At 51.6% G+C, this 115343-nt stretch carries 118 protein-coding genes and 3 tRNA genes (2 of these 121 running past the window's edge); 70 read left to right on the top strand and 51 right to left on the bottom strand.

The genetic code is table 11. From position 1 onward, the window contains the following. The 5 genes from METFOR_RS06930 to METFOR_RS14830 all read right to left on the bottom strand — a co-directional run. Positions 1–832, bottom strand: the 5' portion of a protein-coding gene (locus tag METFOR_RS06930; RefSeq protein WP_015285403.1) for a DUF354 domain-containing protein. The gene continues 281 nt to the left of window position 1, outside the view; 832 of the gene's 1113 nt are visible here — the first part of the coding sequence; its start codon is at positions 830–832; its stop codon lies off the left edge, out of view. Continuing rightward, a complete protein-coding gene (locus tag METFOR_RS06925; protein ID WP_015285402.1) occupies positions 829–2250 on the bottom strand; it encodes a B12-binding domain-containing radical SAM protein in 1422 nt (473 codons plus the stop codon). The genes METFOR_RS06930 and METFOR_RS06925 overlap by 4 nt, the downstream gene beginning before the upstream one ends. 153 nt (positions 2251–2403) lie before the next feature. Next, complete coding sequence (locus METFOR_RS06920) at positions 2404–3414, bottom strand: lipid II:glycine glycyltransferase FemX (RefSeq protein ID WP_015285400.1); 1011 nt, start codon at positions 3412–3414, stop codon at positions 2404–2406. After that, positions 3414–4208: a hypothetical protein gene (locus METFOR_RS06915; RefSeq protein WP_148277622.1), complete on the bottom strand. Its 795-nt coding sequence runs from the start codon at positions 4206–4208 to the stop codon at positions 3414–3416. Before METFOR_RS06915 ends, METFOR_RS06920 begins: the two co-directional genes overlap by 1 nt. Continuing rightward, on the bottom strand, positions 4205–5866 hold the full coding sequence (locus tag METFOR_RS14830) for a glycosyltransferase family 2 protein (protein ID WP_158491358.1): 1662 nt from the start codon (positions 5864–5866) through the stop codon (positions 4205–4207). Before METFOR_RS14830 ends, METFOR_RS06915 begins: the two co-directional genes overlap by 4 nt. A 475-nt stretch (positions 5867–6341) precedes the next feature. On the opposite strand from METFOR_RS14830, the gene METFOR_RS06905 reads away from it, so the two are divergent. Beyond that, positions 6342–7760: a hypothetical protein gene (locus tag METFOR_RS06905; protein WP_015285397.1), complete on the top strand. Its 1419-nt coding sequence runs from the start codon at positions 6342–6344 to the stop codon at positions 7758–7760. A gap of 501 nt (positions 7761–8261) precedes the next feature. Here METFOR_RS06905 and METFOR_RS06900 read toward each other — a convergent pair. Then, on the bottom strand, positions 8262–9014 hold the full coding sequence (locus tag METFOR_RS06900; protein WP_015285395.1) for a heparan-alpha-glucosaminide N-acetyltransferase: 753 nt from the start codon (positions 9012–9014) through the stop codon (positions 8262–8264). A gap of 114 nt (positions 9015–9128) precedes the next feature. On the opposite strand from METFOR_RS06900, the gene METFOR_RS06895 reads away from it, so the two are divergent. From METFOR_RS06895 to METFOR_RS06850, 9 genes are all read left to right on the top strand, one after another. After that, entirely contained in the window at positions 9129–9989 is an 861-nt protein-coding gene (locus tag METFOR_RS06895; RefSeq protein WP_015285394.1) for a methanogenesis marker 8 protein, read from the top strand. 90 nt (positions 9990–10079) lie between these two features. Beyond that, positions 10080–10496 (top strand): response regulator, encoded by a 417-nt coding sequence (locus tag METFOR_RS06890; RefSeq protein ID WP_048110858.1) that lies wholly within the window; start codon positions 10080–10082, stop codon positions 10494–10496. 17 nt (positions 10497–10513) lie between these two features. Beyond that, complete coding sequence (locus tag METFOR_RS06885; protein WP_048110857.1) at positions 10514–11749, top strand: PAS domain S-box protein; 1236 nt, start codon at positions 10514–10516, stop codon at positions 11747–11749. 123 nt (positions 11750–11872) lie between these two features. Next, the gene (locus METFOR_RS06880) at positions 11873–12250 is read left to right on the top strand and encodes an MscL family protein (protein ID WP_015285393.1); all 378 of its coding nucleotides are present in this window, start codon (positions 11873–11875) and stop codon (positions 12248–12250) included. 345 nt (positions 12251–12595) lie between these two features. Next, the gene (locus METFOR_RS06875) at positions 12596–13600 is read left to right on the top strand and encodes a mechanosensitive ion channel family protein (protein ID WP_015285392.1); all 1005 of its coding nucleotides are present in this window, start codon (positions 12596–12598) and stop codon (positions 13598–13600) included. A 115-nt stretch (positions 13601–13715) separates the two neighbouring features. Then, positions 13716–15239, top strand: a complete 1524-nt coding sequence (locus METFOR_RS14515) for a PKD domain-containing protein (RefSeq protein ID WP_052310767.1) — start codon at positions 13716–13718, stop codon at positions 15237–15239. A gap of 218 nt (positions 15240–15457) precedes the next feature. Continuing rightward, entirely contained in the window at positions 15458–19279 is a 3822-nt protein-coding gene (locus METFOR_RS14510) for a PAS domain S-box protein (protein ID WP_015285389.1), read from the top strand. Positions 19280–19498: 219 nt separating this feature from the next. Continuing rightward, the gene (locus tag METFOR_RS06855) at positions 19499–19984 is read left to right on the top strand and encodes a GNAT family N-acetyltransferase (protein WP_015285388.1); all 486 of its coding nucleotides are present in this window, start codon (positions 19499–19501) and stop codon (positions 19982–19984) included. 291 nt (positions 19985–20275) lie between these two features. Beyond that, positions 20276–21421, top strand: a complete 1146-nt coding sequence (locus METFOR_RS06850; protein ID WP_015285387.1) for a tyrosine-type recombinase/integrase — start codon at positions 20276–20278, stop codon at positions 21419–21421. Positions 21422–21467: 46 nt separating this feature from the next. Here METFOR_RS06850 and METFOR_RS06845 read toward each other — a convergent pair whose 3' ends face one another. Beyond that, complete coding sequence (locus tag METFOR_RS06845) at positions 21468–22205, bottom strand: hypothetical protein (protein ID WP_015285386.1); 738 nt, start codon at positions 22203–22205, stop codon at positions 21468–21470. Positions 22206–22462: 257 nt separating this feature from the next. On the opposite strand from METFOR_RS06845, the gene METFOR_RS06840 reads away from it, so the two are divergent. The 5 genes from METFOR_RS06840 to METFOR_RS06820 are packed head-to-tail and all read left to right on the top strand — an operon-like array spanning position 22463 to position 24965. Then, entirely contained in the window at positions 22463–22675 is a 213-nt protein-coding gene (locus METFOR_RS06840; protein WP_015285385.1) for a hypothetical protein, read from the top strand. Further along, positions 22653–22850 carry a hypothetical protein gene (locus METFOR_RS06835; protein ID WP_015285384.1) on the top strand — a complete coding sequence of 66 codons (198 nt, stop codon included), beginning with the start codon at positions 22653–22655 and terminating at the stop codon, positions 22848–22850. Before METFOR_RS06840 ends, METFOR_RS06835 begins: the two co-directional genes overlap by 23 nt. After that, positions 22847–23080 (top strand): hypothetical protein, encoded by a 234-nt coding sequence (locus METFOR_RS06830; RefSeq protein ID WP_015285383.1) that lies wholly within the window; start codon positions 22847–22849, stop codon positions 23078–23080. The genes METFOR_RS06835 and METFOR_RS06830 overlap by 4 nt, the downstream gene beginning before the upstream one ends. Continuing rightward, positions 23080–23265 carry a hypothetical protein gene (locus METFOR_RS06825; protein ID WP_015285382.1) on the top strand — a complete coding sequence of 62 codons (186 nt, stop codon included), beginning with the start codon at positions 23080–23082 and terminating at the stop codon, positions 23263–23265. The genes METFOR_RS06830 and METFOR_RS06825 overlap by 1 nt, the downstream gene beginning before the upstream one ends. Next, complete coding sequence (locus tag METFOR_RS06820; protein WP_015285381.1) at positions 23262–24965, top strand: DNA primase family protein; 1704 nt, start codon at positions 23262–23264, stop codon at positions 24963–24965. The genes METFOR_RS06825 and METFOR_RS06820 overlap by 4 nt, the downstream gene beginning before the upstream one ends. A gap of 741 nt (positions 24966–25706) precedes the next feature. On the opposite strand, the gene METFOR_RS15305 is transcribed toward METFOR_RS06820, so the two are convergent. Further along, entirely contained in the window at positions 25707–26420 is a 714-nt protein-coding gene (locus METFOR_RS15305) for a hypothetical protein (RefSeq protein ID WP_148277621.1), read from the bottom strand. Between the two features lie 26 nt (positions 26421–26446). Between METFOR_RS15305 and METFOR_RS06805 the strand changes: the two genes are divergently transcribed. Next, positions 26447–26671 carry a hypothetical protein gene (locus METFOR_RS06805; protein WP_015285377.1) on the top strand — a complete coding sequence of 75 codons (225 nt, stop codon included), beginning with the start codon at positions 26447–26449 and terminating at the stop codon, positions 26669–26671. A gap of 227 nt (positions 26672–26898) precedes the next feature. Here the strand turns inward: METFOR_RS06805 and METFOR_RS06800 are convergent, their stop codons facing one another. After that, the gene (locus tag METFOR_RS06800; protein ID WP_015285376.1) at positions 26899–27501 is read right to left on the bottom strand and encodes a hypothetical protein; all 603 of its coding nucleotides are present in this window, start codon (positions 27499–27501) and stop codon (positions 26899–26901) included. Between the two features lie 678 nt (positions 27502–28179). Beyond that, positions 28180–29247, bottom strand: a complete 1068-nt coding sequence (locus tag METFOR_RS06795) for a zinc ribbon domain-containing protein (protein WP_015285375.1) — start codon at positions 29245–29247, stop codon at positions 28180–28182. Between the two features lie 97 nt (positions 29248–29344). On the opposite strand from METFOR_RS06795, the gene METFOR_RS06790 reads away from it, so the two are divergent. The 8 genes from METFOR_RS06790 (at position 29345) to METFOR_RS06755 (ending at position 32693) form a co-directional block, all read left to right on the top strand. Next, entirely contained in the window at positions 29345–29644 is a 300-nt protein-coding gene (locus tag METFOR_RS06790) for a hypothetical protein (protein ID WP_048110856.1), read from the top strand. Positions 29645–29913: 269 nt separating this feature from the next. Then, positions 29914–30450, top strand: a complete 537-nt coding sequence (locus tag METFOR_RS06785; RefSeq protein WP_048110855.1) for a hypothetical protein — start codon at positions 29914–29916, stop codon at positions 30448–30450. Positions 30451–30452: 2 nt separating this feature from the next. Then, complete coding sequence (locus METFOR_RS06780) at positions 30453–30818, top strand: hypothetical protein (RefSeq protein WP_048110854.1); 366 nt, start codon at positions 30453–30455, stop codon at positions 30816–30818. Next, positions 30818–31057, top strand: a complete 240-nt coding sequence (locus METFOR_RS06775; protein ID WP_015285371.1) for a hypothetical protein — start codon at positions 30818–30820, stop codon at positions 31055–31057. The genes METFOR_RS06780 and METFOR_RS06775 overlap by 1 nt, the downstream gene beginning before the upstream one ends. A 1-nt stretch (position 31058) precedes the next feature. Next, the gene (locus METFOR_RS06770) at positions 31059–31418 is read left to right on the top strand and encodes a hypothetical protein (RefSeq protein ID WP_015285370.1); all 360 of its coding nucleotides are present in this window, start codon (positions 31059–31061) and stop codon (positions 31416–31418) included. After that, on the top strand, positions 31415–31612 hold the full coding sequence (locus METFOR_RS06765; protein ID WP_015285369.1) for a hypothetical protein: 198 nt from the start codon (positions 31415–31417) through the stop codon (positions 31610–31612). The genes METFOR_RS06770 and METFOR_RS06765 overlap by 4 nt, the downstream gene beginning before the upstream one ends. A 2-nt stretch (positions 31613–31614) precedes the next feature. Continuing rightward, positions 31615–31890 carry a hypothetical protein gene (locus METFOR_RS06760; protein WP_015285368.1) on the top strand — a complete coding sequence of 92 codons (276 nt, stop codon included), beginning with the start codon at positions 31615–31617 and terminating at the stop codon, positions 31888–31890. Between the two features lie 620 nt (positions 31891–32510). After that, entirely contained in the window at positions 32511–32693 is a 183-nt protein-coding gene (locus METFOR_RS06755; RefSeq protein ID WP_015285366.1) for a hypothetical protein, read from the top strand. An 8-nt stretch (positions 32694–32701) separates the two neighbouring features. Here the strand turns inward: METFOR_RS06755 and METFOR_RS15545 are convergent, their stop codons facing one another. The 6 genes from METFOR_RS15545 to METFOR_RS06735 all read right to left on the bottom strand — a co-directional run bounded on the left by METFOR_RS15545 (position 32702) and on the right by METFOR_RS06735 (position 37715). Next, complete coding sequence (locus METFOR_RS15545; RefSeq protein WP_158491357.1) at positions 32702–32860, bottom strand: hypothetical protein; 159 nt, start codon at positions 32858–32860, stop codon at positions 32702–32704. A 75-nt stretch (positions 32861–32935) separates the two neighbouring features. Continuing rightward, on the bottom strand, positions 32936–33517 hold the full coding sequence (locus METFOR_RS06750) for a GNAT family N-acetyltransferase (RefSeq protein WP_015285365.1): 582 nt from the start codon (positions 33515–33517) through the stop codon (positions 32936–32938). Then, the gene (locus tag METFOR_RS15800) at positions 33518–33664 is read right to left on the bottom strand and encodes a hypothetical protein (protein ID WP_015285364.1); all 147 of its coding nucleotides are present in this window, start codon (positions 33662–33664) and stop codon (positions 33518–33520) included. 157 nt (positions 33665–33821) lie between these two features. Continuing rightward, positions 33822–33906: transfer RNA gene (locus METFOR_RS06745), tRNA-Leu, on the bottom strand. A 147-nt stretch (positions 33907–34053) separates the two neighbouring features. Then, positions 34054–35916, bottom strand: coding sequence for an AMP-binding protein (locus METFOR_RS06740; RefSeq protein ID WP_015285363.1), 1863 nt, complete (start codon positions 35914–35916; stop codon positions 34054–34056). Positions 35917–36047: 131 nt separating this feature from the next. After that, a complete protein-coding gene (locus METFOR_RS06735; protein WP_015285362.1) occupies positions 36048–37715 on the bottom strand; it encodes an AMP-binding protein in 1668 nt (555 codons plus the stop codon). A 232-nt stretch (positions 37716–37947) separates the two neighbouring features. On the opposite strand from METFOR_RS06735, the gene METFOR_RS06730 reads away from it, so the two are divergent. Further along, positions 37948–38502, top strand: coding sequence for a TATA-box-binding protein (locus METFOR_RS06730; protein WP_015285361.1), 555 nt, complete (start codon positions 37948–37950; stop codon positions 38500–38502). Positions 38503–38538: 36 nt separating this feature from the next. On the opposite strand, the gene METFOR_RS06725 is transcribed toward METFOR_RS06730, so the two are convergent. From METFOR_RS06725 to METFOR_RS06705, 5 genes are all read right to left on the bottom strand, one after another. Next, positions 38539–41235, bottom strand: coding sequence for a DEAD/DEAH box helicase (locus METFOR_RS06725; RefSeq protein WP_015285360.1), 2697 nt, complete (start codon positions 41233–41235; stop codon positions 38539–38541). Next, entirely contained in the window at positions 41222–41977 is a 756-nt protein-coding gene (locus tag METFOR_RS06720; RefSeq protein WP_015285359.1) for a metallophosphoesterase, read from the bottom strand. The genes METFOR_RS06725 and METFOR_RS06720 overlap by 14 nt, the downstream gene beginning before the upstream one ends. Next, entirely contained in the window at positions 41974–42744 is a 771-nt protein-coding gene (locus tag METFOR_RS14505) for a hypothetical protein (RefSeq protein ID WP_015285358.1), read from the bottom strand. The genes METFOR_RS06720 and METFOR_RS14505 overlap by 4 nt, the downstream gene beginning before the upstream one ends. Before the next feature lie 100 nt (positions 42745–42844). Beyond that, positions 42845–43396: a tetratricopeptide repeat protein gene (locus METFOR_RS06710; RefSeq protein ID WP_015285357.1), complete on the bottom strand. Its 552-nt coding sequence runs from the start codon at positions 43394–43396 to the stop codon at positions 42845–42847. A gap of 79 nt (positions 43397–43475) precedes the next feature. Continuing rightward, entirely contained in the window at positions 43476–44513 is a 1038-nt protein-coding gene (locus METFOR_RS06705; RefSeq protein ID WP_015285356.1) for a DUF3821 domain-containing protein, read from the bottom strand. Between the two features lie 149 nt (positions 44514–44662). Here METFOR_RS06705 and METFOR_RS06700 point away from each other — a divergent pair, with 149 nt between their 5' ends. From METFOR_RS06700 to METFOR_RS06645, 12 genes are all read left to right on the top strand, one after another. After that, positions 44663–45631, top strand: coding sequence for a replication factor C small subunit (locus tag METFOR_RS06700; protein WP_015285355.1), 969 nt, complete (start codon positions 44663–44665; stop codon positions 45629–45631). 19 nt (positions 45632–45650) lie between these two features. Further along, positions 45651–47762, top strand: coding sequence for a minichromosome maintenance protein MCM (locus METFOR_RS06695; RefSeq protein ID WP_015285354.1), 2112 nt, complete (start codon positions 45651–45653; stop codon positions 47760–47762). An 8-nt stretch (positions 47763–47770) separates the two neighbouring features. Next, positions 47771–48109 carry a dihydroneopterin aldolase family protein gene (locus METFOR_RS06690; RefSeq protein ID WP_148277618.1) on the top strand — a complete coding sequence of 113 codons (339 nt, stop codon included), beginning with the start codon at positions 47771–47773 and terminating at the stop codon, positions 48107–48109. Further along, positions 48096–48926, top strand: a complete 831-nt coding sequence (locus tag METFOR_RS06685) for a TatD family hydrolase (RefSeq protein WP_015285352.1) — start codon at positions 48096–48098, stop codon at positions 48924–48926. Before METFOR_RS06690 ends, METFOR_RS06685 begins: the two co-directional genes overlap by 14 nt. A 43-nt stretch (positions 48927–48969) precedes the next feature. Next, a complete protein-coding gene (locus METFOR_RS06680) occupies positions 48970–49263 on the top strand; it encodes a DUF424 domain-containing protein (RefSeq protein ID WP_015285351.1) in 294 nt (97 codons plus the stop codon). Then, complete coding sequence (locus METFOR_RS06675; RefSeq protein WP_015285350.1) at positions 49260–50303, top strand: 60S ribosomal export protein NMD3; 1044 nt, start codon at positions 49260–49262, stop codon at positions 50301–50303. Before METFOR_RS06680 ends, METFOR_RS06675 begins: the two co-directional genes overlap by 4 nt. A 3-nt stretch (positions 50304–50306) precedes the next feature. After that, a complete protein-coding gene (locus METFOR_RS06670) occupies positions 50307–51185 on the top strand; it encodes a class I SAM-dependent methyltransferase (RefSeq protein WP_015285349.1) in 879 nt (292 codons plus the stop codon). Continuing rightward, entirely contained in the window at positions 51182–52336 is a 1155-nt protein-coding gene (coaBC, locus tag METFOR_RS06665) for a bifunctional phosphopantothenoylcysteine decarboxylase/phosphopantothenate--cysteine ligase CoaBC (protein ID WP_015285348.1), read from the top strand. The genes METFOR_RS06670 and coaBC overlap by 4 nt, the downstream gene beginning before the upstream one ends. A gap of 206 nt (positions 52337–52542) precedes the next feature. Further along, the gene (locus METFOR_RS06660) at positions 52543–53409 is read left to right on the top strand and encodes a pantoate kinase (protein ID WP_015285347.1); all 867 of its coding nucleotides are present in this window, start codon (positions 52543–52545) and stop codon (positions 53407–53409) included. Further along, on the top strand, positions 53406–54137 hold the full coding sequence (locus METFOR_RS06655; RefSeq protein ID WP_015285346.1) for a 4-phosphopantoate--beta-alanine ligase: 732 nt from the start codon (positions 53406–53408) through the stop codon (positions 54135–54137). The genes METFOR_RS06660 and METFOR_RS06655 overlap by 4 nt, the downstream gene beginning before the upstream one ends. Beyond that, on the top strand, positions 54124–55119 hold the full coding sequence (locus tag METFOR_RS06650) for an AAA family ATPase (RefSeq protein ID WP_015285345.1): 996 nt from the start codon (positions 54124–54126) through the stop codon (positions 55117–55119). Before METFOR_RS06655 ends, METFOR_RS06650 begins: the two co-directional genes overlap by 14 nt. Then, positions 55116–55847 (top strand): class I SAM-dependent methyltransferase, encoded by a 732-nt coding sequence (locus METFOR_RS06645; protein WP_015285344.1) that lies wholly within the window; start codon positions 55116–55118, stop codon positions 55845–55847. Before METFOR_RS06650 ends, METFOR_RS06645 begins: the two co-directional genes overlap by 4 nt. Positions 55848–56861: 1014 nt before the next feature. Here the strand turns inward: METFOR_RS06645 and METFOR_RS06640 are convergent. Both METFOR_RS06640 and METFOR_RS06635 read right to left on the bottom strand, forming a co-directional pair. Next, complete coding sequence (locus METFOR_RS06640) at positions 56862–58190, bottom strand: AIR synthase-related protein (protein WP_015285343.1); 1329 nt, start codon at positions 58188–58190, stop codon at positions 56862–56864. A gap of 41 nt (positions 58191–58231) precedes the next feature. Beyond that, positions 58232–59188 carry a tetratricopeptide repeat protein gene (locus METFOR_RS06635; protein ID WP_015285342.1) on the bottom strand — a complete coding sequence of 319 codons (957 nt, stop codon included), beginning with the start codon at positions 59186–59188 and terminating at the stop codon, positions 58232–58234. Between the two features lie 543 nt (positions 59189–59731). On the opposite strand from METFOR_RS06635, the gene METFOR_RS06630 reads away from it, so the two are divergent. Next, a complete protein-coding gene (locus tag METFOR_RS06630) occupies positions 59732–60289 on the top strand; it encodes a hypothetical protein (RefSeq protein ID WP_015285341.1) in 558 nt (185 codons plus the stop codon). Here METFOR_RS06630 and METFOR_RS14820 read toward each other — a convergent pair. Both METFOR_RS14820 and METFOR_RS06625 read right to left on the bottom strand, forming a co-directional pair. Further along, complete coding sequence (locus METFOR_RS14820; protein WP_015285340.1) at positions 60270–60461, bottom strand: rubredoxin; 192 nt, start codon at positions 60459–60461, stop codon at positions 60270–60272. The genes METFOR_RS06630 and METFOR_RS14820 overlap by 20 nt on opposite strands. Positions 60462–60563: 102 nt before the next feature. Further along, complete coding sequence (locus tag METFOR_RS06625) at positions 60564–61124, bottom strand: endonuclease dU (protein ID WP_015285339.1); 561 nt, start codon at positions 61122–61124, stop codon at positions 60564–60566. Positions 61125–61162: 38 nt separating this feature from the next. On the opposite strand from METFOR_RS06625, the gene aglJ reads away from it, so the two are divergent. Next, positions 61163–62092: an S-layer glycoprotein N-glycosyltransferase AglJ gene (gene aglJ / locus METFOR_RS06620; RefSeq protein ID WP_015285338.1), complete on the top strand. Its 930-nt coding sequence runs from the start codon at positions 61163–61165 to the stop codon at positions 62090–62092. 81 nt (positions 62093–62173) lie between these two features. On the opposite strand, the gene METFOR_RS06615 is transcribed toward aglJ, so the two are convergent. The 5 genes from METFOR_RS06615 to METFOR_RS06595 are packed head-to-tail and all read right to left on the bottom strand — an operon-like array spanning position 62174 to position 66055. Beyond that, the gene (locus METFOR_RS06615; RefSeq protein ID WP_015285337.1) at positions 62174–62710 is read right to left on the bottom strand and encodes an aldolase; all 537 of its coding nucleotides are present in this window, start codon (positions 62708–62710) and stop codon (positions 62174–62176) included. A 60-nt stretch (positions 62711–62770) separates the two neighbouring features. Continuing rightward, positions 62771–63421, bottom strand: coding sequence for an NADPH-dependent F420 reductase (gene npdG / locus METFOR_RS06610; protein WP_015285336.1), 651 nt, complete (start codon positions 63419–63421; stop codon positions 62771–62773). Between the two features lies 1 nt (position 63422). Continuing rightward, positions 63423–63695: a thioredoxin gene (gene trxA, locus METFOR_RS06605; protein WP_015285335.1), complete on the bottom strand. Its 273-nt coding sequence runs from the start codon at positions 63693–63695 to the stop codon at positions 63423–63425. 54 nt (positions 63696–63749) lie between these two features. Next, positions 63750–65207 (bottom strand): preprotein translocase subunit SecD, encoded by a 1458-nt coding sequence (locus tag METFOR_RS06600; RefSeq protein WP_015285334.1) that lies wholly within the window; start codon positions 65205–65207, stop codon positions 63750–63752. Next, positions 65204–66055, bottom strand: a complete 852-nt coding sequence (locus METFOR_RS06595) for a protein translocase subunit SecF (RefSeq protein ID WP_015285333.1) — start codon at positions 66053–66055, stop codon at positions 65204–65206. Before METFOR_RS06595 ends, METFOR_RS06600 begins: the two co-directional genes overlap by 4 nt. A gap of 216 nt (positions 66056–66271) precedes the next feature. Between METFOR_RS06595 and METFOR_RS06590 the strand changes: the two genes are divergently transcribed. From METFOR_RS06590 to METFOR_RS06525, 14 genes are all read left to right on the top strand, one after another. Continuing rightward, complete coding sequence (locus tag METFOR_RS06590; RefSeq protein WP_015285332.1) at positions 66272–66583, top strand: DUF2551 domain-containing protein; 312 nt, start codon at positions 66272–66274, stop codon at positions 66581–66583. A gap of 59 nt (positions 66584–66642) precedes the next feature. After that, complete coding sequence (locus tag METFOR_RS06585) at positions 66643–66921, top strand: hypothetical protein (protein ID WP_015285331.1); 279 nt, start codon at positions 66643–66645, stop codon at positions 66919–66921. Then, on the top strand, positions 66921–67328 hold the full coding sequence (locus METFOR_RS06580) for an archease (protein WP_015285330.1): 408 nt from the start codon (positions 66921–66923) through the stop codon (positions 67326–67328). The genes METFOR_RS06585 and METFOR_RS06580 overlap by 1 nt, the downstream gene beginning before the upstream one ends. Before the next feature lie 21 nt (positions 67329–67349). Further along, entirely contained in the window at positions 67350–68786 is a 1437-nt protein-coding gene (locus tag METFOR_RS06575) for an RtcB family protein (protein ID WP_015285329.1), read from the top strand. Continuing rightward, positions 68783–69358, top strand: coding sequence for a hypothetical protein (locus METFOR_RS06570; RefSeq protein WP_015285328.1), 576 nt, complete (start codon positions 68783–68785; stop codon positions 69356–69358). Before METFOR_RS06575 ends, METFOR_RS06570 begins: the two co-directional genes overlap by 4 nt. Positions 69359–69467: 109 nt before the next feature. Then, entirely contained in the window at positions 69468–69890 is a 423-nt protein-coding gene (locus tag METFOR_RS06565; RefSeq protein WP_015285327.1) for a DUF2111 domain-containing protein, read from the top strand. Between the two features lies 1 nt (position 69891). Continuing rightward, the gene (locus METFOR_RS06560) at positions 69892–70875 is read left to right on the top strand and encodes a biotin--[acetyl-CoA-carboxylase] ligase (RefSeq protein WP_015285326.1); all 984 of its coding nucleotides are present in this window, start codon (positions 69892–69894) and stop codon (positions 70873–70875) included. 48 nt (positions 70876–70923) lie between these two features. Next, positions 70924–71433: a biotin transporter BioY gene (locus tag METFOR_RS06555; RefSeq protein WP_015285325.1), complete on the top strand. Its 510-nt coding sequence runs from the start codon at positions 70924–70926 to the stop codon at positions 71431–71433. Continuing rightward, complete coding sequence (locus METFOR_RS06550; protein WP_015285324.1) at positions 71430–72101, top strand: ATP-binding cassette domain-containing protein; 672 nt, start codon at positions 71430–71432, stop codon at positions 72099–72101. The genes METFOR_RS06555 and METFOR_RS06550 overlap by 4 nt, the downstream gene beginning before the upstream one ends. Beyond that, complete coding sequence (locus METFOR_RS06545) at positions 72098–72790, top strand: ATP-binding cassette domain-containing protein (RefSeq protein ID WP_015285323.1); 693 nt, start codon at positions 72098–72100, stop codon at positions 72788–72790. The genes METFOR_RS06550 and METFOR_RS06545 overlap by 4 nt, the downstream gene beginning before the upstream one ends. Next, positions 72778–73431, top strand: a complete 654-nt coding sequence (locus tag METFOR_RS06540; protein ID WP_015285322.1) for a hypothetical protein — start codon at positions 72778–72780, stop codon at positions 73429–73431. The genes METFOR_RS06545 and METFOR_RS06540 overlap by 13 nt, the downstream gene beginning before the upstream one ends. 49 nt (positions 73432–73480) lie before the next feature. Continuing rightward, positions 73481–75223: a pyruvate/oxaloacetate carboxyltransferase gene (locus METFOR_RS06535; RefSeq protein WP_015285321.1), complete on the top strand. Its 1743-nt coding sequence runs from the start codon at positions 73481–73483 to the stop codon at positions 75221–75223. Next, positions 75220–76695, top strand: coding sequence for an acetyl-CoA carboxylase biotin carboxylase subunit (locus tag METFOR_RS06530; RefSeq protein WP_015285320.1), 1476 nt, complete (start codon positions 75220–75222; stop codon positions 76693–76695). Before METFOR_RS06535 ends, METFOR_RS06530 begins: the two co-directional genes overlap by 4 nt. A gap of 66 nt (positions 76696–76761) precedes the next feature. Next, positions 76762–76874: transfer RNA gene (locus METFOR_RS06525), tRNA-Met, on the top strand. Between the two features lie 89 nt (positions 76875–76963). Here METFOR_RS06525 and mmp10 read toward each other — a convergent pair. Continuing rightward, complete coding sequence (mmp10, locus tag METFOR_RS06520; RefSeq protein ID WP_015285319.1) at positions 76964–78190, bottom strand: methyl coenzyme M reductase-arginine methyltransferase Mmp10; 1227 nt, start codon at positions 78188–78190, stop codon at positions 76964–76966. Between the two features lie 164 nt (positions 78191–78354). Between mmp10 and METFOR_RS06515 the strand changes: the two genes are divergently transcribed. From METFOR_RS06515 to METFOR_RS15295, 4 genes are all read left to right on the top strand, one after another. After that, positions 78355–78427, top strand: a tRNA-Thr gene (locus METFOR_RS06515). A 127-nt stretch (positions 78428–78554) separates the two neighbouring features. Next, positions 78555–80360 (top strand): ABC transporter ATP-binding protein, encoded by a 1806-nt coding sequence (locus tag METFOR_RS06510; protein WP_015285318.1) that lies wholly within the window; start codon positions 78555–78557, stop codon positions 80358–80360. A 48-nt stretch (positions 80361–80408) separates the two neighbouring features. Next, complete coding sequence (locus METFOR_RS06505; RefSeq protein ID WP_015285317.1) at positions 80409–81137, top strand: acylneuraminate cytidylyltransferase family protein; 729 nt, start codon at positions 80409–80411, stop codon at positions 81135–81137. 620 nt (positions 81138–81757) lie between these two features. Continuing rightward, positions 81758–82102 (top strand): hypothetical protein, encoded by a 345-nt coding sequence (locus METFOR_RS15295; RefSeq protein WP_148277617.1) that lies wholly within the window; start codon positions 81758–81760, stop codon positions 82100–82102. Between the two features lie 33 nt (positions 82103–82135). Here the strand turns inward: METFOR_RS15295 and METFOR_RS06495 are convergent, their stop codons facing one another. The 3 genes from METFOR_RS06495 to hisF are packed head-to-tail and all read right to left on the bottom strand — an operon-like array spanning position 82136 to position 84717. Beyond that, on the bottom strand, positions 82136–83353 hold the full coding sequence (locus METFOR_RS06495) for an N-acetyl sugar amidotransferase (RefSeq protein WP_015285316.1): 1218 nt from the start codon (positions 83351–83353) through the stop codon (positions 82136–82138). A 9-nt stretch (positions 83354–83362) separates the two neighbouring features. Then, entirely contained in the window at positions 83363–83965 is a 603-nt protein-coding gene (hisH, locus tag METFOR_RS06490; protein ID WP_015285315.1) for an imidazole glycerol phosphate synthase subunit HisH, read from the bottom strand. Continuing rightward, positions 83962–84717: an imidazole glycerol phosphate synthase subunit HisF gene (gene hisF, locus METFOR_RS06485; RefSeq protein ID WP_015285314.1), complete on the bottom strand. Its 756-nt coding sequence runs from the start codon at positions 84715–84717 to the stop codon at positions 83962–83964. Before hisF ends, hisH begins: the two co-directional genes overlap by 4 nt. 203 nt (positions 84718–84920) lie before the next feature. On the opposite strand from hisF, the gene METFOR_RS06480 reads away from it, so the two are divergent. From METFOR_RS06480 to METFOR_RS06455, 6 genes are read left to right on the top strand one after another with little or no spacing between them, the layout of a single operon-like run. Beyond that, the gene (locus METFOR_RS06480) at positions 84921–86036 is read left to right on the top strand and encodes an N-acetyl sugar amidotransferase (RefSeq protein WP_015285313.1); all 1116 of its coding nucleotides are present in this window, start codon (positions 84921–84923) and stop codon (positions 86034–86036) included. 12 nt (positions 86037–86048) lie between these two features. Beyond that, the gene (gene neuB / locus METFOR_RS06475; protein WP_015285312.1) at positions 86049–87092 is read left to right on the top strand and encodes an N-acetylneuraminate synthase; all 1044 of its coding nucleotides are present in this window, start codon (positions 86049–86051) and stop codon (positions 87090–87092) included. After that, the gene (gene neuC / locus METFOR_RS06470) at positions 87089–88234 is read left to right on the top strand and encodes a UDP-N-acetylglucosamine 2-epimerase (RefSeq protein ID WP_015285311.1); all 1146 of its coding nucleotides are present in this window, start codon (positions 87089–87091) and stop codon (positions 88232–88234) included. The genes neuB and neuC overlap by 4 nt, the downstream gene beginning before the upstream one ends. Positions 88235–88260: 26 nt before the next feature. Continuing rightward, positions 88261–88689, top strand: coding sequence for an acyltransferase (locus METFOR_RS06465; protein WP_199484001.1), 429 nt, complete (start codon positions 88261–88263; stop codon positions 88687–88689). After that, complete coding sequence (locus tag METFOR_RS06460; protein WP_015285309.1) at positions 88664–89788, top strand: DegT/DnrJ/EryC1/StrS family aminotransferase; 1125 nt, start codon at positions 88664–88666, stop codon at positions 89786–89788. The genes METFOR_RS06465 and METFOR_RS06460 overlap by 26 nt, the downstream gene beginning before the upstream one ends. Further along, complete coding sequence (locus tag METFOR_RS06455) at positions 89789–90814, top strand: UDP-N-acetylglucosamine 4,6-dehydratase family protein (protein ID WP_015285308.1); 1026 nt, start codon at positions 89789–89791, stop codon at positions 90812–90814. Positions 90815–90822: 8 nt separating this feature from the next. Here METFOR_RS06455 and METFOR_RS06450 read toward each other — a convergent pair whose 3' ends face one another. The 12 genes from METFOR_RS06450 to METFOR_RS06395 form a co-directional block, all read right to left on the bottom strand. Next, positions 90823–92502: a polysaccharide biosynthesis PFTS motif protein gene (locus tag METFOR_RS06450; RefSeq protein WP_015285307.1), complete on the bottom strand. Its 1680-nt coding sequence runs from the start codon at positions 92500–92502 to the stop codon at positions 90823–90825. A gap of 255 nt (positions 92503–92757) precedes the next feature. After that, positions 92758–94740: a polysaccharide biosynthesis PFTS motif protein gene (locus METFOR_RS06445; RefSeq protein ID WP_015285306.1), complete on the bottom strand. Its 1983-nt coding sequence runs from the start codon at positions 94738–94740 to the stop codon at positions 92758–92760. Positions 94741–94838: 98 nt separating this feature from the next. Continuing rightward, positions 94839–95780: an SDR family oxidoreductase gene (locus tag METFOR_RS06440; RefSeq protein WP_015285305.1), complete on the bottom strand. Its 942-nt coding sequence runs from the start codon at positions 95778–95780 to the stop codon at positions 94839–94841. A 124-nt stretch (positions 95781–95904) separates the two neighbouring features. Continuing rightward, positions 95905–96846, bottom strand: coding sequence for a glycosyltransferase family 2 protein (locus METFOR_RS06435; protein WP_015285304.1), 942 nt, complete (start codon positions 96844–96846; stop codon positions 95905–95907). 17 nt (positions 96847–96863) lie between these two features. Then, positions 96864–97805, bottom strand: a complete 942-nt coding sequence (locus tag METFOR_RS06430) for a dTDP-glucose 4,6-dehydratase (protein WP_015285303.1) — start codon at positions 97803–97805, stop codon at positions 96864–96866. Then, positions 97802–98791, bottom strand: a complete 990-nt coding sequence (locus tag METFOR_RS06425; protein WP_015285302.1) for an SDR family NAD(P)-dependent oxidoreductase — start codon at positions 98789–98791, stop codon at positions 97802–97804. The genes METFOR_RS06430 and METFOR_RS06425 overlap by 4 nt, the downstream gene beginning before the upstream one ends. Before the next feature lie 99 nt (positions 98792–98890). Beyond that, positions 98891–99922 carry a glycosyltransferase family 4 protein gene (locus METFOR_RS06420; RefSeq protein ID WP_015285301.1) on the bottom strand — a complete coding sequence of 344 codons (1032 nt, stop codon included), beginning with the start codon at positions 99920–99922 and terminating at the stop codon, positions 98891–98893. 46 nt (positions 99923–99968) lie between these two features. Beyond that, complete coding sequence (locus METFOR_RS06415) at positions 99969–100673, bottom strand: class I SAM-dependent methyltransferase (protein ID WP_048110849.1); 705 nt, start codon at positions 100671–100673, stop codon at positions 99969–99971. Positions 100674–100680: 7 nt separating this feature from the next. Continuing rightward, on the bottom strand, positions 100681–101775 hold the full coding sequence (locus METFOR_RS06410; RefSeq protein ID WP_015285299.1) for a DNA topoisomerase IV subunit A: 1095 nt from the start codon (positions 101773–101775) through the stop codon (positions 100681–100683). Next, entirely contained in the window at positions 101768–103570 is a 1803-nt protein-coding gene (locus METFOR_RS06405; protein WP_048111218.1) for a DNA topoisomerase VI subunit B, read from the bottom strand. The genes METFOR_RS06410 and METFOR_RS06405 overlap by 8 nt, the downstream gene beginning before the upstream one ends. Next, positions 103554–104789 carry a histidine--tRNA ligase gene (gene hisS / locus METFOR_RS06400; protein ID WP_015285297.1) on the bottom strand — a complete coding sequence of 412 codons (1236 nt, stop codon included), beginning with the start codon at positions 104787–104789 and terminating at the stop codon, positions 103554–103556. The genes METFOR_RS06405 and hisS overlap by 17 nt, the downstream gene beginning before the upstream one ends. 36 nt (positions 104790–104825) lie before the next feature. Continuing rightward, the gene (locus tag METFOR_RS06395; RefSeq protein ID WP_015285296.1) at positions 104826–105146 is read right to left on the bottom strand and encodes a hypothetical protein; all 321 of its coding nucleotides are present in this window, start codon (positions 105144–105146) and stop codon (positions 104826–104828) included. A gap of 50 nt (positions 105147–105196) precedes the next feature. Here METFOR_RS06395 and larB point away from each other — a divergent pair, with 50 nt between their 5' ends. The 3 genes from larB to METFOR_RS06380 are packed head-to-tail and all read left to right on the top strand — an operon-like array spanning position 105197 to position 107813. Then, positions 105197–105979: a nickel pincer cofactor biosynthesis protein LarB gene (larB, locus tag METFOR_RS06390; protein ID WP_015285295.1), complete on the top strand. Its 783-nt coding sequence runs from the start codon at positions 105197–105199 to the stop codon at positions 105977–105979. Further along, positions 105976–106482 carry a nicotinamide-nucleotide adenylyltransferase gene (locus tag METFOR_RS06385; protein ID WP_015285294.1) on the top strand — a complete coding sequence of 169 codons (507 nt, stop codon included), beginning with the start codon at positions 105976–105978 and terminating at the stop codon, positions 106480–106482. The genes larB and METFOR_RS06385 overlap by 4 nt, the downstream gene beginning before the upstream one ends. Before the next feature lie 32 nt (positions 106483–106514). Continuing rightward, entirely contained in the window at positions 106515–107813 is a 1299-nt protein-coding gene (locus METFOR_RS06380) for a hypothetical protein (protein ID WP_015285293.1), read from the top strand. A gap of 58 nt (positions 107814–107871) precedes the next feature. Here the strand turns inward: METFOR_RS06380 and METFOR_RS06375 are convergent, their stop codons facing one another. Then, positions 107872–108066 (bottom strand): hypothetical protein, encoded by a 195-nt coding sequence (locus tag METFOR_RS06375; protein ID WP_015285292.1) that lies wholly within the window; start codon positions 108064–108066, stop codon positions 107872–107874. Between the two features lie 148 nt (positions 108067–108214). Then, positions 108215–108976 carry a metallophosphoesterase gene (locus tag METFOR_RS06370; RefSeq protein ID WP_015285291.1) on the bottom strand — a complete coding sequence of 254 codons (762 nt, stop codon included), beginning with the start codon at positions 108974–108976 and terminating at the stop codon, positions 108215–108217. 239 nt (positions 108977–109215) lie between these two features. Between METFOR_RS06370 and METFOR_RS06365 the strand changes: the two genes are divergently transcribed. After that, a complete protein-coding gene (locus METFOR_RS06365; protein WP_015285290.1) occupies positions 109216–109689 on the top strand; it encodes a hypothetical protein in 474 nt (157 codons plus the stop codon). Positions 109690–110329: 640 nt separating this feature from the next. Here METFOR_RS06365 and METFOR_RS06360 read toward each other — a convergent pair. Together METFOR_RS06360 and METFOR_RS06355 are read right to left on the bottom strand one after the other, a co-directional pair. Then, positions 110330–110650: a hypothetical protein gene (locus METFOR_RS06360; protein WP_048111216.1), complete on the bottom strand. Its 321-nt coding sequence runs from the start codon at positions 110648–110650 to the stop codon at positions 110330–110332. A gap of 197 nt (positions 110651–110847) precedes the next feature. Beyond that, positions 110848–112017, bottom strand: a complete 1170-nt coding sequence (locus METFOR_RS06355; RefSeq protein WP_015285287.1) for a redox-regulated ATPase YchF — start codon at positions 112015–112017, stop codon at positions 110848–110850. A gap of 97 nt (positions 112018–112114) precedes the next feature. Between METFOR_RS06355 and METFOR_RS06350 the strand changes: the two genes are divergently transcribed. Continuing rightward, entirely contained in the window at positions 112115–112705 is a 591-nt protein-coding gene (locus tag METFOR_RS06350; protein ID WP_015285286.1) for a pyruvate kinase alpha/beta domain-containing protein, read from the top strand. A gap of 2 nt (positions 112706–112707) precedes the next feature. Further along, positions 112708–113547 carry a DUF7847 domain-containing protein gene (locus METFOR_RS06345; protein WP_015285285.1) on the top strand — a complete coding sequence of 280 codons (840 nt, stop codon included), beginning with the start codon at positions 112708–112710 and terminating at the stop codon, positions 113545–113547. A gap of 72 nt (positions 113548–113619) precedes the next feature. Here METFOR_RS06345 and METFOR_RS06340 read toward each other — a convergent pair whose 3' ends face one another. After that, positions 113620–114822 carry a TIGR00297 family protein gene (locus METFOR_RS06340; RefSeq protein WP_015285284.1) on the bottom strand — a complete coding sequence of 401 codons (1203 nt, stop codon included), beginning with the start codon at positions 114820–114822 and terminating at the stop codon, positions 113620–113622. A gap of 110 nt (positions 114823–114932) precedes the next feature. Between METFOR_RS06340 and METFOR_RS06335 the strand changes: the two genes are divergently transcribed. Then, a protein-coding gene (locus METFOR_RS06335) for a valine--tRNA ligase (protein ID WP_015285283.1) crosses the window boundary here: on the top strand, positions 114933–115343 show its 5' end (the start). It continues 2187 nt past the right edge of the window; the window shows 411 of its 2598 coding nt (coding positions 1–411); its start codon is at positions 114933–114935; its stop codon lies beyond the right edge, outside the window.

Below are 115343 nucleotides of genomic sequence, written 5' to 3'. Positions count from 1 at the left end.
GTCCAACAAATGAATTATATCGAATAGCTGGTGTACCTAGTACTGCTGATTCTGTTGTCATCGTTTGAGAGTCGGATACTAGAAATTTCGCAAAATATAAAAAATCATGAATTTTCTCTGGCGGTATCGGCATTCGATATTTTTCCAAATCTTTTGGAAGTTGAGACTCAGACGAAATATATACAGGCAAATATTTTTCAAGTTGCTTTATGAGTAAATGCTTCTCGTCATTATTAAATCCATTTTGACCAATGTCATGATATGCACCCCATGAAACGAATCTGATTACCGCATAACTATCCGGCTCTTTTATCCCTACACTCTCAATTGTTTGAAAATTTGGAGAGAAATAATTCGGATGCAATGACGCAAGCTCCTTAAAACTATTAATTCTAATTTCTTTTGATCCAAAATTATGTTTAACTGAATTCAATGTAAGAATAATATTTGAGAATGGAATTGTAATGAGATCTGCAAATTTAACTACTTCAGGTTCTGAATCTATAAAATTCATCGATGGTTTATGTAAGAGAGTGGCCACATGAGCGATTGCCGGATTAAATAATCCTATAAAAAAATCCGGATTATAAATCCTCGCAATTCGAAATATTTCAATCTCGCGTTGAACCAATTCTATTACTAAATTAAATCGACTTGATCCTTTCTTCCCTACTCGTTGAAACGGGATATCATAAGCCTCCAATAACTGAATAACGACATCTTTATCGCGTGCCGTTACAAGGATTTCATGGCCCCGTCTCTTCATTTCCCAGATAAAATTTTTAAATAAATGAACATGACCCGGATGGCTGATATCTATAAGAATTTTCATTTCGAGTCCTCATGGATCATCCCTAACAATCCCAAAAAGGATCGAAAATCTGACCTTATTGTTGCAAAATTCTTCCATTGCCGTACCCTTTTAAATATATATCTGTAATTTAAATAATAGTCACGATAGGCATTTTTAAAAAGTGAATGTACTTCATCTGGAGTAACGGTATCCAATGTCATTACAGGGTATAATGTCGATTCAAACCGATTCCAATCGGATCTGTTTAACCAACCATTTTTCACAGCTAATTGATAGAGAGGCGTCCCAGGGTATGGGGTGACGATGTTAAAAGAGGCATAGTCTGGTTGTAAAATGTTCGCCAGAGCAATAGTTTTTTTTATTGACTGGGTGGTTTCATGAGGATGACCAAGCATAAAAAAACCTGCTGTATGTAGCCCTGATTTTTTTGCAATTTCAAATCCCTTTTTTATTTGATCAACAGTAATTTCTTTTCCGATGTATTGTAAAATCTCATTATCGCCACTCTCAACACCTAAACAAATTGTATGGCATCCAGAATCTTTCATTGTTTTTAATAATGGCTCACTTATTGAGTCTACACGAGTATTACATACCCAAGATATGTCGATTTTTTCCTTTCGAATTAATTTACAGATATCAAAAATTCGTTTTTGATTATAAGTAAAAGTATCATCCCAAAATTTTATTTCTTTCACTTTAAGTTCTTCGGAGAGATATTTTAGTTCATTTATTATATGATCTGGGGATCGAGCTCTGAATTTTTTTGAAATAAGCCAAGAACAGCAGAAAATACATTTTCCCGGACATCCACGAGAAGTCATAGTAGCGGTTAAAGGTGCTCTTTTTGCATAGGGTAGTGAATAGACACGAAGATTTAATAGGTCATGTGCAGGAAAATTAAGAATATCCAGATTTTCTAGTTCCTCCCTATATCCATTATTGATTATCGCTTCACCATTCCTTGAAATACAACCCTTGATTTCATTTTTGTTTCCACGTAAGATGATCTCTTTTATTGTTAACTCGTGTTCGTTAATTATTGCATAATCTAACTCTTTATAGTCTAAAAGAATTTTTTCTCCAAGGGCTGTAATATGCGGACCATAGGTCATGGTAATTATTGAAGGATCGATCTCTTTTGAAATTTTTGCAATATTCATATCCCAATCGATTGTAGGAGTCGAATTTGAGAAAATTACATAATTTGGTCGATGGTTGTTTATCATTTGAGATAACGAAATAAAATTTTGTTTATTTGCATTAGCATCGATAATTTTTACAGATGCAATATCTCTGATATTTGCAGCGATCATTGCTAAATCATATGGGGGGAATGTGTACCCTGCTTTTGAAAAACCCATTGCACCTTTATCGCGAACACATACTCTGTCCGGTTTTGGTGACGGAGGCACGATTAATAATACATCAACCATTTATACCTCCCAGATAACAAATTCGAATGTATTCAAATAATCCCTTGAGAATTTACAGGTTAGTCTAACATTTTTTTGATACTCAATTAATTTCCATTTTATCTTCCTTGTTTGCATTGCCGTGTTTGTGATCATCAGATACACCTTGAATTGCTAAAGAGAGAGTTTTTGATAAATTTTAAATCCGAATTTTGCAACTCGAATTTTGTTAATGGAATAGTTATGAACATTCCTGCCATAGTTTACTAATTCCCCACCGAACCTTCGTTTAAACTCACGAGGACCATAGGGTTTATCTGGTTCTCCTGCACCACCAAAATCGAAAATTGAATAGTTATTTTTAATCCCCCATTTCAGAATATGCCAAACAAGGCATTCGTTTGGGTAAAAAGATAATGAATTAACTGCCGCCCCTGCATACCAATCATAAATCCTATCTTTATAATTCAAAACCGCTCTTGCACCTATATAATTATCTCCCTGTCGTGCTAAGAAAAATTTTGCATATCCCATTGGAACTAAATGTTGAAACGCGGATTTAAATAATGATATATCTGCAAGAGGTATTTTGACATTTGAATAAGTTTCAAGAAGTAATTTATAAAATATTGGGATTTTTTCAGGATTTGTCATTTCTTCAACAATAACATTATATTTTTCGGCACGATTAATATTTTTTCGCCGTGATTTATGAATCTGACTCCAAAGTTTTTCCTCGGGTTGTTTCAAATTTATTAAAAAATTTAAATGGTCTTTATGTGTGTAATAATCAATTGGATTCAACTGTTCTTTGATATCAAACATATTTCGGATTTCTGTGTATAACGCAGATCTGCATACAAGTGAATCATATTTCTGAATTAATTCTGTTGTGATATCTTTTTTTGAGTCGGAAACAACAAGGGGACCTCCATGAATAATTGAACGAGCAGAAAAATCTCCTAAAAAACCACTTATCTCACGAATAATAACCCCGATTAGAACTCCTTGAATTTTTTGAGATTGAGAATCAATTACTGCAACAGGTATTGGCGAGTAATTTTTTGTCTCCTCATAAACCCTACACAATGCCATAGTTTGAAAAATATTCCCCTTTGGATGGGCAAAAACAAAATTATCCCATGTTTTATCAGAAATATCATTGAAACAATTGTCTTTATCCATTATCGCACCATCATGAGTATTTTTTTCCCGCAATTTACCATGTGATCTAAAGTGTAATTAATAACCCACTCCCCGTTATGATTCGTCCATCGCTCCGGATGTACGGTAAGATACAGACTTGTTTTTTTGTGATTTTTAATCCAGTCAATGAGATTATCCGTGGTTTGAACCGGCTGACTATTAGATCTCGTACCGGGCATATTGTCACGTAAAGAATTCATTCCATTCCAATTTCGACCCGTATCAGTGAGATATTGAATATCGGCACCTTGGAATGAAAGATATGCTTCACCGAGAATTTTAAAATCCTTAAAATCATAATGTTGCCAGAGATCACGATTGTCATATCGACTCATCGGATTACCATGCATGCAAATGGTCTTAATATCAAAGATCTCTCGCATAGAGCAGAGTTCCATCTCAAAAATATGAATTGCTTTTACAGGATCTCCCTTTGCCTTTACGAATGCTTCATAATGATAGCCAATTTCATGTCCGAGGTCACGGATTTTTTGGACTATCTCTGGCTTGAACGTATCCGGGTAACGGAAATAAAACGATGACTGGATATCCAGTGTATGCTCAAGTTCAGCGATACATAGTGCATTTCTTATTTTACGGTCGATATCATGTCTTATGATTGCAATATTATTCAATGGTGAATCACGGGTATGACGTCGTTCCAAATAATCACATACAGTAAGCGGTGAATAACCACACTCAATAAGTGCAGTGCATAATTCTCGATATTTATCTAAAGTAAAATCACGACTCAATTGATTCACCTTTTTCACGCATACCACCCATTCGGCATCTTCTCCTGCTCCATATCATAGAACATTGCAAAGAACAGCATCTGCAACCCGAATCCAAACATAAGCAAGGAAACGGTTAGGGGAACAAACATGGCATAATCAAGGATGTATTTATAGTATAATGTATACAGTCCACCAATTATGCCAATCCCCGTAAACACCGCCCCCGCCACATAGAAAAACACCAGCGGGTGGAAGTTCAGTACAATATACTTCATCTTCAGCCGCCAGAGGAAATCTTTCAGCAACAGCCACGACACCCGGTAAATATACGTACTATACTTAATCTTCGACTTCTCCATACCGTACCGTGCTGGATGCGGAACATTAATGACTCGGAAACCGAGGACATTCAGTTTCACAAGGACATCATTACAATACCCATACCGCGGGTAGATGCCGGTAAGACTGATCCGTTCGAGCGCCCGCTTCGATATGACCGTGTACCCATTCTGGGGATCCATCATCTGCCAGTAACCGGATGCTATCTTGGTGAGCATGGTGAGCGTGCTGTTGCCGAGATACCGCCACTTGCTCATGCCCTTCCGGAATTCCTGGTTGATGAGACGATTGCCCATGGTGTAATCGCAGCGCTGTTCGACAACGGGGTCGAGAAGTTCCGGGAGGAATCGCGGATCCATCTGGTTGTCGCCAGCCATGACGGCTACATAATCCATGCCATCTTGTAACGCTTTTTTATATCCGGTAACGATTGCAGAACCAACACCCTGGTTCACCTCATGTTTGATGGGGACGATGGATGGATCGTTCTTCGCATAATACTCTACAACTTCCTGCGTCCGGTCTTTCGAGCAATCATTCACCACATACACCCGGCACACGAACTCCGGTATGCCGGCCAACGTATCTCCAATCAGCCGCTCCTCATTGTACGCAGGGACAACGACCCCGATCTTACTCCCGCGGTACAGGCAGACTTTCATATCGCATTCTGCTGCTGCGGTCAGGTCGTTGCGACGCGTAATGGCCATGTCCTGGACAAAAAGCCCCTTCCGGGAAAAAAGGGTGACCATGAAGGGATCGAACTGTTCGTTGTTCGGGAGCAGGTCAAGCAGCATGACGCCTTTCACGCTTAATGCCCGGAATGTCGACTCCGGGTCCGTGCTTTTGAACTCACGCTGTGATTCCTGAAGGTTTTTGGCCTTCACGTCATTATTGAATTCGAAGGGGGGGATGACCCTTCGTCCTTTCAGGTACCGTGATCCGATGACAAGGTCGGCATCCTCGGTTAAAACCGGTTCGACAATCGCAGGAATATCCTGTGTCAGGTGCTTTCCGGAACTGTCGATGAGAATAACTGCTTTGCACCCATACCCGAGCGCTCTCCGGCACCCGGCCAGGATGGAAAAAACCCGTCCGCCGCCATATTCCCGGGCATTGATGACAGTCGCACCGGCTTGTTCGGAGACCGTAACGGTATTGTCAAACGAGTTGTCATCAACGACAATCACGTGGGGCGTATACTGGCGCGCAAGAAGGACAAGGCTCCCGATGGATAATTCATTGTTCTGTGCTGGTATGACAACAGCGATGCGGGGATCAGGAGTTTTCAGAAATTCTTCAGGGTGATCGGAAATCTCCGCGCTGCCCGGGTTTGGCGTTGAGCAGGATTCCATAGTTGGAAGTGGAGTATTGTTAGTCATATTGATCCGCGAATGTAACGGGATATTTGGATTTTTGCATTCCTGGGGAATTATACTCAAGACATATACATCCACCATTATTCCATTTATTCTTTTCATTTCCTTTTTGATAAAACGCGAAAAATAATCCGGCCAAACCCGGGTGTTCGTTTGACGTTTCTCCGGTTTTATGCAGTCAAAAATTCCTCATTTACGTCGGACGGAAGTACATGGGACAGTCATAAAAATGCGATAATCTGTCCTAACGCACCACATTCCCCGTTCCATTTCCTGCAAAAATCCCTGAAAATGACAGATTTTTTCTCAAAAAGTTTAAATCTATCTTTAAGGTACTGCCAATGACGAAATATTGCACCAAAGATTTTTATATGATAACAAAACGTTAATCACAAGTTTTATCAGAGAATGAAATAATAGGATTGCATATATTTCCGGGAGATATGGTTTTATGAGACGAAAAACGAACATACTTATCCTTGTCCTTGTTGCCCTGTTCTGCTGTGCCCTTGTGCCGGCAGCATCGGCAGCATTCACAGCGGATTCCACACTAGCTGACGGTACTGTCATCCAGCCCGGCACCGTTATCACGGTCAGCATCACGGGTCTTTCCAACACAAACGAATTCGGATACAGGATTACTTCGGACAATCTTGATGTAACTGAGAACACAGTGAGACTAAATTCAGTTTATGTGCCTTTCGATTTCTCCAACGGTGATGTCACAACAACACTGTCCACAACTAAGGGAATCTCCGGCGCTACCACGCTTGTCGTGCGTCGTCCTGATGGATCTGAAATATTGAGGGAGTCGAGTAATCCAATCACGTTAGGTGCTAACATCAAGAAAGGAACGTATGATGTTTCCATGAGCGGAACAAGATCCGGAGGCCAGGTCGGAATTAATTATGCCGTAATTGGTAAGGTTGAAAACGTAAATCCTGCAAACACATATGACCTGAGTTTTACCGTCACAGGTATTAATTCCGGATCCATCACAATCAAGGTAACAGATAGTGGCACCACCCGTTTTGAGAGGACCTATACAGTATCCCAGCCACCGACACCCCCCAACCCGAGCGGAGGAAGTGAGGGATATGGCGGCTCAGTTCCCGCGGCACCTGCAGCACCCGCTGCTCCCCAGCAGCAGGCTCCGGCCCAGTTAGCCCCGGTGCAGGGAACAACGACAACCACAGCAACTATCGCCCACAACGAACAGGGCCAGGTTCTTGCCAATTACGAGATTGAGACAGATCCGGCCGCAGGATTTTCATCGGCTGTCAGTATCGATGTCGGTACCACGGCGGTCATGGGACCCGGGACACCGAACGCCGGCCAGCCGGTAGGGGAGATCTCGGTCACTCCGCTTGATCCCGCAACGGTTACTATAGACACGGCAACGAGCGGAACCTTCTCCTTCTCCGGCCTGGCTATTGAATGCGGACCAACGGGGGCGCAATTTACCGGCTCGCCCGTCACCATATCGTTCACCATGACTGCAGCGCAGTGGGCAGATGCTATCGCGGCCGTCAATGGCAACATTGCAGCGATGACCATCCAGACCTTCGATCCGGCAACCAATGCATGGGTTGAAGTACCGACCGTTGTCGACCCGGTCACCCACACGGTCAGCGCCCAGGTTTCCCACTTCAGCTTGTATGCCGTATTCTACAAGTCGGGGGCAGCCACCGGCGTCAAGACCATCGGGGAACTCGCCCAGGTTACCCCATTCCAGCCCCGGGTGACAACAGCAGCTCCCGCAGTAACTCCGGCTCCGACCCAGATGGCGCCCGTTGCAACTCCCACGCAACAGGGTGGGATCTTTGACGGAATCATCAACTGGTTCAACTCGCTGTTCAGGAAACAATAAGTTCCCCGCAAAAACACCTTTTTGAATATTTTTTAAACCGATCCGGATCGAAATGAACCATGTTCGAATCCGGCCCGTCAACAGACTTCGAAGATGAGAAGAACCAGAGGTTCTCTAAAAAACCCGTTGTGATCGAATAGTAATACACCACTCCTAAAGCGGCAGCTGAAACTGCTGGCAGGTTACACCGGATTAAAACCAATCATGATCGATGGTGTAAAAGGTAAACACCCGAATCCTGTCAGCATTGCGCTCCTGAATCCTGCCTTTTTCCCCCACCCAATCCTCTACCCCTCCGGGGCCCGATGCATGCCCGGATGGGTGCCTCTCAAAAAACGGGGATTCCGGCAGGGAGTGGATTCCCGCACAGGGAGTATCCAGGACACTCCCGTTCATCACATTCCTCAATGGTGATGTGGTATGAAGCAATGTACCGGGTGGTATGGATGATGGAGCAGAACAGATCCGGAAGCACCTGGTGAAAAAACCGGCCAACAAACCTCACAGTACTTTCGTCCCGGTCACCAGCGCAAGCAGCAGGATGATCACCGGCTGGTGGACAAGATAGATCACGAGCGAGTGCCGGCCCAGAAACGAGAGCGGCCGTACAAAAAGATCCGTCAGGGGCTCCAATGTAAACTGCCGGGTCGCACCCGCGTACAGGAAAGCCCCCACACCCATCCCAATCAGGACAACGCCCAGCCACGGGAAGATTGGCGTGTAATCAACGGACCAGAACGTGGGCCCATAAATTCCCAGTGGAAGGAGGAGCATTGATGGCGACAGCAGGCTGATACGACTCATCACGAACCACCCGATGAGGATACACAGAATTCCAGCAGGAATATTCCAGGCCCTGAACCGGAAGAAAAATGGCGAGAGCATCACCGAGACACCGATCAGGTGCAAAATCCCGAAGATCACGTACCCCTGCGGGAGATAGAACCATGTCGCCAGCGTGACCAGCAGGCCGAGCGTAAAGATACCGGCGCCCCGGAGAAAAAATTTCTTTACCAGCAAAAGACCGGACAGTTTCGTTGCCGCACGGTCATGGCTGATGACAAGCGAGATCCCAACAATCAAAAGGAAGAGTGACGCGGTCGCATACGCAAAATACCGCCAGAACCCGGATGCGACATCGACGGGAAAGATAGCGAAGAACGAGAGGTCGAAAATCGTGTGGAAGACAATCATCATGAGGATCGCGACCCCGCGGGCAACATCGATCTCCCAGAGCCGCAACCCCCCGCCCATACAGAATTATCGTCGTTGTTCCATCATATGCATTGCCATGAACGCGGGCGGGAAGCTGCCTGCATGCAATAATCCTATATTCCCTGAAACAAACTGGTGTTGGGAAGATCCATCATGACGCAGGGAAACGACGAGCATATCATCGAAGCGATCGGCCAATGCCGGATCGTGATCCGCAACGGGAAAGTTGTTGAGGTCGGCGAACCCCGGATCCGCGACTGCCCGCTTGCGAAAAAATTTGCATACCCGATCCCGGATATCACAAAGGAATCAGTGAAGGCAAACATCGAGCACCGGATCAAGGCCTTTGGCATGTGCACGCCAGACCGGGAGGTCATCGACAACCGGGAGTTTGTCGGATTCGGTGCATCGGAACTGCTGAGCTTCGGGATCCAGGCCGGGCTGCTCGACGCTGCTGTCATTGCCTGCGACGGGGCCGGCACGGTCGTTGCCACAAAACCGGCCATGGTGCAGGGGATCGGGGGAAGGATGTCGGGACTCGCCTCGACATGTCCGTACACTCAGGTCATGGACCGGATCGAGAAAGAAGGGGGATTTGTCCTTGACCGAAAACATGCCGCGATGGACCCGGTTGCCGGCGTTGCGCTCGCGGTGGAAAAAGGGTTCCGGAAGATTGCGGTCACAGTCGCGGGACCTGACGCGGCAGCAGCGATCCGTAAGATTCACCCGGATACCTTTATTGTCGGGGTCCACGTCACCGGTCTCACAAAACAGGAGGCAGAAGATCTTGTCGCGGCATCCGACCTTGTCACCTCGTGTGCCTCAAAGACCATCCGTGAGGCAGTGGCCCAGAAAGCCCTTGTCCAGGCCGGGATCGCCATCCCCGTCTTTGCCATGACCAGCCGGGGAAAGGAGCTTATCATTGAGAAAATCCGGCAGGGAAAAGAACCGGTTCTTGTCAAGCCGACAAAACTTCCGGCGCTTTCCGACCAGCAGCCGGGACCGCTGATCTGAAATTCCTCGGTCTCCCTTTTTTCACCCAAACTCGTATCATGCTGCAATAATGAGCATACACTGCATAACCCGGTTGCGGGCGTTTCTAATATGGCGGACACCTATTCCGTTCTTTACGTAGACGATGAAACGGACCTGCTTGAGCTGGGGAAACTCTTCATTGAGCAGGGCGGCCAGTTCTCTGTTTCCACTGTCGAGTCCGGGACCATCGCGCTGGAGATGATGAAAGAGCATTCCTTCGATGCCATTATCTCCGATTACCAGATGCCCGAGTGCAACGGGATCCGGTTCCTTCGGCATATCCGGCATGACTCCGACATCCCGTTTATCCTCTTCACCGGGAAAGGGCGCGAGGAGGTGGTGGTTGAAGCAATCAACAGCGGTGTGGGCTTTATCTCCAGAAGGGCGGGGATACCAAGGCCCTTTTCGCGGAACTCGGCCACAAGGTCAACCAGGCCATTTCCCGGAGGAATGCAGAAAAGGCACTGCACCGTCACCTTGACCTGATCCGGATGACTTCGGTCATGGCAAGGCGGTTCATCCGGCTCTCTCCCGAACATATTGACAAGGCAATCATGCAACTCCTTGCGGAGACTGGTTCGGCAACCGGTGCGGATCACGGTTACATTGCGCGGGAGAATGCCGAAAACAGCGAGGTTATTGTTACCCATGAATGGACTTTTCCAGGTAATTTCCTGATGAAGGACCGGATCGGCTCGTTCAAAGTTCCGGGTTTCTCCTGTTCTGCGGACCGGATCCAGCAATTCGAACCGGTTTACGTCCCCAGTGTCGCGGCACTGACCACGGAACCGGGCGAGACGGGGAAACACATGGCATGGCTGGCCCAGATCGCGATCCGGTCGTTCGTCCTCATTCCCCTTGCTATCGGCCAGCAGATCGTGGGATTACTCGGGATCGATTCAACCACGAAAGAGAATGTTATCCCTGCAGAAGACCTGGACATCTTCCGGATCTTTGGCCAGATCATTGCAGGGGCCCTTGCCCGGAAAGCCTCCGACAAGGCACTCCATGAATCCGAAGCACTGTATCGCACGGTGTCTGAATCAACCGGAACTGCCATGATGGTTTTGGGAGAAGACAAGATCGTGATCCGGGCGAACCGGGAGATGGTGCGGATCTCCGGATACTCCCGCAGCGAGATTGAGAACCGGATGCTGTGGACGAAGTTTGTCTTCCCGCAGGGTGTCGAACGCATGAAGAAATATCATGAAATGCGCCGGGCCAATCCCGCGAGCGTGCCGAAGAATTACCAGTTCAGCTTCCTTGCCCATGACGGGCATACGATTGATACATACATCACGGTCGGGATGATCCCGGGGACAACGAAGAGTATTGTTTCTTTAATCGGCATCTCCAAAGAGCACGCTGTCCTTCAGGAACTCGCAGATTCCGAGGAGAAATTCCGGTGCCTGACCGGTTCGCTCGCGGAAGGGATCTACAGGATCCAGGACAACCGCTTCATCTATGTCAACCCGGCGTTCTCCCAAATCACCGGCTGGCCCGCTGACGAACTTCTGGCCTTACCGGATTTCACCCTCCTCTTTCCGGAGGAGGACCGGCCCCGGGTGAGAAAAGCCGTTGCTGACCGGCTTTCCGGCATTGTCAGCTCGGAGCGGTACACGGTCAATGCCCGGCATCAGGACGGGTCCCTGTTTCCCGTTACCATCCATGGATCCCTGACACGATACAAAGGCAAGCCCGCAATCATCGGGTCGATCACTGCGGGCGACAGATCCTGACCCGGCACATCAGCCTTTTGCTCTGGAATCCCCGGCGTTGTCTTTCCGGTGATAGTAAGCCTAATGAAGGAACAGGTTCATGGTAACAATCAGGGACGATGATGTCCTGACTGGTGTATCATTATGGTTGATAAAACACTTGGCAACGCTGAAAAGATGATTGGCGGAGGGGTGTCTACCCTGGGCAAAGGTGCCGAGGGGTTCAGCAAGGAGTTCATGGATTTCCTGAACAAATACCAGGTTATCGGTCTTGCAGTTGCGTTTGTCATCGGTACTGCCGCAACGAAACTGGTCAATTCGACCGTGAACGATATCATCATGCCCATCATTGCCGTCATCATCCCGGGCGGCGACTGGCGGCTGGCAACGCTGGAGATCGGCCCCCTGAAGTTCCTTGTCGGGGACTATGCCGGGGCCATCATCGACTTTGTCATCATCGCTCTCGTCATCTTCCTGCTGGTCAAATATATTATGAAAGGAGACACGACGAAAAAAGTCTGACGACTTTTTTCTCGAACTCGGGGTCTGACGACCCCTTCGTTCTTCGAAGAAAGTCTGATAACTTTCGTTTTTATACTCCGGGATTGAAGTCCTGTCGCACTTCGAGTGAGTAATTCCCGCCTCAGCGTCCCTCATGGGATATGAGAGGGCAATATCGTGTTTCGAAAAAGTAGTTGATGCCGCCGCAGGGCGCCCTTCGGGGCGGCGGCCGTTCATCACAACTGGGGGTATGGGGCATCAGCCCCCATCATTATTTTATGTCATGTTTTTCATGGAATAACTTCGTGATAAGCTAACTGCGTGGATCTGAATAATTCAAGAACCGGCGCAGCACATAGCTGATGAATGGACTCGACAATCATTGACTCGTTCCTGTACATCGCGGCGGGGATTGTCGCTGCGGTCATCGTGTATGGTGTCTTCCTCTTCTTAAAGAAACGAGCAGAGAAATCAGAGACAAAACTGGACGACCTTCTCGTCCACTCGCTGGGAAATCCGCTGGTCCTCCTTGCATTCTTTGTGCCGCTGTATTTTGCCATCAAAAATGCCATCGTGGTCTACCCGCAGTTTGCGTGGCTTACCAGCTCGAACGCCATCTATGCACTGTACATCCTGATCGCAACCTGGATCATCGCAACGTTCGTGGACGGGGTCCTGGAGACGTACGGCGATGCCCTTGCAGAGACCACGGAATCTGAGGTGGACGACCAGATTGTCGACATCCTCAAGCGGATTGCAAAATATCTCATCTGGTTCACGGGAATTCTCTATGTCTTCACGCTCTTCAATGTGAACATCACCCCCCTCATTGCCGGTGCCGGAGTCATCGGCATTGCCATTGCCCTTGCTGCACAGGATCTCTTCTCCAACTTCTTTGGCGGGGCTGTCATCATCACCGACCGCCCGTTCAAGGTGGGCGACCGCGTCCTCATCAACGATATCCTCGGGGACGTTGTACATATCGGGCCGAGGAGTACCCGGGTCGTGACGCTGGACGCCGATATCGTCACCATCCCGAACAACAAGATCTCGACAAGCGTTGTCCGGAATTATTCCCTGCCCAGCCCGCAGGCCCGTGTCCTGATACCGGTCTCTGTTTCTCCTGATTCAGATATCGAGAAGGTGAAATCCATCCTGATGCAGGTCATCGATGACGCAAAGTCACAGAAATGCGAGTTTATTGCTGAGGTCCCGGGCTCAACCATTTACCTGGCCAGGATGGACAAGAACTCGCTGACCTTCGATGTCGCTCTCTTCACCCACGAGTACACCTACGCAAATATTGTCCGCGATTATGTCAACACGAGGATCATTGAAGCGTTCCGGAACGAGGGGATCCGGTTTGCATAGCGGTAGCAAAAAGAGAAAGGACAGGAATTCCTTTATGGAACCACAGAATATACCAGAGCATGTACAACCGAAGCAGGATCTCCCGTCCGCTCATGGACACCAAACCGGGGGGACCATGACGCACCGCATACTGGTCTACCTGTTTCTCTGCATCTCGCTCCTGGGGCTTGCGTCCCTGCCCGCTGCGGCAGCGGACAGCACAAATCCCGGCTCCGGATACATCGTTGTGACCAATCCACCAGTTGCAGATTTTTTTGCCAGCAACCAGCACGGTTCACCCCCGTTCGTGGTCAGCTTTGCTGACACGTCCCTGGGATACACGCCCATGACCTATGCATGGGATTTCGGGGACGGGACAACATCCGACCGCGAGAATCCCACCCATACCTACAAGGCTGACGGCGAGTATACCGTCAGCCTCACGGTAACAAACCAGTACGGATCGGACACAAAGACCGTGGACGGGTTCATTGCCGTAGGCAATCCGCCGGTTACGGACTTTTCCGCGGTGCCCCTTGAGGGCACATTCCCCCTTACCGTCTCGTTCACCGATACATCAGCAAACAAGCCAACTGCATGGAACTGGGACTTTGGCGATGGCGGACTCTCCGCGGAAATGAATCCCACGCATACATTTATGCAGCCGGGGATCTACACGATCCAGCTGAAAGTCTCCAATATCTTTGGCAGCGACACCATCTCAAAGACCAGTCTCATCAGTGTCGGCAGCCCGGCACCCTCAACCGCTCCCACACCGGGCACACCCGCACAGGAACGCCGGGAGGGAATCATCGGCCTGATCCAGGAAGCAAAAGGTCCTGCAGCAACAAACCTCCCGGCATCGGCATACATTCCCGCACAGTTCATGGCGCTTGCCGCGGTCATCACGAGCATCGCGGTGCTCGTCATCCAGATCATTGTTGCAAACATCGGGTTCATCTGGCAGATCATCCTCAAGTTCCTGAAATTCTTCGCAGACCTCATCGGGGGACATGCGATCGAGAAACTGAGCGAGAAGGAGATCGCTGCCCGTAAACTCGCAGTACGGAAGATGGAGCAGCATTATTTCGGGCTCTCGGCAACGGAAGTCCTGGTCATCGAGATTGCCATCATCATTGTCGCGCTTGCCTTCATGCTTGCAGACCGGGCCGAACTCACCCTTGACATGGTGCTCATTTACATTGCTGTTGGTGCGGTGTCCGTGTTGCTCCACGATTTTGCGCACCGGTACTTTGCCACAAAACACGGGCAGGATGCAGACACCCGGTTCTGGGGCCTTGGGACGGTCATCATGTTCGTCACGGCGTGGCTCTTTGGCAACGCATTCGGCGCCTCGTACCGGAATCTCGTCAACAGGACGGACGATGAAAACCCGAGAACGATAGGGATCGAGATGGTGGCCGGGCCGGTTGTCTCCATCATCCTCACGTTCGTCTTCCTGGCCATGGTGATGCTTGGCGGTGTCTGGGCTATTGCCGGGGGGATCGGGTTCACCATCAACCTTATCACCGCGGTCTACAGCCTGATGCCCATCGAAACCATGGACGGCCTTGCGATCTGGCGCTGGAACAAATCCCTTTACCTGGCGCTCTTCATCCCGATCTTCGTATTCTACTGCGCGGTGTTTATGCTGATATAGACTATATATGCATTATTATCGCGGATTTCAGACGAAATTTTTTTGACATTTCCCCCGGCAAAAGGGATAAAATCCGCAGGATTGCATAGATTCACAGAAAAATATGCCCAGATTATTCTTTTTTTCCGCAGGATAAAACCGAGTTGTATATCAGCTCCTGCGATTAAACCGTACACGGTTACAGCCCGGGGCATCGTCTCGTGCCAGGACGCTTGCATATGATTTCAGTCCTTTATGTAGATGATGAAGAAGTGCTCCTTGACATTGGCAAGACCTACCTTGAGCGGACGGGCAAACTCAAAGTCGACATAACAACCTCTGTCTCACGTGCACTCGAACTCCTCTCCACCTCCCACTACGACGTAGTCGTCTCCGATTACCAGATGCCGGAGATGGACGGCATCGAGTTTTTGAAGAGCTTACGGAGGCAGTTCCCGAAACTGCCGTTCATCATTTTTACCGGCAAAGGGCGGGAGGAAGTAGCGGTTGAGGCATTCGAGTACGGTGCGGACTTCTACATGCAGAAGGGCGGTGCACCCAAACCCCAGTTCACCGAACTTGCGCGGAAGATCATCACCGCACACGAGCACCGGCAGGGGGAGTTCCATATCTACCGGCTCAACCGGCTCTATTCCCTCCTGAGTGCAACCAACAAGGCCATTGTGCGGAACACAAAAGTGCCTGACCTGCTCGAGGAGATCTGCAAAATCTCGGTTGAGAGCGGCGGGTTCCGGATGGCATGGGCCGGTATCGCCGGCGGGTCCGATACCATCGGCCCCATTGCCTCGTACGGGCACACGGATGGTTACCTGGAGAACCTGACCACAGCACCCGATGCGAAGGATCCCGAGTGCAGCCCAACGCTTGCAGCATTCCGCTCGGGAAAATGCACGATCTATAATTCCCTCCCGGAAGATCCGTGTTCGTATCCATGGAAAGCCGAGGCGATCCGCAGGGGATACCAGGCCATCGCGGCAATCCCCTTTGCACGCGGTACGCGCTATGCCGGTGCCCTCACGCTCTGCGCCCCCGAGACCGGGTTCTTTGACGACCAGATCGTCTCCCTTCTTGAAGAGATGGCCCATGACCTGACTTTTGCGCTCCGTGCCCGGGAAGACGACGAGCGGAGGAAACGGGCAGAGGCAGAACTCCACAAGACAAACGTGGAGCTTGCGGCAGCGTACGAACAGCTGACAGGACAGGAAGAGGAACTCAGGGCAAACTACGATGAACTGAAACGGAGCGGGGACGCTCTGCGCCAGAGCGAGGAGAAGTACCGCAGGATCGTCGAGACGGCAAACGAAGGGATCTGGGCGCTGGACAAAGACTTTTCCATCTCCTTCATCAACCGGAAATTCGCCGAATTCCTCGGGTATTCAGAGCATGAACTGATCGGGAAGAAGATCACCAGCCTCATGGGAGCGGAGCACGCCCGGGATTACGGTGTCCGAAAGAAGAACTGGAAGGAGGGGAAGAGCGAACAGTTCGAATGCCGGTTCATCCGGAAAGACGGAAGTACCTGCTGGCTCCTTGTCTCCGGCTCTCCTTCTGTCGACACGTCGGGCAATTTTACCGGCTCGTTTGCTATGGTCACGGATATCAGCAGCCTCAAGGCTGCTGAGGACAAACTGGCGAGAAACGAGAAGAAGTTCCGGCATATCTTCGATGCCGCACCCTACCTGATCATCTCGGTCAACCGGCAGGGAGTCATTGTTGACTGCAACCGCAAGATCCAGGATGTGCTGCAGTACGAGAAGAGCGAGATCCTCGGAATGCCGTTTGACTCCCTCCTGTGTGGGGATGATAATGCCAAAGTGCAGGAGCATTTCCGGCAGACGCTGACAACCGGTTCAGCAAAAAACCAGACATTCAGCATGCAGAGGAAAGATGGGACGGAGATCGGTGTCAGCCTCAGTTCCAGCGGGCTTAAGGACCAACATGGGACATTCTTCAGGATTGTCTGCGTCATCGAGGATATCACCGAACTCCGGGAGATGCAGGATTCACTGCTCAGAAAGAACGAGGATTTGGCAGCCTCCTTTGAGGAACTGACCGCCATCGAAGAGGAACTCCGCCACCACCATGAAATCCTGCTGAAAAACGAGGCGGCCCTCAAAGCCAGCGAGGAAAAGTACCGCTGCATTGTCGAGACGGCAAACGAAGGCATCTGGATGCTTGATTCTGACTTCAACACCACGTTCGTCAACCGGAAACTCACGGAGTTCCTCGGCTATTCAGAAGAGGAGATCCTGGGATCAAGCATCACCAGTTTCATGGCAGAGGAGCATGCAAAGGACCATGCAATAAGGAGACAGAACCGGATCGCCGGCATAAGCGAACAGTTCGAGTGCCGGTTTATCCGGAAAGATGGGACTACCTGCTGGTTTTTGGTATCCGGTTCCCCGATCTTCGATGATGCAGGGCGTTTTTCCGGTTCGTTTGCCATGGTGACGGATATCAGCCGTCTCAAAAATGCTGAAGAGAAACTGGCACGAAACGAGAAGAAGTTCCGGCATATCTTCGATGCTGCGCCTTACCTGATCATCTCGGTCAACCGGCAGGGCATCATTGTCGACTGCAACCGCAGGATGAATGATGTGCTGCAGTACGACAAGAGCGAGATTATCGGAAAACCGTTTGCGTCCCTTGTCCACGGGGATTATGCAGATACCGCAAAGGAATATTTCCGGCAGGCGCTGACCACCGGCTCGTCGCGGAACCAGATCTACCGGATGCAAAAGAAGGACGGGACCAGCCTCGATGCCAGTGTCAGTGCAAGCGGGCTCAAAGACCAGCACGGGACATTCTTCCGTGTTGTCTGTATTGTCGAAGATATTTCCGAACTCCGGCAGATGCAGGAATCGCTGCTCAGGAAGAACGAAGACCTTGCGGCGTCCTTTGAAGAACTGACCGCCATCGAAGAAGAACTCCGGCACCACCACGAAGAACTGTTACGAAACGAGGCTGCCCTCAGGGCAAGCGAGACCCGGTACCGGAATATCTTCGAAAATGCGATCCTGGGCATTTACCGGACTGCCCCGGATGGAAGCATCATCGAGATCAACCCGGCCTTTGCATGGATTTTCGGGTACTCCTCTCCCGACGAGATGAAACAATCGGTCCGGTCCATGTGTGACCTGTATGCCAATCCAAAGGACCGGGACATCGTCACTGGACGGATCACAAAAGGCGAGGCGATCCGGGCAATGGATATTGAGTTCATACAGAGGGACGGGGAACATATCTGGCTTACGATAAACGCGCGAGGGATTCCAGACGATCACGGTGAGATCCTTACCCTTGAAGGGACAACCGAAGATATCACCGACCGGAGATTAGCCGAGAGCGGGCTCAGGACAGCCCATGCCAAGCTCCAGCTTCTCTCAAGCATCACCCGCCATGATATCCTCAACCAGCTTGGCGCGCTCCGTGCCTACCATGACCTGGCCCAGGACAATGAAGACGACCCCGAGAAACTGGAACTCATCAGGAAGCAGATGAAAGTTGTCACTACCATCGAAGAACAGATCACCTTCACCCGGGACTACCAGACGATGGGCATGATAGCGCCGTCGTGGCAGAACATGAATGCGCAACTAATCAAGTCCACGCGGGGTCTTGTCTTAAAGGATGTCCGGATAGAAGCAGAGCGGACTGATGTCGAGGTACTGGCTGACCCGCTGCTGACGAAGGTCTTCTATAACCTTGTTGACAACTCCCTTCGCCATGGAGGTACAACAATGGACAGGATCCGGCTCTCGTTCCATGAGTCCGATGAGTGCCTTACCTGCTTCTATGAAGACAATGGGCAGGGTGTCCCCCAAAAAGACAAGCCTCTTGTCTTTAACCGGGGCTTTGGCAAGAATACCGGCCTTGGGATGTTCCTTGCCAAGGAGATCCTTGCCATCACCGGTATGACGATTCTGGAGATCGGGGAATACGGCAAAGGTGCCCGGTTTGCCATAACCATCCCGAAAGGGGCGTACCGGTTTGTTGAAACCGCAGATACCCTTCCACAACAATCCAAGAAAAAAGCCTGATGCGAGGAGGTTTTCTCATTTTCGATCCTGGTGGTTGAAGGGATGGAAACGATCCATTTTACATCGGGAGTTTTCTCATCGCCTTTCAGAGAAAAATGGTCAGGAACAGGATGACGCAGGAAAAATGCAGCACGCCCTATGGCGGGAATACCCTCGTTAGCGGTAATGCGGGCGATACGACGGAAAATTAAACCGGACACATGAGGAAACAACAGAGATATGGTGAAAATCGAGAAAATTATCGAGAATAAGAAACAGTTCCTTGACTTATTGCTGCTGGCAGACGAGCAGGAAACCATGATTGACAAGTATTTGCCGGGTGGTGACTTGTTTGCTTTATATGACGATGATTTGAAAAGTGTTTGCGTTGTCGTGCCGGTAACCAGCGAAACCTGCGAACTGAAAAACATAGCAACATACGAGAACTGTCAGGGCAAAGGGTACGGAAGAGCATTGATACAATTCATTTTTGATTTCTACAAAAACGACTACAAAACAATGCTTGTCGGGACAGGAGAAACGCCGGCAATCCTGTCGTTTTATGAACGTTGTGGATTTGAAACCTCACATCGGGTAAAAAATTTCTTTGCCGACAATTACGATCACCCGATTTTTGAGGGTGACATACAACTTGTTGATATGATTTATCTTAAAAAGGATTTACAGGAACAGCGGGATTGTATTACAGACGAAAAAAAACGCTGAACAAATAAACACTTCCGCCTGCAACGGCTCAAACGCCATGCGGTTTTCAGAGGTTTTTAAAAGCAACAGTTCCCGTATCGTAGTTTTTACTCGTGGGATACAGACGCGCCTTGCAATTTAGGGAAGCATTGAGAACAATGCGGTAGTACAAGAAGAGTTCAAAATGTACGAAATACCTATCAAAAGCCGGATGCGAGGAGCCGGATTCGAACCGGCGAACCCCTGCGGGACTAGCCCCTCAATATAGCGGTAAACAAAGGGACTATAAATGACCTGATACTATTATCTTTCATGGACCTGCTGGGGAAATACAAAAAACTGGATTATATTAATCAGAAATACTTCTCCGAGTACCTCCGGCACATGCAGCTCCGGAACATCCAGCAGACCACGATCACCACGAAACTCTGGAAGGTATACGGCTTCCTGCTCTGGTTCGACATGAAGGACGCGAAGACGGCCAGCACTGAGGACCTGGAGAACTTCTACCTGCACCGGAAGCAAACGAAATCAGCGGCCACAGCGTACGGGGATATCCAGGAGCTCTCCGTTTTCTATCACTGGCTGGTACCGGACCGGGAGATCATCACCTTCAAACCGCAACGGCCCAAGAACGATATCCGCCCGGAGAAGGTCCTCGCATCGGATAACGTCCGGAGCCTGCTTGAGACCTGCGAAAACCAGCGGGACCGGGCCCTGGTCGCGGTCGTGTGGGACTCCGCGGCCCGGATCTCGGAGGTCCTGAGCTGCAATGTCGGTCATGTCACGTTCGACCAGTACGGGGCGGTGATCTCAGTGAACGGGAAAACCGGCAGGCGCAATATCCGGTTGGTGTCAGCGGTCCCGGACCTGCAGGCCTGGTGCAATATTCACCCGATGCGGAACGACCCGGACGCCCCTTTATTCGTCACATCCAGAAGGAGGGGAAGCACAACGCCCACGAGACTGACGCCGCGCCGGGTGCAGAACCTCTTTGCACGGCTGGGCGATCTCTCAGGCTGCCCGAAGAACACGAACCCTCACGCATTCCGGCATGGTCGCCTCACCTCCCGGGGAAGACAACTCACTGAGGCAGAACTCAGGCAGTATGCCGGGTGGTCCTCAAAATCCGCAATGGCTGCGGTTTACGTCCACCTCTCCAGCCGTGATATCGACAACAAGATCCTCCAGGTAGAGGGGAAGCTGAACGATGAGGAGCCGGCCTTGGATCCTATGGCCCCGATCATCTGTCCGCGGTGCAAGACCTCCAACCCGAGTGATTCTCGGTTTTGTAAAATCTGCTCGATGACACTGACCGACCAGGTAGCTCAAGAGCTGGCTGAGGCCCAGCGGCAAGCGGAGGCCCTGCCGGAGTACCAAACGGAGATGCAGCGGATCCAAACAGAGATGGCCCAGCTCAGGGCAGAGATGGCGGTGATAAAGAAAGAGGGTCTGTAAGAGAGAAGAAATTCACGGGAGCGCGTAAAATGAAGGGAATTGATCATTATTCTATTATTTTTTCAAGTCTCACAATTCTCTCTTTAAAGTCATCAATAAACGATTGTACTTCGGGTACCAATTCGTCCCATAATTCTTTATCTTGTTTCAAGGAATAAACGAACCCATCGATATATGGACCGTACTGATCTTCATACAATTCATTAACCAGGGTCTGTCTATACTCATCACAAATCATCTCAACAGTTACTTCCTTACCACTCCAATGATATGAGTTTTTTACCGAATTACATGTATGACGTAAAATATCACACCAAATTTGGGTCGAAATATCGGGAATATGGACCATGTAAACAGGTTGTTGCCATTCAACAGGATTGTGGGAAAAATAATCCTTTGAATTATTAATAAAAAAATCCCATTTCTCCAATAGATCAGGAAAAAGCTCTTTGTGAATTTTTAGAAATTTACTCACTTCATCGAAAGACACGACAGAATTGTTCTCAATCATTGCACCCGTAACTAAACAAAATCCATACGGCGTAAGATCGTAGATTTTCCTATTTTGATCAGTTTTCCCCTTTATCGTGTCTTTTAATTTAATTAGTCCCATTTCCCTCAGGGTCTTAAATGCGAGTTGTGTCGTTGATAATTTGAAGGATAATTCTTTATTCATGCGATATGCATCTATCGGACCATTAAGGGCAATATGCAATAGAATTTTAGTTTGATTTTCGGGCAGAGTTTTTGTTCTTTTTTGAGTGCGGGGTTCGATATTTGACATGATAATAACTACCTTGAATAATACTAACAACGTTGTCAGTATATAACATTTCTTATTGGTATATATTGGTAAGAGTCCTCATATACAAATATGGAACAACTTTGTAGTGTTGTTCGGGGAATGATGCTCAGCCAATCAATGGTTGTGGTCGTTCCCCAAGAGATCCGCAATCGGATGGGTCTCCAGCGCGGAGATAAATTTTCCGTCAAATTCGACGATCAAAACCGGATCATCTATGAGCAGGTCGGGAGGCCCCAATGAGTGGGACGATTATTCCCGCAACTCCCGCCTTCCGCATCCGCCGCGATGTGCTTGAGCAGCTCGATCCCTTAAGAAAAATGGCAGCGTTGTCCGCAATCAAGCGTGGGCACTGGCTCCTCGTAGAGAGCAACGATAACAACCAGCCAATCGTTACACCATCGCGTGTGGCAGCGACAGGAGAATTATATGGAGCGCCCGCCCTCTCCTGATTTTACACCTGTCAAACGGGCCGGCGCAATCCTCCTGCTCGAAAGCGTCCAGTGGGATCCCCAGCGCCTGACCCCGGGCCAAACACTCAGAATCCGTGAACTCTTTTTCTTGAACTCTCCGGAGTCGGAGATGTCTGTTGCTGAGCTCGTGCAGGCCGGGAGGATCCGATCATGAGCGGGTCCGCATCACGCCGCGCCGAGGTGCTCATCGAACTCATCCAGGAGGGACGCATCACCACGCCCGGCCAGCTCCGTTCATGGATAGATGCTGCCGCGTTTTTACCTCCCCGCCTTAGAGAGCACGTCTTCAATAGGATCGAGCCTTCGATCGGTCCGAACGGCATATCACACTTGAGAGGCCTGCTCCCATTCCCTCCCACTCAGGAAACCGGGGTGACCGGTTGATGGAGGCCTATGTCCCGCCCGGCCGAACGCCATTCCTCCCGTTCGGGGCCCGGTCCGGCTGGGAGCTCCTGACCGCGCTTGAGGCCCGCCATGGAACTTCGGTTTTCGGATATGATTTGCGACCTGAGAAGGATCTCATCACTGAATGCCTGGCACTCATGCAGAAGAAGGGATACGCCATATGACGCCGCCGCCATCCGATCTCATTTTCACTGATGAAGAGCAGGCCCGAATCGCTGCCGGATGTGAGGCAGCCCGAAAGAAAGAAGTGGAGCGGGTCACCGCTGAAAAAGTAGCCGATGAGAAACGCGAAGGCGTCGATTATTACGGGATTGCTCAGGAGCTCCTCCGAAATGGAGATCTCCTGTCATTCAATGGAGCGGTGTTCCGGTACCGGGACGGAATTTTCCGTGAGGATAAAGGGCAGCTCGAAAGCCAGATTCAGACCGTCCTGCAATATCGGGGGATGGGTGCCAAAGAAAAAGTCACAACAGCCACGGCCCAGGTAAAGCACTACATTCTTTTCGACTCCCCGAATCTTGAATATCCTTTCAACCAATCCCCGAACGCAATCCCTCTGGAGAATGGAGTCCTCTTGCTGGACCTCGAGACCGGCACGGCAAGCCTCGTCAACCACTCCTCCGAATACAGATTCAATTACAAGATCCGGGCGAAGTATGACCCCGCCGCCAAGACCGGGGCCGTGATCGAGTATCTCAATTCCCTTGGGGTCGATAAGGACCTCCTGCTCCAGATCCCCGCTCACTCGCTCCTTTCGATGCTCGGCCGGGTATACAAGCGGGCGTATTTCCTGAAGGGGGACCGGGACAGCGGGAAGAGCACGTTTATCCGGCTTGTCACTCATTGTCTCTTCGGCCCGGGGACCTGTTCGAATATCAGCCTCCATGACCTCCTCTTCGACCGGTTCCGACTCGCAGATCTTGACGGGAAGATCGTAAACGCCTATGCAGATCTGGCAGACTCGAAGATCGGTAACATAGGCTTGTTCAAGGCATTGACCGGTGGGGATGCTGTTACCGTAGAACGAAAGCACAAGGATCCTTACTCGATGGTGAATCGGGCGGTCTTTCTCTTTTCTGCCAACAGGTACCCGAAAATTAAAGGCGGGGATGATGCCTGGTGGTCCCGCTGGATCGCGGTGAACTTCGAACGGTCATTTACCCGGGACCCTGACTATGATACCCGGCTCTTCACAGATGAGTTCATCTCAGGCTTTTTGCTCCTGATCATCGAGCGCATGACCGCGATCATCAAGTCAAAGGATCTCATCACCACAACGAACGTAGAGCGCGATTGGCTGAGCGATGCCTCTAGCGGCTATGCATTCATCCGGGACTGCCTGGAACGCTGCAAAGGGGCCGTGTTGGTGAAGAGAGATCTGTACGCCTCCTATGTGGAATATTGCCATGATGCGGAGTTCGAGGTCGAGTCCCAGAAGGATATCACCGAGCTCCTGAAACAGGCAGGGGCGATCGATGCGTACCCGAAAATCAATGGCCGGCAGGAGCATTGTTACCAGGGTTTCAAACTCAAGAACCTCTCTCCCATTTTCCCGGATGCTGTAAGGAAAGATGCTGATAACCAGCATACCCTGCATATCTCCCCCGGTGAACGGCGTGAAAAAGTATCCGATATGCAGGATATTCAGGGTATTTCTAATTTAAAAGGAAGTACAGAAGAAAAGGAAGGTACCGGTACACGTAATGAAAAAGTAAACGGCTCCAATCCTGCATACCCTGCATACACGGGGAAAACCAGAGAAGAACTGACAGACGTCCTCCTCAGCTACGGAAATAACCCGGCCAAGGTCCCGGACGCTGAAGCATTCCGGACGGCCTGGCAAGCTGCAGGGGGCCCGCGATGACGCCAACATCACCATGGACAAAACGTCCATGGTTGGCAGCACCGGACGGGATCCTTTTCCATCAGCAATCAAACGGTTATGCAAGTCGTGAAGGCCGCAATTTTCCCTTAAAATTCCCCGCATATGGAAAAATATCGGGACATAGCGGGACAATTTGCGCAGATCAATTTCACCTTTTCAGACGTGGCAAACGCGCAATAGTGCGCAATTTTCTGCGCATGTGCGTGGTTGTGATCACCGTTTCACGTCTGGTATACCGCGGCATAACGCGACATTTTACCCGTTTTATCAAAACCGTCGTCGGACAGCTCAGATATAATCCGCGACATTACGTCGGTAGTATACTGCGTTATTCAGAATTATTGAGCGCCCTAAAGGGGGGTCGATTTGACTGGAACAGATCGATTCGATCCATCGGGTCCACGACGAATGAACCGAACCATATCGCACCATTTGAAAAATATCGATCCATTTTCATGGAAAAATCTGGAGGAAGCACATGAAAGGCCGCCCATGCACAATTTGTCAGCATCCGAAAAGAAAGGAGATCGATCTTGCCATAGCCGGGGAAAAGTCCACAATCCTGGATATCGCTGCACGCTATTGCGTGTCCCGCCACGCTATCGCACGACATAAGCAACAAGGGCACGTCCTTCGGGTACCGGATAACGAAAAGGCCCTCGAAGTTTTGCACGCACTTACGGCAGAGCTCGCCGCAGCCATTATGGAGGCCCGTCAGAGTCAGGATGTTCGGATCAAGCGCGGGGCAATACGGCAGGCCCAAGAGGTAGCGGCGACCGTGCTGAGGTGTACCACAATATGAATATCCGGGTGATGATGTTCGGAACACATGGGCAATATCCTCCTTTCTTGAGTGATTCCTGGGGAGGGGTAATGCCGTGTCTCAACAGAGCCCGCCGCATTGTCATTGCGGTCTTCCTCGAATCGTTTGTCAAAACTCGGGGGGAAGGTAATCCGTCCCCTCGTCATGCTTACCAATCTCACAAAAAGGAATGAAAGAACATGACTGAAGTAGAATCGAACGAAAACCAAGCACCAGTAGTACAGAAGGATAAACACGGCATTGAGATCGTTACTGATTTTCCAGAGCCTCAGTTTCCCGGTCAGAAGGGATATGAATGCTGGGCATTTCTCCAAACGAATAACCTTAAATCCTTTTTTGCCCGGTTCCGCCGGTTGGTCAATGTCAACGGGCTCCACTATGCAGAGGTGGATTATTCTCACTTCTCGAACACCCCACAAAGAAAAGTCCGGTGGATCCTCCTCGCTGATATTCCCGAACTTGGGGCGCTCCATCCTGGGGTCGACGTCAATTGCATCAGACTCTTCGGTAAAACGTACGTCCTGGCTCTTGAAGGGCAGGGACACGGCCGCAAACTCTCGCAAACAGAGTGGGACCAGATCTGCAAGGGCCGGCACTGGTATCCGGAACATTACAACCACCTCGTGGAGACCTGATTATGGTCATTCTCTCATCGGAAGAAGTCTTGGATAAACTCAACAAGGACCTGCTTGAGATCGCGAAAAAGAAATATTGCGAGACCCTGGTGGAGTGCGGAGCAGCTCGAACAATGGACGAGGCAGCCCGCATCGCGTCAGTTGAACCAAGTTCTGCAATCGCCGAAACGAAGATGGAAGATCCCAAGATCCAGAAGGCCCGTGAAGATGCACGTTTGACAGCCTGACCGTCAGCACTTCGAGATGGCTGAGCGGGTGTATCCGATGCCAGCCGCGATATCGGTAAGAGGGATGAGGCTCTCCCCCCTCGCCGACTCTTCCTTTGATCGTTTGATTGACTATCAAGCCTGCAAAGGGGGGTTTGTTCTCCGAGCGGTTGATCGGGCGGGTAACTGCCGAGCCGGGCTTGACAATTTTATTGTCATTTTATTACAATTTTATTGCAATTTTATTGTCATTTACGTCTGCTTTCGATTACAGCGTTTGTACAGAACCGGTAACGGGGATCCACCAGGTATACCAGCATCCTCTTCTCGTCTTCGGATCCGATTTCAACAACTCTCCCATCGAGTTCTCTCTCTATCGGTGCTGCGCGTTCATCATGACACCCTAAGAATTTCCATTGAGTCAATCCCAGATCCTGATACTCATTTAGTTCACGCTTAAAAATCCGAAGGTTATTCGGCATTTTTTTTATTGCTTCATATAATGCAGTTAATTCTTCTACCTGTGACAGTTGTGATTCAGTAAAAAGTGCTTTCTTTTTATCGAATGGACGTTTTGTTACCCGGATTGCATTTCCGCAAAATTCGCATGCGGTTTTTCGAGTTGGCATCTTTTTCAGAGCTTTGTGACAATAAGGACAGATCGGTTCAATAACTCCAATGTTTGGGATTGTCACGGCCTCAGGGGGTAATTGCGCAACGGCATTTTTTAGGAGCTGGTTGTAATCAATCCGTCCACCCCCGGAGGCATTAAAAGAGCTCGATCGTGATTGCCGAGGATCAGATTTACTGGTGCTGGATAATAATTTCACAAATAAATTCAGGATGCCCATGTGATCCGTTGTATTCTAATAACAACATAAAGATGCCTAAATTGATTCCGGAACCATTCATCCATCAACACAGATGAACGCTGACTGACACGGAAACCTCCATAATAGAGTGGGTAAACTTTCTCGGCCTTCCCGGCATTGGGTACGTACCAGGTTGGGGACGTAACGTCCCCAAGTGGTAGACAAAATGTCTACCTCTCCGGTTATGAGACATAACAGTCGCCGGTTGTCTACACTTTCCGCTGCCAGGTCTCGGTTCTGAAGGTCCGGCAGGATCTGCAGGGCCCGGCAAATTATGCGACCGGGCCTAGTGCCCACCACAGCGATTAACCTCACCTCAGCGGGCGAAAGGATCGGACAAACGACCAAGGCCTCATCCGTTTGTCATACCCTCATGCCTGCACATGTTACATGTGCACCTTCGATCCGTTCGCTCCTTTTATCGTTTGATTGATTGACAAATCCGGCAAGGACAAAATGTCCTCTCAGGTTGATCAGGCTGGTTGCTGCCGGCCCGGGCTTGACGTAACGTCAAAAATATGAGATAAGAGTGAGGGCTAATTCATCGCGGGGGTATAATCCATCGATCGACACCGAGAAACGCCAACAGAAGCGCAGGGTACTCAAAGGAATGGGGCGCTTTCCAAGACACGACTTGTCTGCCAGATCCATTGGGAGTTATTTCTTTTTTCTGGTGTTTTTGATATTTGCATTACCGATCTGTTCATCAATCTCCACCAACCGGCCGCGATCCTTCATGCTCTGGATCGTCTCCGGGGAGATCCCATACACCCTCTGATACTCTTCCAGCTCTGCGGTAGTACGGTACAGGGGATCCTTTACGGGTAATGTGGATTTCCTTTTCGTTTGAAGGCTCCCCACCGGTTCGGCACAATATGGACAATAGTTCGCATCGCTTGGAATCGACCGATTACACTGTTTACAGGTATGAATTTCACGTATGTATGATACACATGTCTTCTGTTCGTCGATAATCGATACTTCTCCCTCGGCAATCATCGCGTCGAGTTCCTGCGCATACATCGGGAAATCACGCTTGATGTTGGCGATGTTCTGCCGGGTCAGGGGATATGTTGCTGCTGCTTCGGGTATAAGAGATCTCATTTTTTTCAATGATGGTTTGTCAATCAATACGATCTGTCCATCGTGTACCATCGCCTCTAGGAGGTCGGGAGTCACGCCAGGGATTTCTCGGGCCGCCACGCGCTCAAGATCGGCGCGGGTCCGGTACAGGGTAGGTTGTTCATCAACGATCTTGATCTTCCCCTTGGCCAGAGCAGAGGCCGTGACTTGGTCTCCGAAATGTTCGCGGAACCATGCTAGCTCGGTCGGATTGACGGGGATCGGGGCTTTTACTGCTGCTCCGGGTATGGGAGATTTCATATTGTTCAATAATAGTTCGTCGATCTCGATCAGATCCCCGTCGTCCTTCATCTGCTGGATGCGCTCGGGTGATATCCCGTAGTCCCGTTGGTACCGTGCGATGTCAGCACTGGTCCGGTACAGAGGGGGTTTCGCTGCTGCTGACGCGGGCATGGGTGATTTTATCATTTTCAATGGTGTTTTGTCGATCAGTACCAGATCCCTGTCTTTTATCGCTGCATCGACCTTGTGAGCCGGGAAGAATCGCTTTAGGTAATCTACATCGGCATGGGTGACGGGCGCGTGAGCTGCTTTAGATATGGGAGATTTCCGATCTCCGCGGTTCTGTGCTCGTTTAGCCATATTGTCAGGAGGGGAGTGTAACGAAAAAAAGGTATGGAAACTTCTCACAATGCTCTAAATGAAAAACCTTTTAACAAGTTTTTGATATCAGTAACTTATGGAAGATAAGAACGATTTAATAGGCAAAAGAATCCGGAACAATCGGATCGCATTTGATAAACTAAAAGGTGATTATGAAAGGCAATGTAGAGATGGTGATGAGATCAAACGTTTGGAAGATGAGTTGGCATTGAAAGTGCGCCTATATCGAATGCAATCCCGAGGTATCGACGCTCAAATAGATGCGCTCCAAAAAGAGATAGAAATAACAGAATCTGAAATATTCGCCATCCCTGAAGTGGCAGAACGATATCGCAAAAATCTTGCCAAAATGAGGGTAGAGAAAAGAGCCGTTTAATTATTCAATCTTCGACACCGTGAGGCACTTCTTATCCGGGTGAATGATCACGCGGACCTCTTCACCATCAGAGAAAGGGAATTGACTATCACTCGCAACTTTTGCTGGGATCGAAACGTATCTCGTATCCGCTTTATCACTCAGTTTAATAATCCGGCCTTTTCCTTCCTTTGGCATTATAATAAGTATTTTAGTAAGTAATGTATTTATACTTTAACGTTTTACTTATTATTGTAGTAAGTGAAATACTTACCAAAAAGGTGAGCGTGATGTTACAACAGGAAACATCAGAAACGATTGGCGGCCCGGTCCCGCGCCTGGAAGCTCAGGGAACAGGATCCGCCATCAGTGTATCGCCATCAGCACAAAAAATCGTTATCATCGGGTCGCCGTTCGTCCGGACCGGCTCGATCGCCATGGCCGGGCAGGCCCTTCGTATCAGGTATTCCGCCTTCGACAAGACCCACGAAGCAATCATCGAGACGCGGGACCTGGAGCGCCTGGTCCGCGACCGGTTCGCCCCGCCCGCCCCGGTTAAGCAGATCCGGCAGGGCATCGATGGCACTCAGGTCACTGATAAGATCGGGTACGCATGCCGGACCGTGAGCGGCAAGGCCCTCAAGATCCAGACCAGCACAAGCGACGGGGATATGGTGGTCTCGTGGACTACCCTCCTTCAGGTCGTGAACCAGAAGATCCGCTCCGCACACATCTCCCGGATCAAGAACAACCAGCCGGAGGCCCCGCGTCCTGCCCAGGTATCAGTTGGCCGGAACATCCGCGCCGGACTCGCGACGGGGTTTTGAGTATGGCAGCCAAAACCAATGAAAACCCATTCAGAGCCCTCATTGATCATATTGCCTGCAACCATGCCGGCAATGGCGCGATCGATTGCGTCCTGTTCCGTGATGAGGTCCCTGAGGGATTCTCCCGGATTATGGACTTCCATATCCCTGCCGACCTTAAAGCGGATCTCTCTATGGGGATGCTGGCAAAGGTCCTATCGCGAGATATAGAGCCGGGAGCTGTATGCCCTTCAACGGTCTTATTGAAGTCCGGAGTGCGTGTCGGGGATCTGCTCTGTGATACCATCGATGACAGACCGATCACCATGAGAGGGATCTCGAAAATCGTTTGCCGTACATCAGCGGCCCGTGCAGCGGGGTGCGCCTAATGTCAGATAAAGATCAGACTGACGTAGAGGCCCAGGCGCTCCTGAGGCAGAACACTGAGAACATGGTGGAGGTAAAAGCCAGGCTCCCGAAAAAATGGGTCAGTATGATCGTGACCCTTCAAGAGTGGGAGGATAAGGATATCGATGTCGGAGAGTACGTCCGGGAGGCCGTCAGAAGTAATCTTCATGCTGACCTCGAATCGATGTGGCAGGGGCCGGTATCTGAGGAGGGCCGTTAAGATGGCGAAAGACCCACTCGATGAGTTCATCGACCATATCGCCTGCACCGATACCGACGCTGGCAGCGGCGAGGCGCTCCTCTTCACCCGCCGGATTCCTTCCGGCTTCGTTCCACTCGGCGAGAGCTCCCAGATATCCGGAAGTGACCGCGGGAACATCATCATGGCATTCATCCAGAAGCACAACACCAACACCCTTGAGAAGAACATGCCGTATTCCATGCCCGTCCTGATTGAAGAGGGAGATCGAGCTACTGAGGACCTCGTTCAAAAGATACTCGACGATGAAAAATTCCTTAAAAAAGTGGCCGATAAGATCGCGGAATCAATGTCGCAGCGCGGCCGGGGGGTGCCGGCATGATCGCGGCTGGCTGCCCGAACGTGCCGGACTGCGAACTGTGCCCAGAGTTCGAGCCATGCACCCGGGCATTCCTGGAGGATGTGGCCCGCGGTCAAACCAATATTATTTTTGCAGGTGAGATCACGTTCGACCCGATGGACCTCCCTGAGTATCGCGATCTTCTCGGCGGATCCCCACTGTTAGCGGAGGCGTAATAATGGTAAAAGAGAAAATGGCAACACTCAAAATCAGAGTCCCGGCCCGATGGGCGGAGTTCATCGAAGAGTATTATCGGATCACCGGCTTGAACCGGGACGATGAGATGCGGGGCAACATCGCCTCCAGTATGGAGGGCTTCATGCTCGAAAGCGGAGAAATCTCTATGCTTGAGCGCTCCCGTCTCATCGAAAAATACCATCTCCTGGATGTGTATCCCGCGACACTCTATACCGGTCGTAAACAATGGGCTGCTGCAGCCTCAACAACATCCTAATCCCCCCAACCTTTTTTTATTCCACCATCAATCAGTCATTCATGAGCAAGAGGGAAGACCCCAAATCCATATTAGAGGAGTCCGAGCTTTCTCAAGAGGATCGAGACCTCGGATCACGACTACAAGCCGGAGAAAATGTAGAGTGGGAGATCAGAGCCAAAGATCCTCACAATAGGAGATATTCTATAGATCCGTGGCCATTGGTTGATCTGTCAGAAAATCCGGATTGTTATCAGAAGATGATGAATGACATTGATGCGGCCATCAAGAAGAATATTCTCGAATGGAGTCAGAACAAACCATCTACACAACCTCGCACAAGGTCCCGAAAGGTTGTCCTTGGTGGGAACCCGTACAAACAATGCTCCAGCTGTTTAAGTCTGAATTTTGTTTATGTAAAATTTTGTCAAAATTGTGGCGCTCATTTCAAATGAGTTTTCGGAGTTTTCGGAGTCTATAAAAAAAGATATTTCTCTTCATTCACGAGCAGCCTGTGTCAAATGTCAACGACGTGAAAATCACTTGCCGAATATTCGGTAACAAAAAAGAGTGTCACAAATCATTCACTTTCTCACCGCTCATAGCCTGAGGGCATATCCCCAGGGTCGGACCCTGATCGCATGGACGAGATCGCCTCCCGCTGGTGTATGAAGCACAACACGATTTCCAAAATGATCGAAATGCACGGGGATATGGATACCTCTCTGAAACCCTGCCGGCTCGAGGCCTGCGAAGAGTGGAAGAAACGCGGGGATCAGTGTTATCAGATGGCGAGGGTCAGCAGGTCCAAGCATAGGGTGTGACGGCAGCACTACGGTGAGAACTCAGACCGGTTAATCTCGTTACCGTTTGGATCCTCCTCAATAACGATAACCGAATATCCATTTCTAAGCAATTTATCGACCTTTTCTATCTGGTGCTCCCCATATTCTCCCGGTTTTATTTTTAAAACTTTTTTTCCAGCAGCCATGAATCACAGTCTATATGCAACACCCAATATACTTTCCATCAAGAGAGCCACACCATGTGTTTCTGTAGCACTCTCTCATGGTGAACGGGCCTCGTCGTAATCGCTTAATGGTGCGCCTGTCCTGAGTCTCTCAAGTTCCTTATGGATGTCAATATACAGCGGAACAGTCTCGCGATCCTTCAATTTTCTTGGATCGATGATAGCTTCATGAAAATCAAACCGTTTGTAAAAATCAACAGCGGTGGGTTTTGCATCGACTGTAATGATCCTACACCCGATATGCTTAGTGAGTCCGATCCAAATTGAATAAATCTTCAAGAGCATTGCCCGACCGATTCCTTGCCGTTCAAATTCTTGGTGGGTTGCCAATCGGGCAATTTTCAAGGCGGGATACGTACTATATTCGAAACCAGGATCCCCATCTCTGTCATCAAGTTCCTTCTTCTTGATGACGTCTGTAACCAATGTGAAATATCCTACGAGTCTTCCTTGATAAAAAACAAGTCGTGTTGCAGATGTCCGATCTTGTTGGTCCTGAAAGGCATTCTCCACCAAATAACCCTTCAATTCAGCATTTTTACATTTAAAAGAGGGGAGATAATGAAGATGATCAGCAGTCAGAACTACGAACTCGAGATCATCAAGGCTGACACTCATTTAGAAACGCGATCTTTCGGCGAGATCCGCTGCTTCCCTGATCAGCTTGCGACCTTCTTCTGAATAGGTCGGATTATCAATATATTTTTGGAACCTGATTGACTCGTCCCGATCAAGGATAAGTCCAAGCTCTATCGGCTTTGCCATGTCGCACACCTCTCAAAACAGGCTCGCCTGAACCTGTATTGATATAAAATATGCTTTTATTACTTAAAGATTATTGCAACATCACAACGACGATTTTTAGTTTTTATCAAGGTGTTTGGAGAAAAACGAGCGGATTACTTTGTTTACGACGAAATTATGCGAAGGATGGGATTCGAACCCAAGAACTCCTGCGAGATCAGGCCCTGAACCTGACGCCGTTGACCTGGCTTGGCTACCTTCGCATGGGTAATGATTTTGAGGTTTTGCACCGCGATAATGCGCCTAAACCTTGTCCAAGGCCCTGAAGCTAGCGCCTTTGACCTGGCTCGGCGATCCTCGCGCCTGTATAGATTACCCGCCGGATTAAATAAAGGTAGGGGAAAACATAATCAGGCTTTTTTCTGTCCGTTCATCTCGCTCTGGAACTTCTTCATCTCTCGGTCGCGGAGTTCGTTCCTGCGGATCTTGCCGGAGATTGTCTTGGGGAGCGATTCGACAAACTCGATTGCCCGCGGGTACTTGTACGGTGCGGTCACTTTCTTGACATGGTTCTGGATCTCGCGGATGAGCCCTTCGGACGGGGTGAATCCCGGCTTTAAGATGATGAAAGCCTTGACTATCAGGCCACGGATGTCATCCGGGGACCCGACGACTGCGGCTTCCTGGACAGCCGGATGTTCGATCAAGGCACTCTCGACCTCGAACGGCCCGATACGGTAGCCGGAAGCCTTTATCACATCGTCGTCCCTGCCGATGAACCAGAGGTACCCGTCTTCATCCTTGTACGCCTTATCCCCGGTGTAATACCAGTCGCCGATAAAGGACCTCTTGTTCTCCTCGGGATTGTTCAGGTACTCGCGGAACATCCCCACGGGGCGGGGATTGCAGCGGATCGCAATCTTGCCTTCTTCATGGAGCGGGACCGGCTTCCCGTGATCATCATGGAGCTCAATCTCCCACCCGGGAGAGGGACGCCCCATCGAGCCGTACTTCGGCTGCATGCCCGGGAACGTACCAACGCACAGGATCGTTTCGGTTTGTCCGTAGCCTTCGTAGATGGTCAGGCCGGTTGCATCCTTCCATGCCTTGATGACCTCGGGATTGAGAGGTTCGCCGGCACTGACACAGTGCCGGAGCTCGGTGAAGTCAAACTTGTCGAGGTCCGCGAGGATCAGCATCCGGTAGATCGTTGGCGGAACACAGAATGTTGTGATGCCGTATTTCTCCATGAGCGGCAGGATCTCGGTTGCATTGAACCTGCCCCGGATGTCGTAGACAAAGATGGCCGAACCCTCGATCCACTGGCCATAGAACTTGCCCCAGGCACTCTTGGCCCATCCCGTATCGGAAAGGGTCAGGTGGAGATCGGTCGAGCGGAGGTCATGCCAGAACCGTGCCGTGACAATATGCCCGAGCGGGTAACTGTGGTCGTGGACCACCATCTTTGGTTCACCCGTGGTGCCGGAGGTGAAGAAGATGACGAGAGGATCGGTGCTTTTGGTCTTTTTCATTCCCGGAAGGGTGACGAGTTTTGCCGAAACCGGGGCTGGGTAATCGAGCTCCACCGGATAGCTGATCCACCCGTCACGTTTCCCATCGATCAGCATGCGGCAGGTAAGCGACGGGCAGTCTTTCATGATGGCATCGATCGTATCGGCATGTTCGATGTCGGTGATGACCATCTTGATCTCGGCGATATTGATCCGGTATTTCAGGTCTTTTGCCGTCAGCATCGTGGGCGCCGGGCAATAGACAGCACCGCGTTTGATCAGGGCGATGGTGGCGGTCCACCATTCCGGGATCCGGGGGAGCATGATCAGGACGCGGTCTCCCTTGTTCACACCGTACTTGATGAACATATTCGCGATCTGGTTCGAGAGGCGCATCAGATCCCAGAACGTGAATTTCTTCTCCTCGCCTTTCTGGTTCACCCAGATCATCGCAAGCTTGTTCCGGTCTTTCTGTGCCCAGGCATCGATGACATCGAAGCCGAAATTAAAAAATTCAGGGACATCGATCCGGAAGTTCTTTGCCATGGTCTCGTAATCGGGCATGTTATGCTGGTCAGGGAAGATGGTTTTTCCGGTGGACGGGAGCGTAGCGGAGCTTACCGCTATTGCGCCAGGGGCAGTCGAGAGGTGAGCCTCGCACGCTTCGGTAATCCACTCGGATCGTGACAGCCGTTGCTTTTTGGCAGACACATCAATAGTGTCAGCAAGGGTATCGTCCATAGTGATGGAATATCGCACCATACTGATCCATTTAGTGGTGCACTTATTACATGTTTCGTTTTACTATGTGCATCAGATCCTGGGGGAAGACGCAACGAATCCAATAGAAAAAGAGAGAATACGAGAGAGATGTTTACTGCACCACAAAAAAATTATTTGCTGTCAAGGTATTTTTTCAGTTCTACCGCACGGAGTTCATTGCGCTTGATCTTGCCCGAGATGGTCTTGGGGAGTTCGCTGACAAATTCTATCTGCCGGGGATACTTGTAGGGCGCCGTGGTGCGTTTGACATAGGTCTTGATCTCCCGCACCAGCGATTCCGAGGGTTCGTATCCCTTCTTTAAGACAACAAATGCCTTGACAATAAGCCCCCGGATACGATCCGGAGACCCGACAACGGCAGCCTCCCGCACGGCCGGATGCTCCAGCAGCGCACTCTCGACCTCAAACGGACCGATACGGTATCCAGAACTCTTGATCACGTCATCATCACGCCCGACAAACCAGAAGTACCCGTCATCATCGCGATATACTTTATCACCAGTGTAATACCAGGTGTTGACAAACGACTTCTTGTTCTCATCGGGGTTGTCAAGGTATTCAACAAAGAGGCCCGGTGGGCGGGGCTTGCAGCTGATGGCGAGCCTGCCTTCCTCGTGGTTTCCCAGTGCCTTGCCGTCATCGTCATGCACCTCGATCTTCCACCCGGGAGAAGGTTTACCCATGGAGCCGGGACGGGGCTCGATAGTCGGGAACGCGGCAACACAGCAGCAGGTCTCGGTCTGGCCGTACCCTTCGCAGATGGTCAGGCCTGTTCCTTCTTTCCAGACCCGGATCACTTCCGGGTTAAGCGGTTCACCTGCGCTGGTGCAGTGACGGAGCGAAGAGAGATCGAACTTTTCCAGGTCGGCAAGAATGAGCATCCGGTAAATTGTCGGGGGACAACAGAATGTGGTGACCTGGTACTTCTCCAGCAGGGGAAGAACCTCGGTTGCCTGGAACTTTCCGGAAAAGTTATACACAAAGATGCAGGCGCCTTCGATCCACTGGCCGAAGATCTTGCCCCATGCACACTTGGCCCACCCGGTATCGGAGACCGTGAAATGCAGGTCATTATGCTTCACATCCTGCCAGAGCCGGGCAGTCACGATATGTCCCAGCGGGTACCCGTGGTTGTGGAGAACCATCTTGGGTTCACCAGTGGTACCGGAGGTGAAGTAGATGAGCATCGGGTCGGTGCTCTTTGTCTTGAGATCATCCGGGATGCTCACGGACCGGTGGGAGACCGGTGCCGGGTAAAGCAGCTCGTAGGGGAAACTTGCCCATCCCGCAAGTTCCCCATCTGCAATCATCCGGGAGGTCAGGGTCGGGCACTCGTTGCAGATCTCTTCAACTTTTGATGCATTCTCGAGATCCGTTATGATCATACGGAACTTTCCCTTGTTCACCCGGTACTTGATGTCGCGGGCGGTGAGCATGGTGGGACAGGGAGCAAAGACGGCACCCAGCTTGATCAGCGCGATGGCGAAGATCCACCATTCGGGAATCCGTGGAAGCATCAGGAGTACCCTGTCTCCTTTGTTGATGCCATACTTGAGCAGGATGTTTGCAGCCTTGTTGGCGAGGTTCTTCAAATCGAGAAAACTGTATTTCTTCTCCTCTCCCTGCTGGTTCACCCAGATCATCGCAAGTTTGTTCCGGTCCTTCTTCGCCCACGCATCGATCACATCAAATCCGAAGTTATAGTATTCCGGCACATCGATGGCGAAGCGTTCGCACATCCGGTCGTAACTATCTGTGCCATGAACGGTCTTTTTCATAGGATCGGGAAGAATGTTTTATCCGGTTCTTTTTCAATCTGCCTTTTTGGATTCAGGGGCAGGCTGGCAGGACACTATCGGATACTGCCTGTTACAACACCGAAGAAACGGACGACCGGGGGGATGAAAAGAATCTTCCGGCACGGCAAAAACCGTCGGAACATCCTGCTGGTGAGAGGACATAAAGGTTCTCCATTAGTATTATGATTCAGAGCACAGCATAGTATAGTGGATGGCTGACAAAAAGTACGCGTCATTGAAAATCGAGAATATCGTAGCTTCCGGCGTAATTGCCGATTCTATCAATCTTACAGAAGTCTCCGGCAAGATCAAGAGCTGCGAGCTCAATACCAAGCGGTTCCCGGGAGCAGTCTACCGGATCGAAGACCCGAAGATCGCATCCCTGATATTCTCTTCAGGCAAAGTCGTGCTGACCGGTATCCGCGACAAGAAGGCACTCACCGACGGCCTTGGCATCATCATCAAGTCCCTCAAGGCTGCCGGTGTCGACACCTTCAAGGAGCCCAAGGTCGCAATCACCAATATTGTCTGTTCCTATGATATCGGGAAATATATCAACCTCAATAAAGTGGTCATCACCTTAAACCTGGAGAACATCGAGTATGAGCCCGAACAGTTCCCGGGCCTCGTGTACCGCATCAAGGAGCCCAAGATCGTTGCGCTCCTCTTCTCTTCAGGAAAGATCATTCTCACGGGCGGAAAGAACCTCGAGGACATCAAAAAGGGCCTCGACTTCCTCGAGCAGAAACTCGAGAGCATAATGTAATATCCCCTTTTTTTCCCCGTATTTGTGATTACCGCGTCAGGCCCAGTACCGGTGGGTCTGGACAAAAACGCGTTCCGCTTTGAGGATTTCGCGGTAGAAGGCATCCCCATCTGCCAGCGTTCCGAGGATCCGCGAGGCAACCTCCGGCCCAACGCCCCGGGCAGAGAGTGCGATGACTGCTTTTTTCCCGCTCGAAAGAACGATGTTGGCATTTCTCAGGAGCCGCTGTGTTGTCGCGCGTTCTTCGACATTCTTCCGCTGCTTTTTTACTACGGCGTATTGCTCCTCCTCATAGGGTTTCAGGGCCGCAACCAGCCGGGCACCGCACTTCGGGCATTGTGGATGCTCGTCAACGCGGGAGACTACCGTCCGGCTCTTCCAGTCCCGGCAGTTCATGCAGGCAAGGATTACATCGTCCTGACTGAGCCGGCGTTTGAGCGTGGCAAGCACGGCACTGTCAGCCGTGGGCGGGGGGATCTGGTCACGGGATGAGAGGAGCCCCCCCGCCCCGATAAGGGAATGTGGCCCGAGGGCGACGTTGATCTTCCCGTTCCGAACAAGGGTCACGATCGCTGCTGCGGTGTCGATATCCATGTACTCGGAGAGCAGCTCGCGATAGGCTTCCTGCTGGACAACCGTATTATCAAAGAAGTCGAGAAGACGCTGGATGCTGATCTTCTCATAGTCGGCATCGGGATCAATGGCCCCGAACTTCTTTGCAATCTGGACCAGCTTCCACTTGAAGAGTGCGGTTCGCTTCAGGGCAAGACGGAGGACACCGGGCATTGTAGCCGGGTCCAGGGAGAGCAGGAGGTCACGGACATCTGCCGCGCGGATGGATGAGGGGAGACGCAGGAGCATCCGGTACGCGTCCAGTTCGAGCCCGACCGTTGTACCATGCCGGGCAGAGAGCAGGATCGAGAGGACTCGCCCGAGCGCCTCGTTTGCCTTGTGACCGGCACAGACATTGCAGACCACCCCGTCTTCGGTATTCTCCAGCGTGATCAATTCGTCTGTCGGGACAAGTGACCTGTTTTTGTCCATTTCCCGGAAGAATGCGGAGGCAAAGGCGAGCCCGTCAGGTTCCGTTCGGTATTCCGCAAGCAACCGGGTCCTCCGGATGCCGCCTGCTTCCTGTGCAACGGAGTGCGGGACCGGGATCTGCTCGCCTTCCCATGAGGGGAGCTCCCCGATTGCCTTCTTTGCAGGTTCTACGGTCAGTTTCCCGTCGGCAATCTCAAGGACGCGCCAGAGCTGTCCCTTGGTGATGAAAACAACCCCGGTGTGCACCCAGCCGACAACAAACGATTCGTCCAGGGTCCCAACCGTGCGCCGGGAGACGATGTCGAAGATGGGTACCTTACGCTCATCATGGATCATTGAGAGATTCCCGGCAAGGTACCGTCGTGCCCGCGCAGTAGTGATGATCCGGCTCCCGTCAATCCGGATGAGACGGTGGTCCTCCATCTGGTGGCAGACCTTTTCCAGAAGTTCGTCACAGTCAGGGAACAGGATCGTCCGCTCGCAGATCTCGCGGATCCGCGAACGCTCGATCTCCCCGTATTCGACCGCAATCGCCGCAACCTGGTTTGCGAGAACATCTGCTGCATGCCGCGGCAGTACCACCGGTTCGATCTCGTTTGCGCCCGCCTTCCGGGCAATGACAAGGGATTCCAGCAGGTCGTCAAATCCTGTTGCAAGGATGGTGCCGCGCGATATGGTATTCAGCTGGTGCCCGGCCCGGCCCACGCGCTGGACCAGGCGGGCAACCTCACGGGGCGAGCCGAATTGGATGACATGGTCAACGCGGCCGATATCGATCCCGAGCTCCATGGATGAGGTGCAGATGAGGGTACGGATCTCCCCTTTCTTGAAACGCTCTTCTGCATCGATCCGTACTTCCTTGGAGAGCGAACCATGGTGCACCTCAACATTCCCGTGGCCGAAGAGGGCGTGCCCGAGCGCTTCCGCGGTGACCCGTGTATTAACGAAGACAAGAGTCGATCCCTCGCGCTGTAAGTATTTTTTCAGCACTTCGATCTGGTGACGGAAATCGTCGCCAACAAACTGCACCGAAAGGTCCAGCTGTTTGGCTACCGGCACCTGCACAACAGAACAGGGCCGGTCCCCACAGAGGAATCCTGCGATCTCCCCGGGATTTCCCACGGTTGCCGACAGGCCAATTCGCTGGAATTCCCCGGCGTACACGTGGAGCCGCTCGAGCCCGACTGCAAGCTGCGCACCACGCTTGCTCCCGGCAAGCTCGTGGATCTCATCGATGATGACATACCGGACATGGGCAAGGTGCTGCCGGAGCCGTTTTCCCATGAAGAGCGCCTGGAAGGTTTCCGGGGTTGTTATCAGCAGATCCGGAGGCGAGAGTGCCTGTTTCCTCCGTTCGGCCATCGGCGTGTCGCCATGCCTCACACCCACGGTAAGGCCAAGCTCACCGCACCACCACTGCATGCGGGAGAGGATATCGCGGTTCAGGGAGCGCAGGGGCGTGATGTAGATAGCCTTGAATCCCCCGCCGGCTGGGAGGGTGATGAGGCCGTCAAAGACCGGGAACATCGCGCTCTCGGTCTTACCGGTCCCGGTGGGTGCAATGAGGACGATGTTCTTCCCATCAAGAATGAGCGGTATCGCCTGTTTCTGTGCATCGGATAGGGAGGTAAAGCCGCGTTTCCGGATACAAGAACGGACCCGCGGATCCAGCCGTTCAATCGTCTTCATCCTGCACCAGTGCACTGAAGGGGCCGATGTATGTCCCATCGGCAAGGATGATCTCAGCGCTCCCGGCGTCCATGCACCGTGACAGCGGGGAAAAGGGATCTCTGACTATCCGGGAGATATCATAGCCGGCAAGCTCGTTGAAGGCCGGCATGAAAAGAAGCCGGGTCTGTAAAGCCCGGTCTTCGGGAACAGAGATGTCACCCTTGCCGGCCATCAGCCCGGCCCGGATATAGGCTGGTTCCTGCAGGGCACACCCGATCTCATCACGGAGGGCCAGGAGCGGGTGGTGGTGCCCGACAACGATGAGATGGCCATACAGATCGGGTGCAGGATACATATGCCCGTGGAGAAAGCCGATCCCGTTAATCAGCATCCCCTCCCGGGGACAGATTTCAGATTCACGGGCAAACCGCTCGATGCCGGTATCATGATTGCCGGGAAAGATGATCAGGGGAGCCCGTGAGCGCACGGTTTCCATAATCCCCGGCAGTTCATGGTATTCCTGCCGGGTCAGGGAAGGAATGCTATGCTTGATATCCCCCAGGAGAACAAGCCGGTCCGGGTCGGTGAAATCGATGACCCGCATCAGCCGCTCCAGGCGTTCTGCACTCCGGCTGGCGAAATGGAGGCCGTGGGCTGCAAGGTCGGACTCGATCCCAAAATGCAGATCGGACACAACCAGCAGGCGCTCTTCGTTCTCGATGACAAGCGCCGGGCCGCTGCGGAGGAATTCCAGTTTCATAAGAGCCTGACGTACCCTTTCCGGGGCTGGTAGCACTCGTCATCCACAATGAGTGATTCGAGTGACGCGAGCACTGCTTCCTTACTGATTCCCTTCCCGGCCAGCACTGCAATCACTTCTTCAACTGCAATGCCCTGCGGACCGGGAGCATTCCCGACCAGTTCCCGCACATCAGCCATGACGTCTGCTGCGACTGTTGCGGGAGCCGCCTCCGGCGGACGTATGCCCTCAACGACGCGCTCCACCATCTGCACCAGTTCGTGAAGATCCTTTGAGGTGGTGGCATAATGCTGCATTGCTCTTCTCAGTGTTTCATCGGAACAACCGCCAGTAATCGCGCGGTGCATCTGCCCGATGCGGTGAAGCGTGTATTCCGCAGTTGAGAGATAGATCTGGTCGCGGGTAGCCCGGTCAATGGGCAGTATCTGGTCCGGGCGTATGGTGGGGGAACCGGGCCTTCTGGTCTGGTTCATCTGGGCAAGACCGGTTACCGTCACAAAGGAAGGTATCGGGATCGCAGTGATGGCATCCTTCAGCGCTCCTTTTCTCCAGGAGATGAGATCGAAGGCCCCGGTAGGATCTGCCACACGGCAGCGTGCCATGTCTCCGGATTCATCGGCTTCCGTTAAAACCCCGGCAAAAAATACCTGCCGGCAGCAGGCACCGGTCGGTGTAACGACCCCTCCCGGAGCACCGCTGTCTCCCGGGGGTTCAACGAGCGTTGACCGGGAAAACTCCCCGGCAAATACCCTGGCTGCACCTTCCATGATCCGTACTACTATGGTCCAGAATAACTATTCAAGATATAGCCCGTGACAAGGGCGGTGCAGGTATCAGGAATTATCATTGCGCGAAAAAAGGGAGCATCTACTGCATGAAACGAGCCTTGCAACAGACGAGGGCTACCAGGACCGAACATACAATGATACCGGGATGCAGGGGACTTTTCGCTGGAGACGGGGTTGCCGGCACAGAAGTCTGACCGGGAACCGTCACAGGAGGAACAAGACCGGAGTCCAGGCTGTATGCCCGTGCATAGGCATCCGCTGCCTCGCTCGTCCGGCCCAGTGCACGGAGCGCATCCCCTTTACTGTAATACGCCGCAGCATAGGCATTGGGAAGATCGGTTGCATTGACCGAGACAACGCGATCCGCTGCGACAATCGCTTCTTCGTACCGGCCCAGCTGTACAAGGATGCCTGCTTCGTTTGCCCATGCAAGGGGCATGCTCTCGTTTAAGGAGAGCGCCTTCTCGTTTGCAACAAGGGCGGCAGAGAACTGGCCGGCATTTGCCAGGTCTACGGCCTGATTATACCAGTACCAGGGATTTTCTTCAGCAGGGATATCATCAGCCGCGAGTGCCGGGGTGACAATCATAAGGGTCATAACTATGACGATGAGTCCTGTTCTGAGATGCATGGAAACACTCCTGTAGTGTAGTTGTGCGCGATCATTAATAACCTGGTCAGGATGGGAAAAAAGGGAGAATATTCGCTCATCAATCCCTGCGTTGCGCAAGAAGGGCCCCGGCACCTGCAAGACCAAGAATACCTGCCCAGGCCGTAAGGGGGGAATAGGTGACTTTTGCCGGCGGTTCCTCAATGGTAGTTACCGGAAGGGTAACTGCCTGTTTTGTCACAGCAGTTGTCGGGGGGATTGTTTCAGGAGATGTGGTGACAGGAGTTTCTGAGGGCACAGTGGTCGTTTGCGTTGCAGGAGACTCAAGGGGAAGGAAGGTGACGCTGGCCGATGAAGTGGTCCTACCACTCTGCGTATCTGCACTGATATACGAGTCCTTCATGCCACCGAGGTTCTGGACAACCGTGAAGGTGTAGGTACCGGTCGGATAGAGATAACCACCTGTTGTGTCACGCGAGAGCCGGTTCCATGCTTCCAGGTTTCTGCCATAGTAGGTCGGACTTGTCATAAATGGCGTTCCATCGAATATGAGGATCTGGGTGCTGGAAGATCCGACACTGCCGGTATAGATATTTTTCATGTCTTTCCCGACCGGGTTGGTCAGGGTAACAGTCATAAAACCGTCGGCAGGAGTGAGCTCGGTCCGGTTTGCATACGACAGGGCCTGGTGAAGGTTCGTGTCAATGCGATACGTGATATTTGTCGTGACGGGGACGGCCTTCCCGGAAATGTCTTCGTTCCTGTCAAGGTCCCAGACCCGGATGGAGATTGCCGGTTCATGAACATTGAGGACAACGAACGTGGGCTTCTTGTCTTCGCAATACCAGTTGCCGGGATAGCCACTAAAAAGATCCGGGCTGATATTGAAGTGGTTGACCGGAAGGATTACGTCATTGACCCGTTTGATCGTGATATTCTTCGTAGCCGGGCCAGACATATCGGCTTCATCCGCCCACCAGGCAATCACCTTGCAGTCACGTATTGCCGAACTGATATCGAGATCGGTTTCTCCAATGAAGACCGGTGCGCCGCTTGCGATCTTTTTTGTACTGGCTGCTGCGGGAGAACAGACCAGGAAAATGACAATAAGGGCGCAGAAAATATATTTTATTTGCATGGAAAGTAATTTCAAAACCCTTATGATAAACGTTATGACATTCAGTACTCACAGCACGCTGTTCCAGATACCTGTACAATGATTTTCAAGGAACGCCAACAAAATAGTGATCAGTTACAAGAACAATTTTCCCGCAAAGATGATCGAATATGGATGAGTCCCACACGATCTGGATAGAGAAATACCGCCCGCAGAAACTTGCCGATATCGTAGGACAGGACGAGATTGTCGAGAGACTGTCCTCCTACGTCCGGAGCGGGAACCTCCCCCACCTCCTCTTCACGGGCAGCGCGGGCGTGGGAAAGACCACTGCTGCAGTAACGCTGGCACGGGAATTTTTCCGTGACTCGTGGCAGATGAACTTCCGCGAACTGAATGCATCGGATGAGCGGGGAATCGATGTGGTAAGGAACCAGATCAAGCAGTTCGCCCGCACCACACCACTTGGAGAGGCCACATTCAAGATCCTCTTTCTTGACGAGGCCGATGCCCTGACCACCGATGCCCAGGCTGCCCTCCGCCGCACGATGGAGAGTTATGCCCAGACCTGCAGGTTCATCCTTTCCTGCAATTACTCCTCAAAGATCATCGATCCCATCCAGAGCCGGTGTGCAATCTATCGTTTCAAACCGCTCGGGCCGGAAGCGGTGCGGGAAGAGGTGCGCCGTATCGCGAGCCGCGAGGGGCTGACAATCACCGACGGGGCGATGGATGCGATCGTCTATATCGCACAGGGGGATATGAGAAAGGCCATTAACGCATTGCAGGGAGCAGCGATCATCAACCCGGCTATTGACGAGAAACGGGTCTATTCCATCACGTCAACGGCCCGTCCCGAAGAGATCGACGAACTGCTCAGTCTCTCATTAACGGGAGATTTCGACGGCGCAGAATCGCTCCTTGCCCAGCTCCTCCATGAGCGCGGTATTGCACCAAACGAACTGATCAACCAGATGTACCGTGCCCTCCTGAAACGCGAGATGCCCCGGGAACTGAAAGTGAGACTCATTGACCATCTCGGGGAATCAGACTTCCGGCTTTCGGAAGGCGCAAACAGCGATATCCAGATGGAAGCACTGGTTGCACGGTTCGTGCTCTCCTCCCAGGCAGGGCACTGAGGGGTAACAGGAGCAGGATATGGAGAAACAACCGGATCTCCACGAAGGTGACAGGACTGGCGACTGGACCCGCCTCCTGAAGACGAAGTACAAAAAACAACTCGGGGAGTTGTCGCGCGAGTACCCCCACAAGAGATCACTCTCGATAGACTACCGCGATGTAGAGCGGTTCGGTAAACCGGGTATCGCAATGGCGGACGAGCTTCTCGAGAATCCCGGGAAGGTGCTCGAAGATGTCTGGGATGCCATAAAGAACGGCCAGCTCGTCCGCACCAAGGATGGCAAGGAACCCCGGGAGATCAATATCCGGTTTACCAACCTGCCGCGAAAGACCTTAATCCGCAACATCCGCTCCGATGATATCAACCGGTACATTTCGGTCGAGGGGATCCTCAGAAAGACAACGGAAGTACGGCCCCGTGTTGTGGAGGCCGTGTTTCGCTGCCCGGCCGGCCACTTCACGGTAAAACAGCAGAAGTACGGGAAGTTCATTGAACCGGACGGCTGTGCAACCGACGGGTGCACCTTCAAGAAACTCGAACTGCTGCCCAAGCGTTCGAAATTCGTGGATTCCCAGAAACTCCGGATCCAGGAATCGCCGGAAGGCCTCCGCGGGGGGGAGCAGCCGCAGACACTGGACATCGATGTCACCGATGACCTCTCCGGCATAGTCTCCCCCGGTGACCGGATCATCATCAATGGCATCCTGCGCTCCATGCAGCGGGTAGTCAAGGGCGAGAAGAGCACGGTCTTTGATATCTTTCTTGAATGCAACTCCATCGAGGTTGCCGAAAAGGAGTTCGAGGAAGTCGAGATTGATGAGAAAGCCGAGGACGAGATCAACCGGCTCAGTAAAGACCCGATGATTTACCGGATGATCACGCACTCTGTCGCTCCAACGATCTATGGGAGCGAGGATGTGAAGCAGGCAATCGCGCTCCAGCTGTTCGGCGGGATCGCAAAAGAGATGCCGGACGGGAGCAGGCTCCGGGGCGACATCCACGTCCTCCTCATCGGGGACCCGGGTATCGCAAAGAGCCAGCTGCTCCGGTACGTGGTCAAGCTCTCTCCCCGGGCTATCTACACGAGCGGGCAGTCTTCAACGGCCGCAGGACTGACTGCAACTGCCGTGAAAGACGAGTTCGGCGAAGGTCGCTGGACTCTTGAAGCCGGTGCCCTCGTGCTCGCTGATATGGGTGTCGCCGCTGTTGATGAGATGGACAAGATGGAGAAGGGCGACCGCTCCGCCCTCCACGAAGCCATGGAACAACAGTCCATCAGCGTTGCAAAGGCCGGCATAACGGCAACGCTCAAGTCACGGTGTGCCCTCCTGGGGGCAGCCAATCCCAAATACGGCCGGTTCGACATGTTCGGCGACCTTTCAGACCAGATCAACATGCCCCCCTCGCTCCTCTCCCGCTTCGACCTGATCTTCATCATGACCGACCAGCCTGAGCAGAAGCGTGACATGGCGATCGCCGAGCATATCCTCAAGGCACACAGTACCGGGGAACTGATTGCCCAGCACAAGAAGACCCCCATTCCCGGAGTTACGGACGAGTACATCCTGCAGCAGCTCAAGCCGGTCATGCCGGATATCGAACCGGGGCTGTTCCGGAAATACGTAGCCTACTCAAAACGTTCGTGTTTCCCGCTGCTCTCGCCTGAGGCCCGTGATGCACTGGTTGCCTATTACATGAAACTCAGGGGGATAGCGGAACCCAATAAACCCGTCCCTGTTACCGCCCGGCAGCTCGAAGCCCTGGTCCGGCTTGCCGAGGCGAGTGCGCGTATCCGTCTTTCGAGCACGATCGAGACGAGCGATGCGGAGCGGGTGATTCACATTGTTGACGCGTGCCTGAGGCAGATCGCATATGATGCAAAGACCGGTACGTTCGATATCGACAAGGTTGTCACCGGCATCTCCAAGGAGAAGCGCGACATCGTCCGGGTCATCAAGGATGCCATCCGCGATATCGGGGGAGAAGGGCGGCGCGCCGGTATCGATCAGGTCATCGATGCCGTCAGCGCAAAAGGGTTCCCGCGGAACAAGGTGCGCGAGGGTATCGAGATGCTCCTGCGGACCGGGGAAGCGATGGAGCCCAAGAATGGTATCATTCAGCTGATATGAGGTGTTTTTTGACAAACGACAGGGAACAGGCAGTATTTGAAGCGGGGATCAAACTCGGGGCGCTGTATCACCAGTGGGTAGGAACTCCTATCTCCCGCATCTCGGCGGCAAGTGTTGAGAAGGCGATCGAGCAGGCAGTGATCCTCCAGCCTTTTGTCGAAGAGATCACGGTCCGGCTCGACCGTTCGCTCATGAACGAGAACCGGTTCGGGTACAGCGAACTCTCCGGCATGATGTTCGATGTCGAGATCATCACCCGTGTCGGCTTCACGTACTGCCGGGCCCGGCTTTCACCCGAGAACGGGTACCCGCTGATGAAAATCGTGGACTGCCATGAAATCTCCTGAGTTCCCGATCACGGACGACCACATCCACATCGATCCGGTCAACGGAAGAGGAGTCGAGGCGGCAAAGGACTTTTTCCGGGCCGGTGGCACCCACCTGTTTCTCGTATCCCTCCCCTCCTGGACACTGGGCATCCATCCCTCAACCGGAGCCGATTATGCCCGGGTCTTTGACGAGACCCTCCGTGTTGCAGAACTTGTCGCCACAACGGGCGTTGTCGTCTTCCCTGTCCTGGGCGTCCATCCTGCCGAGATCACCCGGCTTATGGAACGGATGCCCATTGCTGACGCGGTTGCGACCATGCAGGGTGGGATCGATTGCGCTGCCCGGTATGTCCAGGAAGGACGGGCGGTGGCCCTGAAGAGCGGGAGACCGCACTATGACGTGAGCCCGGAGATTCTCGCTGCATCAAACGCTGTGCTTGCACACGCTCTTGCCTGTGCAGCGGACTGCGGGTGCGCCCTGCAGGTCCATGCCGAGACGGGTCCCTGCAGCGACATCGCTGATCTGGCCAGGAGGGCCGGCGTACCGGTGAAGCGGGTCGTGAAACACTATGCCTCACCCGATACCCCGCTCCATCCGTCACTCATCGCAAAACATGAAGGGATTCCTGATCTCATTAAATCCGGCCGTCCTTTCACCATGGAGAGCGATTACATGGACTCCCATGAGCGGCCGGGCGCTGTGATCGGGCCAAAGTCCGTCCCGAGGTATACCAGACAGCTTCTTGCAGCGGGAACGATGACGGAAGAGGACTGCTTCCGGATCCACACCGAGACCATCCAGGATGTCTATGGCGTGACCATCTCGCTATCGTGATACCAACCCATCTTTTTTATCCCTGCCCGCCAATGAGTGATCAATGTTTCTGAAGATCCACCATTCCCCGGAGATGGGGGATGTTGTAGCGGTCTGCGACCGCGAGCTCCTCAATACAACCATAAGCCACGATACGATGACAGTCACCATCAGCGAAGCCTTCTATGGAAATACGCCTGCAACAGAAGCGGAAGTCCGGGCTGTGCTGAAGAACGCAGGGAATGCAAACCTCATGGGGGAGCGTGTTGTCAGCATGGCTATAGAAATGGGACTCTGTACCCGCGCCGGCTGCGTTATGATCGGGAAGGTCCCGCACGCCCAGATCTACCAGCTATGAGCATCCGTGACAATTTCTGTCCCAAGTGCGGGAAACCCTCCGATACCGCAGGACTCTGCCGGGAATGCCGGATAGGAAACACACCATGGTTTACCTGCGATAACCGGGTCAAGAACGTCCAGTGTCCCAGTTGCGGAGCCAGGAAACAGGTGAACACGTGGATCGATAACAACCGGGAGAGAGATGAACTTGCACCAGATCTTGCCCGTTCAGCGGTGCACTTCCATGCAGACGTAAAAAAACCATCCATCGATGTTGTGGCAGTGGACAACCTGACCGTGAACCGTTCCCGTGCCTCGCTGGTTGTACGCGGGACACTCTACAAATCACCGGTTGAGGGTACCTGCACGGTCGAAATTCTCTGGGAGAAGGAACAGTGCGACCGGTGCAACCGGATCAGCGGCAGTTACTATGAAGGGGTTGTCCAGGTCCGGGCCGAGGGGCGGTCTCCCAGCACATTCGAAGTCCAGATGTCGGCCTCCATCGCACAGCAGGTCGAGGACAACCTCCAGGCTGGCGGGGAGCGCCTCTCTTTTGTCTCGGACATGAACGAGATCCCGGATGGTCTCGATATCATCATCGGCTCCCAGCATATCGGTCTCCTGATCGCCCAGGCTATCGTTGCCCAGCTTGGCGGGCGCTATACAACGCACCCGAAACTCGTGGGTGAGAAGAATGGCAGGCAGCTGTACCGGATCACCTACTCCGTCCGCCTTCCCCGGTTCCAGAAGCACGACATCGTCTTTACCGGGAAACGGTATTATGAAGTCGAGCGTGTCGAAGCGCATCATGTGCGGGCAAGAGACCTTTCCGATGGCACAGCGAAGTCGATCCGCGATGAGGACATTGAGCGGATTGTCGGGAACTCGCGGAACACCATGGAGGCGCTCGTCGCATTTGTCGACAGATCCATGGTCGGCATCATCGATCCGGTCTCCAGCCGGTCCGTCGAAGTTGCCCGGCCGAAGCAGGCCGAAGTCCGGGCCGGCGACCACGTCAGTATTATCCGCGATGGCGACAGTCTCATCATAGTCAGGTAGACGATGCAGGCCCGGAGAATCAAACGGGAGGATCTTCCCCTCGTCAGGGATGCAGGATGGGCCGATCCGTCACGCAGCCCGTTCGTGGATGGCGATAATGCCTGGGTACCCGTGCGGCAGGGAGAGGAATTTGATGCAGATATCCCGGAACGTTCGCGTTATGCCGGCCGGGGATATTACATGGCTGGAGATGTGGCTGTAGTTCACGGAGACCGCCCTTCGGCTGTTGAGGTTGAAGAGATCATCGCGTTCCGTCGCCCGCGGGGCATTGTCTGGATCGAAGCGCTTGAAGATGTTACCCGCACCCCGAAGACTGAACTTCTCTGGGGAACTGCGGGAGAAGTCCGCCATAAAGAGAACGGCTACCTGTTCATCATGGACCCGCAGGAGGTCATGTTCTCCATGGGCAACCGGAACGAGAAGATGCGCATTGCCCGGCTGATCCGCAGTGGCAGCGGACATGAGAGAGTCGCGGACATGTTTGCCGGGATCGGGTATTTCACCATCCCCATGGCCGGTGCCGGGGCAGAGGTGCATGCAATGGAGATCAACCCTGTGGCATTCAGGTATCTTGAACGGAATGTTGCCGTTAACCGGCTTGCAGACCGGGTTACCACCGGGCTCGGCGACTCCCGTACCCTTCTTTCCGGCACCTATAACCGGATCGTCATGGGGCATTTTGATGCCGTGACCATGCTGCCGGAGGCTCTCGCCCATGCTGAGGCAGGATCGGTCCTGCACATCCACAGCATCGGGCAGGTTGAAGGACAGATCCGGTCGGCCGCTGAAGGCGCAGGTTTTTCATCTACCATCCGGGTACATAAAGTGAAGAAGTACCGCCCGCATGCCTGGCATGTGGTGCAGGATGTGACCCTCTCATGACACCCGTTCAGATCCTTTCCGGAAAACAGGTTGTCCTTGGTGTGACCGGCAGCATCGCTGCCGTCGAGTGCGTCAGGCTTGTACATGCACTGCGGAGAAAAGGGGCAGAAGTCCAGGTCGTGATGAGCAATGCCGCTGCCGGCATCGTAACGCCTGATGCCCTTGCCTACGCAAGCGGAAGGCCGGTCATCACCCGGATCACCGGCCTTGTCGAGCACGTAACGTACTGTGGTGACGGGGGGAGTGCCGCGCTCCTGCTCATCGCGCCGTGTACCGCCAATACCATCAGCAAGATCGCCTGCGGAATCGATGACACCCCCGTCACGACATTTGCCACAACCGCTATCGGCAGCGGCATGCCGGTGCTGGTTGTCCCGGCCATGCACCACAGCATGTTCCGCCACCCGGGCCTCACGGACAATATCGAACGGCTGGAAAACTGGGGGATCTGCGTTCTTCCTCCCCGCATCGAGGAGGGGAAAGCGAAGATTGCGGATATTGATGAGATTGTCCTCGCATCTGAGCGGGCGGTATCGGAAAAACCGCTTGCCGGAAAGCGCGTTCTCATTACCAGCGGCCCCTGCCGCGAACCGGTCGATGACGTGAGAATCCTGACCACCCGGTCGAGCGGGATGATGGGGAAATCCCTTGCCCTCCAGGCATTCCGGCTGGGGGCGGAGGTCACCATTGTCCATGGGGATACCGTGCCCTGCATAACGAACATCCATGCCTCCACAGCGGATGAGATGCGGGATGCGGTCATGAGCGAACTGACTGCATGGGGAGGCACCGATATTTACATCAGTGCTGCGGCAATCTCCGACTTTGCCCCGGTGCCGGCAGAGGGAAAAATCCGGAGCGGGAAACCTGCGAAAATTGCTCTTAACCCCCTGCCGAAGCTCCTGGACACGGTCCTTGAGGGTTACGCACCGTTCACGGTAGCCTTCAAGATCGAAAGGAATCCTCTCGCCCCGGCGAAAGCATTACTGAAAAAAGGCGTCTCACTTGTCCTGATGAACCAGCCGGAAACAATGGGGAGCGCAACCGGGGATTACCAGCTGCTTTCGCATAAAGGATCGCGCAGGATTTCCGGAACGAAAGATGAAATAGCCGCGGAAGTATGGGAGCAGATCCTTTCGGAAATCCGGTAACTACCCCGTGATTCGTCCATCTTCCCGGTCATTCTCTGACAGATTTCTCACAACTGCCATTGCACCGGCTTTGGTCGTATTCATAATTTTCCAGGAACAGGTCCGTTCCCGCACGTTGCATGCGTATCATTCCCGGCAACGTCTCCCGCATCCCCGCAATCCCTTTTAGCCCCGCAACGCAAACACGTAGTACAAAAGGCCCAGCCATGAATCCATCCGCGGTTACTGCATTCTGCCCGGGTCATATCTCCGGCTATTTCAGGCGTATCAATGGCGCGACTCCTGCTGCCACGGGCAGCACCGGGGCGGGGATCGTTATCGACAGCGGAGTCACGGCAAGGGTGACACGATCCCCACGTACGGAGATCCGCATCATCCGCCGGGATGCACAGGGAAAGACCCGTGAGCAGATCGCAGGCTCGCCCATACTCCAGTTTATCATGGACCGGCTGGGTGTCACTGCATCGGTTGTCACGGAATGCAGCCTCCCTATCGGGGCCGGTTTCGGCCTCTCGGCCGCAGCCCTGCTCTCAACCCTGACAGCGCTGAACCGGCTCTTTTGTCTTAACCTTTCGGAACACGATATTGCCCTGAACGCCCATGAGGCAGAGGTCCGGTTCCGCACCGGGCTTGGCGATGTTGCTGCATGCCAGGGCGGGGGCTGGGTTGTCCGTGACGGCCCGGGGATCGATGCGCGAATCCACCGGAGGTACGATCTTACCGGCCCGCTTTTTGCGATCAGCTTCGGACCGATCCATACGCCATCGGTCCTTGGTTCACCCCGGCAGATGGAGCGTGTGGCCGCTGCATTCCCGAAGAGAACGCCCCGGTTTGGCAGAGACCTTTTTTCTCTCTCGCAGCAGTTTGCCGTACAAAGCGGCCTTGCAACACCGGAAGTCCGGCAGGTGATCCATCTCTGCAGTACCCGGAACATCCCGGCAAGCATGACCATGCTCGGGAATGGTGTGTTTGCGTACGGCCCGGGTGCACGCTGCATTCTCGAACAGTTCGGAGAAGTCTTCGAATGCCGCGTTGCCCATTCAGGGGCACGCATTATCGGAGAATCAGCATGATCCCACCCGACCACCCCCGCTACCGGTCGCTTGTTACCCGGGAGCGCCTTGCCCGGTGTGCAAAGGAGGGCGTTGTTGCCATGGAAGGACTCACTGCCCATGGACGCGGGGAGGCCTTTGACTACCTGATTGGCGAGCGGACAACCGAGAGCGCCCTGCTTGCAGAACAAACCGCAGCGGCAATGCTGCTTGCAGCCACGCGCCCGGTCATCTCGGTGAACGGGAACACAGCGGCTCTGGCAGCACAGGAAATCGCAGAACTGCAGAAGGCCTGCGGTGCAATTGTCGAGGTCAACCTCTTCCACCGTACCGAGGCGCGGGTGGCACAGATCGAGAAGATCCTCCGCGATGCAGGTGCAGAGGTCTTCTTTGGACCTGCCGAACAACTCCTCCCCCTCTCCCATGACCGTGCGTGGTGCCGGAGGGAGGGCATGTATACAGCAGATGTCGTCCTTATCCCGCTCGAGGACGGGGACCGCTGCGAAGCACTGGTGGGTATGGGAAAGAAGGTGATCGCAATCGACCTCAACCCGCTCTCCCGGACAGCACGGAAGGCAACGCTGACGGTTGTTGATGAGGTGACCCGGGCCCTTCCTGCCATCGCCCGGGCCTGCCGGGATCTTTCCGCTGAAGAGAAAAGCCGTCTTCTTTCAACGCTTGACAACCATTATCTTTTGTCGGAAGCAATACGTGAGATAACTGCGAGGTTATCCCATGCTCTGGATTGAGAAATACCGGCCGTCAGCATTTGCGGAGATCGTGGGACAGGATGCCGTTATCCACCACCTTGTCTCGTTTGCCACCACGAAGACCTCCCCACACTTAATTCTCACCGGGCCGCACGGCACCGGGAAGAGTGCTGCGGTCGAATGTTTTGCCAGGGCACTGTATGGCGAGAACTGGGAGCAGAATACCACCATCTTCCAGACTTCCGATATCTTCCACCAGGGAAAAGCACTGCTCGAACAGGATGAGCGGTATGCCCATATTTACCAGAAGAACCTCTCGCTGATTGCCAATTTCAAGTACATCATCAAGTGGTATGCATCTCTCAGGCCTCTCGATGCAGAGTTTAAGATCCTTGTCTTTGAGGATGCCCATACCCTGACCCGCGATGCCCAGCAGGCGCTCCGCCGGATCATGGAGCAGACCAGCAGTACCTGCCGGTTTATCTTTACCACAACCAATGCGAGCGCAATCATCCCTGCTATTGCCTCCCGCTGCCTTCCGCTCTTTTTTTCCCCGATCGATCAGGATAGCATGCTCCCGTACCTGAAACGGATTATGGGAACGGAGTCTTCGCAGATCTCACCCTGCTCTGAGGATGATCTGGACCTCATCGTCCAGGCTTCCGGAGGCGATTTGCGCAAGGCTGTCCTGCTGCTCCAGGTCGCACTGGCAACCGGGAAATGCCAGAAGATCCTTGAAGTTGCGCAATCGGAGACTGCGACAATAGCGGGTTCTGCGGTAACGACACTCAAAGAAGGTGATACCAGGGGTGCAATGAGACGGCTCGAATCCCTGTTGATTGATTACGGCCTCTCGGGAAGCGAAGTCCTTTCCGAGATCCGTACGGTCATAAAACGCGAGTACAATGACCCGCGATTAGCTGTCACCCTTGCCGATGCTGAGTTCCGGATGCGGAACTCCAACAATGAATTCATCCAGGTCGGTGCGCTCACCACCCGGATGCGGGAGATCCTCCTATGACCCGGGTAAAGCAGCAGAAGATCCAGGAGCACTATGATTCCGTTGCAGGCACGTATGACGACCATTACGATCACCTTACCCGGGGCCGGCCGTATCATAACCACTTAAGCGATCACCTTATCAAAGCCCTGCCACAAAATGGAGACCTGCTCGATATCGGCTGCGGCACTGCACTCTTTGTGGAAAAATACCTGCGGAACGGGGGAACAGCGACAGGTCTCGACATCAGCGGGAAGATGCTCAGTAAAGCGCGCGAGCGGTGTCCCGGTTGTACATTCGTTGCCGGAAACGGCGAGGCCCTCCCGTTCCAGGACCAGTCATTTGATGCCATCTCAAGCCTTCTCGTCTTCAGTTATGTGAAATCACCCGAGACCATGCTTGCTGAGGCCTATCGTGTACTCCGGCCCGGGGGAAGTATCGCAGTCTGCACGCTGGGTAAAAAACTCATCACCAGGGGGATACCGGCGCTCTATCATTTCAGCGAGAAAGTAAAATTCCAGCACGTGGTGATGAAAAATTTTGGCGAACGATACTACAACGAAGAAGAGATGACACGTCTTTTTTCCGAAGCGGGTTTCGATGACATTTCCGTGAAATGGTGCTCCTTTGCCCATATCGACATGATCGATCCGCTCTTCTCCCTGGCTTCGAAACTCGAACCATTCGTCGAGAAACGCGTACCCCAGCTGGCCTTCAACATATTCGTCTCTGCAAAAAAACGCAGATGAGGCTCTGGAGAAATCCGTCCCACAACCATTGAAAGTCCTTTTTTAAATTAGGCTTATTTTTGTGATCAGGGGCCATTTTGAACCCCTTTGTTTTGACCGTTTTTTTATGGGTGTCGCGAAGTTGACTTATTCGACCGGATAACCTGACATAAACTTGCGGAAACGCTCATTTTCGCCTCCGATTTTGGTGGTTTTACGATAGCAGGCCCAAATTGCGCTAATAGAACCCTAACAGATCGCGAAAGTCACCTGCGATCGGGCTCTAGAAGGGGGTTCTGGTGGCCGGATCGCCGGATCCGGGGGCCGGGGGATTTCTGCCACTAATACCTGGAACCCGGGAATCTGTCTCGGGCGTCTCTGGTTTTTTCTGATGGAATGTTTTGAAAATTACGTTCTGTTGAGGATCTTCAGACCAAGACACGAGAAGAATCTGAAACGTTCTTCAAGTCATCGAATCCCGAAGGGTTGAGATGCGTGAAGACCCTGAAACGTTCTTCGACTCAGGGATTCGAACTTGGAGAAGTTCATCAGAACCTCGACCATGAGAAAAGAGACAGAAGCCGACGTTCGAAAAACGCATCCGCGTTCATCTCATCCTCCTGGTTTTTAAACCAGTCAGAGGCGCAAGGATGGCAATTATCTGGAAGGATCTTTTCTACTGAACGATAGATGAGTGAGAATCGTTTCAGAGAAAATTCCTGTCGCAGTTTCGCTGTTTGGATTTATCTTGTTCCTTTGGCTCTGGAGATCTCCTTCTCACAACGCACTCAGTGGAATTACGAGTGTGACCCCCTCTCTCCCCCAGAGGGGGAGTCCGAATGGTCCATCAGGACCATGAGGAAGGAGAAGAACCCAAAAGGTTCTTCGAGGCAGCCCAAGGGGGCAAGCCCCCTTGACCCCCAGGCTTCAATTTTATTGAAAGCCGTGTACTGCTTTGTTCCACGGGGCGGAGGGTCGGAAGACCCCGAGCGCCCGTGGCTCCATCCCTATCTAACGCTATCCCATACAAATTTTCTACAGAGCCGTTCCTTTCAGTTTTGCAAGCACGCGTTCCTTCTTCCGGATCGCCGCTTCCGATGCCCGGACAACCTCATTTTTCATCTCTTCGAAATCACGAACTTCCGTGTCCGCGACCTTTTTTACCGGTGTGTATGCGGACTCGCGGAACCGTGGCGAGAAATCATGGTCCCTGCCATCTCTGCGGAGCACAGCTTCAGATTTCCCGGCCTCGACATGACCTATCTGTTTCATGGTTACTCCCGCGGATCCGACTGCCCGGATAATTTCCGCTGCCGCATCCTCCGGGGCAACCACCAGCAGGGAGTCCAGCGAAACGCCGAGATAATCTATCTGGAGTGCTTCGAGCATCTCTTTTACCTGGGGCTGGACAAGGCTTCCAATCCCGGTCTCGTCAATGATAATCCGGCAGCCGGCAGTCTCGGCCATCTCGAATGCATCCCCGCGAAGTCCTCCATTGGTAACATCGGTCATCGCGTGAATGCGGGAGAAGACAGGATTCTTCATCAGCGTCTCGCACGCAAAGAGGAAATTCAGGTTTATGGTCTGCTCGACAACCTCGGGGAACCCGGAGTAGATCGCAGCAGTCGCGATTGTGCCACCGCCAGCGCCCTCTGTCATAAGGAGAACATCCCCTGGCCGGGTGGACTTCCTCGCTGTGAGGTGCTCTGCAACTCCCACCGCGCCGACACAGCCGGTGAGCCGGGTGCCGAGCACCATATCGCCACCGATCCGCAGGGTGGATCCGGAAACAAGCGGAACATCCATCGCTTCCCCGACCGTTGTAATCCCTGCCGTATAGTCAAAGATCTTGGCCACGTCGCCATCATCGGCAACATGGATATCGGAAAAGAGCATGACGGGCTTTGCACCCATCACATAGGCATCCCGGAGCGTTGCCCGGGTAACATGAAATCCTGCAAGGAAGGGGAAATCGGAGAGCCGTGAGTGCATTCCATCAACGGTACAGACAATGTACTGGCCGCCGGCCTTCACAACACCGGCATCATCCATCTCGTCAACTCCTACCGAGGCTGATGTCTTGCCGATGATGCGGGCGATCTGGCGGTGCGCAAAAAAGTCCCCTTTGCCCCGGGAACCCACGCCAAACTCACCCATGCAGACACCTGCCGGTTCGAACTCGAAGAAATCGCCCTTGAGCCCCCCGGAATTTTTTGCTTCCTCTATGACTGCATGCGCAAAGGCAGATGCATACGAGGGGCTGCACCCTTTTATCCGGACAATATGATCGGCAAGGCTTTCTTTGAGGGCGCTCTCGTTCCTGCCTTCGGCAAGACCCCTGCGGGCATACTCCTCAACATCCATGTATTCCGGTTCGTGGAGCGGGCATAAAAATGCGGAGTATCCTATCGCAGGAGAATGCCCAGAACTTCAGAGAAAGCGTGAAGAGCATCGTCGACCTTCCCGTTTTTCAGGAGCGACATTCCTTTAACCAGACCCGTACGGACATCCTTTACATCAATGTAATACGCCATATCAAAGGCGCGGGCCGATTCTTCGAGCCGGCCGGTGAGAAAACAGGAGTTGCTCAAGACAACCCAGGCATCGGCAATGGCAGGATCGATCTCGAGCGCTTTTTCCAGAACCGGTATCGCTTCAGAATGCCGACCCATGAGCGAGAGTGTGAGCCCTTTCCGGTACAGTGCTTTTGCGTGTGCCGGATCAATCGAAAGAGCACGGTCAAGGGTCTCAATCGCATCCCGGTATTCTTTCAGGTGGATGTGCGCCACCCCCTTGTTGACGAGAGCTGAGAGAAAGAACGGATAGATCTTCAGGGCGCGATCATAACATGCAATCTCCTCTTCGTAGCGCTTCAGCTTTCCGAGCGCAAATCCCTTGTTCACCCATGCGGACAGGTACCGGGGCCGCACGGCAAGTGCGCGATCACAACAACTAACCTCTCCCTCATGCCGGCCAAGCATGCCCAATGCAACACCCTTGTTGTTCCATGCCGTTGCATTTTCCGGATCGAGTGCAAGCGTTTGTTCGCAGCAGTGTATTTTCTCCTCAAACCGTGCCAGCATCCCGCAGGCGAATCCACGGTTGTTCCATGCATCGACATTATGGGGATCCAGCGCGATCGCCTTCTCGCAGCATTCGATCTCTTCTTCGTAGCGTCCCTGTTTGCCCAGGGCAAAACCACGACCCACCCATGCGGGAGCAAACGATGGATCGGCTTCAAGAGCACGAGTGAACGCCTCCAGCGCCTCTTTATGCTGCCCGCTGCGCCCAAGCGCAAGGCCTTTGGAGTAATACTTCCGGCAGTCTTCTTTCGAATTGGAATGAGGATTTTGGGGTGACATGAGCGGCACGGGAATTCCGGGAAACAACACGGGGGCTTTTACCAGAAATTGGTTCACGGGATATTTATTATCAGCAGGTCATGGGCCGGGATCCCGATCACCAAAGTCTTTTCCCGAATTTTTTTGGGGGAGACCCTGCTGATATTTTTTCCATCGCGATCGTGAGGTGTCAGTTGATGAAGCGATTATCGGATAATTATCCGACAAAATTGTTCATTTACCGGCGTGAAGCGGTGTAGCGATCAACCGGATCCTGCCTGAAAAATGGTGAGCAGGCGGGAAGGGGGTGGTTGATTTTTTTCCGGAGATCGATTCTGATACCGGGTAATCGTGTACGTATTCACTCAGGTTTGTGGTTGATTTCGTAAAATACCAGGACTCATGATAATTGACTTGTGGAGCACGGATATCTCTAAGGTAGGAAGAGAACCTGTTGCTGCACCGATCCCCAGAATGGTGAAGAGAGTGTGAGAGTCTATTGTAAAAATTTTATTGGAATTAATTCATAAAAAATATTAATAATTATTTTAATAATACAATGTGATGCCCGAGCGAGAACATGCATCATCTGCAATCCACGGGTGCATTTTCCTCATTGCACTAACGGTTATCCTTGCCGCACTTGTTTTGCTCATGATACCGAAACTTCCGGCGTATTCTGCCGAGGAGATACCGGTAATTTTTGAGATCGTGACGATGAAATATACTAACACCGGGAGCTGGAAATATGAGAACAAACTGATTGTGAAAAACTCCGGAACCATAGCATATGACAACCGGAAACTCTCTGCCATTACCTACCGGAACGGCGAGCGTCTTCCCTGTAAAATACCCTATATCAATTTCCAGTATTACATCGATAACAAACCGTTGGGAATCCAGAGAATCGGGGGGATGGGGACCGATGATTCTTCCTGGGTCCCGGAAGCAACGATTTTTATCGATTACTCCCAGGGGACATTCCGTCCCGGGGACACGATTCGGTTCGAGGTCTATGACAAAGAGACCAACAAGATTATTTCAAGCGATACATACCCGGACAAAGAAAAAACACGAGAGGAAAAAATGATGGAAAAGTATCTCAGTCGTCTAGGCGCCTGAAGACACCCTTCTTTGCTTTCAGTATTTTGCATTCAGGACATCGCCATGTATCAGGGACCTTTTCCCAGGGAGTTCCTGCCGGGATTCCATTCTTCGGGTCGCCTTTTACCGGATCATAGATATAGTGACACTCAAGACAGACCCAGCGTGCAAGCTTTTCTTCCACAACCATGGGGAACAACTCCATTCGAGAATCGTATATTTATACCAATCATTTTTCTTTCGTTTATTTGAAGTCACCTCTCGGGGCAAATTTTTCCTCGCGTCATGGTTTTTACGGGACGCAAAACGAGCACGAACGGGCGCAGAGGCGGGCCACCCGCAGGGGTTCCGGGATCCCCCCCTCGTGCGTATAATCATTACAGAGACGTCCTGCATTATCCGGTGTGATCCCCCAGCTACGGAGATAGATAGTCTGGCCCGTGTGCAATCGAACAGGAATACGGGCCCCCAGATTTTGATATGCCAAAAGCCGTATTTCATCATGAGGAAAATGGTGTCGTATATCTTCTGCAAGTCCCTCTGATTCTTCATAGGTAACGCAAATAACCGGGACACCGGAAACTTCTGCAATCCGACCGGGATCGATGACATTGAACCAGGCAATGACACAGCCGGACAGGAGAATGACATTCAGGTCTTTTCTCCGGAGATCATTGACCATCCCAATGATCGTTTCGGTTGCATCCATCCCCCCGACCGTTGCATTCCCAAAACAGAACCCGTCAATGCGGAGGTCCTTTCTCATCACAACCCCGGCAAGTGTCGAACAGGTCCTTCCGGTATAACTTTCTGCAATTCCCAGCGCTCTCAGCCCTTTCTTGGGCAGATGCATAGAAGCACTTATGACACCGGATTAAAAATACTATACCAATGAAATTCAACAAAGAGGAGGTCTGCATTTTAATTCCTACCCTGAATGAGGGGCCGACCATTGGCGGGGTGGTCAGGGAATTCAAGGCACTTGGCTATAACCACATCCTTGTCATGGATGGCAGGAGCACGGACAACACGGTGAAGGTTGCCCGTGAGGCTGGTGCAAATGTCCGGACGCAATCCGGGAAAGGAAAAGGAAATGCAATCATCGAGGCATTTGAGGTCATCGAACAGCCCTATATTCTCATGCTTGATGGCGACGGCACCTACTCTGCCAGAGATGCGGAAAAGATGCTTACACCCCTGTTCCTCGGGTTCGACCAGGTTATCGGCGACCGCCTCATCAATGCCGAAGAAGGTGCTTTTTCCCGGATGAACCTCTTTGGCAACCATATGCTCAATATGCTCTTCAAGATCGCCCACAGCCGCGACCTGCACGATATCTTATCGGGATACCGGGCGTTCACGAAACTTGCCATCCACCAGATGCACTTAAAGGAGAAGGGCTTTGAGATCGAGACCGAGATCTCGGTGGAAGCCGTGAGAAACGGCCACCGGATCATGGTTGTCCCGGTAAAATATTCCCGTCGCCCCGGCACTGCAACCAAACTCTCCCCGTTCCATGATGGCATGAAGATCGTCAGCACCATATACCGGCTTGCACGGGTCAACAACCCGATGTTCTACTTCGGAATGATGGGGCTGTTTACAACCCTGCTCGGGTTGCTTACGGGACTCTACGTTCTGCTGGAATGGTTACAACCCGGCCATATCGAGCATATCCCGCTCACAATCCTTACGGTGCTCCTTATCGTTGTAGGGATTGAGATCTTCATGTTTGGTGTCATCAGCGACATGCTGCTGGTCTTCCACCGGGAAATTATCCGGGAGATCCAGCTCCTCCAGCCCCCAAAACCACCAAAGTGATTTTTTCATTTCCTAATTCTGCATTTTCTCCTATCAACAGAGATTTACTACGAAAAAAGAACGGGATCGGGGCGCTATCTCTTACTGAAAAAAGTGTTTTAACGCGATTACCCGGCACGAGTGGTCGGCAAGCGATGTCAACTGAAACGCTTCATCAAGATTCTTTCCCGCCGCAAATGTCCCATGCCCCCGAACAATGACCAGTTTTGTTGTTTTGAGAGCTGAGACTACGTTATTGGCAAGTTCCTGCGTGCCCGGTGCTCCCTCAACAACGGGAATTTTCGGGCAGAACATCTTTCCTTCACTGTCTTCCGCCAGGACCGCATCCCTCACCAGTGATGCGGCTATTGCTGCCTGGGGATGAGCATGAACGATGGCCTGGTGGGAAGAGTTCCGGTATACATCACTGTGGACACGGTACTCGCTGGATGCATTTTTTGGGACAACCCCGACAAACGGGACGAAGACCAGTTCATGGACTTCATCCAGATAATCACCGGTCCGCTTGATATAAAAGCCCTCATCTCCTTTACGGACACTGATGTTACCGAAGTTGCCGCCAACGAGGTGCTCGGCAAAGAGTCGTTTTCCGATCCGCTCGAATTCGCGTACAGGCACAGGGTACCGCTCCTCATCTCGTACTATCATCAAGGGTAAGCGCAATGAGAAATGGAGAGATTATCGGAACTGAATCCCGACATCCCGCATCTTGTTATACCGGGCAATGTTAAGCAGCAGGGGGGTCAGGGACTCAACCATAGATGAGACTGCAAGAGGGCCGGCGTCAAATGCCTTCAATCGTGATACCTTGTTCACGATATCCATGACAATTTTCTTTGCTTCTGCATCATCTCCACAAACCGGTACGGAGTATTCGAGTTCCTCGTCCAGCGCCTTCCACTTGTTTGCTGCAATCGTGTTGAATGCTGTGCATAACCGGGCATCTTTTGGCAGGATCCTGCGGATCATGAGTGCTGCTGATCCTTCCGCGGGAGGGACAAAAATGAAATGATCGGTCTTTTCCATCGGATTGACCGGACTGACGACGATCTTGTTCTCGAATCCATGGAGGGTTGCAAGTGTCGATGCGGCATGCTTGAACGGGATTGCGAGAATTATCACATCCGCAGCATCCACTGCCTCCTGGTTTGTCACACCTTTCATTGAGCAGGGTTTTCCCCGCTTTGTCATCTGTTCCCTGCCCATGGTGCAGGTCGCTTCCGCCTTATCCTGCTCCCGGGATCCGACAATCACATCATAGTAAGGGGAGAGGCGCATGGCCATACCTTCGCCAATATCCCCGGTTCCGCCAACAATTCCGATCTTCATGTTATCCCACCAGTGGTTTCAAGAGGTTTTCCAGGGTGGGAAGATCCGTTACTCCCTCCATCGACTGGACGACCTTGCCGTCTTTTTCGATGATAAGGGTGGGAACGACCCGGATCCCGTATTTTTCCGCAAGGTCCATGTGCTGATCCACATCAATCTTCCGGATCTCGACTGCATCTCCCATCTTTTTTGCCAGATCCTCGATGATGGGTGTCTGCATCTTGCAGGGCCCGCACCACGTGGCAAAGAAATCAAACAACACCGGTTTGCTCATTCAGATATACCCGGTAGAGTTGTCGATGAAAAAAAAGATAAACCTATGGTATTGTTACTTGGAGAGGATCTGCATGATGATCCTGCCATAAGCAGGCCGGGTGATGATGACACCGACCAGCACACCAAGGATGGTGATGATGGCAAAACCTTTCAGGGTTGAGAGATCCATCAGGGCCAGCGGGATCATTGCGATAACCACAGTCGCCGCTGCGGCAACAATGATACCAAGTGCCCGGGCAAGCCGTTTGAGATAAAGGTTCGGTGAAGGCACCTTCCCCTCATGAAGGATCTCATCCGTGATGATAACCAGCTGGTCAATACCCGTTCCCAGGACCGCGATCAGACCAGCTATTGTGGGAAGGTCCATCTGGAACTTGATGGCTGCAATGAAACCAAGCAGGATGACGACTTCTGAGGCATTGATGAGCACCATCGGGAGGACTATGCTGGGCTCGCGGTACCGGTAATACACTGCACAACCTACAGCAATAAGTGCACAGAGACCGGCAAGGATACACATCATTTTATAGCGTTCGCCAAGGGGCGCGGATGTGCTTCCCGAACCTGCAACGGCAACATCAACCGGGAGGGCCCCGGCACGCAGGTGGATCTCCAGGCTCGTTGCCTGGTCGGATCCGGCATTGCCGGTACCGGTAGATGCAACCATCCGCCGTGTCGAAGTTGTCTTCAGCGATAATGCAAGATCCGAACTCAGTGGCGCCGAGTACACGGTCTTGTTATCAAGGATCATTGCAAGGTAGTGGTTATCCGGATCCTCGGTTGCACCGTACCTGATTGCAGCGTCCTGGAACGCCTGGGCACCTGCTTCACTTAAGGTGAATTCAACACCCCAGGAATTTGTCTGGAGATCTTTCTGGGGTCTCTGGACGCTCGTGATCACATCACCGAAGAGCACATGTTCCGTCTGGTTACCGGTGGTCTGGATCCGGATCTCGAACTTCCCCTGCTTGCCGACAATCTCCTGTGCTTCCGCCATGTCGACACCGGCAAGTTCAACGCGGATATACCGGACGACATTATTTAAACCAGCCAGGGTGTTGACCTTTGCGTCTTTGGTTCCCAGACTATTGATCTTGGTTTCAAGAATCGTCTTTACATGGCTGCCGGTATCCTTGGAAACCCCCTGCTGGTAGCTGGTAAGCTTCCCACCTGCTTCGGCAAACTTCTGCTCCAGTTCTGCCTGGGTGTAATATTTCCGTATCTCGATATGGTTTGCGTCGATCAGTTCGACATCCGCATCAAGGCTGTTTGAGAGTTTGGTGACGAATTCCTGAACCGGTTCATCGGTTGTAAACCCGACTACCTCCGCACGAAGCTCAAGCTGGATCCATGCTCCCTGCTGGAGGTCAAGGCCGTACTGGAGGTTTGTTGCAAGGTTGCCCTTCTCGTCAATGTGCGGTCCGATTGCAACGAGCGAGAGAATGACAAGGATAATCAGCGTTGCAACGCGCCAGTCCGTCAGGATCGCTTTGATTTCAGCGGAATTCATCGTACACCTCCCTTCTGGACGTACCATTTCAGGATGGCCGCATTGGTCAGCCAGGTATTGATGACATCAAAGAGAAGCCCGATGAGAAGCACTGCAGAGATCTCCATGAGAATCTGGATTGAGCCAATCCAGGATACAATAAAGAGGGCGGTGATAGCGGCAAAGGTGGTTGAGGTCATGACGATTCCTGTGTGGAAAGCCCCCGCCAGTTTCTCCTGCAGTTTTCCCTGGCGTTTCAGTACACGGTTCGTCAGGAGGATATCGCTGTCCACAGAGTAACCAATCAGCATAAGCAGGGCTGCGGTTGTACCCAGTGTCAGAGTAATCCCGACAAGGTTCATCGCTGCTGCGGTCATGACGATATCGGCAAAGGCGGATAACACAACGGCAACACTGGGAACAAAGGTCCGGAACGAGAGAAAGACCACGATTGCCATGCCGATAAAGGAAAAGATCAGGGCAATGAACGCCTGGTATTGCAGTGATTTACCGAATGTTTCGCTGATCTGGCTGATGCTGGCATCCGGGTATTTCTGACCGACCAGGGTGACAAGCGATTTGGACTGGGCATCATCCATGGTTCCAAACTTGAGGAACTTCGCATCGTTCATGTCGCTGATCTCGGTGAGGGGATACCCTGCAAAGACAGCACGCAGATCATCCTGCGTATCAGTAGTCCTGATAGTAACCGCAGTGCCTCCTGAAAAATCAAGACCGGGTGTGACCGGCATTCCCGTCGACATCATGTTGAAGCCGATGAAGAGAAGGGAAAGGACCAGGAGTACAAGCGGGATAACTACCAACTGTTTGGGAGAATATTTCTCGATGTTATAGTTGATCAATCCCATGTCTTACTCATCTGTTGATGCACGATTAAATAGTTATCAGGTCGTTCCGGTGAAAGCGATCTATTCCACCGACGTAACCGGGTTCGCGCGTAGGGGCAATTTCATGATTGCGCAGAAAATTTTTGTTTCTTTTTTAATTGGCGGAATTTGCTAAAGGGGTTTTAAAATCGCGCAAAATCAAAAATTATATATAGAACGACCATTGACACTAGATGTATGAGATCTCCTTCCGAGATCAAGAGAGTCGTTGAGGGCCGGCTCCGGTCATACCTGTCCCGCGACAGGACCGGGATCCGGCGCGAAGTCCTCCGGCTCTTTGTAAAGTCAAAAGCGATCACCATCGCTGAACTGGTGGCCATTCTCCAGAAACAGTTCACCGTCACCTTTCATGCGATTGCATCGATGGTTGGGATCATCGCTTCCCGCATCGGGATCCTGCGTGCAACGCGGAATTCCGATGGAGTGAACAGCTACGAGCTCAAGGAAAAGTATGTCGACATCGTAACAAGGATTGTCAGCACTGCCTGAAACAGGCCTTTTCCGATCCATAACCGTTTTTACCCGGCCATTCCTATGCTAAGAGCATAATGTATTCTCATGGCCGGGCTGATTTGCATGATATCACCATCGATCCAGAAGTCATCGAATTCATGGATAAACGCGACTCTGACTTCCGGATCTGCACTTCCTGCGGTGGCCCCGTGTTGTTACCAGTACGGATCAAGCCCCCAAAGAAAACGGATCTTCTCGTAAAAGCCGGAGGCCACACCATTTATGTCTCCATCCACCAGGCGCGATTCCTCAATTCGATCCAGATGGAGATGATTCCGTTCTTTGACGATGATTCTTACGGGTACGACCGCTGATGGGTTTTACGGAACTGTCACACACAGCTGATGTGAAAATACAGGTATCGGCACCCACTCTCAATGCCCTTTTCTCTGATGCATTCGAGGCACTGATGCAGGTGATGTACGGGAAAGACCGGAGAGGGGGGACCCGGCGCGAATTCACCCTGCATGCCGACAACAATGAATCCCTCCTTGTGGATTTCCTGTCGGAGGTCCTGTTCATCTCCGAGGTTGACGGCCTGGTTTTTTCCCGTGCCGATATCACCATCTGCAGGGAAGAGCTGCATGCTGTGCTTGATGGCGAACCATTCGACCCGTCACGACATGCGGGGGGCACCGAGGTCAAGGGCATCTCCTATTCAGGCCTCTCGATTTCGCACGATACGAACGGATATATGCTGGACATCCTACTTGATGTATAACGGGACCTGGAGGGGGATGAGATGATCGACGGTGTTGTGCGGATCACGGAAAATGAATGGGAAGTTCCTTGCGGATACATTCCCGGCATGCGGGTACCCGGCAGGTTTTTCCTCTCTGAATCGCTCGGGCGCATCCTTGAGCCGGGGGCGCTTGCTCAGCTTGCCAATGTCGCGACCCTGCCCGGAATCGTAAAACACGCTCTTGCCATGCCCGATATCCATTGGGGATATGGCTTTCCCATTGGCGGAGTTGCCGCATTCTCCCTGGATGATGGGATCATCTCTCCCGGAGGAGTGGGGTTCGATATCAATTGTGGCGTGCGGCTCCTTACCACACCGGTCTCGCTGCAGGATATCAACAACCGCAAGAAGGACCTGATCGATCAACTCTTCCATGTCGTCCCCACGGGTGTCGGGGCGAAAAGTTCCCAAAAAATCCCCTCGCATGCTCTCGACGAGATGATGATAAAAGGTGCACGCTGGGCGGTGGAGAATGGTTATGGTAATGAACGCGATCTTGTCCGCTGCGAAGAAGCCGGGGGCATGATGGGTGCCTCGATAAAAACAGTATCTGCAAAGGCACGCCAGCGGGGAATTCCGCAGGGCGGAACCCTGGGATCCGGCAACCATTTTCTGGAGCTCCAGGTTGTCCGCGAGATCTTCGATCCGGTCGCCGCCAAAGCATTCGGTATCCGTGACGGGCAGGTCTGCTGCATGATCCACTGCGGCTCACGCGGGCTGGGACACCAGGTCTGTACGGATCACTTAAAACTCCTTGAAACTGCGACAAAAAAGTACCAGATTAAACTCCCTGACCGCCAGCTCGCCTGCGCTCCCATCAGTTCGCCGGAAGGGAGGGACTACTTCAGCGCCATGGCTTCTTCAGCGAATTATGCCTGGGCCAACCGCCAGTTAATCACGCATGCAGTCCGGGAAGTCCTGGCAAAGATGTTCGGTATCGAATACGATGAAATGCCCCTTGTCTACGATGTTGCCCATAATGTAGCAAAGATCGAGGAGCATCGCGTTGATGACAAACGGATGCAGGTCTGTGTCCACCGGAAGGGAGCTACGCGGGCATTCGGTCCCAGGTCGCCGGATCTTCCGTCAGACCTCTCAACAATCGGCCAACCGGTCATTATTCCCGGCAGCATGGGTACGTCCTCCTACGTACTCTGCGGGACGGCAACGGCCATGGACAAGACTTTCGGTAGTACCTGCCATGGTGCGGGGCGGGTCATGAGCCGTTCACAGGCAAAGAAACGGCTGAGCGGCAAAGAAGTGGCCGCGAACCTTGCAAAAGAGGGGATTATCGTCAGGGCTCCCCACGAGAACGCCATTGCCGATGAAGCCCCGGATGTGTACAAGCCCAGCGACGAAGTAGTAAGGGTCGTGCACGATGCCGGCATCTCCCGCCTTGTCGCCCGCCTCGTCCCGGTCGGGGTGATCAAGGGATGAATTGCCGGGCCGGCTTTCTCTGGGACTCCCCGCAGCATTTCAGCCGGCTTATCGAGGACTGTGGTATTTCCTGCGAGATCGTGACCCCCCATATGCTCGCAGCCCCATTTTTCCGGGGCTCGTTCAACTGCCTGATCGTCCCGACAGGTTTTGGCAATGCAAAATATTCAAACCTCCTGCCGGCATTGCGGGCATCATCTTCCCGCATCCACAGGTTTGTTGAAAATGGCGGAAACCTGTTGGTCTTCGGTGCTGCGGACAACAAGGCAGATGCCTATGACTGGCTCCCGTTCCGGCTGAAATATTCCCATGAGTTCCACCCGCGGACGATCTCGTGTTCCGGAAATTCACTGGCGGCAACTCTTGCTGAAGAATACGATCCGCAGAACATCGAATGCGATGGATCATTTCCGGAACATGAGGGAACCTGTGTTGGATCTGCAGGATCTTCCGATGTCATCATCGAACACTGGTATGGAAAAGGGAGAATTATTGTAACCAGCGTTCACGAGTTTCCGTCACGGGAATTTCTCAAGAAATTCTGCTGCGAAGGTATCACGAGTCCGCTGTAGCGGTGGCACCGTGACAGGAATTCCCGGTTACCGGCTTCTTAGCCCACACTCATACATTCCACAACCTTCATCAACCTGAACGATTGACCAGAGTAGTGAGGCATTCGTTATGCACCGCTACGTGTTGTCCTGCAATGCGGCATCGGAAGATTTGGAACCCGTTGTCCTTGCTGTTCATGAACTTATCCACCGGCTTCCTGTTACGGCAAAATCCGCAGATCGCGATGGCATCCGGGTCGAAGATGGCAGGGTCATCGACCGGGCATACAACGGCCCGGTTCTTCTCGACGCCATTGCCCGGAACCAGACAATCAAGACAACCCCCGCAAGCGGTGCATACAAGGGAGTCCCGGTAACGGTGACACCCATCCGGGACAGAGAGGGAAATGCGATCGGGGCTATAGGCATAGTCGATATTACGGGTATTTTCGATCTCGCCACGCTCATGGAGCACCAGTCCGCAATTCTCAAGCAGGTCTGCGGAAAGGATCCCTGCCCGCTTGACTCGGAAAAGATCAGTTCACGAAGGTGATATGTTGCCGGAATCCGCATTCAAAGTACTGGAAATCCTTGAACGGGCAGAAGGGGCCCTCTCCGGGGAGACGATCAGCAACGAACTGGGAATTACCCGTTCAGCAGTCTGGAAACACATCAACGAGCTCCGGATGATGGGATACGATATTTCTTCGTCACAAAAGGAGGGGTACCGGTTATCCCAGCCCAGCGCAAAACTGCTCCCGTACGAGATCCACAAGAAACTCCGTACGCAGTTCATCGGGAAGAAGATGCGGTACTTTGAGAACACACCTTCCACCATCTGGGTAGGAAAACAACTCTGCTCGGAAGGCGATGTTGATAAGATGAACGGTCTCGTCATTATCGCAGAAGAACAGACGGGCGGTGTTGGCAGGATGGGCCGGGCATGGGTCTCGCCCAGCGGCGGCATCTGGATCACCATTGTCCTAAAACCCTGCATACCCATCGATCATATCTTTATGGTCACCATGGCAGGATCCATTGCCGTTGCCCGGGCAATCCGAAAAGAGTTCAACCTCGGGGCGCTCATCAAATGGCCTAACGATATCTTCATCGGGAACAAGAAAGTTGCCGGGCTGCTCCTGGAACTCTCGGCAGAGTCCGATGTTGTGCACCACTGCCTTCTCTCTATCGGCATTGATGTGAATGTCCCGGTCACCAATTTCGCTCCGGACCTGCGCGACCAGATCACTTCTATCTGCGCGGAAGTCGGGCATAAAGTTGACCGCGCGGCGTTTCTCGCCCGGCTGTTAAAAGAGTTTGAGAGCCACCTCCTCCTGATAGAAAGCGGGGAGTACGATACAATCATCCAGGAATGGAAGAGTATCTCATGCACTCTCGAAAACCGTGTCCAGATCCGTACCCTCAAGAACAGTTTCGAAGGCGAAGCCGTGGATATCGATGAGTTCGGTGCCCTGATTATCAAGAAGGACAACGGCAAACTCGAACGGGTCATAGCCGGCGACTGTTATCACCAGTAATCCCAATACTTTTTTATCGTCAACCATCATTTTCATAAGAGGTTGACGATGTTTGGCGATCTCGAACGTTCACGGGTATTAGCACATTCCGCGGTTTTTATCGGGCTCATTGCACTGGGGAGCTGGATATCGATCCCCTGCATCCCGGTCCCATTTACGCTCCAGACACTCTTTGTCCTGCTTGCCGGGGCCGTCATGAAACGGAGGGCCATACTTCCGGTAGCAGCGTACATTGTTCTCGGCACACTCGGCCTTCCGGTATTCCACAACGGGATGTCCGGCCCGGGGGTACTCCTCGGACCTACCGGGGGCTATCTCGTCGGGTTCCTCGTTTCTGCGCTCATCGTCGGACTTGCGTACGAGAGCTCGTCGCGCCCTGTACGCATTGCCGGCCTTGCAATGGGAACCGCAGTCACACTCCTCTTTGGCATGGCATGGCTGATGATCTCTGCCGGAATGGAATTCATTCCCGCGTTCATCGCAGGGGTTCTCCCCTTTATTCCGGGCGGCATCCTGAAAGCAGGTGCTGTCTACATCATCGCTGAGCGGTTGCCATGATTGAACTTTCCGGTATCCGCCATACCATACTTGACATCAGCGCCCTCCGGATCCCTTTCGGTACCACATCAGTGATCGGACCCAATGGCAGCGGGAAAACGATGCTGCTCAAACTCTTGGCCGGGATCTTCCTGCCACACTCCGGGACTGTGCGTATCGATGGAGTGCCTCCCCGAAAGACTGAAACCGGCTGGGTCAATGAGTTCCCGGATCGCAACATCCTTTTTGGCACCGTCATTGATGAAGTCGCATCATCGCTGCGTTTCCGCCACCTGCCAGACAGGGACGTGAAAATTACGGTTGAGAAGCTTCTGGACTCTATGGGGATATCCCCCCTTAGAGGCCGGCCGGTATGCGATCTATCTGGAGGGGAAAAGGTCCTTGTCGCACTTGCTGCAGCACTTGTACACACACCCCGGGTCCTTGTGCTCGACGAATGTGACTCGCACCTTGACAACTATAGGGCCCGCCAGGTCGAGCGCATTGTCCAGGAACGCGCGATCCCGTACGTTATCCGGTGTACCCAGCAGGTTGAATCCGCAATCCGCAGCGATCATGTTATCTATCTGGAGAATGGCCGGGTCGCCTATGAGGGGGTACCGGGGGAAGTATTCGCCCGGCTCCATGGCACACCATTTTATCCCCTGACCATGGAGTGCGGGATATGAGGATCGATCTCGATGCGGTACGAGTTGTACGGGATTCGTGGTCTGTCTCTGCAACCGGGACATTCACCGAGGGTATCCACCTGATCAGTGGTGATGTTGGCAGTGGTAAAACCACACTTGCGCGGGTAATTGCAGGACTCTCTCCGCCCACCTCGGGAGCGATCAGAAGGGAGGACATCACCCACCCGATGATCTCGTTCCAGTTCCCGGAGCACCATGTCACCGGCTCAACCGTCAGCGAGGAATGTTCCTCCTGGGGGCTCGATCCCACAGTCATACTCAAACAGGCCTCACTTCAGGAAAAGGCCGGCCTCTCTCCTCTGCGACTCAGCCGGGGGGAACTGAAACGCCTGCACCTGGCCTGTGTCCTGTCACAGGAGTACGACCTTCTTGTCCTGGATGAACCCTTCAGCTCCCTGGACTGTAAGGAGAAGGCGCGGGCCTGCACCACAATCTCCGGCCGCGCACGGGGGATCACGATCATCTTCACGCACGAACAGTCGCAATTCCCGCGGGTGGATATGCTCTGGGAGATTGTTGACGGTTCGCTCCACTGCAGGGGAAATCTTCCTGATGCTCTTCGCACATGGGAGCACGCTCCGGAGATCGTCAGGGCACTCATCAGAAGAGGGAAAGAACCGGCAAACCTCACAAGACAGGATATCCGGGAGGCAGCATGCAGGACATAAGGCTCCGGATTGCCGCGGCGCTGGTACTCACCCTTTCCGCGTTCTTCAGCTTGGCGGGAGCTGCCCTGGCATTTCTCTGGTGGATCGCATGGTCCGGCAAGGTTTCTGAAATCATGCGGATGCGTATGATCCTTCCTGTCGCGGGGATGCTGGCGTTCTTCAGCGCCGTTCTCTCCCTGACCGGAGGTGATGGCGTTTCGTATTTTTTGAGGATGATGGTCATTGTCCTTGTCGGTTCATGGGTCTATGCTGAACAGAAAAGCGGAGAGTTCCTTCATCTCGGAGTCTGGCTGCTCGGGAACCGGATCGGGTTCGAACTGGGAATGCTGGCCGACATGGCAATGCAAACCCTGCACCTCATGGTCCGGGACTTCGAAACGATCCGCGTTGCCCAGGCACTGAAAGGAACCGGCACTGCCGGGAAAATGCTTGTACCGGCCGGGCTTGTCCTTGTCACCGGTGCCCTTTCACGAGCCGAACATACTGCAGAGCTTATGGCGGTGCGGGGATACCGGTGCGGTGGTTCACTCTGTCCGCGGTTTCTCACCACGAGGGGAGATATTTTCCGATGCATGACTGCACTATGCATACTCATCATAACGGTAATTCCCGTTAGTGAATTTTTTATACTATACCGATGAATTTTTGAGAGGCTGAATATCATCCTGATGCCCGACTGAGGACTCTTCCATGCACCCTGCCTCTCCCAAAAAAGTCCTGATCACTGATACGACTCTCCGTGATGCACACCAGTCGCTCATTGCCACGCGGCTCAGGACCGAAGATATGCTCCCGCTTGCCCGGGAAATCGACAGTTGCGGATTCTTCTCCGTTGAAGCCTGGGGCGGTGCCACGTTCGATACCTGTATCCGGTTTCTTAACGACGATCCCTGGGACCGGTTGAGGGCACTGAAATCTGAACTCAAGCACACTCCGATTCAGATGCTCCTCCGTGGCCAGAACCTGGTCGGGTACCGCCACTATCCTGACGATGTCGTCGATAAGTTTGTTGATGCGGCGCACAAGAACGGCGTTGATATCTTCCGGATATTCGATGCGCTCAACGATATCCGGAACATGACGCGCTCCATGAAACGCGTCAAGGATAATGGGGCCCACCTGCAGAGCACCATATCCTACACGACAAGCCCGGTCCATAGTACCCGGTCATTCATCGATATGGCAAAAGAGCTCTATGCCCTTGAATGCGACTCCATCTGCATCAAGGACATGGCAGGCCTCATTATGCCGGAACAGGCACGGGAGCTCATCACGGGGATCAAGAAAGCAGTGGATGTCAAGGTCTGCCTCCACAGCCACTGCACCAGCGGCATTGCTCCCATGAGTTACCAGGCAGCAATTTCGGCAGGAGTTGACATTCTCGACACCGCGATGTCCCCCATCGCCATGGGGACTTCACAGCCCCCCACGGAAAGTGTTGTCGCATCGCTGACGGGAACATCGCGGGACACCGGTATCGACTTAATCAAACTCAGGGCAGTCAGGAACCAGGTCCTCAGGATCCGGGATAAATACCAGGGACTCCTTGACCCGATTTCCGAGAGGGTAGACAGCGATGTCCTCATCTACCAGTTACCGGGAGGAATGATCTCGAACATTGTCTCCCAGTTGAAGGAGCAGGACGCTCTTGACCGGTGGGATGATGTGCTGGCAGAAGTACCCCGCGTACGCGAAGACCTGGGCTACCCGCCGCTTGTTACCCCAACGAGCCAGATTGTCGGAACGCAGGCAGTCCTCAATGTCCTGGTCAACGGCCAGCGTTACCGGAATGTCACAAAAGAAGTCAAGGATTATGTCCGCGGCCTGTACGGCAAATCTCCCGGATCAATCAGCGACGAGATCCGTACGTTGATCATCGGCGACGAGAAGGTTATCACCCAGAGGCCGGCCGACCTGCTTGAGCCATCCTACGACAGCATGAAAGCAGAGGCAACCAGGGCAGGACTTATCAAAAAGGAAGAGGATGTCCTGACCTATATCCTGTATCCCGCCATAGCACCGTCGTTTCTCAAGGGAGAAAGGACCATCGAGGAGATTCCCCGGAAACAATCTGCTCCCACATCCCCCTCCGACGATATCCCTAGCCAGATGGAGGTCGAGGTTGACGGCGAAGTCTTTACTGTCAGGATCGTTTCTATCGGAGGGAACAAGGTTGAAGTCGCGAGCGCCGTCCCCCAGAAAATCCCCCGTGGCGACATTGCCGGAGGAATTAAGAGCAACATGCAGGGCATGGTCCTCAAGGTCCCCGTCAGCAGGGGCTCGGCTGTAAAGAAAGGTGACACCCTGGTAATTCTCGAAGCAATGAAGATGGAGAACCCGATCCACAGCCCGGTTGACGGCAAGGTCACCGAGATCTTTGTTGATGCCGGCGATGTCGTCCAGAACGGCGATGTCCTGCTGGTGGTCCAATGAAATTTTTCGAGAAACTCCTGATCGCCAACCGTGGCGAGATCGCCATCCGCGTGATGCGTGCATGCCGCGAGCTGGACATTGACACGGTGGCGATCTACTCGGATGCCGATAAGAACGCGCTCCACGTAAGATATGCTGACGAAGCGTTCTATGTCGGCGAAGCCCACCCCTCCAAGAGTTATCTCAACATGGAACGGATCATCGACATCGCGAAGAAGTGCGGTGCCGAGGCCGTCCACCCGGGGTACGGTTTTCTTGCCGAAAACTACCGGTTTGCCAAACTCTGTCAGGATGAGGGGGTCACATTTGTCGGCCCGCGGTGGAAGAGCATCAAAGCGATGGGCTCAAAAATCGGCAGCAAGCAGATGATGAAAGATGCCGGTGTTCCCGTCCTTCCCGGGACGGATGGGGGTATCACCGATATTGAGGAGGCAAAGAAGATTGCCGCTGATATCGGGTATCCCGTCATCGTCAAGGCCAGCGCCGGAGGCGGCGGTATTGGCATGCAGATCGTCCATGACGAGAAGTCACTGGAAGAAGCAATCTCCGGCAGCCAGCGGATCGCAAAGTCGGCTTTTGGAGATGCAACGGTCTTCGTCGAGAAGTACCTTATCAAGCCCCGGCATATCGAGTTCCAGGTGCTCGTAGATGAGCATAAAAACGCTGTCCATCTCTATGACCGTGAATGTTCAATCCAGCGTAGACACCAGAAGCTCATCGAAGAAGCACCGTCTCCCATCATGACGGACGAACTCAGGGAGCGGATGTCCGCCTCAGCCCTCAAGGTAGCCGAAGCCTCCGATTACACCAATGCCGGCTCTGTGGAGTTCCTCTACAGCCAGGGTAACTATTATTTCATGGAGATGAACACCCGGCTCCAGGTCGAACACACCATCACGGAGTTCATCACGGGCATCGATCTCGTTAAGCAGCAGATCGCCATTGCCGCGGGTGAATCCCTTCAATTTGAGCAGAAGGACCTCTCTATCCGCGGACATGCGATAGAATGCCGGATCAATGCCGAAGATCCGCTCAATAATTTTGCGGCTGATCCGGGAAAGATCCTGCGGTACCGCTCCCCGGGCGGCCCAGGCATCCGGGTTGATTCCGGCATCCACATGGGATACACCATCCCGCCAAACTACGACTCCATGATCGCAAAACTCTGTGCATGGGACAGTACCCGTCACGATGCAATCCAGAGGATGCGCCGGGCGATTTCAGAGTATATCGTGCTTGGGATCAAGACAACCCTCCCGCTCCATTACGCGATCATGAACAACCAGCAGTTCATCGATGGAAACACGCACACGCACTTCCTGCAGGAAGAGCACATTTTAAAAACCCTTGAACGGTACAAGCGGGATGAAGAGACGCGCATGCAGACACTGGCGGGATCCTTTGATCAGGGCAAAAAAGTGGCCGCAATCACTGCAGCGGTCAACACGTACATCCAGCAGAAAAAATCGTGACGGAAAAACCGTCATGTTATGAGAACCTTTAACTATTTTTACGGCGTTTTTATTATGCACTTTTGTGCTGCGGTGGCCTAGCTGGTTAGGGCGCCAGACTCATAGGGTTTATTGAACTCTTCACACTGTTCAGGCTTTGAGAGATCTGGAGATCGGGGGATCGTAACCCTCTCGCAGCATTTTTCTGTATTCTTTGCTTTAAAATATCAGGGATCGACAGATCCGGATTGTTTTTCAGGAGACATTTCTCCCCATAAGAACATCTTGTTCAGATGCCATATTGGTTGATCAACCAGATCAACTCCGTAAATCCGTTCATCTCCATCTCCAGCACCTGCTCACGGGTCATGCCCATACTGGTCTCGGCATCGGCCGTCAGCATTTCGGGGCCGCGGAGCACGGTACGCACGATCCCGTCCCGCGAGAGGATCTCTTCTGCCTCCGCATCATGGACAAATGCCCGCCCGGGGATGATAACAACCGGTTCGAGAGTCCGGAGATCGATCTGCTTCAGATCATCCGCTGTGATGAGGCAGGCGATCTCTTTTGCCACCGGGACAACCGGAACGGTTGAGCCGCATGCGGAAAGGATGGTATCGATGAACGGAGTGGCAATGCTTCCGCTGACAACGCTCGCCTGTTTCATAACCCGAGGGAGTTTTGCCAACAGCGCTGGTTCGTACCGGATCGCAAATGGCGATCCAATCTCCGGGTCCCAGAGAGGCGTACCGGAGATTTTCATGGTGAATTTTTTTCGGAGGTCCGTTATCATATCCCTGAACGACTCTACGCTCTGGGTTTTCTGATGTTTCAGCACCGGCCCGTTACCGAGAATGAGACCCTGGCCGGTTTCATTGGCAAACCGCATCAGTATGTGCCCCTTTGCCCCCCGGTCCTGAAGCCAGCGGCAGGTATCTTCGAGCACAGTCCCATCATTCACACCCGGAAGGACAACCGTTGCTGCATAGACATCGACAGCCTTGCAGAGCCGTTCGAGAATCGCAAGGGAAACCTCCGGTGTCGGGTCGTGCATGTACTGTTTCCGAAGTTTTGGATCAACGGAGAAGACCGTGAATGAAATTTCTGACAGGCCATTATCGATCAGCAGATCGGCAATAGAGGGATCGTCCCAGCCTTTACCGCTTGTGTACCCGATATGAAGCGGGGCTTCGGTACTCCCCAGCAGCCCGATGAGGTCCGTGAATTGCGGGTAACAGCTTGGATCCCCGCCACCGCTGATGGTGATCCGGTCAATCTCTCCCTGCTTTGCCTGGAGGTTCGCAAGAGTTTCATCTGCAACAGTGCGCAGGTCCTTGAATCCGCTGTACTCCTCCTTTACTCCTCGTGTGCAATAGTCACAGCCTTTCATGAACGGCAAGCAATACCGGCACCCGAGAGGGGTTGTGCCCTTCACTTTCTTGAAATAACAGTATTCGCAGTACCCACGGCAGTTTATGCCGGGGCTCCCGCCAATATCCACGGTCAGCTGTGCCATTTCTACAGATAGGTTATTGCCGGGGCGTATAAGGGATTGGTTTTTTTACCATGCGCCCTTCTCGTGGATCACGAAACTGTGCACCGGGATCAGGAATTAGCATTATTGCGCTGACTGCCCCCCGGCACCATCTTTTTTATCATCGAATGTCAAACTACTATGGCGCCTCAGTGGCTTAGTTGGCAGAGCGGCTGACTTGTAATCAGCAGGTCCCGTGTTCAAATCACGGCTGAGGCTTTTTTATTGTCCGGTTTTTTTTAAAGTGGAGAGATGTGTTTAACAGTGAAAAACTCCACCGGATCTATGCAGAATCACTTATATCAAAATGGATACGAATCCTAATAACGAGATTCGGGGGAATTATATGGCTGATGAAAAATCTATCGGAGTTATCTGGTTTTTCTTAAAGGATTACCAATTTTCTTTTTTATTCCTATCAGCTCTTGGCGTCCTTATGGCCGTTGTCAACATGATCAATCTGGCTCTTCTCTATCCGATTTTATCAATCAGCACAAACCAGACGTATCAGCCGAATAATCTCCTGTTTTCACTCATTTCATTGATTGAAAACCTTTTCGCAGGCTTATTTGCAATCCAGGATCCGTTAATTGCATCCAGCCTCTTGTTCATGCTCGCTGCCTGTTTCTCTTTTTTTTTAAATGCTGTTTTTGTCTGGGTTTCCTTGAAGATTACAACAGAAATCACCATCTATAACAAAGAAAAATTATTCGATAAATATGAATCATCGGATTACCAGCGGTTTATTGACAGCAAACAGGGCGATATTATTTACCGGCTTACCCGTGCACCGCAATATATTGCCGAAGTTTTAAGTAATCTGACAAAACTGTCAGTTGATATCCTGATCTCAGTATCCACAGTCCTGTTACTTTTTTCCATAACGGTTTATGGAACCATTCTTTTCCTTGCAGCAGGAACAGCTTACTATATCTTTACGAGATACTTGAGCTGCAAAATCTCGTATCTGACCGGCACCGGTCGCTATCAGGCCAATGAAAATGAGATTGTTACCCTCAACGAATACATCAACGGGGTAAAACAGATCAAAGCATCTGAATCTTCCCCGTTCTGGAAAAAACACTTCACAAAATCAGTCTGGGACTACTGGGTATTGTGGGAAAAAGATGCATTCTGGCTGCAGATCCCGCCGCTTGTCCTCTACCTGCTCATTTTCATAACGATCGGATCCGTCATCATTGCGATAAAAATATTCTACCCGGCAAGTTTCATTGCATACTTACCAGTTCTGGGAACATTTTCTCTTTCCGTTCTGACCTTATTGCCAAAACTCGCCAATTTTGGAAATTATCAGATGGCAATTATGGGTGCACTTCCCAATTTATCACTTGTCAGGCAGGTGTTCGAGGATACGAAGTATTCCACCATAAAAAATGGTTCAAAAATTTTTTCCGGTAAAAAACCGGAGATTTCTTTTGACCAGGTGAAATTCTATTATCACGAAAATACACCTCTCCTCAGGGATGTACACCTCACAATAGAGGCGGGAAAGACAACAGCAATCGTCGGTGAATCCGGTTCAGGCAAGTCGACTATGATTGATCTGCTCTTGCGATTATATGATGTGGGGGAAGGCCGGATTCTCATCAACAACATCGATATCAGGGACTATGATCTCGCTACGCTCAGGAACAAAATCGGATTTGTCAGTCAGGATACATTCATTTTCAATGCAAGTATCAGGGAGAATATCACGTTCGGGCAGGAATATTCTGACGAAGAGATCATGAGAGCCGCGTCTCTTGCAAATGTACACAACTTCGTGGATAGGATGCCTCAGAAATACGATACGGTCGTCGGTGACAGGGGCATGAGACTGTCCGGAGGAGAACGCCAGAGGATAGCTATCGCCCGCGCAATAATCCGTAACCCGGAGATCCTCATTCTCGATGAAGCGACGAGCTCTCTTGATACGGTATCAGAAAAAATCGTTCAGGACGCGATCTCGAATGTTGCACAGACATGTACTACTGTTATTGTTGCACACCGGCTTTCAACTATCATCAATGCAGATATGATTTATGTCATTAACAAAGGAAGAATCATCGAAAGCGGAACGCATCAGACGCTGATTGAAAGGAAAGGGGAATACTGGAAAATGTATAATGTCCAGATGAACCCGGATTCATAAAAAAATTTGGGAAATCTTCAAATTTTCTTCAGGGGATATACTATCATCATGCATCACGCACGTGCTTCCCGCCAGGATCCGCCTGAAATCCTTGCAATAATTCCTGCCCGAGGGGGGAGTAAAGGCATTCCTAAAAAAAATATCCGACCCCTGCATGATAAAACCCTTATTGAATATTCCATAGATGCGGCAAAAGGATCGAAATTTCTCACACGGATCGTTGTCTCAACGGATAACGATGAAATCGCTGCTATTTCGAGAGAAAATACTGTTGACGTAATAATCCGTCCTGAGGAGATAGCCCGGGATGCATCATCCGTTGTTGATGCAATCATCCATGCAACCTCGGTGTTGAAAGAGCGGGATAATTTTTTGCCCGGTGTAATTGTCTTATTACAGCCAACATCGCCTATGAGAAACGCTGGTGATATCGACAACGCAATCCGGTTATTTCTGGAACACAGATGTGATTCGGTTATCAGCGTTTGTGAAACGGATCATTCACCCTACTGGTGCTTTACCCTGAATCAGCAGAAGGTTATTCCTTTATTTTCCAAAGAGATCTCACGTAAAAGAAGACAGGATCTTCCCAAAACGTATCAACCCAATGGGGCCATTTATGTTGGAACACTGGATTTTATCATAAAGAATGCCGGGTTTGTCTCAGACAATACCCTTGCGTATATTATGCCTAAAACCCGAAGTATCGATATTGATACTCCCCTGGATTTGGCCCTGGCTGAATTCTTAATGGCTGAACCTAATAATCTACAATAAACCTGCGCATAGGGTAAGGGCGTTTTGGAATTAAGAAACATATTTTCATTCCATTCCTGGTAATTTTTCTGGAGCAGGCAGGTCGAAAACCATGACATGGAAAGCCGACATTTCTCATGGAAGAACGAGACCAGCGCAAACGCCGGAGGTCTATCCAACCTGAAAACAGTACAACACTTTTTTCTCCACTTGTTTTTGGAAAAATCATCCGTCTTTTTTTATGCACGATAACCAAATTCCGGATTGTCCCGGATATAATCGTTGTAAGGTCCCGTATTTCTCCGGCCTGCCTTGGATTCCCCATCAATTTGCGGGGCTGTGAACGAGGGATTTTTTTTGTTACTTTTTTTAGACTCCGGAAATTTTTCCATTTTTTCCGGTTTTTTTATGAATAATTCCGGGTTTTCTCATCTTCGCGATCCTGATCGCGTGAACTGCCCACATCCCCCCAGGGCATCCTTCTCATTACACCGGGATACCCTGTATTCCTAAGATTCCCTTATCCGGGCTCAAAATTGGCTCCGATTACCCTCTTTTCCCGGACATGGAGGCAATAATCCGTAAAAGTGAGGTAATATTGGGCAGAAAAACCGGTTTTTCCTCCGGAGACTGGAAGTAATATGGCAACATTCCGGGGCCTGAAACGGGAGTGGCCTGTTCATTTTTATGTAAACGGCCCGGATTTGGTCCGTAGGACAGCAATAACTAAAAACAGGCCTCACGGGAATTCATCTCTATACTCGATGGAGAAACGGAAAGATGGTGTGGGGGAGACCCTGCAGGCATTCGGGAACAGAGTGTTTCGGAAAGGGGGATCGTATAGAGAATGGTGGGTGTATTCTGAATTTTTTCCGGATGACACCGGTTTCCACGTGAGATCTGGAGAAAAAAATTTAAATTTTTTGGGAGACTTTTCCACGATAAAAAAAAAACTTTTCCGTATTTGGTTTTTTAAAAGAAAATGAAAAAACCCATTAAAAAAATGAATGGATCTTTCGCTATAATTCAGTTTCCCATATTTTTTGACGTAACTCCCATTTCCCGTTGGTCTTTTTCCATAAATGCGGAGGTCTCGCGTTGTCGATTGTTTCATGGAACTGGTGTTCAGTAATTCCCATATAATCAAGACACTCCTTGAGGTACATGTGGGGAAATTCTCCATCAAATCTTCTGATGAGCCGGATACCCTCATCGCGGGTGATATCCCCATTTCTTATTTCCTGGGCGGAATCATAGGTAGCGCGGCCCACACCAAATTTTACATACGTGGTATAATAATGGAGCCAGTCAATTTTGTCGTCAATGGAACTGTATTTGCTGTAACTTCCTTCCGTTCTGAAATCATTTGGCAGGAAATCAGAATGTTCAACTGCATAATAATAGGTTTCCTGAGGGTGCCAAGGAATATAGTATCCCAAGTAATGAACTTCCGTTCCTACCGTATCCAGCCGGGCTGGTTCAGATGGAAGGTATGCCTCGAGATCTGATAAGGATAGGTGATATTCCTTCATGAGATCCTTTGCATTTGCCCCACCAAGGTAAATCTGATCCAGCTCATGGTCCATGGAATAATAGGAAGAATCACGTTTTGCGCTCTGGTTGTCTGCAACAGGATTGCCATATTCTGCCTCGTTCTCTCCAAATACCACAAGGGGAATATTTAACTGAATTGAAAATTTCGGGGCAAGATTCTTCTGTCCGATAATGAACGGCTGGAAGGGGTGAACGAGGTTGAGAAATGCAAGACGGGTAAGGAGACGGTGGACTTTCTGGTTCGGCCAGTACGTATAATTTGCAAAACCTGAATTCAGCCATGATTCAAAATTCCGTCTTCCGACACGTGTGTAGATTTGAGGAGGCCAGGTAATCAGGAGCGGATGCATATTATATTCATGCTTCAGAATATGAGCCGCCATCACGCTGTCTTTTCCGCCACTGCCGGGAACAATAACATCATATCTTCCGTCCATCCGACGGAACCTGTCACAGAGATCGGAAAGCTCCCCGCGCCGTTTCTCCCAGTCAATAGTTCGTTTTTTGTCGGCAAATCTGCAGGCCTCACAGACACCATCTTTATCAAACGCAATTGCCCGCTTTTTATCACCGGGCTTGTTCTTGAATTCCACGGTCGATGATGGCCGCTGGTTATTCATGGTGCATTTCTTGCAGAACCTGACCTTCGTGGGCATACCGTACATGCCGAATTCTTCTGTCATGGGAGTAACTCACGGGAGACTGATGAAGTTGTTTAGGATTACAATACCGGCTTCCCGACTTTTTTCAGGATGGAACTGGACACCGTAGAGATCATTTTTCTGGATAACAGAAACGAAGTTATGGTCGCAATAATTTGTCAGCGCAATAACATCAGTATAATTAACAACCTCGTAAGAATGCATGAAGTAAAAATTATCTTCATTTGTGATCCCGGTAAGGAGTGGGGACTCCTTTACGAGGGATAATTTTCCCCAGCCCAGATGGGGGACTTTGCATTTTACCTCAATTTTTTTCACTTCCGCATCGATAAGATCCAATCCCCATGTTTCACCAAATTCATACCCGACTTTCGAGAGAATCTGCATCCCAAGGCAAATCCCCAAGGTTGGGCGTTCGTGGATCTGGTCGACAAGTTCGGATTTTAAATCCCCGAGATTGTCCATTGCGTCCCTGAAACTGCCCACACCGGGAAGAACGATTTTGTCAAAAGATTTGAAGTCTTTTTTAGTTTTCACGGTTTTTACGGTCGCACCAGCGCGTTCAAGAGCTTTCTGAACACTGAAAATATTTCCCGATACACCATAATTCAAAAGACCAATTACCGTACTCATAGCGCAACCTCGATTCCGCTGTCCGCAAGGAATGTCTTAATCTCCCCGATCGTTGTTTTATTATAGTGTAGGAGGCTTCCGATAGCAACCGCATCCGGTTTTGCATGTGTTATCATGTCCCGGATTTCTTCAAGCGATCCTGCCCCGCTTCCTGCAATAACCGGAATTTTGACTTTTGAGACAATAGCAGCAATCAGATCTTTATCAAATCCGCGGTTCCTTCCATCGCGATCAACCGAGCTGACAAGAAGTTCACCGGCTCCAAGAGATTCCACTTCTTTTGCCCATGATACAGCATTCTTTCCGCTCCGGATTCTACCGCAGTCACTGTAACACTCCCACCAGTCAGTCCAGTGTTTTGCAACAATATGCACAACGACAGCCTGGGAGCCGAAGATTTCAGCAGCCCTTCGGATAATTGAAGGATCTTCCTGGAGGGCATAGGTATTGATCAGGACTTTGTCTACACCGTTGTGAAGTAATTGTTCAAAATGCTCAGTTGCCTGAACACCCCCACCGGCAGCAAAGGGAATATAAAGATCGCGTGATGTCTGATGGATCAGGTCAAGCATGATCGGCCTGCGATACAGGCTGGCAACAATATCCTCGAAAAGGATCTCATCCGCACCCTGATTGTAATATTTCGAGGCAAGGTCCTTGGGGGAACCCATTCTTCTCAAACCTTCAAAATGAACCGGTTTTACCACATCTGGAGGTTTAACATCAAGGCGGGCAATAATTCGCAACGGCATATTATTCGTAAACAGTTCTTGAGTTGTAGTAATAAGAATTTTCCTTCCACCACAATCATATAAACATTTCTCATTATCATCTTCGCATTTCAGTATTCTGAGGATACGCGAACATTATCCTTTTAAAAAATCAATTGAAATATTATTCAGAAGAATCCGAGAAAAAACATATCCAAAATCTGTTACACTACGGAGAAAATGATATGAAACATTGTAAAAACTGCATGATGCCGGACACAAAACCGGGACTTGTTCTGAATGATCAGGGAATCTGTCAAGCATGTTGTCATTATGAAATGCGGAAAACCGTGAATTATCAGTCTCGTTTTGAAGAACTGAAAAAACTTGCGGACAAGTACCGAAAGAATGATGGTACCCACGATTGCATTATTGCGATTAGTGGAGGCAAAGATAGCCATTACCAAGTGTACGTAATGAAAGAACTGCTTGGTATGAACCCTCTGCTTGTTTCTGTTGTAGATCCGTTCTCTAAAACCAAAGCCGGGGAATATAATTTCCAGAATATCGCTGATGCATTTAACTGTGATGTCATTGCCCTTCACCAGAACCCATCGCTGGTCAGGAAGATGGTGAGGATTGCATTTGAAGAGATGGGAAGTCCCACTTGGCCTATTGATCGGGCAATCTATACATTCCCGATAAAAATGGCAACCCGCTGGAAAATTCCGCTCATCGTATATGGTGAGAATGTAAGCTGGGAGTATGGAGGAGTCCTCCAGAAGGAAACATACAGTGCCCGCGATCAGCTGAAAAACGATGTTGTCAAAGCCATTGACTGGAACTTTTGGTTCGAGAAAGGAATATCAAAGAAAGATATTGAAATGCTCCAAAATCCATCAGATGAAGAGATCGAATCTGCTGGACTTGAGCCCATATATCTGAGTTATTTCATTCCATGGGACGGGTTCCGTAATTATCAGATTGCAAAAAGATATGGTTTTCGGGATCTCTCCCATGAATGGAGAAGAGAAGGGTTCGTTGAAGATTATGATCAGGTTGATTCAGTTGCATACCTGGTCCACCCATGGTTGAAATATCCAAAATTTGGATTTGCACGTGCCACCGATGTAGTTGGTTACTGGATTCGCAGCGGGAAAATCACCAAGAAAGAGGGTGCCCAGCTGATAAAGGAACAGGATCATAAACTCGACCAGCGGGCACTCGATGACTTCCTTGCATTTACCGGATATACTGACAAAGAATTCTGGGAGATTGTCGATAAATTCTATAATCGAGATATTTTCGAAAAAATTGACGGGATCTGGAAACTAAAGGACCCGGTATGGAAGAACCTTTGATCAAAACTGATCATGATTACCCTTGGAAACAAGAAAATCGGAGATGGCGAACCCTGTTTCATAATTGCTGAAGCGGGCATTAATCATAACGGGGATATTGCATTAGCCAAATCCTTGATCGATGCAGCATTTAGTGCAAAAGCGGATGCAGTAAAATTTCAAACATTCAACACGGATAGCCTTGTAACAGCAGATGCGCAAAAAGCAGAGTACCAGAAAGAATCCGGATCCTCCACTGAAACGCAGTATGCAATGCTGAAAAAACTTGAATTAACAAAAAATGACTTTAAAATACTTTCAGAGTATGCAAAAAAGAAGGGAATTATTTTTTTATCAACCGGATTTGATGACGAGAGTATCGAGATCCTGATCCATTTAAAAATCCCGGCATTCAAAATTCCATCGGGTGAGATCACCAATCTTCCACTGCTCAAAAAAATTGCACAAACCCATAAACCCGTTATCCTTTCAACGGGTATGGCGACCCTGGAAGAAATCCGGGATGCTGTTGATTTCCTTAAAAAAAATGGCTGCAGGGATATAATTCTCCTGCATTGCACGAGCAGTTATCCTGCACCGTTCAATTCAGTGAACCTGCGCGTGATAGGATCACTCCGCAAGGAGTTTAATGTTCCTGTAGGGTATTCGGATCATACCAAGGGAACTAAAATACCTGTTGCTGCAGTCGCCCTCGGCGCCTGTGTTGTTGAAAAACACATGACCGTGGATCGATCCCTTCCCGGGCCAGACCATAAGGCATCAATCGAACCTCACGAATTCAGACGGATGGTTGAATCAATCAGAAACGTTGAGATGGCCCTTGGGAGCGAGAATAAAGCCGTTCAGGAATGTGAACAAAGTAACCGGAACCTTGTCCGTAAAAGTATCGTTGCGAAAAAAATTATCCGGAAAGGTTCCGTCTTTTCCGAGGAGATGTTCACCCTAAAAAGACCGGGTACCGGAATAGAACCTCGATACATCACCCAACTTATCGGAAAATCAGCAAAATGTGATATCAGGAAAGACTCCGTTATCACGTGGGATATGGTGGAATGAAACAAAAAATTCTCTATATCTCCGGTACCCGCGCAGATTATGGCCTGATGCGTTCGGTTCTTTTCCAGATAAAACATCATCCGGAAATGGAACTCCATATCATTGTAACGGGCATGCATCTTATGCCCGAATTTGGATCAACCATCACTGAAATTAAACAGGATGGCTTTCGTTATCATATCGTTGACACGATTCAGGAAGAGGATTCCAAGGGATCCATGGCTGAATTTATCGGTCATTTCATTCAGAATCTTGTTACCAGAGTACGGGAGATCCAACCCGATAAAATCCTTATCCTCGGAGACCGGGGAGAAATGTTGGGAGGGGCAATTGTCGGAGCGTATATGGGTATCCCGGTTTTCCATGTGCACGGGGGCGAGGTAACCTCAACGGTTGACGAATTCGCACGTCATGCCATCACAAAACTATCCCACATTCACCTGGCTGCAACAGCGGAGAGCGCAGAGCGGATAAGGAAAATGGGGGAAAATCCAGAGCATATTTTTGTTGTAGGCGCACCGGGACTGGATCAGATATATCCGGTTATCACAGAGCCGGACATGGATGTAATCACCCGGTATGGGATCGATCCGCAGATTCCGCTCATTCTTGTAATCCAGCATCCCGTCCCCCTGGAACCGGGAGATCCGGCTGCCCAGATGGAAAAAACGTTACAAGCAGTTTCAAAGATCCGGGGGCAGGTATTTGTAATATATCCAAATGCTGATGCAGGAGGCAGGGCAATGATCGAAACAATAAAACAGTATGAATCCCTGCCAAATATCCGCACATTCCAGAATGTGAACCATGCTGACTATCTACACCTCCTGAAAATCTCTTCAGTGATTGTCGGGAATTCCAGCAGCGGTATTATCGAAGCTCCGACATTTGGTGTTCCGGCAATCAACATTGGAAGCAGGCAGAACGGACGCCAGAAGGGAGAGAATGTTGTTGATACCGGATATGACTCAGATCAAATTGCCCAAGCCATAGAATATGGACTCCATGACGTCGTTTTCCGACAGAAAGTTAAGGCTGCAAAAAATCCGTATGGGGATGGCAGGAGCAGCGGGAAAATTGTCAAGATTCTTGAAAGCGTTGTGAACACACCGGATTTAGTTCAGAAGAGGATGATGTACTGATGAGATTTTCCAATTGGACGTATCCTGTGATTGAAGACGGGATTCCAACCAGATACAACTGGGTTGTGCAGCATAAAGAAAATTTTAAACTCGGTTTTAAAACCGATATCGGGGCATTCACGTACATTAATGCAATCAATGGGGTTACCATTGAGGATTTGGTCCAGATAGGATCCCACTGCTCGTTATATTCAGTGTCAACTATTGATAACAAAACAGGACCCATACTACTAAAGAGAAACTGCAGGATCGGGACTCATTCTGTGATCATGCCGGGTGTTACAATCGGCGAAAACTCAAGAATTGGTGCATTCAGTTTCGTGACCGGAGATATTCCTGCAGATGTTGTGGCCTTTGGTATACCCGCCCGGGTTATCCGGCCCCTGGTAGACAAGGAGAAGGACGAAGACAAAGACAGAGGTTTAAACGATGACATGGAAAATTCCGCTCTTTAAAATGTACTGGGATGATGACGATGTTTCAGGAGTCAGTAAGGTTATAAAGTCCGGCATGAGCTGGGCATCAGGCCCGCAGATTGCAGAATTTGAGAGGATAATTGCTGATTATATCGGAAGTAAGTACTGTCTCACCTTCAACTCCGGCACATCTGCACTCCATGCTGTTCTTCTTGCATATGGCATCGGCCCCGGGGATGAGGTAATCGTTCCATCCTTCACCTTCATTGCAACAGCCAATGCTCCGAAATTTGTCGGCGCAACGCCGGTTTTTGCGGATATTGAGACATCTTCATTTGGTCTCGATCCTGCCGATGTTGAAACAAAGATAACAAAAAGAACCAAAGCGATCATTCCGGTGCATTACGGGGGATTCCCGTGTAAAATCAAAGAACTCAAAAAGATTGCCGATGATCATGGTATCCCCCTTATCGAAGATGCAGCTGAAGCCTTTGGTGCCAGTATTGGCAAGAGAAAAGTCGGCACATTCGGCGATTCTGCGATTTTAAGTTTCTGCCAGAACAAGATCATCACTACCGGGGAAGGGGGAGCTATCGTGACCGGCAACAGGGATCTTTATGAGAAACTGAAACTCCTGCGTTCCCATGGCAGGCCAGATACGGTAGATTATTTTTCGACAACACAAATTCTTGATTATATTACCCTCGGCTTCAACATGCGTATCTCATCCATGACGGCTGCACTTGGGATCGCTCAATTACAAAAGATAGACCACATTCTCTCCCAGAGACGAGCCGATGCTGAATATTATCAATCAAGACTGACCGGAATATCAGGCATATCAGTTCCCAAGGAAACACGGGGTACTTATGCAGTGTACCAGTTATTCTCCATCCAGACAAAAAAACGGGACAAGATGATCAAGGCTCTTGAAAAGGAGGGGATCATGACCAAAGTGTATTTCTCTCCAGCCCATAAAACACACTATTATCAGAAAGTTCTGGGATATACCGATTCTCTGCCAGTGACAGAAGCAATCTCTGAAGAAATTCTTAGTCTGCCATTCTATACTGGTATTCTGCGATCGGATCTTGATACGGTAATTAATGCCATCGAAAACTTTTCACGGATGAGATAAATGGATAACAAATCGTTTTACAAAGATAAGCGTATCCTCGTTACCGGGGGCGTCGGGTCCATTGGTCGTGAACTTGTCAAGAAGCTCCTGAATTATGATCCCTTCATCATCAGGGTTTTTGATAACAATGAAACAGGATTGTTTGACCTCGAGAACGAACTGAACTCGAATAAAATTCGGCCCCTTGTCGGGGATATCCGTGACAAGGAACGCCTGCTGATGGCGTTCGATGGCGTTGATATCGTATTTCACGCTTCCGCCCTGAAACACGTCCCCCTCTGTGAATCCAATCCTTTTGACGCAGTAAAAACCAATGTTATCGGCACCCAGAATGTCCTTGATGCCGCACTTTCGCGAGAAGTTGAAAAAGTTATCAACATCAGTACAGACAAAGCAGTAAGCCCTACTAATGTGATGGGAGCCACCAAACTTCTTGCCGAACGCCTGACAATTTCTGCAAATTATTATCGCGGCCTGAAAAGAACCGTTTTTTCCAGTGTTCGCTTTGGAAATGTCATGAATTCACGGGGTTCGGTAATCCCGCTTTTTAAATCACAGATTCGGAATGGCGGTCCCGTTACTGTTACAGATAATAACATGACCCGCTTTTTTATGGATATCCCCTCTGCAGTGGAGCTGATCATCAATGCAGGAAGACTCAGTCAGGGCAGGGAAATCTTCATTTTAAAAATGTCTGCAATGAAAATTTCAGATCTTGCCAGGGTTATGGTCGAGGAATATGCTCCCCAGCACGGATATCAGCCGGGAGATATCCGGATCAAAATCATTGGAAAACGGGGGGGCGAGAAGCTCTTCGAAGAACTGATGACAAAAGAAGAAGCAGAATATGCTTACGAGAACAACGACATGTTCATTATCCTTCCTCAAAGGATTACCCATGAGATTCCCTTTGAACCAAAAAAGCCGCGGACATTCAAAAAATCGGTTATTGAGGAATTCTCATCCCGCAATGCAGAATTATTAAGCACTGAAGAAATTCGCACACTAATCCGGAAAATCGGATAACTTTTTTTTCATGAAGCTAACTGCTCGCGTAACCGGGAGATAGCTTTTGCATCAAAATCCTCATGAAGTTCGCCCTTGAAGTATGAATTCAGGTACACTTCAAACTCTGCTGGCGGACAGAATATGAGCCAGTAATTGACAAAATCTTTCAATTCCGCATAATTATGTGCAACGAAACGAGGGATGCGATCATAATAACAGCCGGGGAACCGATTTGAGGCATCATAATAGAGAGCCGGAATTTTTGCTCCGATCGCTTCGATACTCGATGATGTAAAAGGAGCAGAAATTACCAAATCTGCTGCTGCCAGACATTCGGTAGGATCTGTATTATCAGCATCGGTAAAATAAACGCGGGGATGATCCTGCAGCTTCTGATAGTGAGGAAGGATCTGGGGAACGTATTCGGAGAGAAGTTTCAGGGAATTTTTATTCTTGAAAATAATACCGATATCCGGAAAATCCTCGAGCAATTGCAGCAATCCACTGACAAACCGGATCATATCCTCAAAACCGAGCGGACATGTTTCTGTAAATGACGTATCAAAGACACCAATGATTTTTTTCGGGTGACATTTCATCAGTAGCTTCTGACGCGGGGTATTTGTATCCGGCCGTTCACGGGCTTCACGGACCTGTTCTGAAAAGAGACATCCGAACCGGTCAAAACACTGGATGAAGTGGGGGTGTTTCCGGTAATAATTTTCCATCTTACGACCCCAGACAACCAGATGATGGGTGGCATAAAAAGCATAGAGTGTGTCAAGCACATCATCCATACCGGGAGGCGTCAGAAAATCATTGGTACTACACGAATGGATATAAAACCATGTTCGTGTATGTGACCTGTCCGCATGGATATACCGGATAATGTCCGCCGGGAGATCATCATTGAAAACCACATAATGACCAACATGATAATCCTCAAAAAATTTCGACCAGAGCAGGGATTTATACAGAATCTCAAGAGTCAGGCTAAGCATGTACGGGGGCTTCAGAGGTGAGCGGATTAATAACTTCAGCCACGCGGGGAACTGTTTTTTTAAAAATTCCCGATAGAGAAAGGAGATATCGGCATTCTTCAGGATTTCACGTATCTGGACTGAATCATATCCTCTCTCATCGATTGCAGCACGGTATTCCGACGAGATCGGCTCTTCGATACAGAAGATCACGTTTTCTTTGGACAGGAGATTCTTATCGATAAGAAAATCAAAAGACCGGCACTTATTCCTGAATGACCAGTCACAACAACTGACCCTGAAACCACATTGATAGGTTTGTTTTGGCTTCTTATGGAGGGACGGTATTCCAATTTTATATACAATCCAGAGTGGATACACCGCAAATTGCGCAACCGCCCGGACATATTTCCATGCAGATTTTAATTTTGATTCCCGGTGAACCGGGACATTGAAGTGCCTGTTCCGGTAATTAATGAACATTATGTGGCACATCGCCTTTTTATACGCCCCCCGGATAAGGCTGGAACCGGTGAGTGACTCCACAGTGGAGAGAAAAGCGTCCCCCTCGAATTTTTCCCTAAAAACCATATCAATATCGGCCAGAACACAGTTATGCTGGGCGTATTGCTCGATGAAATTATATTTAAAAGTGGAGAACTCAGGACATTCAAAGACCTCATAGATGTCATCATCCTGAAATTTTGTGCACGGGTTATTGGTCATATCCTGATGTTCCGGAATTTCTGGAAAGGGCCAGCATGTCACTGGTTATTCATGGTACCACATAGCACGGGATAAATTATATATTGGCTGGAAAGACTCTGGACTCCTGATCCTAGAACCCTCACCATTTCACAGAACATCCAATAAATGACAAAACGGACTGATGCCGGTTTCTGCATGTCATTAGATTACAGATGTCTTTCCAGAAAATCCTGAATTTGTAAAAAAAATCCCTGATTTTCTGTAACGAATCATTCAGATTGGGTGGTCCGACTGTACCTGACTTGGCTGGGACAACAACTCCCTGAACCGGGTAATGGCTTTTCCATCAAGATATTCATCCAATTCTCCTAATACATACCTATCCAGGTAGATTTTAAACTCCACTTCGGGAAGATTCAGCCAGTGCTTTACGGAGGAATTCAATTCATCGTAATCATGGGAAACAAAACGGGGGAACTTATCAAAATAACAATTCCTGCATTTTCCCGTAGCGTCAAAATAAACCGCTTTTTTCCTTGCTCCAAGCGATTCAATGGTTGGGGATGTGAACGGTGCAGAGATTACAAGATCAACGGCTGCAACGGTTTCTGCCGGATCGGAATCCCTTTCATCGGGCAGATAGCACCGGGGATGGTCCCGTAACTGGTAATAATATTTCATGACACGAGGTATTCTCAGGGAGAGAACTTTGAAGGATTCTTTCTTTTTAAGGATTATGCCGATATCTGGATTATCCTCAAGAAGATTGAATATTCCTGTTAAAAATTCCGAGAGATCTTTTTCCCCGAGAGGCGAGTCAAGACCAGTATTTACATCAAAAACCCCAAGGAGGTATTTTGGAGGAGCAGGGGACGTTTTCAAAAATTTTTCACGCGCATGCACCAGAGTATCATTGACAAGGTTTTTTTCCTGAATCTGGCATGCAAGTTCTGACCAGAGACATCCCAGAACAGGGTAATTACGAATGCGGATTGGGTGTTTCTGATAATACCGCATCATCTTTCTGCCCCACACAACAAAATTGGAATAATAAAAATAGGCATACCATTTTTCAATAAAATCTGGTGTCCCTGCAGGAGTGAAGAAATCATTCGTTGCATTGGAGTGTGCATAATTCCAGGTGCTAACACCCTGTTGTTCAAGGACGATATTCCGGACCGAATCGGTCGGCAGGTGTTCACAATAGGATACGTAGTGCTGGATCGAATATTTTTGCAGGAAGCAGGCCCATTCAAGAAATTTGAACATGACTTCCGGGCACAACTGGATGAGAAACAGATGATCAGAGAACGAATTACGCAGGCAGGTCAAATAACAGGGTAAAAATTTTTTGACACCAATCGTGCGGAGAAAAGATAATTTGGCATTGCGCAAAATTTTTCGGACTTCAACGTAGTGATAGTTTTTTTCAAGAATATACTGTTTGTATGTATCCGTGACACGTTCTTCAAGACAAAGCAGGGTATTCTGCCGTGTGATAAGTTCATTATCAACAAGAAAATCAAACCTGCGGTATTTATTGCTCAGTGGCCAATCATTGAAACAAATCCTTATACCAACCTGGTAATTTTCACGAACTTCCTTACCGGATGACGGAATTCCGATTTGCAGGAAAAGCCAGAAAGGAAATGCCAGCATGATGAATATGGAGTGAATCCGCGTCAAAAGGCTGAGGATAATACCGTACAGCTTTCCGGCAAAGGGGATTCTTACATTTTTCGACGATGATTGTTTTCGCTGAACGTGTTCAAGCCTTTTTATTCTCTGGTATGTTGAACCCGGGACAAAGAGAAAGTCTCTTTTTCCATCAGCCTGCCGGTAACCCTTCTCAAAAAACAGGTACATCCGATAATATTCAAAGAGATGCAAAGAAAGATTCTTCTTGAACGAAAAATAACCGTCTTCCGAGCCGATCATCGCGTTGATCGCTGTAAGAGAACGGTTTTTTGAGAATTCATGCGTGAAAAAATCCTCAATTTCCGGAAGGATGATATTGTTCAGGTAATACTGCCCGAAAAGATCAGAGTCATTATACTCAAGCTTAACAAGTTTTTCCTTTGTTATCCATATCCTGAATAGCCGGTTATTTTCAAAAAAGGGACTGATCGAAAAAAAATGAATTGAAAAACCCCTGCAAAGGTACCATAATACAAAAGGAAAGGATATCAAATCGATCTCTTCGAATACAATAAAATCATCCGTGGAACGATGAGAAAAACCCGTCAATAGATTCACCAGTTTGTGTGGATTATTTTTATTCTGAGGTGATTTAAAGCCTGTGCACTACCCTGAAACACCTGTAAAGGAATAATCTGGATATCTCCTGCCCGGCATTACGACTGGAGATTACATCCGGAAAAAAAATCCTCATAAAACGAGGTTTTACCCCTCACGAATTTCTCAATACTTTCCTGAAGTGTCGGAAGCCGGGTATGAAGAAGTGATTCGCACCGTTTTACAGACAACGACATATCCTTAGGCCGCTTAGCACGTAAAGTCGAAGAATCCATCTCATAGGCTACAATCGAGGAAGGATCAAATCCGGTTTCTTTGGCCAGTTGTACTCCAAAATCAAATTTTGAACACCGTTCCGATCCACAGACATGCAGAATTCCGGCAAAATCGGTTGAAATAAGAGAGTCGATAGTACCTGCAAGGCTGGTGACTTCAATGGGACTGAAGTAAAAATTCGTAAATAACTGCATAACCTTTCGCTCATAAAGACACTGGTACACCCATTCGCCGAACGTTGGTGCGTGACCACAAGGGCTCCACCCAAAAAAATTTGTCCGTATGATCATGGCATCCTGCAGGTATCGGAGAATCTGATGCTCGGCTTCCAGTTTTGTTTTCCCATACTGGTTGATGGGATTGGGCATATCCTCTTCAGTATAGAATGACTTTTCCCCATCGAATACCTGATCCGTGGAAATGTGAACCATCCGGGATCCGGTCTTTTTTGCAGCTTTTGCCAGTATCCTGGCAGAGTCTACAGTAATCTGGCGGGCAAGGTCCGGATTTTCTTCACAGAGATCAACATTGACAAGGCTCACTGTATTGATGACGATATCGGGGTTTTCTTTTACCAGAAGTTTTTCAACAAACCGTTCGTCAAGAAGATTTCCCGGAAAAAACGGCATCGTGTCCTTAACAAGCCATAAGGGGGTATTCCGCGACGTGAGGATGACTGATGTTTCCGGCCTATTGAAAAATTGCCGAGTGAGATTTGCACCAAGGAATCCATTTGCCCCGGTTATCAGGATTTTCAACGACATTTTTTCTACCGAGTTATAAGAATTCTATCGTTAATTACTCTTGTCTTCCAGGGTAACAAAGTGAGGAGATGAAGTATCCATTACGTCTTTTGCCGCTGCTTCCCGTTCTGCAGGCTGTGCGTGGTTATTTTCTGAAATTTTTATCAAACTGGACAAGGTCTCCCCGGACGATATGGGAAATTCCGATAAGATTTCCCCGGGCAGTCTGAATTCCGCCCATATTTAAATAATAAGCACTCTGTAACACGTTGACCAGGATTTCTCCAAGGGATGCCCAGTAAAATAATGGAACCGAGAGATCTTTGTTCTTTGAAACAAAGTAATACCTGTTGATAATCGCCATCATACCCAGGTGTTTGAGGTTTTTTGGATTGAACGGGGGGGGATTATGTGTCACTTTTGCTGAACTTATGAGAACAAGCTTGTATTTTTTGGAAACAGGATAACTGAAGTCCGCATCCTCATGATACGCCCATCCGGCAAAATATTCATCAAAATGGTAAGAATCAAACAGGCTGCGACGCCAGACTGTTGCGCCTCCACACAACCATTCACAGTCAATATCAACTTCCGAAGGAAAAAGTGGAGTGCAGAACCCCGAACCAAGTACTTTACCCGGTAACTTTCCATCAATGGTAAAAAACCTCCGAATAAGGGTAACAAGGGTCTTTTTGGATGGGACATTGATGATATTAAACGAGCTTCCCCCCAGATTCCGGGAGTGGTTTTCCCAATAGGATAACAAATTCATTATCGCATCCGGTTCGAGTTCGATATCATCATCGAGATATCCAACAAGAGAAATTTCCGGAGTGAGATGCTTAAGACCCGCATTCTTCTGTTTTGTCAGCGATGGGGGATAACAATATACATACCTTGTCGTAGTATTGAGATACTCCTGAATTTCCGGTTCGATACTTTGATCACTACCATCGACGATAAGAACGAGGTCCGGTTGAACCGATTGAATTCTGATACTAGTAAGTAATTTTTTCAGGATCTCCGGCCGGTTTCGGGTCGGAATAATAATCGCAATTTTTTCTGAAAACTGGTTTGAAGAACTCATAGCAATCCGGTTGAAAATCAGAGTACCCGGGCTTTCTGGAACTCGAATGTTTTGCGAATCCCATTCTCAAGAGTCGTTTTTGGTTCCCATCCAAGCAGACGTTTTGCCTTGGACCGGTCACATACAAGCCGGGAGATTTCACTTTGCGGGTGTATATGTTCGACATGCCGAATCCGTGATTTATCCTTACAGATCATCGCAGCCAGATCGTTGACGGAAATATCCGTTCCAAGTCCCGCATTAACGATCTCACCGTTACATTTCTCGCTTGCCGCTGCCATTACGACAAAATCAGCACAGTCCTCAACATACATCAAATCCCGGGTCTGAGTGCCGTCACCATAGATACTGAGATATTCCCTGTTCAGCTCTTTCTGGATAAAGATCGAGACAACTCCCCCCTCTCCAGTGCTTTTCTGGAATGGACCGTACGTGTTGAATGGACGGAGGATAACCGTTGGTAAATCATATGCATGATAGTATGACTGGACCATATTCTCCCCGGCCAGTTTTGCTCCCGCATAGGGAGAGGCTGCTTTTGTGGGATAAGTTTCTGAAATCGCTCCGCTTGATGACGCGGTATCATATACCATACAGGTGCTCATGAAAACAAACTTGGTCTCAGCCTTTCGGGCTTCTTCAAGCAGGTTGAACGTACCAAGGACATCATTCTCAAAAACTTTCCTTGGATTATCGATACTGTCCTGAACAATGATATCCGCTGCAAGATGGAGAATTGTGTTAAGATTTTTCTTCCGGAACAAACCCGACAACGTTTTTTGATCTTTGATATCGCCAGTGATAATTTCGAGATGGGGATTTGCGGACAGGCCTTTGAGATTATCAAGACTACCGTTGGAAAGGTTATCGAGCACAACGACCTGTTCACCATCTGCCAGAAGCCGGTTGACAACCCAGCGTCCGATAAAACCCGCTCCCCCGGTAACAAGGAAGGTCATACCCGGGCCTCTTCTAGCAGTAACCTGATCTGATCTGCGTTGAGGGGATCCATCTGAGCCGAAGTTTTCATTGTTTTCACCGGGGGATAATCGGTGTATTTTGAGTAATTACCTATCCGCATCTGGGGTAGGATAACGTACATCTCGGTTCCTTCAACCGCCCGGCTCATCTCTTCTTCAGTCATTATTTCCTCGTACATTTTTTCACCGGGTTTTTTGCCAATGATCACTTTCTTTGCATTTCCGAATTTTGAGATCATGACATCTGCAAGATCCCCAATCCTGACAACCGGCATTTTGAAAATGAAGATCTCGCCGCCTTCTGAAAGAACCCCTGCCATAAGGACAAGATCGATTGCCGTTTCCTGAGTGATCATGAACCGGGTCATGGATGGCTCCGTTATTGTTACCAGACCATCATCAAGAATCTGTTTGCGGAACAGAGGGATTACCGATCCACTGGTTCCGACAACATTGCCAAAACGACAACAGGAGAAAACCGTTGTCCGTGCACCATAATCATTTGCCGCTATGATCAGTTTTTCTGCAAGCAGCTTAGTGGTTCCCATGGTGTTTGATGGATTAGCTGCTTTATCAGAGCTGGTAAAAATGACTTTTTTGACATTCTGGTTGATCGCAGCCTGAATAACATTGGTTGTTCCGGTAATGTTAGTTTCAACAGCATCCAGCGGGTTGTATTCACATTCAAGGACATGTTTATAGGATGCACAATGGATTACAATATCAACTCCCTTGAATGCATACTGAAGACGATCAAGGTTTTTGATGTCCCCAAGGAGGAACCTGATTTTATCACTCTTCTGCGAACTGTATTTCTGACGGAGGTGGAAAAGGGCATTCTCGTTGATATCAAAGAGAGCGACAGATTTCGGTCCGTATCCCAGCAGTTTCTCGCAGAGTGCCTGACCTACACTCCCGGCACCGCCTGTGATTAAAATGTTCTTGCCCTGATAAAAGCTCTTCATCGTAAACCCGCGAAGTAATTTTCTATATATTTCTGCCGAGGCGATAAAATGCTTTCCTACAACGTTTTTCAGGAGAGGAGCCCCATATCACGAGGGAAACTACCGGGTGATGAGATCCTGGTGGATTGTCATAAGTTTTTTTATAAGAATTGTATGGTCATATCTCTCACATACTGTTTTCCGGGCTTCGATACCCATCCGGGGCCGTTCTGATGGATTATCAGTCATCCATTGTATGGCAGACGTTAGTGCCACTGCATTCCGTGCCGGAACCATGAGACCATTCTTCCCCTCTTCAACGATCTCAGGGCACCCTCCGGCATCAGAAGTGATCGCAGGGATTCCGCAAGCAAATGCCTCCATTACCGCTGCAGGAACTGCTTCGGTATATGTCGGAAGGAGGAAACAATCAGCTGCTGTTAACCATCTTCTGACAACGGAAGGGGGTAATTGGCCAGTGAAACGGCAGTTTTGCGGATGATCAGGGACCACTCCAGGCCCGACAAAAACAAAGTCAAGATTCGGACAACGTCGTGCAGCCTCAAGAATCTCATAGATCCCTTTCCATGGATGAAGCCTCCCGACAAAGAGGAAGGTGGTTTTCTCCATGGAGAGACCAAGTAGCCTGCGCGCCTCTTCCCGGGAGCCGGTAGTGAAGAAACGGGTATCCACACCGGTATGAACTGTCGCACACCGGTCAGGATCGAGCCCATGGGCCAGGAGGGGTTTCTGCATCTCCTCGCTGGCGGTTATCACATAAGCGGCCCTTTTGAGCATCGCCCGCGTGATATGGCGGTTCAGGGGGTTGGAGAAGGGATAAATCCGGGCATCGTCGCCATGGAACTTGAGCACCAGCGGGATATCCCGACGGCCGAACAGGTAAGGGATGAGACTGCTGTGGGGAATATATTCTGCCTGTATCAGGTCAAGGCCACGATCGCGGGAAAGGCAGAGAGAGTCAAAATAAAAGGGGATGTAACCCGCCGTAGAATGGCTGGTCTTCACTGCTTTTTTCACAACAACTCCCAGCGATTCAAAATCCGTGACCATCTGCCGGATGAAAATTCCTTTGTAGTCACCATCGAATGCCGGGTACATATTGGCAAAGAGGCCAAGAGTGTATTCAGGCATCACGCTCACCAGACTCTCCTCATTTTGCAGACACGGGGGAAATTCTTCACGATTTCACCAGGACCGGAAGGGGATATCCACTGAAGACCCGGACAGTAAAATCCGGGGCCACGGGGCAGAGCAGGGCACGGGGGATTTTCAGGAGCTTGTCCTTGAGCCCATATTCGCGAGGGAGGGCATATCCTGCGGTGTACGAAGAGTCAAGCACGTCATAGCCAAGATCGCGGAGTACCTGCAGGGCCATATCCCGAGAAAAGAAATGAAGATGCCCGACTTTTTTCCGCTGCCCACGATGGAATTGAGGATGCAGGACTGCAAGCACAAACATTTCCAGGGGGATGTGCAGGATCTTGTAGTGGCTCCGCGGTTTGACATGCCGTAAAAATTTATAATAGTCCTCGAGATGCTCAATCAGGTCGATGAGCAGGATCATGTCGCAGGAGGTCCCGTGTTCATCACAGAAATTTACCAGACTGAAAGATAGCCGTTCGTTCTCCCGTTCTTTACAGAGCTCAACTGCCCGGGGCGAGATCTCATACTCGGTGAGCCGGGTTGAGGCGGGGAGTTTTTTCTTGAGTTGGAAAAGGATCTCCCCACAACCACAGCCTACATCGCACACCGTTGCAGGGCGGAGGTTGTGCTTCTCCATTAGGGAGAAGATGAGATCTGCTTTCCAGGGTGCATCCTCAACATCCCATGTCGGGTTATTCTTCCGGTAATCCCCGCCCGTGTACATGTCACTCGTGCTCATAACCAGATCATCTCTTCAGTATCCCCATCTCAGCTAACCGCGCCGGCAAATACGTCTTCGTCACAAAGTCCAGCCCCCTCGCTGCAAACGCCTGCTGTTCTGACTTAAGGTTCATCTCCAGCTGCAGATTTATCTCCTTCTTCCAGTAATCGGTAGCAAACCGGGGATCGGTAAGTTCAGACCGTAAAGCCTCGACATCCTTGTCGGTCAGCTTGTCCGAGGGAAGGTTGTAGTCCCGGATATCACTCGGCCTCAGCCCGAGGAACTGTGCCTTCGGCGTGGCAAGCAGCTCCGACATATGTGCGCTCTTGATAGCACCATAAGCCACCGAGCCATAAATACGATAGGACCACGGGTCGCCATCCGTGAAAACAAGGATGGGCAGGTCCCAGGTCATGCTCATCCGGTTGAGCATCCGACGGGTCGACCGGGCCGGCTGACCCTTGAGGTGGACGAGAATTGCGTTGTGCTCTTCGTCGAATCCGTTCTCGATAAGACGGTCGTACATACCACCCGTTTCAATAGCAATAACGAACTTTGCGTCATGGTCCACGAACTCGATGTTCTCGACACTGTTCGGGATGGTGTATCCCGCCTGCCCCACATCATCCTGGCAGTGGATCGTCTTCATCCCGCGCCGGGTCTCCTCCCGGATCCGCATCGGACCGTAGATCGATGCACCGTTCTCCTCGGGATGGAGGTGGAAGCCTTCGCGCGGGACATCGGAGAGGATCTCCAGGTCTTCGATCAGGTAGTTGCTCTCGTCCTGTGCGGCGAACTTTGCGCGCTTCCAGCCTTCCGAGATATAATACATTTCTCTCAGCGTTGACGAGCGGTTCTCACGGAGCTGCTGTTTGATGAACCCGATGACATACGCCATCTTTAAGAGGTGGGTCGCGCTCTTGGCCGAAGCGGCATTGCGGAGGCTCTCCTTGTCGCCGTACTTCCAGACCTCGCTCGCATCGTCGTACTCGATGTTGTATTTGGTCCTGCTCGGCAGGGAGATGGACGGGATCTCGCCGGCCTTCATCTGGTCATACCACGCGCTCGCGATACTGAGCAGTGAGGTAATCGCTTTCTTCTCAAGTTCCTCTCTAGACATCGAGGTCCACCACCATCTTCTTGTTGTCGTCTATACCCCGGATCTCGATAATCCCCCCGCCTTTCCCCGAATAGGTGACCTGCCAGGTTGACTTTGAGGGGATCGTCATCTTCCAGACCTTGGTGAACTGCCCGTCCATCTCGCTCACGAAGTCCGCCTTCGGCACCGCATCAGCTGCATCGTCCGCGGAGATATCGTATGCGGAGATCTCCCCCTCGAACCCGCTGTAATTCGCAAGTTCGATGACGACCTTTCCGTCGCGGGTCGACTTCTTGGCAATCAGCTTCCGCATCAGCTTTCCCTCAATAGGGGTGGTATCCACGAGAGGTTTCTCCACGATCTCGCTGACCTTTGCCGATATCTCGGGGATGATGGCGCAGACCGCCCTTGCCCGGTCCTCGGCCAGTTTGCTCCTGTCACGCCGTGACAGGAAGGTCTTGAGTTCCCGGCCCAGATCCTGGAGGGCGAGCACGATCTCCTTCTCGATCTCCGGAATACTCGCGATAGCGTCCTTGCTTTCGCTCGTGAAGGGGACATTGGTCGAGGCGACGTGGACGAGGATCAGGACGGGGCCCATAGGCAATCCCTGCTGCGAGAGGTTGTAGGACTTCCAGTTGACATTTGTAATGCATTCCGTGATGGCGCAGGCACCCTGCTGGTACATGAGCGGGACGCGGTTTGCAAACCGGAGGATTATCGCGTTCCCTTCTGCCGGGAGCTTTCCTCCGTACCCGATCGCGGCCTCGACCACGAACGGGTGACCGGAGAAGACAGAACTCGGCCGCGTCCGGGCGGAGACAAAATCCATCTGGAACTCCTTGTCGAGCCCGCGTCGGATCAGTTCTTCGCCAATGGGGGAAAGGCACTGTGTCGTGGGAGGTGCCGGAACAGAAACCTCCTGCATGGCGGCAAGCAGGGCTTTCTGCTGGTCTACCGACAGCCCCTGCACTTTCAGCGTGCCCTTGAGCCCCGCCCGGTCGCACATCTCCTGCGCGGTCTTCTTTCCCACGCGGCTGAAACCTTCGACAAGGAAATCAATCAATTTCTGATCGCTTGCTGCAACCATCCGCTTGAGCTGTCCGAGCTCGATCCCATGGGGGTGGGGCTGGATTGCCACCGGGCACTGGATCACTTCCTGGCTGACGCGCTCGAAGGTAAACGCCTCATCATCAAGCTCTACACGGAAACGGGCGTGGGGATTGACGACCGAGGTATACTTCAGGTACTCAAGCAGCTTCTTTTTTGCCGCCATCGTGCTCTTGAATTCGATCTGGACGCGGGTCCCATGGATCCGGTCCCAGTCAATCGCCTCTTCCTTCAGGACATCGGGCTCGTTCGTCTCGATCTTGATCTGGATCTCGAACCGGTGGGCCTGCTCCTTTGCCCCCGTCCGCGAGATGACGATGGTGGGAAGACCGCTTGTCAGCTGGGCATAGAGGACGGCCGCCGAGATGCCGATCCCCTGCTGCCCGCGGGTCTGCCGGATCTGGTGGAACCGGGAACCATAGAGGAGTTTCCCGAAGACGAACGGGACCTGTTTTGGGACGATGCCCGGGCCGTTGTCTTCAACAATGATCCGGAAGAGGTCGCTTCCGGTCTTCTTAATGCTGATGAAGATGTCAGGCAGCACCTGCGCTTCCTCGCAGGCGTCCAGGGAGTTGTCCACCGCTTCCTTGATGGTTGTGATTACGCCACGCGTGGGCGAGTCGAACCCGAGGAGGTGCTTGTTCTTCTCGAAGAACTCGGCAACGCTGATGCTCCGCTGCTGCTTTGCGAGATCATCCGCGAGAACCAGACGCAACCACCCCGGCAACCGCGGCATCCAGCGTTACGGTCTTCTGCTCTCCCGTGCGCAGGTCCTTGAGCATCACTTCACCCGAGGCCGCCTCGCGCTGGCCGATGATCACTGCAAAGTCGGCCGACTTTGCGGCATGCGAGAGCTGCTGGCTGAAACCCCGGTCCATGAGGTCCATCTCGGTGCGGATGCCCGCGGAGCGGAACGCACGCGCCACTTCGAGCGCACGCATTCGCGTTTCGGGTGTACAGACAATCGCAGCAACGGTGTCCTTCGTGCGTGCGGTTTCCCCAAGGGATACCATCACACGGTCGAACCCGATGGCAAACCCGCACGAGGCCACATCGTCCCCGCCGAACAGGTGGGCAAGGCGATACACTCCTCCGCCCAGGATCTGGTTCTCGGCCCCAAGGTTATCGGCAAACCCTTCGAAGACGATGCCGGTGTAATAGTCAAGCCCGCGGGCAATACCGAGGTTTAAGGAGTAGCGTATGCCTGCGGCATCGAGATACCCGATCGTCTGCTCGATCCGCTCGCGTTCCGGGATTGCCCCGGCAATATCGAACGCCTCGGCAAGATCCTGCGTGGCGACAAGGGTCTTGAGTGACTCTGCAAGTTCCGGCCGGTTCATCCCCTCGAGCGTTACGTTCAGCCCTTCGAAGTCTTTCTTGTCAAGCTGCTGCCGGATCTTCCGCTGTGTCTCAGGCTCCACATCCTTTAAGAGAGTCTTCACAAAGGAGAGGTGGCCGACCTTGAGCTCGTAGCGCACGCCCGTTGTGTCCAGCATGTCCGACGCGAGCATAATGACTTCGGCGTCCGCTATCGCGGAGTCGGCGCCGATCAGTTCCACGCCGAACTGCCAGAACTGGCGGTACCTGCCCTTCTGTGGCCGCTCGTACCGGAAGCAGTCGGCATAGTAGCACCACCGCAGGGGCTTTGGCGCGACCTTTGCCTCATTGATGTACATGCGGATGACCGCTGCCGTAATCTCGGGGCGCAGGGCAAGTTTTCTCCCGCCCTTGTCCTCGAAGACGTACATCTCGTTGATGATCCCCTCGCCCGAGCGCATCGTGAAGAGCTCGAGGTCCTCGAACTCCGGGGTGCAGACCTCGCGGTAGCCCCAGCGCCGCGCAACTTCCCTAAGGCGCCATTCGACTGCACGCCGCGCCTCCATCTCATCCGGTAAAAAATCCCTGGTCCCACGTGGTTTCTGGAGCATGGTGAAAAATCCTTATCCTGATCTGTTCTTATTCCATTATTTCTTGTTCGTCTTTGCCAGCGGTGCGCCGCCCAGAAACCGGGTCAGGGTATCCTCGTTCTTCCAGATCTTCTCTTTCTCGCGGTTTGTCTGGAGGTAGATGGCGGCAAGGATCAGGCCGAGACCGAGGATCTCAAAGTCAGTCACATACCGCGCAATCTGGAGCCCGAGCAGGGCAAGCGCGCCGTAGAGGACGCCCCAGTACGCAGCCTTCCGGTATCCCGGGAGGCCGGTCCGCCAGAATATCCGTGCATCGCGCAGCCAGAGGAAAACCACGGCTGCAGTCCCGAAGATGGCTATGTAAACGAGATACGACATCGCAATGAACGTATTATTATACGCCGGTCCATATCTGTATTATTGCAATCATGCCAAGAAACCCGCCATTACAGGACCTGCTCGACCAGTACAAAGAGGGAAGGATCACGCTTGCCGCTGCTGCCGAAGCCATTGAGGGGCTTCGCCTCGACCGTATCGGCGACTTTGCCTGTATCGATACCGGGCGGGGTGTCCGCTGCGGCATGCCGGAGGTCGTCCTTGCCGAGGGGAAAGACCCTGACCACCTTGCAGAGATCGTCCTCCGCCTTGCCGTATCAGCGGGGCGCGGTATCGCCACACGCGTGACCACGGAACAGGCTGCCTGTATCCGGGAAAAGGCCGGCAGGGACGGCATTGCTGCCGAATATCACGAAAAAGGGCAGGTCCTTATTGCCGGCAACGGCCCTGTACCGAAGCGTACCGGAGGCATTGTCGGTATCATTACTGCAGGGACATCCGACATCCGTGTAGCCGAAGAAGCACGGATCATTGCCGAAGAGATGGGCTGCGAGGTGCTGACAGCGTACGATGTCGGCGCAGCAGGCATCCACCGCCTCTTTCCCGCGCTCAAGCCGCTGCTGGGTGCCCATGCCTTCGTGGTATGCGCGGGACGCGAAGGCACCCTTCCGGCCGTTGTTGCGGGACTTGTCGACAAGCCCGTGATCGGCATTCCGGTCAGCGTGGGATACGGGTACATGGGCGGGGGCCGGGCCGCTCTCGCAAGCATGCTCCAGTCCTGCTCGGTCATTGCTGTCGTCAACATCGATGCCGGTTTCACGGGAGGGGCATTTGCAGCGCGGATTGCAAATTTGGGAGCAGGAGGAAAACCATGAAACGCGGGTTCTATATCGGGAGGTTCCAGCCGTACCACAACGGGCACCAGTCCGTGCTTGAACACATTGCCGGGAAAGTCGACGAGATCATCATCGGGATCGGGAGTGCGCAGCTCTCGCACCACGTGGACAACCCATTCACCGCGGGCGAGCGGGTGCTGATGATCACGCGTGCCCTCACCTCGCTCGGGTGCCCGTATTACGTCATCCCGATCGAAGACCTCCAGCGCAATGCCCTCTGGGTCGCCCATGTCCGCTCCATGGCCCCGCCGTTCGATATCTGCTACTCTTCAAACCCGCTCGTTGTCCGGCTCTTCCGCGAGGCCGGATGCAGGGTCCAGTCCCCGGCCATGTATGAACGCGAGATACTCAGTGGCACGGAGATCCGCAGGAGGATCCTTGCGGGAGAGCCATGGAAGAAACTTGTCCCGCCGGCAATCGTCCAGGTCATAAAAGAGATTGATGGTGAGAAGCGACTGCGCCAGATCGCCATGGATGACTGAATCCGGATATTTACACCAATGAGTATGGAACAATGGCCCTGCATACCTTCATCCAGAAAATCTTCGGCACCGGAAAATCCGCACCGCAGGTAACCCTTGCGTTCAGCGAAGTCCCTGCATGGATCACCGGACGAGAGAGCACCGCAAAGGAGACCCTTGTCACTGCTACCCGCGAGCCGATGCGCGAGATCCGGAATGGGATCGCAACGCTTCAGCTTATTGTCACCAACATTGCCGCAGCAGAGCACGATGAATCCCTCCATCCCAAACTCAGGACGATTGCGAAGAATTCCCTTCCGCAGTTTGTCAGGGCCATGAAAGTCAACCTGAACAAGGATCTTCCCGAGGATCCCGGGGAGTTCTACCCGATTGCTGCTGAGTGCATCAAAAACTGCCTGCATACGGTTCAGGGACAGGGACGATACCTGCAGGCAATATTCCCGGACGACATGAAAGCCGTGAGAAGCGGCATCGACACGCTCGGCCGCGGCATCAACAGCATGAATCCCGTCCTTGCTGCATACCGTAAGGAGATGACAGGCCTCGCAGTCTCAAGAGAGAAATACGAGACCATTACTGGCCTGATGGCAGACCTGGAAGCATCCGAAGAAAAGGTGAAACGGTCCCATGCCCGGATCGCCGAGATCCGGGAGCGGGTTGCTTCTATCGACCAGGAACTGCTCTCGCTGTCACAGGATGCCCGTATGAAGGACATTGACGAGCAGCGGAAAGTACATGCCGGCCTTTGCGGGAGGCGTGACGATGCTGCACGCACCTATTCCGCCCTCTCGATGACCGCGTCCCATGTCTTCAGGAAGGCCGAGAAAATTGCCACAAAGCAGCGTCACGCATCAGAGGTCAGTCTCCTGAATGCGGCAATGGAAGTGCTCTCTGACCACGAGATCCCGGATACCGGACGGCTGGATGCAGCCCTTGCGGCAGCCTGTCCTCTTGCCGAACGGATGATTGCTGACGGCGACGTTGTTGTCAAGAACAAGGAAGAACGGGCGATCTTCTCCGATACGCCCCGGTTCCGGGAGGAGATAGTACGTGCGGGAAGGTCTCTCCGGGAGCTTGAAGAGCAGTGCCAGCGGGCAGAGTGCGCCATCGCTTCCCACCCGCTGCTTGTAAAGATGCAATCCCTTGAACGCGAGAAGGCCCAGCTTGCCGCAATGACGGTAAAGGAAGAACAGGGGCTTTCCGAGCTCGGGCAGTGGCGGGAGAAGACACAAAAACAGATCCCGGAACTGCTGCAGCAACTCAGAGAAAAAATTACGGAGATGAGTGGGGATAACGTGCAACTTCAGGACCCTGAACTGCCAGCTCCGTGAGGGTTCTTAAGAGCGGCGGTCCAAGTGGCCTTGGTATCACCCTTTACCCGGTCTCTTTTCACCGGGACGGTATCTCGATGAAATCCTCCAGATCCTTCTGGCTGTGGGGGAACTCGTCTGCCCACCCACAGGCATCGTGGAGGAGACCTGCTATGACATCCGAGAATGTCATGTTCCCATGCTTGAGCGTGAGAAGCGCCACATACACCTCAGGATCGATGCGTATCGAACGTCCTTCGCCTGCACGAGGCATAGTAACCGCACTGTGGTAACATTATTTAAACGTTTCGCACATTTTGGAGAAATACGCGTCTGACTTTATATGCAACAGGAAAAAGCAGGCAATTTTGGGAAGATCCAGTCTGCACCCGTGACATCCCGGATAAGGATGGACAGCGCGATCAGATCGTTTCCAGCAGCCGGATAAAGGAGAATGTGGAATAATCAGAGTACGCGAACTCCGGCTCATCGCCATGGCACCCGCCTACCCGGAAGAGCGTGGGACAGTCTAACGGAACCCGTGCAACTTCCAGGGATATCTGCCGGTGCCCGTTCTCAAGCTTGAGCGGAACAAAGTCCAGCTCCTGTTCGATGATCCCTTCTGGGGTTTTCCGGCAGCAGATGTGCTCGTGCTGGTGGCCGCAGGCCATATGGGAAAGCCCGCGTTTTTCCAGGGCATCGAACGCCATCTGTGCTGTATAATGATATCCGGTGAAGAAGTCCCCGCTCTGGTGGGAGAGCCGCTGCCAGCACTTGAGACGGAGCGTCTGGTCTCCCAGTTCGAGCGGCCCCCCGTGCACAAACAGCATCGTATGGTCGGTATATTCCATGGGCATCGCATCGAAGATGGAGAGGAGCGGGGAGTCCCGGAGCTGCTCGTGCCGGTACGTGCTTGCGACATCGCTGCCGCTGACCATGATCCCGTTGAGGTAGGCATGGTCGTGGTTGCCGAGCACGGAGACGAGGCGGCACTCCCGCGAGAGGGTGTGGATCTTTTCCAGTGTCTCCTGCGGCCGGCTCCCCCGGTGCAGGAGATCCCCGAGATTGACGAGGAGATCGATTGGCCCGAAGGTCTTTCGGAATGCCGGTGTCCGGATGCAGGAGGAAAGCGCCCCAATCGCAGAAACATCTGCGTGCACGTCGGAAAAGATTACTGAACCCATACGGTCAGGACAAGTATTGGAGTCTCTTTGCTGATAAAAACCATTGATACCCGGGGTTCAATATATGCCGTTTGGGATCGATGGATATGTTGATGTAACACGGGTTCACACTATTATCCGGAGACCACCGGCCGCACCGGCCCAGTCACCCGTGCGGCTGCATCCACCCGGGATCGCAGGCAGGGACGGATCGGGTTATCCGGACCCCGCATGAGCCCGTTTTTGGGAGGACCCACCTGATGGAGAAATATCTTGACGACTATATTGCCCGCATGCGGACGCACTACCCCCGGTTCCCGTCCGGGACCGCCCATGAGATCGCATCGGCATTCCTTGCCTTCAAGTTCGGCCTGTACGAGAATGCAGTCAGGGAATGTGCGCATGCCCTCTCCCTGGTCCCGGACAGCCCGACAAATGCTGCCCTGAAAAAAGCCCTCGCGATCGTCCAGGCAAATGCAGAGGACCGGAACAACTCCAAGGTCACACCGGACCTGTCCGTTGCCTTCACCCCGGAAGAGCGCATGTTTGTGGCAATCAACCTTCCCGCGGACAAGATCGAAGACCCGGGAACCCTTGAACTGGACAACGCCCTTATCCTGATATACGTGGTAGCCCTCATCACCTCCTCCGATGACGAGGAGATGCTGGAGGAGCACCGCAGGATGATTGTACGGATGCTCACCGATTACAAGAAAGCCATGGGCATGGAATAAATTCAATTTTTACCTGCCCGGGTAGTGGAGGTACCGGGCGAACCACTTCTATTTTTGACGGTTGGATTGATGGCTGCGCAAGCACTGGCACTGTACTTTTTTTGAAGGGGAAGGGGTCGCATGGGTACAAAATGCCGGGCCGGATCCCGTATGATCATGAGATTTCACGTCATAATTTTCTGGCTTTGTTTTAAGCGATGAGGCGGGAAAAAACATTTGTACCCATGCGACCCCCCATTACCTCTTCCGGATTTTTTGGGAAAACCGGTTGTTTTCACTTCGTCGAGTTATTGTTAATAAGACTTTGAGGGGTGTGGGGGTCGCGTGGGTACAAATTGATGGAGGAGCCGGAATCAAAGAGAACTTTGGGGCTCTGGAGAAAACCTGTGTGGGATAGTGTTAGAAAGGGGTGGGGCCACGGGCGCCCGGGGTCTGCCGACCCTCGCCCCGCGAAGAATCCTTCAGATTCTTCTCATCCTCACAGTCTGACGACCATTCGGACCGCGGAACCTGGCCGTATGCAAGCTAAAAAATAGTAGCGATATTGTATGCCACATCGAACATACTTCCCCTGCTATGCGGTCAAGCTCAAAGGGTGGCTTGTACTGAGTAATTACCAAAAAATAGTATTGGTGCCTGCTTACAGGCTGTCCATGCTGATGCCGGTGAAGTCCTGTGCCACCGCCTTGATGTCCTTGACACCGAACGCGGTCTGGACCTTGTCGAGTTCGAGCTGGTTTGCCGCATCGCACATGTAATCCAGGATATCGACCGAGAGCTCCTTTTGGATCTTGCTCTTTTTAAGCTGGTCGACCAGGGAGGCCATCTTCTCGGGAGACTCCATCCGGAGTTTTGCAAGGCTCATGACACACATGTAGATCCGGGTCAGGTTCCGGTCGGTGCCGGTGATGCAGTCAAAGAAATTCCTGATCACCTGGGCCTGGTATATCTCTCCTCCTATCTTCTCCACCTCCTTCCTTCTCGCGGTAAATGGACTGTTCTCATCTTCCCTATTTAAACATTGTGGGAAAAAAGCTGTTTTTGCGCAAAAAAACCAGCAAAACACGGGGATTTTTGGAAAGTGCGGCCAGATTGTCTGACAATTGTATGACAATCGTCATACTGTCCCCGGAACCCGCCGCACCCGGTGCACACGTGTTACTTTGCGGCACTCACAATCTTGATGACATCCCCGTTCTTCAGCTCGTGGTTCTCCTTGATGCGCATCTTGGTCTTCGCATCCACCGCGTACAGGAATCCCTTGCCGATATCCGTGTGCACCTGGAATGCGAGATCGTGAGGAGTGGAGCCCTTCCGCATTAAAAATGCGTCAGGCAGCACGTCGCCCTGCTTGTTGCAGTAGTGATTCTCGTCTTCCACCGGGTACACGACAATCATGTCCAGCAGCTCGAACACCGCCCGGTTGATCGCCTGCTGGACGCCCGTGCCCTTGCACTGCTTCATCACATCTGCAATCTTCGCAAGGCCGGCCTTCTGTGCCGCGGAGAGGGATCCCTCGTTTGCGACCGTGAACATCTCATCACCCGGAAGGTACCTGACCACGTTTGCCGCGGCCGCATTCCGCAGCGCAAGCTCTGAGGCCGCGCTTGCGAACGCGACCTTCTGCTCCGCAAGCTTTGCCCGGAGCGCTTCCGGTGCCTCGTCGAACTTGTTGCCCACGACAAGCATCGGTTTTGAGATCTTCACGATCTCCGCGCAGAAGGGAACGAGATCTTCCATCTTCGCGTGCACCAGTTCCAGTTTCAGCGCAAGTTCCGCGTCCCGCACATCCTCGGGCGTGATCCCGAGGCCGGTGAACGTGTCTGCAATTGCCTGGTGGATGGAGAATCCCTTGACCTGCGCCTGCCGGTTCAGCCTCGTCCAGTGCTTGTCGAGGATCCCGTACACCCACATCGTCATCTCGAACCCGAGGAACTTCACGTCATCGGCCGGGTCATGGTTGCCCACCCCGACCGGGTTGCCTTCGCTGTCGGTGCCGCCGCTTGCGTCGATAATATGGAGGATCGCGTTGGCCTGGCGGAGGTGGTCGAGGAACTGGTTGCCAAGCCCCTTGCCCTTGTGCGCATCGGGGACGAGCCCGGCCACATCGATCAGGTTGACCGCGACAAACCGGTTCCCGTCAACGCAGTGGCTGCACTTCACCTTGAGTTCCGTGCAGGCGCACTTCGTCCGCACGTAGGCGACACCGAAATTCGGGTTGATGGTGGTGAACGGGTAATTCGCAATCTCGGCATGGGCCATCGTGGCAGCCTTAAAGAACGTGGACTTCCCGCAGTTGGGTTTTCCGGCAAGCGCAAGCGTGAGCATGGTTTCTTCCTCTCCATAGGCAGGTAACGATAAAACCGGAGAACACTCCGAAAGAATCTGACAAAGTTTTTCCCCTGTGGCTTATTAAAAGGTACTTATGTCGTTTGTCCAGAAGAGAAGTTACTATTTCGATACGCCGGGACCGGCCAATACGGAAGACGCTGCCCGGTTTTCCCTTGAACGGGCCAAGGAGACGGGGATAAAGACGGTCGTTGTTGCCAGTACATCAGGTAAGACCGCGCAGGTCTTTTCGACGGTACTGAAAGGATCCGGGATCCAGCTCGTGGTGGTCACCCATGTTGTGGGATTCACGAAACCCGGCGAATGGGAGTTCTCGAAAGGCATCGCCGCGCAGTTGCAGAAAGAGGGAGTGAAGATCGTGACCGGCACCCATGCCCTTTCCGGTCTTGAACGGGCGCTCTCGCGGTCGCCGAAAGTCGGCGGGGGTTCCCGGACCGAGGCGATTGCCGAGGCGCTCCGCCGGACAGTCGCCATCGGCCTCAAAGTCGCTGTTGAGTGCGTGCTCATCGCTGCCGACCAGGGTGCAATCGGCATCGCCGATGAGGTCATTGCCGTTGGCGGGACCATGAGCGGCGCCGACACCGTCTGCGTCATCCGCCCGGCCCACACCGCAAACTTCTTCGACCTCCAGGTACGGGAGATCGTTGCCATGCCGAGGGCCCGGTAACCATGTCGGTGGCGGAGTTCAGGGAGGCCTGCGGGCTTCTTCTCCGGATGCCGGTCCTCTGGATACCGGGGGTTGTGGGGGGCCTGTGCGCTGCCTTCATCTGGCTGCTCTTCATCCTGTCCGGGGCGTTCTTTGCCGGCAGGTTCGTGGTGATCGCCGGCCTTATCGTGCTCTTCTTCATTGCCGGGATGCTGGCAGTGATCCGGCAGAACGAAGGGAGCATGGGGACGCTCGCAGGAGGGGGGCGCCAGTACTTCTTCCGCGTACTGCTCCCGCTGCTTGTTGTGCTCTTCATGATCCTGCTGGTCTTCGTCCTTGTCATGCTCACGCTCACCCTCATCGGGATCCCCTCCGACCCTGCCCTGCTGGTCTTCCTCTCGTTTGGTGTTGCAATACCGAGCATCCTCATGACGCTCTTTTCCGACACTGCCGCGGTCTTTGAGGACCGGAAGGTGTTTGAATCGATCCAGAGAAGTATCGACATCGTGAGCCAGAACACCGGTAAGGTCATCTCCTTTGTCCTCATCTCGGCACTGGCCGGCGCAGCCATCCTCTTCTCGCTGATGATCGTCTGGGAAGCACTTCTTTTCGATAAGCTCGAACCCCTCACCCATTATACCGAAGAACAGCTGAAGACATTCACACCCGACCAGCTCCTCACCATGATCGGGAGCGACGGGACCTGGGTAACGGCCGTGGTCATCTTCCTTGCCGGGCTCCTCCTCATCCCGCTGCTCATGAGTTACAAGGCTTGCACCTTCCGCAAGCTTGCCGGCAGCACCGTCCTGATCCAGCAGGTGACCGGCGAGTACGACAGCAAGGGACGCTGGTATAAGTATTAGCCTGGACACTGCCGGTTCGGTTCCGGAAAAGCAGGTCCCAAACAGATCCTAAAAGATCCAAAATACTCTTTTTTATACCGGGATTACGAGATACAGCGCGATAGCAACGATCCCACCGCTGATGGTAGCAGCAAAGTTTGTTCCCGCATTGCCTAAAAATCCCTTGTTTTCGAGCGTTGCCCCGACCAGGCTGTCCACGTTTGTTCCGATGAAGGCAGCCAGTGAACAGGCAACCAGCATCGGGAGCGTGATGACACCGAGCAGGAACGCGGCAGCTGCAACAACGATACCCCCGGCCAGTGCAACCAGCTCGCCCACGAGCGTGACACCGCCATTTGTCCCGACCGGGACGGGTCTCAATGTTGTGATCATGCGGGGTTCTCCCCCGGTCATGCCGATCTCACTTGCCAGCGTGTCCGCCGCAGCGGTGGCAACACATCCCACATAGAGGACAATAAAGAGGGGATCCTGGAAGAGGCCGTACAGGACTGCCGCAGCGGTTGCCGCCATCCCGTTTGCGAAGACATTCTTATAGCCCCGTGCACCGCTGTGGCCCTGCTCAACGCCGATCCGCTTCTTGTACTCGTACTTGTACTTCGTTGCAATCGAACCAAGGACGAAGAATACGATCATGATGATGAGCCAGCGGGGGGTTGTGAAGACAAGGAGGATGATGCCGACAAGCGCAATGGAGAAAAGCCCCGAGAGGTCGGCGGTCTTTGACCGGTAGGCAAAATAGGCAAACGTGAACGCGGCAATGACCGCCATCACCACGATCTGGAGGTCGGCCTGGTAGTTGAGCTCCTGGATCAGGAGCATGGTCATTGCCGTCCCCACGCCCTCGATAACCAGCGAGTCCTCATACTTCAGGAGGATGACCTTGAGGAGAACGGCCGCGATGATCCCGAAAATAATGGTCAGGATTGCGGACTCGTTGAGGTACACCATCACGAGAACACCCGCCCATGCGGTCGAGATGATGTAATACAGGTAGGTGTTCAGGTCGTCGGCGCCGCGCTGGAAGACCAGCTCCCCCAGCACGATCATGGCAAGCGTTGTGGCAAAGACAAAGAAGGGGAGGAGCCCGACACCATAGAGTGCGGCAAGGGCGCACATCGTGTAGGTCAGGTATTTTGTGGCAAAGAACCGCCAGAGGATAAGCGAGAAGAGGATGACGACAAGCGCCATCAGCCACGCCGGTTCCAGATACGGCCCAAGGAGCGTGACCCCCCCGACCAGTGCCGCTGCATAGCCGAGGCCCGGTTGTCGCTGCATTAACCAGTCATTTGTCTTCAAGCACAAAGAGTTTTATTGTGCTGCAAGGGTCCATCACTTCACAAAAATCCGATCAGTATATTTCTATCAACGATCAACCTTCACCTCAAATGGTGTCATCTGATCAACTGCCGAAAAACTATGACTTTGCACAAGTGGAGGAGCGCTGGAGGAACACCTGGCGGGACGAGGACAACTTTTTTGACAAAACCTCGAAGAAACCGCAGTTCGTCATCGATACCCCGCCACCCTACCCGACCGGGAACTTCCATATCGGCAATGCGCTGAACTGGTGTTATATCGACTTCTTTGCCCGCTACAAGCGCATGAAGGGCTTCAACGTGATGTTCCCGCAGGGCTGGGACTGTCACGGACTGCCCACGGAAGTGAAGGTCGAAGAGCTTAACAATATCACCAAGAACGACGTCTCCCGCGAGGAGTTCCGGAAGATGTGCCGCGAGCTGACCGAGAAGAACATCGCGGCAATGCGCCTCACCCTGCGTAAGATGGCCTTCTCCACG

This window comes from Methanoregula formicica SMSP, assembly GCF_000327485.1.
GTDB lineage: Archaea > Halobacteriota > Methanomicrobia > Methanomicrobiales > Methanospirillaceae > Methanoregula > Methanoregula formicica.
The sequence above is the reverse complement of the archived record's forward strand: the minus strand, read 5'-3'. Positions and strand labels throughout refer to the sequence as shown.

Excerpts from the sequence above, each read along its gene's own strand:
- METFOR_RS06840 (WP_015285385.1), top strand. The coding sequence starts at position 22,463 with ATGAGTGGGACGATTATTCCCGCAACTCCCGCCTTCCGCATCCGCCGC.
- METFOR_RS06920 (WP_015285400.1), bottom strand. The coding sequence starts at position 3,414 with ATGGATAAAGACAATTGTTTCAATGATATTTCTGATAAAACATGGGAT.
- METFOR_RS06700 (WP_015285355.1), top strand. The coding sequence starts at position 44,663 with ATGGATGAGTCCCACACGATCTGGATAGAGAAATACCGCCCGCAGAAA.
- METFOR_RS06685 (WP_015285352.1), top strand. The coding sequence starts at position 48,096 with ATGAAATCTCCTGAGTTCCCGATCACGGACGACCACATCCACATCGAT.
- METFOR_RS06380 (WP_015285293.1), top strand. The coding sequence starts at position 106,515 with ATGGCCCTGCATACCTTCATCCAGAAAATCTTCGGCACCGGAAAATCC.
- METFOR_RS06505 (WP_015285317.1), top strand. The coding sequence starts at position 80,409 with ATGCATCACGCACGTGCTTCCCGCCAGGATCCGCCTGAAATCCTTGCA.
- METFOR_RS06340 (WP_015285284.1), bottom strand. The coding sequence starts at position 114,822 with ATGCAGCGACAACCGGGCCTCGGCTATGCAGCGGCACTGGTCGGGGGG.
- coaBC (WP_015285348.1), top strand. The coding sequence starts at position 51,182 with ATGACACCCGTTCAGATCCTTTCCGGAAAACAGGTTGTCCTTGGTGTG.
- METFOR_RS06435 (WP_015285304.1), bottom strand. The coding sequence starts at position 96,846 with ATGAGTTCTTCAAACCAGTTTTCAGAAAAAATTGCGATTATTATTCCG.
- METFOR_RS06630 (WP_015285341.1), top strand. The coding sequence starts at position 59,732 with ATGCCCGAGCGAGAACATGCATCATCTGCAATCCACGGGTGCATTTTC.
- METFOR_RS06480 (WP_015285313.1), top strand. The coding sequence starts at position 84,921 with ATGAAACATTGTAAAAACTGCATGATGCCGGACACAAAACCGGGACTT.
- METFOR_RS06800 (WP_015285376.1), bottom strand. The coding sequence starts at position 27,501 with ATGGGCATCCTGAATTTATTTGTGAAATTATTATCCAGCACCAGTAAA.
- METFOR_RS06705 (WP_015285356.1), bottom strand. The coding sequence starts at position 44,513 with ATGCAAATAAAATATATTTTCTGCGCCCTTATTGTCATTTTCCTGGTC.
- METFOR_RS06725 (WP_015285360.1), bottom strand. The coding sequence starts at position 41,235 with ATGAAGACGATTGAACGGCTGGATCCGCGGGTCCGTTCTTGTATCCGG.
- METFOR_RS06450 (WP_015285307.1), bottom strand. The coding sequence starts at position 92,502 with ATGACCAATAACCCGTGCACAAAATTTCAGGATGATGACATCTATGAG.
- METFOR_RS06755 (WP_015285366.1), top strand. The coding sequence starts at position 32,511 with ATGGACGAGATCGCCTCCCGCTGGTGTATGAAGCACAACACGATTTCC.
- METFOR_RS06365 (WP_015285290.1), top strand. The coding sequence starts at position 109,216 with ATGGAGAAATATCTTGACGACTATATTGCCCGCATGCGGACGCACTAC.
- METFOR_RS14515 (WP_052310767.1), top strand. The coding sequence starts at position 13,716 with ATGACGCACCGCATACTGGTCTACCTGTTTCTCTGCATCTCGCTCCTG.
- METFOR_RS14830 (WP_158491358.1), bottom strand. The coding sequence starts at position 5,866 with ATGGAATCCTGCTCAACGCCAAACCCGGGCAGCGCGGAGATTTCCGAT.
- METFOR_RS06600 (WP_015285334.1), bottom strand. The coding sequence starts at position 65,207 with ATGAATTCCGCTGAAATCAAAGCGATCCTGACGGACTGGCGCGTTGCA.
- METFOR_RS06680 (WP_015285351.1), top strand. The coding sequence starts at position 48,970 with ATGTTTCTGAAGATCCACCATTCCCCGGAGATGGGGGATGTTGTAGCG.
- METFOR_RS06415 (WP_048110849.1), bottom strand. The coding sequence starts at position 100,673 with ATGAGCACGAGTGACATGTACACGGGCGGGGATTACCGGAAGAATAAC.
- METFOR_RS06875 (WP_015285392.1), top strand. The coding sequence starts at position 12,596 with ATGGACTCGACAATCATTGACTCGTTCCTGTACATCGCGGCGGGGATT.
- METFOR_RS06535 (WP_015285321.1), top strand. The coding sequence starts at position 73,481 with ATGCACCCTGCCTCTCCCAAAAAAGTCCTGATCACTGATACGACTCTC.
- METFOR_RS06425 (WP_015285302.1), bottom strand. The coding sequence starts at position 98,791 with ATGAAGAGCTTTTATCAGGGCAAGAACATTTTAATCACAGGCGGTGCC.
- METFOR_RS06375 (WP_015285292.1), bottom strand. The coding sequence starts at position 108,066 with ATGCCTCGTGCAGGCGAAGGACGTTCGATACGCATCGATCCTGAGGTG.
- neuC (WP_015285311.1), top strand. The coding sequence starts at position 87,089 with ATGAAACAAAAAATTCTCTATATCTCCGGTACCCGCGCAGATTATGGC.
- METFOR_RS06635 (WP_015285342.1), bottom strand. The coding sequence starts at position 59,188 with ATGTCACCCCAAAATCCTCATTCCAATTCGAAAGAAGACTGCCGGAAG.
- METFOR_RS06740 (WP_015285363.1), bottom strand. The coding sequence starts at position 35,916 with ATGGTGCGATATTCCATCACTATGGACGATACCCTTGCTGACACTATT.
- METFOR_RS06440 (WP_015285305.1), bottom strand. The coding sequence starts at position 95,780 with ATGTCGTTGAAAATCCTGATAACCGGGGCAAATGGATTCCTTGGTGCA.
- METFOR_RS06905 (WP_015285397.1), top strand. The coding sequence starts at position 6,342 with ATGAGACGAAAAACGAACATACTTATCCTTGTCCTTGTTGCCCTGTTC.
- METFOR_RS06765 (WP_015285369.1), top strand. The coding sequence starts at position 31,415 with ATGATCGCGGCTGGCTGCCCGAACGTGCCGGACTGCGAACTGTGCCCA.
- METFOR_RS06695 (WP_015285354.1), top strand. The coding sequence starts at position 45,651 with ATGGAGAAACAACCGGATCTCCACGAAGGTGACAGGACTGGCGACTGG.
- METFOR_RS06585 (WP_015285331.1), top strand. The coding sequence starts at position 66,643 with ATGTATTCTCATGGCCGGGCTGATTTGCATGATATCACCATCGATCCA.
- METFOR_RS06880 (WP_015285393.1), top strand. The coding sequence starts at position 11,873 with ATGGTTGATAAAACACTTGGCAACGCTGAAAAGATGATTGGCGGAGGG.
- METFOR_RS06350 (WP_015285286.1), top strand. The coding sequence starts at position 112,115 with ATGTCGTTTGTCCAGAAGAGAAGTTACTATTTCGATACGCCGGGACCG.
- neuB (WP_015285312.1), top strand. The coding sequence starts at position 86,049 with ATGATTACCCTTGGAAACAAGAAAATCGGAGATGGCGAACCCTGTTTC.
- METFOR_RS06825 (WP_015285382.1), top strand. The coding sequence starts at position 23,080 with ATGGAGGCCTATGTCCCGCCCGGCCGAACGCCATTCCTCCCGTTCGGG.
- METFOR_RS06510 (WP_015285318.1), top strand. The coding sequence starts at position 78,555 with ATGGCTGATGAAAAATCTATCGGAGTTATCTGGTTTTTCTTAAAGGAT.
- METFOR_RS06720 (WP_015285359.1), bottom strand. The coding sequence starts at position 41,977 with ATGAAACTGGAATTCCTCCGCAGCGGCCCGGCGCTTGTCATCGAGAAC.
- METFOR_RS06410 (WP_015285299.1), bottom strand. The coding sequence starts at position 101,775 with ATGTCTAGAGAGGAACTTGAGAAGAAAGCGATTACCTCACTGCTCAGT.
- METFOR_RS06850 (WP_015285387.1), top strand. The coding sequence starts at position 20,276 with ATGGACCTGCTGGGGAAATACAAAAAACTGGATTATATTAATCAGAAA.
- METFOR_RS06775 (WP_015285371.1), top strand. The coding sequence starts at position 30,818 with ATGTCAGATAAAGATCAGACTGACGTAGAGGCCCAGGCGCTCCTGAGG.
- METFOR_RS06795 (WP_015285375.1), bottom strand. The coding sequence starts at position 29,247 with ATGGCTAAACGAGCACAGAACCGCGGAGATCGGAAATCTCCCATATCT.
- METFOR_RS06885 (WP_048110857.1), top strand. The coding sequence starts at position 10,514 with ATGGCAAGGCGGTTCATCCGGCTCTCTCCCGAACATATTGACAAGGCA.
- METFOR_RS06355 (WP_015285287.1), bottom strand. The coding sequence starts at position 112,017 with ATGCTCACGCTTGCGCTTGCCGGAAAACCCAACTGCGGGAAGTCCACG.
- hisH (WP_015285315.1), bottom strand. The coding sequence starts at position 83,965 with ATGAGTACGGTAATTGGTCTTTTGAATTATGGTGTATCGGGAAATATT.
- METFOR_RS06530 (WP_015285320.1), top strand. The coding sequence starts at position 75,220 with ATGAAATTTTTCGAGAAACTCCTGATCGCCAACCGTGGCGAGATCGCC.
- larB (WP_015285295.1), top strand. The coding sequence starts at position 105,197 with ATGCCAAGAAACCCGCCATTACAGGACCTGCTCGACCAGTACAAAGAG.
- METFOR_RS06420 (WP_015285301.1), bottom strand. The coding sequence starts at position 99,922 with ATGCCTGAATACACTCTTGGCCTCTTTGCCAATATGTACCCGGCATTC.
- METFOR_RS06760 (WP_015285368.1), top strand. The coding sequence starts at position 31,615 with ATGGTAAAAGAGAAAATGGCAACACTCAAAATCAGAGTCCCGGCCCGA.
- METFOR_RS15305 (WP_148277621.1), bottom strand. The coding sequence starts at position 26,420 with ATGTTCCGGATACCAGTGCCGGCCCTTGCAGATCTGGTCCCACTCTGT.
- METFOR_RS06735 (WP_015285362.1), bottom strand. The coding sequence starts at position 37,715 with ATGAAAAAGACCGTTCATGGCACAGATAGTTACGACCGGATGTGCGAA.
- METFOR_RS06770 (WP_015285370.1), top strand. The coding sequence starts at position 31,059 with ATGGCGAAAGACCCACTCGATGAGTTCATCGACCATATCGCCTGCACC.
- METFOR_RS06385 (WP_015285294.1), top strand. The coding sequence starts at position 105,976 with ATGAAACGCGGGTTCTATATCGGGAGGTTCCAGCCGTACCACAACGGG.
- METFOR_RS06830 (WP_015285383.1), top strand. The coding sequence starts at position 22,847 with ATGAGCGGGTCCGCATCACGCCGCGCCGAGGTGCTCATCGAACTCATC.
- METFOR_RS06655 (WP_015285346.1), top strand. The coding sequence starts at position 53,406 with ATGATCCCACCCGACCACCCCCGCTACCGGTCGCTTGTTACCCGGGAG.
- METFOR_RS06575 (WP_015285329.1), top strand. The coding sequence starts at position 67,350 with ATGATCGACGGTGTTGTGCGGATCACGGAAAATGAATGGGAAGTTCCT.
- METFOR_RS06540 (WP_015285322.1), top strand. The coding sequence starts at position 72,778 with ATGCAGGACATAAGGCTCCGGATTGCCGCGGCGCTGGTACTCACCCTT.
- METFOR_RS06495 (WP_015285316.1), bottom strand. The coding sequence starts at position 83,353 with ATGACAGAAGAATTCGGCATGTACGGTATGCCCACGAAGGTCAGGTTC.
- METFOR_RS06570 (WP_015285328.1), top strand. The coding sequence starts at position 68,783 with ATGAATTGCCGGGCCGGCTTTCTCTGGGACTCCCCGCAGCATTTCAGC.
- METFOR_RS06580 (WP_015285330.1), top strand. The coding sequence starts at position 66,921 with ATGGGTTTTACGGAACTGTCACACACAGCTGATGTGAAAATACAGGTA.
- METFOR_RS06650 (WP_015285345.1), top strand. The coding sequence starts at position 54,124 with ATGCTCTGGATTGAGAAATACCGGCCGTCAGCATTTGCGGAGATCGTG.
- METFOR_RS06625 (WP_015285339.1), bottom strand. The coding sequence starts at position 61,124 with ATGCATCTGCCCAAGAAAGGGCTGAGAGCGCTGGGAATTGCAGAAAGT.
- METFOR_RS06595 (WP_015285333.1), bottom strand. The coding sequence starts at position 66,055 with ATGGGATTGATCAACTATAACATCGAGAAATATTCTCCCAAACAGTTG.
- METFOR_RS15545 (WP_158491357.1), bottom strand. The coding sequence starts at position 32,860 with ATGGCTGCTGGAAAAAAAGTTTTAAAAATAAAACCGGGAGAATATGGG.
- trxA (WP_015285335.1), bottom strand. The coding sequence starts at position 63,695 with ATGAGCAAACCGGTGTTGTTTGATTTCTTTGCCACGTGGTGCGGGCCC.
- METFOR_RS06710 (WP_015285357.1), bottom strand. The coding sequence starts at position 43,396 with ATGCATCTCAGAACAGGACTCATCGTCATAGTTATGACCCTTATGATT.
- METFOR_RS06460 (WP_015285309.1), top strand. The coding sequence starts at position 88,664 with ATGACATGGAAAATTCCGCTCTTTAAAATGTACTGGGATGATGACGAT.
- METFOR_RS06820 (WP_015285381.1), top strand. The coding sequence starts at position 23,262 with ATGACGCCGCCGCCATCCGATCTCATTTTCACTGATGAAGAGCAGGCC.
- METFOR_RS06790 (WP_048110856.1), top strand. The coding sequence starts at position 29,345 with ATGGAAGATAAGAACGATTTAATAGGCAAAAGAATCCGGAACAATCGG.
- METFOR_RS06645 (WP_015285344.1), top strand. The coding sequence starts at position 55,116 with ATGACCCGGGTAAAGCAGCAGAAGATCCAGGAGCACTATGATTCCGTT.
- METFOR_RS06925 (WP_015285402.1), bottom strand. The coding sequence starts at position 2,250 with ATGGTTGATGTATTATTAATCGTGCCTCCGTCACCAAAACCGGACAGA.
- METFOR_RS06670 (WP_015285349.1), top strand. The coding sequence starts at position 50,307 with ATGCAGGCCCGGAGAATCAAACGGGAGGATCTTCCCCTCGTCAGGGAT.
- METFOR_RS06835 (WP_015285384.1), top strand. The coding sequence starts at position 22,653 with ATGGAGCGCCCGCCCTCTCCTGATTTTACACCTGTCAAACGGGCCGGC.
- METFOR_RS06855 (WP_015285388.1), top strand. The coding sequence starts at position 19,499 with ATGGTGAAAATCGAGAAAATTATCGAGAATAAGAAACAGTTCCTTGAC.
- METFOR_RS14820 (WP_015285340.1), bottom strand. The coding sequence starts at position 60,461 with ATGGTTGTGGAAGAAAAGCTTGCACGCTGGGTCTGTCTTGAGTGTCAC.
- METFOR_RS06370 (WP_015285291.1), bottom strand. The coding sequence starts at position 108,976 with ATGGGTTCAGTAATCTTTTCCGACGTGCACGCAGATGTTTCTGCGATT.
- npdG (WP_015285336.1), bottom strand. The coding sequence starts at position 63,421 with ATGAAGATCGGAATTGTTGGCGGAACCGGGGATATTGGCGAAGGTATG.
- METFOR_RS15295 (WP_148277617.1), top strand. The coding sequence starts at position 81,758 with ATGGCAACATTCCGGGGCCTGAAACGGGAGTGGCCTGTTCATTTTTAT.
- METFOR_RS06590 (WP_015285332.1), top strand. The coding sequence starts at position 66,272 with ATGAGATCTCCTTCCGAGATCAAGAGAGTCGTTGAGGGCCGGCTCCGG.
- hisF (WP_015285314.1), bottom strand. The coding sequence starts at position 84,717 with ATGCCGTTGCGAATTATTGCCCGCCTTGATGTTAAACCTCCAGATGTG.
- METFOR_RS06455 (WP_015285308.1), top strand. The coding sequence starts at position 89,789 with ATGGATAACAAATCGTTTTACAAAGATAAGCGTATCCTCGTTACCGGG.
- METFOR_RS06750 (WP_015285365.1), bottom strand. The coding sequence starts at position 33,517 with ATGAGTGTCAGCCTTGATGATCTCGAGTTCGTAGTTCTGACTGCTGAT.
- METFOR_RS06545 (WP_015285323.1), top strand. The coding sequence starts at position 72,098 with ATGAGGATCGATCTCGATGCGGTACGAGTTGTACGGGATTCGTGGTCT.
- METFOR_RS06890 (WP_048110858.1), top strand. The coding sequence starts at position 10,080 with ATGGCGGACACCTATTCCGTTCTTTACGTAGACGATGAAACGGACCTG.
- hisS (WP_015285297.1), bottom strand. The coding sequence starts at position 104,789 with ATGCTCCAGAAACCACGTGGGACCAGGGATTTTTTACCGGATGAGATG.
- mmp10 (WP_015285319.1), bottom strand. The coding sequence starts at position 78,190 with ATGGCACAGCTGACCGTGGATATTGGCGGGAGCCCCGGCATAAACTGC.
- METFOR_RS06675 (WP_015285350.1), top strand. The coding sequence starts at position 49,260 with ATGAGCATCCGTGACAATTTCTGTCCCAAGTGCGGGAAACCCTCCGAT.
- aglJ (WP_015285338.1), top strand. The coding sequence starts at position 61,163 with ATGAAATTCAACAAAGAGGAGGTCTGCATTTTAATTCCTACCCTGAAT.
- METFOR_RS14510 (WP_015285389.1), top strand. The coding sequence starts at position 15,458 with ATGATTTCAGTCCTTTATGTAGATGATGAAGAAGTGCTCCTTGACATT.
- METFOR_RS06555 (WP_015285325.1), top strand. The coding sequence starts at position 70,924 with ATGTTTGGCGATCTCGAACGTTCACGGGTATTAGCACATTCCGCGGTT.
- METFOR_RS06345 (WP_015285285.1), top strand. The coding sequence starts at position 112,708 with ATGTCGGTGGCGGAGTTCAGGGAGGCCTGCGGGCTTCTTCTCCGGATG.
- METFOR_RS06565 (WP_015285327.1), top strand. The coding sequence starts at position 69,468 with ATGCACCGCTACGTGTTGTCCTGCAATGCGGCATCGGAAGATTTGGAA.
- METFOR_RS06660 (WP_015285347.1), top strand. The coding sequence starts at position 52,543 with ATGAATCCATCCGCGGTTACTGCATTCTGCCCGGGTCATATCTCCGGC.
- METFOR_RS06560 (WP_015285326.1), top strand. The coding sequence starts at position 69,892 with ATGTTGCCGGAATCCGCATTCAAAGTACTGGAAATCCTTGAACGGGCA.
- METFOR_RS06550 (WP_015285324.1), top strand. The coding sequence starts at position 71,430 with ATGATTGAACTTTCCGGTATCCGCCATACCATACTTGACATCAGCGCC.
- METFOR_RS06730 (WP_015285361.1), top strand. The coding sequence starts at position 37,948 with ATGGCTGACAAAAAGTACGCGTCATTGAAAATCGAGAATATCGTAGCT.
- METFOR_RS06780 (WP_048110854.1), top strand. The coding sequence starts at position 30,453 with ATGGCAGCCAAAACCAATGAAAACCCATTCAGAGCCCTCATTGATCAT.
- METFOR_RS06640 (WP_015285343.1), bottom strand. The coding sequence starts at position 58,190 with ATGGATGTTGAGGAGTATGCCCGCAGGGGTCTTGCCGAAGGCAGGAAC.
- METFOR_RS15800 (WP_015285364.1), bottom strand. The coding sequence starts at position 33,664 with ATGGCAAAGCCGATAGAGCTTGGACTTATCCTTGATCGGGACGAGTCA.
- METFOR_RS06895 (WP_015285394.1), top strand. The coding sequence starts at position 9,129 with ATGACGCAGGGAAACGACGAGCATATCATCGAAGCGATCGGCCAATGC.
- METFOR_RS06430 (WP_015285303.1), bottom strand. The coding sequence starts at position 97,805 with ATGACCTTCCTTGTTACCGGGGGAGCGGGTTTTATCGGACGCTGGGTT.
- METFOR_RS14505 (WP_015285358.1), bottom strand. The coding sequence starts at position 42,744 with ATGGAAGGTGCAGCCAGGGTATTTGCCGGGGAGTTTTCCCGGTCAACG.
- METFOR_RS06785 (WP_048110855.1), top strand. The coding sequence starts at position 29,914 with ATGTTACAACAGGAAACATCAGAAACGATTGGCGGCCCGGTCCCGCGC.
- METFOR_RS06845 (WP_015285386.1), bottom strand. The coding sequence starts at position 22,205 with ATGTCAAATATCGAACCCCGCACTCAAAAAAGAACAAAAACTCTGCCC.
- METFOR_RS06805 (WP_015285377.1), top strand. The coding sequence starts at position 26,447 with ATGGTCATTCTCTCATCGGAAGAAGTCTTGGATAAACTCAACAAGGAC.
- METFOR_RS06395 (WP_015285296.1), bottom strand. The coding sequence starts at position 105,146 with ATGTCGTATCTCGTTTACATAGCCATCTTCGGGACTGCAGCCGTGGTT.
- METFOR_RS06900 (WP_015285395.1), bottom strand. The coding sequence starts at position 9,014 with ATGGGCGGGGGGTTGCGGCTCTGGGAGATCGATGTTGCCCGCGGGGTC.